Here is a 114,766-nt window from a genome sequence, read left to right as displayed (position 1 = left end):
ATGGGCGAGACTTGAAAGACTTTGCAGTTTGGCTCGACCATCGGAAAGTAGGGTTCGATCAAGCGGATCGTGATCAGATCGAAGCTTATCTGATCGATTGTGATGCGCAGGGTCTGTCGCGATCCACCCGCGCCCGGCGGCTGTCGGCAATCAAGCAGCTATTTCGCTTTGCGTTCGAGGAAGGCTGGCGCGACGCGAATCCCGCCATTCAGATCAAGGGTCCGGGTCGGCAGAAACGCCTGCCAAAAACACTGGATGTACCCGAGGTGGATCGCCTGCTTGAGGCCGCAAGAACGACCGGACGCAGCAAGGCAGACCGGGTGCGCAATACCTGTATGATGGAAGTACTCTATGCCACGGGCATGCGTGTGACCGAGCTCGTGTCGCTGACCGTCTCGTCGGCACGCGGTGATCCCCGGATGCTATTGGTTCTGGGCAAGGGGGGAAAAGAACGCATGGTGCCCCTGTCGCCACCTGCCCGCGATGCACTTGCGGCATGGTTGAGCGTGCGCGATCAAGCTGAAGATCAGACTGTAGCAGATGGTGGTCAACAGTCTCGTTTCCTGTTTCCGTCACGTGGCAAATCCGGGCACCTGACACGGCATCGGTTTTTTCTGCTGGTCAAAGAATTGGCGGTTCAAGGCGGCGTTTCGCCGGAAAAAGTCACCCCTCACACCCTGCGGCACGCCTTTGCGACACACCTGCTGGCCAACGGCGCGGATTTGCGTTCAATCCAAACGCTTCTTGGCCATGCTGACGTAGCCACGACCGAGATTTACACCCATGTTCTGGACGAACGTCTGGCTGAACTGGTGTTGCAGCATCACCCGCTGACGAAAGACCCCGACGCTGAAAAGGGCTAACCCCTTGATCGGACGGGGCAGCATCCCCATAACGAATGCAGGAACACGAACAAACAAGGACCGATGGAACCTGATTCTTCCCTGATCGACAGCGCCTTTTGGGTAACCTCAGGCGCTATTGTGCTTTTGCTTTTCCTGTCGGGCTTTTTCTCGGGATCTGAAACCGCATTGACCGCGTCTTCACGCGGGAAACTGCGTGCGCAGGCCGACAAAGGCTCGCGTGGCGCACAAAAGGCTCTGAAACTGACCGACGACAATGAACGCCTGATCGGGTCGGTTCTGCTGGGCAACAACCTTGTCAACATTCTGGCGGCATCACTGGCCACTGCCCTGTTCACGCGACTTTTCGGTGAAAGCGGCGTGGCGCTGGCGACACTGGTCATGACCCTATTGGTTCTGATCTTTGCCGAAGTTTTGCCGAAGACCTATGCCATCACGAACTCGGAAAAAGCGGCCTCCGCAGTCGCACCGATTATCAGTGTCGTTGTGACCGTCTTCTCACCCATTGTGGCGGCGGTGCGTCTTTTGGTACGCGGTGTATTGCGCCTGTTTGGTGTGCAGATCGATCCCGACAGCAACATTCTTGCTGTGCGCGAAGAAATCGCAGGCGCGTTGCAATTGGGCCATTCAGAAGGCGTCGTTGAAAAAGAAGATCGGGACCGCATTCTGGGTGCGCTAGATCTGGGTGAGAGAGCTGTTGAAGAGATCATGTTGCACCGCTCGAATATCGAAATGATCGATGCGGACGCGGCACCCGAGGCGATCCTGAGACAATGCCTGGAAAGCCCGCACACGCGTTTGCCTGTGTTTCGGGACGAACCTGAGAACATCGTGGGAGTCGTCCATGCAAAAGACCTGTTTCGTGCGATGTATGCGCAAGCCGGGGGCACAGATGGAGACCCTAGCCGACTTAAGTCGTTCGACATCTCCAGAGTGGCGAATGACCCGTACTTCGTCCCGGAAACAACAACGCTTGACGATCAGATGCGGGAATTCCTGCGCATGCACAGCCACTTTGCACTGGTCGTTGATGAGTATGGATCGCTTCGTGGCCTGATCACTTTGGAAGATATTCTTGAAGAGATCGTTGGTGAAATCGCTGATGAGTTTGACATCGATGAAGAAGTTCCTGTGACCCGCACAGATGACGGCCAATTCCTTGTCGAAGGCGCCATGACAATCCGCGATGTCAACCGCGCGCTGGATTGGTCTCTGCCCGATGAAGAGGCCAATACACTGGCCGGGCTAGTCATTCACGAGGCGCAGATGATTCCGGTTGTGGGTCAGGTCTTCTCATTCCACGGGTTTCGGTTCGAAGTGACCGCGCGCGAAGGAAATCGCGTAACCGGCCTCAAGATCCGCCCTTTGTGATACTTTTACAGACAATCAGGATCGGCAGGTAGTTTAGTGCCGGTTTTGGCTTTGGCGTAATCTCCCTAAGCGACAGGTTTTGTCGTATTTGATATTGCGTCCTCGCCCCCTCCGATCAGACTGACAAAAATAGTTCGGAGAATTCCATGAAACTCGAAACCCGTGTGGCAGTCATAGGCGGCGGTGTCGTCGGTTGTTCTGTTCTGTATCACCTGACCAAACTGGGGTGGTCCGACGTGATGCTGTTGGAACGGTCCGAGCTGACCTCAGGCTCGACCTGGCACGCGGCGGGTGGATTTCACACGCTGAACGGCGACACCAATATGGCGGCGCTGCAGGGCTACACAATCCGGCTGTATAAAGAGCTGGAGGAGATCACCGGCATGTCCTGCGGGCTACACCATGTCGGAGGTGTAACATTGGCCGACAACCAGGACCGGTTCGATATGCTTTTGGCGGAACGGGCCAAGCACCGGTTCATGGGGCTTGAGACGGAAATAGTCGGCCCCGATGAAATCAAGAAGATCGCCCCGATCACCAATACGGACGGCATCATCGGCGCGCTTTACGATCCGCTGGACGGCCATCTTGACCCGTCCGGCACAACCCACGCCTATGCCAAAGCCGCGCGTATGGGCGGAGCCACTATTGAAACCCACTGTATGGTGCAAGAAACCAACCAGCGTCCTGATGGGACGTGGGATGTGGTCACCGACAAGGGCACGATCCACGCGGAACACGTCGTCAATGCAGGCGGATTGTGGGCCCGCGAGGTCGGTGCAATGGCCGGAGTCTACTTCCCGCTGCACCCGATGGAGCATCAATATCTGGTCACTGATGCGATCCCACAAATCGAAACCATCATCGATGCCGGAGGTGAACACCCGCATGTGATGGATCCTGCTGGCGAGAGCTATTTGCGTCAGGAGGGCCGGGGCCTGTGTATCGGGTTCTACGAGCAACCCTGTAAACCGTGGGCGGTCGATGGCACACCGTGGGACTTCGGCCATGAGCTCCTGCCCGATAACTATGACAAGATCACCGACAGTATCGAATTTGCCTACAAGCGCTTTCCGGTGCTGGCCGAGGCGGGTGTCAAATCAGTGATCCACGGCCCGTTTACCTTTGCCCCTGACGGCAACCCTCTGGTCGGCCCGGTCCCCGGGACGCGAAACTATTGGTCGGCTTGTGGTGTGATGGCCGGATTCAGTCAGGGCGGTGGCGTTGGACTGACGTTGGCACAGTGGATGATCGATGGCGAACCAGAACGCGACGTCTTTGCCATGGATGTGGCCCGTTTTGGCGATTGGATCAGCCCGGGTTACACCCGCCCCAAGGTGATCGAAAACTATCAAAAACGTTTCAGCGTCGCCTACCCGAACGAGGAACTCCCAGCCGCACGCCCCAACCGCACCACGCCGATGTATGACATCTTCAGCGACATGGGTGCAGTTTGGGGCCAGCAATACGGGCTGGAGGTTCCAAACTACTTTGCCCAAGACGATGAGCCCGGGTACGAAACCCCATCCTTCCGCCGGTCAGACGCGTTCAAGGCAATAGGCCGCGAAGTGCTCGCGGTGCGTAAAGGCGTCGGGATCAACGAGGTCCACAATTTTGGCAAATACCGCATCACCGGACCCTCCGCGCGAGCCTGGCTCGATCGGGTCATGGCCGGGCGTATCCCCCAGCCAGGCCGCGTGTCCCTGACACCGATGCTGTCGCCCAAGGGCAAGTTGATTGGCGATTTTACGGTCTCTTGCCTGGATGAGGTCACGTTCCAATTGACCGCCTCTTATGGAAGTCAGGCTTTTCACATGCGCTGGCTCCAAGAGCATCAAGAGAACGGTGTCACAATTGAAAACATCAGCGATCGGTTGAACGGCTTTCAGATTGCCGGGCCAAAAGCCAATCGGGTTTTGGAAAGCTGTACGCGTGACGACGTGTCAGACCTCACATTTCTGGATGTGCGCCCGATGACCATCGGCATGACGGATTGCATCGTTCAAAGGGTCAGCTACACAGGTGATCTCGGTTATGAAATCTACTGTGACCCGATAGCTCAGCGGCAGCTGTGGTGGACGTTGTGGCAGGCGGGCGAACCGCATGGCATGGTGCCGTTTGGCATGCGTGCGATGATGTCCCTGCGTTTGGACAAGTTCTTTGGGTCATGGATGCGAGAGTTCTCACCCGACTACACAGCTGCGGAAACCGGTTTGGACCCGTTCATCTCGTTTTCCAAAAACACAGATTTCATTGGTCGCGCGGCGGCAGAAGCCGAAAAATCCACGGGTAGTGCACGCAAGTTGGTGGCATTTCAGGTTGATGCAGACGATGCCGACGTCAATGCGTATGAGCCGATTTGGCTGGATGGAACAGTTGTTGGGTTCTGCACATCGGGGGGATATTCCCATTTCGCGCAAACATCCGTCGCGCTGGGCTTTTTGCCAACAGAGCGCGCCACTGATGGGTTGGAAGTCGAAATTGAGATCCTGGGCAAGATGAGAAAAGCCCGTGTTATCTCAAGACCACTGTTTGATCCGGATGGTCGCCGCATGAGGGGATGACTTGTCGATCTGCCAAAGGCATGGTGACGGGATGAACGACATTCCCGTCATACTGCTGGCCGCAGGACAATCCCGTCGCATGGGCGGTGCCGACAAGCTGATGAAAGAGGTCGATGGTGTACCATTGGTGCGACGATCGACCGAGATCGCAATGACTGCTGGTCCTGTCATTGTCGCCCTGCCTCCGCGCCCTCATCCTCGGTTTGATATTTTGGCAGATCTTGAAATACTGCGCGTTCCCATCCCTGACGCGGCAGAGGGCATGAATGCCAGCCTGCGCGGGGCCTTGCGGCATGTAATCACTCAAGCCCCAGCCGTTTTGGTGATGTTGGCAGATCTACCTGAATTGACCGCTGTGGATTTGGCCACTGTGATTGGCGCGCGCAAAGCCCAGCCAGACTATCTGATCTGGCGCGGCGCGACTGACAAGGGCAAGCCCGGCCATCCCGTCCTGTTCGACCGCAGCCTGTTCACTCAACTCGGCAAACTGCAAGGAGACGAGGGAGCGCAATCAGTCGTGCAAGCACACAAAGACAAAGTACATCTGGTGAGCTTGCCCGGACAGCACGCATTGCGAGATTTGGATACCGAGGAAGACTGGGACGCCTGGCAGGCAAACCGGACCCTTTAAATGAGCGCGGCCCGGTCACTTAAGACCGGGCCGGCTACCCAAATTAGGACTACCACTTTTCACCAATCAAATAAGCGCGACCAACTTGCCTTTGAAGACACATTGGTATGGAGCCGCAAAACCTAAACAAGACCCCCTCGTTAACATGCTGCTAGCGCTCATAAATGATCGAGCTAGCCATCGGCACCCCCTAGCGCCTCAGGCCCTCCGTAATTGGGCAAGTTCATATTTGCCGATCCGATGCCTCGAAACAACGTAAAATTGGAAGAAACGGTTAATTTTGGCCAAACGCGGTTGGCTTTTGCGCAACATCTCGCCTGAGGCGATTCAGCTTTAAGTTGACGACATTTTCCGCCTCTGAGTGCAAACCCAATTAAGCATTAACGTATTGCTCATTATGCTAACTCTTCAGGTTATTTACTGGAAAAATTGACGGGTTTCGATCAACCCCTACAACCTTAAGTCGATGACCTATGATCACGCAAAAACGACGTTTCAACTGTAAGCGAAACATAACCAATTCAACTTGTTTGAAAGTTTGACAGCTGTTTCGGCAACAATCCTCTGATTCGCGCAGCCTAAAACAGACGGATTTTTCGAATCCTCTGCCATCTTCGCCGGAAGTAGACACCGGATTTATGGCAAAATTAAGTTTTCTTAATTGATCGGTCAGGAACGGCAAAGATTGGTCATCCATGTCTTGTTTCAACGCGCGGCCGACATCGTGCGCATCAAACAGGAGACCAAAATGAGCACCCGCAAATCCTCGCTTCTTTTACCGCGTGCATCCAACTGGATGGGCGTCAGCGCCCTGAGCGCCGCAATGCTTGCAACCACCGCCCTGCCCTCGTTGGCGGACGAAGCATTGGCCGATCTGGTCGAGGCTGTATCGCCATCGGTTGTGACAATCATTGCTGAACAAGACGCCACAACAACACCAACGCAGAGCCAGGACTTCGATTTAGAGGGCCACCCGTTCGGAGAGTTCTTCAAACGCTTCGGCGGACCCGAAGGGTTCAACACACCTGAACGCGGACCGTCACAGGGTTTGGGATCAGGTTTTGTCCTGGATGAGGAAGGTTACATTGTCACCAATCATCATGTCGTAGACAACGCGTCCACCGTCACCGTAAGGCTGAGCGACGATCGTGAATTTGAAGCCGAAGTGGTGGGAACAGACCCACTGACCGATCTTGCCGTACTTAAGATCGATGCGGGCGAAAGCCTTCAGGCCGTAGAACTGGGCGACAGCGATGTCATCCGCGTCGGTGAAGATGTCGTAGCGATTGGCAACCCCTTCGGGCTGAGCTCGACCGTCACTACAGGCATTGTTTCCGCAAAGGGTCGCAGCATCTCACAAGGACCTTATGCCGAGTTCATCCAAACGGACGCGGCCATCAACAAAGGCAACTCGGGTGGCCCCCTGTTCAACATGGAAGGCGAAGTGGTTGGCGTGAATTCGGCCATCTATTCGCCCAGCGGCGGCTCGGTCGGTCTTGGTTTTGCTGTCACGTCCAACATCGTCGACCATATCACAACCGATCTGCGTGACGATGGTGAGATCAGCCGCGGCTGGCTGGGCGTATCGATCCAGAATGTCAGCCCAGAGCTTGCGGCTGCCCTTGGTATTGAGGCGTCAAGCGGTGCGCTGGTTTCTGATGTTGTCTCTGGCAGCCCGGCGGATGGTGTATTGCTGCAAGGCGACGTGATTTTGTCGTTCAATGGCGACGCCGTTGATTCAAGCCGCGATCTGCCCATTCTGGTTGGAACCACCAAAGTCGGCACCAACAGTGTTCTGACCGTCCTGCGCGACGGCAAACAGGAACAGTTGGAACTGACAATCGGCCAATACCAGACTGCCGAGGCAGACGTGGACAGCACAGTTGACACCAATGTGTCAGGCACCGCGTTAGGCGTAACCGTTGCACCGTTGACGGAAGCAGCCCGGGCTGAAATGGGCGTTGGAGACACCGTGGATGGTGTGGTTGTCACCGACCTGAAGCCCGATAGCCCGGCGGCCAAAGCGGGTCTGCAACGTGGCGATGTGATCGTAAAACTCGGGTCTCAAGACACCGCGACACCGGACGCGTTGAAGGCTGCGTTAGACAGCGAAAAAACCGACCCGGCGTTGGTGCTGATCAATCGGGGCGGCAGCCAAATCTTTGTCGCCGTCGAGATCGCCTGACCCGAGAGCCGCGCGCGCCACATGATGGGGAAATCTGGCGCGCGCCTCACCCCGGCGGATTTGATTTGTCCGCGATCCGTCGGGCTTGCCGGATGTGCACAGGGCGCATCCGGCAAGACCAAACCATGTGCTTTGTTCAAAAATTGTGTTTAAATCCCGATAGAAAGGATCCCCGATCATGAGCCGTCGCCTGCTAATTGTCGAAGACGATGAAGATACCCGTGAGTTTATCGCCAAAGGGTTTGGCGAAGAAGGGTATGTGGTCGAAGCTGCCGCCGACGGCCGCGAAGGATTGTATCACGCCACAGATGGTGGCTTTGATGCGGTCGTTCTGGACCGGATGTTGCCCGGGTTGGATGGGCTGTCCCTGATCAAATCCATGCGTGCGGCCGGTCTTAAGACGCCGGTTCTGATGCTGACCGCCATGAGCGCGGTGGACGAACGCGTCAAAGGGTTACGGTCCGGCGCAGATGACTATCTTGTCAAACCCTTCTCCTTTCAGGAGTTGCACGCCCGAATCGAAGCATTGTTGCGCCGCCCGCAAGAGGCCGAGGAGACGCCTACCCTCACGTGCAAAGACCTTGAGATGGATCTGCTGACCCGTAAGGTTACCCGCAACGGATATGAAATCACTCTGACCCCGCGCGAGTTCCAGATTCTTGAGTTTTTCCTGCGCCGCAAAAACCGTGTGGTGTCACGCACCATGCTTCTGGAAGGGGTTTGGGATTATCATTTTGACCCCAACACCAATGTGGTCGACGTTCATATCTCTAAGCTTAGGCGTCAGCTTGACGAAGGCGGAGACATACCGTTGATTGAAACCGTCCGCGGAGCGGGTTACATGATGTCTGATGGATAACCTACGGCTTTCCCTAAATAATTCACGGACTCGTCTTGTTGCCGCCAGTATGGTTCTCAGCACCATTCTGACGGCAACAGTATTGGCGTTGGTCTATGTAACAGCCAATCGCAGCATTGAATCCGAAACACGATCAGTCGTGTCCGCAGAACTAACCGGGTTGGCAGATGAATACGAAAGGCGCGGGTTGATCGGCCTGATATCAGCCATCGAGCGGCGCTTGCCGAGTGCCTCGGAACGGGATGCATTGTATCTTTTGACGGACCGAAACGGCGTCAAACTTGTCGGAAACCTGAAATACTGGCCCGCGGACATCACAGCTGGCAGTGGCTGGGTTGATCTGGAACTGCGCCGCGCTGACAACGATCAACTGGTGCCTGTCTCTGCAGCCTCCATTCGGTTACCTGGTCGCGAGCGTTTACTTGTCGGGCGGGACGCCGTTGCGCGCCAGCAATTCGACCGGGTCTTGTTGCGCTCAGTTGTTTTGGCCCTGGGAATTGCGCTGGTTCTGAGTGTTTTGACAGGCTGGCTTTTTACCCGTCTGGTGTTTTCTCGGCTGTCCGACATCGCCAATACGGCGGACAATATCGTTTCGGGCGATCTATCCAGACGCATGCCCCTGCGCGGAACCGGAGATGAGTTCGATCAAGTCGCCGGGACACTGAACAACATGCTCGACCGGATCGAAGAGCTGGTCAGCAACCTGCGCACAACGTCCAACTCGATTGCCCATGATCTGCGGTCCCCGTTGTCCCGACTGCGGCAGAGGGTCGAGGCCTTGGCAGACCCCAGCAAAAGCGATCAGGAACGTGAGATCGATATCGCCCGTGCAACCGGCGAAATTGACCATGTTCTGAGGGTGTTGGGACAACTAACCGAAATATCGCGCGCCGAGGCTGGTCTGGGCCGAGAGCAGTTCGAAGAGGTGGATCTGCAACAGTTGGTCAGCGACGTGGTCGAACTTTATGAGCCCGTCGCGGCAGATCAGGGCATCCGGCTAGAAATCACCGGTCAGGCCGCCCCTATTCAGGGACATCGCCCACTGTTGTCACAGGCTTTGTCCAACCTGCTTGAAAACGCTATGCGTTATGCCCCGGAAGAAACAGTCGTCACGATCTCGATTGCAGAGGATGGTGGTTTCACACGTCTGAGTGTCCGCGACCGAGGACCCGGTGTTCCGGCGGAAGATCTATCCCGGCTACAATTGCCTTTTGTGACGCTTGATCCGGCACGCACCGAACGCAACGCAGGTTTGGGGCTGGCCCTGGTGGCGGCCATTTCTCACATGCATGGTGGTGGGTTCGTGGCGCGTAACAGTGAGCCCGGTCTTGAAACAACACTCAATCTGGCGCATCGACCCTAGGCCGGCGCGCCCTCGATTGCCATAGTCTTGTTTTTATAGCGTTTATCTTCGGTCACGTCCGCACCGAACCAGGTTGGCGGGATATATGACAGCGCCTCGGCTTCTGTGGCAAACTCAACTTCGACCAATCGCAAAGGTGCCAGATCGCCGGAAAACACGTCCAGTTCAAAAATGTGCCCGTCAGGCAAGTGTCCTGTATAGCGCTCTTTTTCGACCCGCCGCCCTTTGGTTTCAGGCCAGAATGTCTCGAATTGCTCGGCCGAGATTTCGGCTTCACGCTCAACTCGCGCCAGGTTACCTCCGCCTTTGAGCGTCAGGAAATAACTGTCACTTTTCTGGCGCAATCGCAGCTCGGTTGAATCATCTGGTGACGTCAAATACCCCTGACGCACCACTGCTTTTTGCGTCCCGCTCAGATCTGGCAGCTCTGCGACAAGAAACTTGCGTTCGATTTCCATACTCATTTGGATGACACCACTCCGTTTTCCAACTCGTCATACAACGCTTGATACGCAGCACTGGCCGGGCTGCGCCCGGCATAGGTACTGACCGGTGCGCGATGCTGCCCCATTTTTTCGATGTCTGCCGCGAAAGGTACAGAGGTCTGCAGGAACCGCTTACTATACGCCGTGCGCATATTCTCCATTGTCTCGTGGTGCAGAGTCTTGCGCAGTTGCACCATGGAAAAGAACGCTCGCAGCTTTTTCTTTCTCAGTTTGTTTTCGTCAAAAAAGTGTATCAGCTGATCGAATGTCCGCTCTGACAATGTCGTTGGGATAACGGGCACAATGATCTCATCTGCCGCCTTGAAGATGTTCTCGGACAGGGTCGAAAAATTCGGAGGGCAGTCCAACACAATCACGTCATAGTCGCTGCCAGCCGACGTCAGGGCCTTTTTCAGGCGCGAGCGTTTGTTCCGCATTCGAGACAAAAACACATCGAAGTCACGAAAGGTCAGGTTGGCGGGCAGCACGTCCAACCCTTCGAAGTCGCTGGCCCTAATGGCGTTCGTGAACCGTTTGACGTCTTCGAAAAAACGGGCTTCGGTCAGTTTTTTCGAGGGTTTGACCCGAAAATAGAAGCTTGAGGCACCTTGCGGATCAAGATCGCACAGCAAGACCTGTTTGCCTGCCTGCGCATAGGCATGGGCCAAATTCACCGACGTCGCGGTTTTGCCGACGCCCCCTTTGTTGCTGTAGCAGGCAATGATCTTCATTCCTCACTCCTCTGTCTGATGAAACAAGCTGCGAAACAGATGTCGAATGTCCGGCCCATCGAATTGCTGAAAGCTCGACATAACCCGATCCCGCTCGGCCCGTTGGCGTTGATTCATCATGGCGATAAGGCCACCCGCGGCCAGTCCGATCTGCGCATCAACGCGACCTTGTTTCGTGCTGTAACGGGAAACAAAACTCAGCAAAGCCGCTTGCTGTACTGAGAAGTCGTTAAACAGGCCAAGGTTATCCTGCAGCCTTTTCAATGGCTTGATGATGGTTTTGAAGTCTTTGGCGTCGAACAGTGGCGCAAAGAACTCCATCAGATATCGCAATTTCTTGCAGTCGATCCGAAGATCATGCACCAGATCATCCGGTGTGTTTTCGCTGATGCTGCGCGCCAATTTACAGACCTTACGATAGCGTTTCCAGATCAACGCGCAGGCGTAGTCATAAGCCCCGCGCTGTGCATTTTTGCCCGGTTCCAATTGACTGGGGCCGTCAAATACTGCGTTCAGATCCTTCATTGTCTTGTCGTATGCGGCGCTTCGCAACCGCCGCTTCAAGCGAGTAAATTCCTGCCCGCGCTCTTCCTGAAATTGTTCAAACATCGCCCGCAAACCTGCGTGAAGATTAGGCGGGATCAGTTTGAAATACATGTCTTTTTCTAAAAGATAGACATCGAGATCGCGCATACGTCCCGTCGATGCCATGAGCTCTGAAAAGAGCTGCTTTAGTTCAACGGTCTGACTTTCAGAAAATACCCCTTTGAACAGACTAATGACCGAGCGGATTTTCCGTAGCGAGACGCGGTAGTCATGCAGGAATTCGGTATCGGTGTCCGCGATCACGCCTTCTTCGTTTTGCCGTGCGACCGCCAAGTATGTACGGATGATATCGGCAGCGACCTCGATTGAGGGTTCGTTTTTGCCAAGATGAATATCGGGCTTGGCATGATAGGGGCGCATATCGGGAAAAAGCCCCTGATACACCGCCTCGAACCGTTCATCTTGTGCCGCTTTCTCGGCCAGAGCTGCACAGACCTTTGCAAACACCCGTTCGTATCCGCGCAACTTTTCGATCCCGACAACGGTCACTTGGCCAACATCCGTCGACATCGACCAAACAGAACCGCGTACTTGTGTCTTTTGCAGATCATCCAGAATGGCCAACGAGTTGGTTTGGATTTCGCCCTGCCCGACTGCGATCAACGCCCGCAGAACCGGGAATCCTTTCAATGCACTGCTTACAGGACCAGCTGGCAGATCCCGCGCAAACTGGTCTTTGCCGTCGCAATGTTGAATGAATGACTGCCCATCGCTTCGCAAAAGCTGCAACATCCCATCAGTCTGGATCAAAAGCCGACCCTTGGCCCTTTGCGATTGGTCATGACAGTCTAACAACGTGAAAGATCTTGGTGCGGAATTGGGTTCGATTTTGACCAAAAGATGTTCAGGCATCTGGTCAAATATTGTTTCATCAAACAGGAATGGCAGTACGAAAAACCCTGCATTTTTCATCTTCATGAATTGCCTCTCCGAGGTCTGCCATGATGCGTACTGACCTCAATGAAAGCATGAGAACGTAGTTCAATCTGCCTATCAACAATAATCTGGACTGAACTCATCAATACGCGGGTGACAGCTAAAGACTGCGAGGCTAAGACAAGGAAATGACTGATCCTGTCTCAACCATTCGAAATCTTGGTCCGGCTTTTGAACAGGCCTGCGCAGAAGCTGGAATTCATTCAGCAGATGAATTGCGAGAGCTGGGCGCGGATGAGGCCTATAGCCGATTGCTGCAGTCCGGTACCAAGGCCCATTTCATTGGGTACTATGTGCTGGTCATGGGGTTGCAGGGTCGCCCTTGGAACGATTGCAAAGGTGACGAGAAAAAAGCCCTGCGGCAGAGGTTCGACGCGATCAAGGCCAGTGCGCGTCCAGCACCAGAAAACCAGATGATCTCAGAACTGGATGCGATCGGCGTGCGTGTTGCGGCCAACGATCTCAAGCTGGATTGATTGGCCACAAAAAAGGCCGCACCCAACAACGGATACGGCCCTCAAATTCTTTTAGAATGGCGGATTAGCCAACCAGTTCGATGCCCGAAAAGAAGTAGGCGATCTCGACGGCCGCTGTTTCCGGTGCGTCCGACCCGTGAACCGAGTTTTCGCCAACAGATTCAGCGAATTCAGCGCGGATGGTGCCGGGCGCTGCGTCTGCGGGATTGGTTGCGCCCATGACTTCGCGGTTCTTTGCAATGGCGCCTTCGCCTTCCAGAACCTGAACAATGACCGGCTCGGACGACATGAATTCGCACAGTTCGTCGTAGAACGGACGCTCGGCATGCACGTCATAGAACTTGCCAGCCTGTGCCTTGGTCATGTGGATACGCTTTTGCGCGACGATGCGCAGACCTGCGTCTTCGAATTTGGCGTTGATCTTGCCTGTCAGGTTGCGGCGGGTTGCATCAGGTTTGATGATCGAAAATGTGCGTTCCAGTGCCATGTCGGCCTCTCCTTACGTGATGGCGCGGGGTTCGCGCCGAAATCCATCGCGCGCCGCGTAACATGGTATTGGCTTCGTGAAAAGTGGAATGATGGGCCGCCCAATTGATTGACCGTTAGATTGTATCCGGCAACGGGTCGCGAAGGTCGACCCAGCACACATAGAGCACCGCCAATAAACCAGCGAAGCTGCTGGCACACATCATTCCCAACACCAGAAACGGTCCATTTTCGGCGCTGACCAGCGCGCCGGTTAGGGTCGTCAGCACAGCCCCCAACGCCACGATCATTGCGCCAGACAGGCCTGCTGCACTGCCTGCAAGCTTGGGGCGGACAGACATCAACCCGGCCGAGGCGTTGGCGTTTGTCAGGCCATTGCCGAAGCCCACAAAGATGGCCGAGCCGAAGAAAACCCAGACCGAACCAAGACCCGACAGAAAAAGCAGCAATCCGCAGAACGGCCCAACAGACGCAATCACGCGTCCAATCAAGATCATTGTTGTCAGTCTCGTCCTCGCCGCAATACGCCCGGTGATGAAGTTACCGACCATGAAACCTCCGGTGATGATTCCGATCCCCAATCCTAGCATCGCAGGGCTAAGATCGAACCACGCCGCCGCCACCAATGGCGCACCGGTGATGAAACTGTAAAACCCACCGATCGAAAACGCTGCACACAAGGCGTAGCCCCAAAACCTGCGCGCCCGGAACAGGTGCGGGTATTCGCGAAGTTGCGCAGCAAAGGTTGATGATCGATCTGTATTGGTTTCACCCATATTCGCCCAAAGCAGCGCCAGCATCCCTGCCCCCAGTGTCGAATACAGAACAAACCCGGCGCGCCATCCAAAGAGCGAATCCAACGCGCCGCCGAGCATTGGTCCAAGCATGGGTGCCAGTGCCATAGCCATTGCCACATAGCCCAGCTTGCTGGCGGCCTCATTTGGGGGATACATGTCGCGGATGGAGGCGCTGGATAAGACAGGCCCAGCAACGACCGCAGCCTGCAGTAAACGAAACCCCAGGAATACCCAGATCGACTCGGCCATTACGCATCCGACGGACGCGCACGCAAAGATCGCCATGCAGATCAACAACACAGGCCGCCGCCCATATCGATCTGACAAAGGCCCCATGATCAGTTGCAGTACGGCGGATACTGCCAGATACCCTGCGATCGACAGATTCACCACGGCATAGTCGACCTGAAAATCCTCTCCCATCCGTGCGAGTGACGGCAGGAACATGTTCAGTGACAACACCGATAGGGCTGTTGCAAAAACCAGTGTGACCAGAGATGGGGGCGATTGAGCCGGGCGCATGACGAAAACCGTTGTAAAATGCCAACCGGAACAGCGCTAACACATCCCTTGCACCTTGAACATGGCAGGCTCTGGCGGCGCCATCAACGCTCTGTTAAGAGCGCCCTATGTTACGGATCGAAAATATCACTTATGCCGTCGAAGGCCGCCCCCTTATTGACGGGGCCAGTGCCACCATTCCTGATGGCCACAAGGTAGGTCTTGTGGGGCGTAACGGCACCGGGAAAACCACCTTGTTCCGGCTGATCCGGGGCGAATTAGCGCTGGAATCGGGCGATATCGCGCTTCCAAAACGGGCGCGGATTGGTGGAGTGGCGCAAGAGGTTCCCTCCTCCGATGTCTCGCTGATCAACACGGTCCTGGCCGCGGATACCGAGCGCAGCGTTTTGATGGTCGAAGCGGACAGCGCGACCGACCCTAATCGCATCGCCGAAATCCAGACCCGGCTGGTGGATATCGACGCCTGGTCCGCCGAGGCGCGCGCGGCGTCGATCCTCAAGGGCCTCGGTTTTGATGACGAGGATCAACTGAAACCCTGCTCGGACTTTTCGGGCGGCTGGCGGATGCGTGTTGCATTGGCGGCGGTGCTGTTTTCGCAGCCAGATCTGTTGCTGCTGGACGAGCCGACCAACTATCTGGATCTTGAAGGCGCACTGTGGCTGGAAAGCTATCTGGCCAAATATCCGCACACTGTCATCATCATCAGCCACGACCGCGGGTTGCTGAACCGCGCAGTTGGATCGATCCTGCATCTGGAAGACCGCAAGCTCACTTACTACGCGGTACCCTATGACAAGTTTGCGGAACGCCGTGCCGAACGGCTGGCGCAGGCGGAATCCGAGAATGCAAAGTCCAAGGCGCGTATCGCCCATTTGCAAAGCTTTGTGGATCGGTTTCGATATAAAGCCTCCAAAGCGGTACAGGCCCAATCGCGGCTGAAGATGATCGAACGCATTCAATTGGTCTCTACCCCGCAAGAAGCCGCGCTGCGCGCCTTTTCCTTCCCGGAGCCTGAGGAGCTTTCTCCGCCGATCATCCAATTGGAGAGCGGTGTAACCGGGTATGGCGACACCGAAGTGCTGCGCCATTTGAACCTGCGTATCGATCAAGATGACCGCATCGCATTGCTGGGCAAAAACGGACAAGGCAAATCGACCCTGTCAAAACTGCTATCGGATCGCCTGCCCCTGATGGCGGGCAAAATGACCCGCAGCAGTAAGCTGCGCATCGGCTATTTCGCGCAGCATCAGGTGGATGAGCTGCATGTGGACGAAACACCGCTGGACCACCTGCGCCGCCTGCGCCCAGACGAAGCCCCCGGTAAGTGGCGCTCACGCCTAGCCGGGTTCGGCCTGGGGGCCGATCAGGCGATAACCGAGGTCGGTCGCCTGTCAGGTGGTCAAAAGGCGCGCCTGTCACTGCTGATCGCCACTATCGACGCACCGCATATGCTGATCCTTGATGAGCCGACCAACCATCTGGACATCGAAAGCCGCGAAGCCTTGGTCGAGGCGCTGACGGCCTATTCCGGTGCGGTCATTCTGGTCAGCCACGACATGCACTTGCTTGGATTGGTCGCTGATCGCCTTTGGCTGGTGTCGGATGGAACGGTCAATCCGTTCGAAGGTGATCTCGAAGCCTATCGCTCGCTACTGCTGGGCCGTGACAAACCAGCAAAAACCAAGCAACCGACGGCAAAACCCAAACGTCAGTCCCGAGAAGCGGTTCTGGCCCTACGCGCCGATCTTCGCAAATGCGAGGAGAGGATTGCGAAACTAGCAGAGATGCAGGACAAACTCTCGGCTAAGCTGGCCGATCCAACGCTCTACGAAGACGATCGCGTCAGCGATCTAGAAGTATGGAACCGGAAGTTTGCCGAAGTCACAGATGCCATGGAAAAGGCCGAAACCCTTTGGGTCGCCGCCGCCGAGCGCTTGGAACGTGAAGAGATGACGAGATGAGCCCAATTCCGGTTAAAGAGACGCAGGCGATGATCGCTGGCATGGAGCCAAAACTGCAGCCCGGTTTGTATGCCTTTACTCTATGGCCAGAGGATAAAGAATGGCCAGTCGGAACTCGGGCCAGCTGTGTGGAAGATGAAGGTCTTTCCCTTATTGTACCGATCAATGCGGCGAACGGGGATGCAGTCGCAATGCGCTGCATCACTCTTCAGGTCCATTCTTCGCTTGAAGGCGTCGGATTGACGGCTGCAGTTTCCACTGCCCTGGCGCAGGCTGGCATTCCAGCCAATATGGTTGCAGGATTTCACCATGACCATGTCTACGTTCCGGGCGACTTGGCGACGAAAGCTGTTGATGTCTTGAAAAACCTTCAGAAAGCTGCCGATACATGATCGAAACAGCGTTCCTGATTACGTCATTCACCACATTGCTTGTGGTAATAGACCCTCCGGCTCAGACGCCGATCTTTGTGGCGTTGACGCAGGGCATGGATAAAAGCATGCGGCGAGCCATCGCTGTCCGGGCCTGCCTGACGGCGGCGGGTATTCTGGCCATGTTCGCAGCTTTCGGCGAGGCTGTGCTGGGCTTTGTCGGCATCTCGATGGAAGCGTTTCGCGTGGCGGGCGGCGTTCTACTGTTCCTGACCGCGCTGGACATGTTGTTTGAACGTCGCACCAAACGACGAGAAAACAGCGCCGAAGAAGAAGAACACCCCGACCCGTCGGTCTTTCCGTTGGGCATCCCCCTGATCGCCGGACCCGGAGCCATTGCCACCATGATCCTTCTGGCGGGTCAGCAACCAGGCATCGAGGGGCTTGCCGTGGTCATCGGCATGATGATCATTGTCGTTGCCATGGTGTTTGTGACCTATCTTACCTCGGGCGCCGTGGCGCGACTGTTGGGAAAAACCGGTCTAAATGTCCTGACTCGTCTGCTTGGAATGCTGTTGGCCGCCCTTTCGGTTCAGTTCATTCTGGATGGCCTCAAGGCCTTTGGCTTTGCGTCGTGAGACCCCATATTAATATGAAGATGACTTATTCCGGGTGACGGTATGGATGGTTATGAAATCGGGCATTTGACCTATTTGGTCTTGCTGGGCGCGGCCTTGCTGATGTGGTTCTTCACCCACAACCGACAGTCGCTGGGCAAGACCCTGCAGCAGGTTATGGCCTGGGTGTTTATTTTCATTGGCGTCGTCGCTTTGGTGGGGCTTTGGGACGATATCCGCTCGACCGTGGGCACCACGCCTCAGATGGCGGTGTCCGGCAACACCATCGAAGTTCCCCGTGCCTTTGACGGGCATTATTATCTGCCAATGCTGGTGAACGGAGAGCCCATCACCTTTCTGGTCGACACCGGCGCCAGTCAGATCGTCCTGAACGCGCAGGACGCCAAACGTGTGGGCATTGATCTGGACCAACTGAATTATCTGGGCCGCGCGTCGACCGCGAACGGAGTGGTGCGGACGGCCCCTGTGCAATTGGATAGTCTCGCGCTGGGACCGATCCTTGACAACGGCGTCTCAGCCTGGATCAACGAAGGCGACTTGGACAAGTCGTTGCTCGGCATGGATTACCTGCACCGTTTTTCCAACATTCAGTTTGCCGATGGTAAGTTAATCTTGTCGCGCTGAACGCTCGAATAGCTATGCCATGTGGCTGGCCGATCTGACGCAAATGCCGTGACGCGTGGCAGCTGACTGAGCCAGAAGAACCCTCGGGTGAAAGCACGAAGATCACGCAACTTGTGACTGGTCAAAACCTGGCCCGCACCCTAGCGTCGCGGCATGAGCCATCCAATCCATGACAGCCGCTATTCCTGGCTTCGCCTTCTGATCACGCTCGCCATCGCAGCCGTGGCGAATGTCGGGATGTGGGCGGTGATCGTGGTCATGCCCGCCGTCGAAACACAATTCGGTGCCGGACGGGCCGAGGCGTCGATGCCCTATACGCTCGCCATGATCGGCTTTGCCCTGGGTAACATGTGGCTGGGGCAGTTGGTGGACCGGTTGGGGGTGACCAAAGCATTGATAGGCGCATCGATCCTGAGCGCCATCAGCTACCTGCTGGCAACACTTGCACCTAACATAGCCCTGCTGTCCGTCGCGCATTTGCTGCTGGGATTGGGCACTTCGATCGGCTTTGGACCCCTGATCGCCGATATCTCACACTGGTTCATGCGCAGACGCGGGATCGCCGTGGCGCTGGTCGCCAGCGGAAACTATCTGTCCGGGGCGATCTGGCCCACTATGCTGTCAGGTATTCTGGCGCGGGATGGCTGGCAGCAAGTCTATCTGACACTGGCGGTACTGACACTGGTTGTTGTCATTCCCCTGTCCCTGCTGTTGCGCCGGCAGGTCCCAGTCGAGGCGCACACAACCGCCGCTGCCACTGCAAAGATCAATGCGCGCAGCGTCGGAATCCCACCAAGGGCGTTGCAATACATTCTTGGACTGGCAGGCATTGGATGCTGCGTGGCGATGTCGATGCCGCAGGTTCACATCGTGTCCTACTGCGTAGGTCTCGGCTATGGCCCCGCTGTCGGCGCAGAGATGCTGTCCCTGATGCTGCTGGGCGGCGTGGTGAGCCGCATCGTTTCCGGCCTGGTGGCTGACCGGCTGGGTGGCGTTCATACACTGCTCATCGGGTCGATCCTGCAATGCATCGCCCTGTTCCTGTTCTTACCTTATGACGGGATGGTCTCACTTTATGTCGTCAGCGTGCTGTTTGGGCTGGCGCAAGGTGGAATCGTACCCAGCTATGCGCTGGTGGTCCGCGAATACATGCCTCCGCAAGAGGCTGGTGCGCGCGTGGGTTTTGTCATGATGATGACCATTCTGGGCATGGCCTTGGGTGGGTGGATGTCGGGGTGGATCTATGACGTCACAGGCAACTACCAATTGGCATTCGTGAACGGGATTTTATGGAACGGTCTTAACATTGCCATCATCGTGATGCTTCTCAAAAGGTCTCGGCCCCGCAGACAAGAGGCACTCGTATGACAACCCTATCGCGTCGCGGCGTTCTCGCAGGGCTCGCTGCCCTGCCCTTCGGCAATCCCGCGCGCGCAGCGCGAAAGCCTTACGCCCTTTCGCCAGACGGCACCCATGTCAGCTTCATGTTTGACCTCTCGGGGATCGCGCAAACGGGGTCTATGCCGATCCGGTCTGCTGACGTTCAGATCGACACGCACAATTTGCAAAACAGCGAGGTGGACGTGGTCCTGGATGTTGCGAAGGCAAAAACCCGGCTGCCATTTGCCAGAACGCCCATGCTCAGCCCTGGTGTCCTGAATGCAGAGCAGCATCCAACTATCCGGTTCTCCTCGACAAGTGTGCAATTAGGGCCAACTGGGCGGATATCGGACGGCGCCCGCATCACAGGAAACCTGACCGTGCGAGGTGTAACTCGGCCTATCACATTGAACGCCAGTCTGTATCGACAGGCGGGTACGGACGAGGATGATCTTGATCGTTTGTCCATCCGGCTGACAGGTGGGTTGAATCGCCACGACTTTGGGGCGTCCGGATACCCTGACTTGGTTCAGGAGACCGTAGGTCTGGACATTCATGCTGAAATCATGCGTGTAACGTGATGCCAAATGGGTAAAAAACGACGCAATTGAGTCGAATAGATGCGCGCATCTTGTGATGGCGTCGCCAATCTGGGACCACTATGCGCACGATCATTTCTTTTGCCGCCCTTTTTCTTTCCGTCATTCTGCTGCAGCTTTCGACAGGCGGCGTCGGGCCGCTGGATGCAATCTCGGGCATAACACTGAACTTCACAACCGAGCAGATCGGTATTCTGGGTTCGGCACATTTCCTAGGGTTTTTCATTGGATGCTGGTGGGCGCCCCGCCTGATGGGCAGTGTTGGGCATTCGCGCGCCTTTGCGGTCTGTACCGCGCTGGGCGCAATGGGGTTATTGGGCCACACCTTGACCGACAACCCGTATATCTGGGCCGCGCTGAGAATTGCGTCAGGTACATGTGTGGCCGGGTGTTACACGGTCATCGAGGCCTGGCTGAATGCCAAAGTCACTAATGAGACGCGTGGGCGCGCCATGGGCACCTATCGTATCGCGGATATGGGCGCGTCTTTGTGCGCGCAATTGATAATCGCGGTTCTGCCACCGGCCTCTTACGTTTCATATAACCTTTTGGCGATCCTATGCTGCGCATCGCTTTTGCCGTTAACACTGACACGGGCCAGCCAACCGAAAACACCCGACGCGCCCCGTCTGCGTCCGAAACTGGCCTGGCAAAGCTCTCCGTTGGCGGTTGCAGGCGTGATCGTAGCGGCGCTTAGCTCAGCCTCTTTCCGAATGGTCGGGCCGGTCTACGGACAAGGGGTCGGCCTGGGCGTGGATCAGATCGCCTTTTTCCTGGCCTCTTTCGTACTGGGCGGTGCCTTGGCGCAATACCCGTTGGGGTGGCTCGCAGACAAATACGACCGTCGCTGGGTTCTGATCTGGCTCTCTGCCGCTGCGGTGCTCAGCTGTGGTGTCACGATGGCGGCTAGCGGTGCTGGCACAATCGGAGTGATGCTGGCTGCCGGATTCTTTGGCTTGACGACATTCCCGATCTTTTCTGTCTCATCTGCGCATGCCAACGACTTTGCGACCACCGAGCAAAGGGTCGAGTTGTCTGCTGCATTGATGTTCTGGTACGCGTTAGGGGCAATCGCGTCGCCCTATGTCTCATCAACGTTGATCCAGCAATTCGGACCAAGCGCATTGTTTGCCTTTGTCGCGGTGGGTCATTTCGCGCTGATCCTGTTCGGTCTGGCACGGATGCGATCACGCCCGACACCGGATGAACGCACAAATTATGTCTATGCCCCACGAACTTCGTTCACTATCGGGCGCCTGCTGAAACGGTCACGGGAACACGACGACTAGGCGCTTTGAAGCCCGTCCCTAAGCCGAAGCAGCAAGTCTTGTAATCTCAATAGCTCAGCCTGGTCCAGTCCGGTGTCTTCAATCATGCAGGCGGTGATTCCAGGTGCTTCATTCCCAAGCGACGCCCCCTGATCTGTCAATGTAACATCAATGGCGCGCCCATCCGATTGGCTCCGGGTTCTAGTGACGTACCCCATGGTTTCCAACCGTTTGATCAAAGGGGTCATGGTGCTGGTTTCCATACCTAACTGTTGCGCCAGCTCATTTATGTTTTGCCCGTCCCTCTCCCACAGAAGGGTGAGCGTAATGTACTGAGGATAGGTCACCCCCAGCCGTTTCAGGTGCGGCGAGTAAGCACGATTGATCGCGTGCGACGCGGTGTAAACTCCAAAACAGAATAGCTCGTTCGCTCGGGTCGGGATCTGGGTGATATCCAAATTCTTGGCTCCAAATATATCGTGCACGATATTATTCTTGACTTCCAATCTCGCCTCGTCAACTCTGCATTTAGGTCGCGCACGATATAATGGAGGGCAAGATGTCCTGGCTACCCACACTCAAAACCGAAACACCTGAAGAGGGGTACGAGCTTGCCATCAAGCTTTCACGCATGGCCGTTAAACTGACGCAACCCGATGATGAGGCCCGAAACCGGATGCGCCCCGACTATGCAAACAACGCCGACAGCCTGATTGGCGCATCCCAGGTCGTAGCGGTTAATTTTCAGACAGTTTCAAAGGCCAATAACTTCTGGATGTGAGTTCGGGCATCTTTAGCAAGCCGCTGAATTGAAAAGGGCCGGGAAAACCCGGCCCTGTCTTCGTCTTAGTGATCTGTCCGCGGTTCTTCTTCGATCGCGTCCACGTTTTCGGGCTGATCTACAGTCGGCTCTAGTGCGCCGTTCACAACACCGCTGACACCATGCTCCATCGACAGACCCAGCTCTTCACCGAGCTTCTTGAGCGCGGGCATCTGAACGGCCATCCCCATGATCGAGTCCAGCGCCTGATTGACCACTGGCTTGTCACCTGTTGACGCACTGCCCCCATTGGCGCCACCGATACCACCAACCTGATGGATCTTGATCGAGTCGATTTTCTCGGCAGGTTTGACCATCTCCGATATGATCGACGGCATGGCTTCAATCCGCGCCAGATCAACTTTCATGCGGATCTGATCCACTGACAGAGCATTTTCGGACTCGACAATCGCACGTTTACCTTCCGCTTCGGCTAACATGTCGTTCTTCTTGGCCTCAGCCCGAATGTTCAGCGCATCGGCTTCGGCCTGCGCCTCTTCGCGGCGGGCTTCGGCGCGGTCAACGGCGGCCTCTTTGTCGGCCTGCGCGGCCAGGCGGATTGCGGTCGCCTGACGTTCAGCTTCACGAGTTGCTTCAATCAGCACGATCTGCTTCTGACGCTCGGCTTCTGCCACCTGACGGGCGGTTGCCACTGCTTCGGTCGCTTTTGTCGCTTCGGCACGAGCCAGATCGGCAGATGCACGCGCGCGGCTTTCCTCTTCGGATTTCTGCGCGATGATGATCTGACGTTCCTGTTCGGCTACTTCGATCTCACGCTCTTTGGCGATCTCCGCATCGCGGATCTTGCGCTCGCGTTCGATCTCTGCCGAGCGGATGGCTTCTTCCCGCGCGATCCGGGCGCGTTCGGTCTCACGCACCGAATCTTCGGTCCGGGCCGCTATCTCGGCCTCCTGCGCCACGCGCAGAGTCTCAACCTGCTGCGTCTGCTCAATGCGCGCCTGTTCTTCATCCTTTTCGATCAACAGCTTCTGACGCTGTGCTTCCATCGAAGCGCGGCGCACTTCAACCTCGGCATCGGCGTCAATCTGGGCGCGCTCTTTCTTTGAGGTTGCAATCACCTCGGCCAGTTTGCGCATACCCACCGCGTTAAAGGCGTTGTTTTCGTCCAGCGCTTCAAACGGCGTCTGGTCCAGAGCGGTGAGCGAGACGGATTCCAGTGACAGACCGTTCTTCAGCAGGTCTTCGGACACTGCATTCTGCACCTCTTGCACAAAGTCAGCGCGGTTCTCGTGCAACCCGTCCATGGTCATCTGGGCAGCAACGGCACGCAGACCATCGATCAGCTTGCCTTCGATCATCTCGCGCAGTTGCTCGACATCAAATGTGCGATCACCCAACGTCTGGGCAGCGCGAGCGATACCCTCTTCGGTGGCCATCACGGAAACGTAGAACTCCACTCCTACATCGACACGCATCCGATCCTTGGTGATCAAGGCGGCCTCGTCACTGCGCTGCACTTCAAGGCGCAGGGTCTTCATGTTGACCGGGCTAACTTCATGCAGCAAAGGCACGATGATGACACCACCATCCATGATGACCTTCTTGCCGCCTGCGCCGGTTTTCACCAAGCTGACTTCGCGGGTGGCACGTCGATAGAGACGGCCAAGAACAAGGCCAATGAACAAGATTACCGCTAAAATAGTCACAACTGTGACGGCTAGGAATGTAAGTTCCATGCAAAATCCTCCAGGTTTGGGGTTTGAAATTTGGTTAGTCTGACAAGCCGACCAGAACGAACCGGTCGCGCCGTCGGTCGCGTAGAACCAGCACATCTGTGCCCTGATCCAGCGCATCCTTGTCCTGCAGCGGCTCGGCGCGCAGGTAGTGGGTATTGCCAAAGCGATCCATGACCCGAACCTCGGCCGGGCGGCCGCGTGACGCGGTGCCTTGGGTGATGACACCCCGGCGGCGGGCCAGCATCCGCTCAGACATCGCCTCGGTCTCGGTCTTGGGCAGCAGGCGGGCAAAGACACCGCCAAAGCCACGGGCAAACCACAGGCCAAAGGCACCGGCTGGGATCACAGCCACCCAAGGCGGCAGATCAAAGCCCAGCACATCGCGCAGCGCCAGTTGCAGGCCAATACCCGACAGGCCGAAGCCCGCCAGCACAACCACAAGCCAGATCATGATGGGTATCTTTCCAACACCCAACCACGCCATTGGACCCGCCGCAGAGGTATCGGGCACATCGCTTTCGACCTCTGCCAGTTCGAAATCGCCCAGATCGACATCCGGGTCGATATCCAGACCTAAATCACCAATGTCCAGATCGGGGGCATCCACCATATCCAGATCGATTTCCCCTTCGCCAGCTAGCAAGCTGCCACCCAAGACCAAAGCGATCAGTTCCACTGCCAAAAGGCCGAACAGAAGCGCAAGCGCCAGAGTAAAAGGCGCAAATGCACCCTCGAGTAGGAAGTCGAACATCAAGTATTAGCCCTCGCTTCTGTATACATCAGTATACATTCAATATGGGAAGCCATAACGAGAATTCAAGAGGTTGTGAGGCGGCGCTCAACCTGCGGTTATTGAGAAGATCATGTCAGATACAATGCGAATTCCCGATTTTCCGTCTTTTTTCTGCTCGTAAGGTGCGAAAGTGACATCCATGCGACGGGCGGGCTTTTGCTGGCCGATTACATAAGGTAGACGGGCGCGCAGACAGATACGTGGAAACGCAATATGGCTCGGATTCTCATCACCTCGGCGATCCCTTACATCAACGGGATCAAACACCTCGGCAACCTGATCGGCTCGCAATTGCCGGCGGATCTGTACGCACGCTATCAGCGTGGCCGGGGGAATGAGGTGATGTTCCTGTGTGCCACAGATGAACACGGCACCCCGGCTGAGCTGGCCGCGGCCAAAGCCGAAAAGCCGATTGCTGAATACTGTGCCGAAATGCACGGCGTACAGTTGGACATCGCCAACCGATTTGGGCTGAGCTTTGATCACTTTGGCCGCTCGTCCAGTGATCAGAACAAAAGGCTGACGCAACATTTCGCGGGAAAACTGGATGAAGCTGGTCTGATCCGCGAAGTAAGCGAAAAACAGGTCTACTCAAACACTGATGGGCGCTTTCTGCCCGACAGGTACATAGAAGGCACCTGCCCCAATTGCGGCTATGACCGCGCACGGGGCGATCAGTGCGAAAACTGCACCAAACAGTTGGACCCGACCGATTTGATCGATCCGCGTTCGGCCATTTCCGGCTCGACCGATCTTGAAGTGCGCGAGACCAAGCATCTGTACCTGCGCCAATCGGCGATGAAAGATCAGTTGGATGCTTGGATTGACAGCAAGGCCGATTGGCCGATCCTGACCACATCCATTGCCAAAAAGTGGCTGCATGACGGTGACGGGCTGCGGGACCGCGGCATCACCCGTGATCTGGACTGGGGTGTTCCGGTCAAAAAAGGAGATCAGGATTGGCCCGGGATGGAGGGCAAAGTCTTTTACGTCTGGTTCGATGCGCCTATCGAATACATCGCCTGCGCCAAGGAATGGGCTGATTCCACTGGGAAACCCGATGCCGAGTGGGAACGCTGGTGGCGCACGGACAAAGGTGCCGACGACGTTCGCTATGTCCAGTTCATGGGCAAGGACAACGTACCGTTCCACACGCTTAGCTTCCCAGCCACCATTCTGGGGTCAGGCGAGCCGTGGAAGATGGTCGACCATCTGAAATCGTTCAACTACCTGAACTATGACGGCGGCCAGTTCTCGACCTCTCAGGGGCGCGGCGTGTTCATGGATCAGGCGTTGGAACTCCTGCCGGCTGACTACTGGCGCTGGTGGTTGCTGAGCCATGCGCCCGAAAGCAGCGATAGTGAATTCACCTGGGAGAACTTCCAGCAATCGGTGAACAAGGATTTGGCGGATGTTTTGGGCAACTTTGTCAGCCGCATCACCAAGTTCTGCCGATCCAAGTTTGGCGAAGCCGTGCCCGAGGGTGGCGTATATGGCGAGCGGGAAAATGCGCTGATTTCGGAATTGACGCGCCGCATCCGCGCCTATGAAGGCTTTATGGAGGCAATGGAAGTTCGCAAGTCGGCGCAAGAGCTGCGCGCTATTTGGGTGGCCGGAAACGAATACCTACAAGCCGCAGCCCCCTGGTCGACGTTTAAGGAAAACCCGGAACAAGCGGCAGCGCAGGTGCGTCTGGGTCTAAACCTAATCCGGCTATACGCTGTCCTGAGCGCGCCGTTTATTCCAAACGCGTCTGCCAGGATGCTGAGTGCCATGAACACGCTCGCGACTGATTGGCCGGATGACGTTGAGGCTGCACTGAACGCGCTGCCTGCGGGTCACGCATTCACAGTGCCGGACGTACTGTTCGCCAAAATAACGGATGACCAACGCGAAGATTGGCAGACCCGATTTGCAGGCACGCGCGGTTAAAATCCGGCCAATTTGCGTCATGACAACGGAGGCCAAATCGGCCTCCGTTTTTTAGTTTGTTTTGCAGCATCGCCGCCCGTTGCTCAAAGCGCATCGACCTAAGTCAGCGAACTGACGAGATAATTTAGACTGCGCACCAGAAGCACTCGTACTCAAGAAGCTTGAGATATGGCAACAAAAGCGCCATCCTGAGTCTGAATTCTATCGACTCGCCGCGGTGTCAGGTGTGCCCGGTCACTTAATCCTTAGTTTGAACGAGGCATTTTCCATGGCCCTTCCACTTAAATCCGTTGACCCCAGCAATTGCGGACCCGCTTGGGCGATAGGAAAGCAGTTTGCTTTGGTTTTCTGTCTGGCCATAGCGCAACCGTCTCTGGCGCAAGAAGGGCAAGGCGATGCAACGCCCCCCAAAGTTTCAATCGCGGCGGCCTATACACAGGAAATCACGGATGAAGCGGTTTTCATTGGCCGTGCCGAAGCAATCGACAAGGTCGACATCGTCGCGCGGGTCAATGGGTTTCTGGATAGCCAGGATGTGGAAGACGGCGCTTTGGTCCAAAAAGACGACCTGTTGTTTACGATTGAGCCTGACCTCTACGAAGCCACGTTGGAGGCCCGCAAGGCTGATCTGGACCGCGCCGAAGCCAACCTTGAGCTGGCCAGGGTCGATTTGGCGCGAAAGGAAGAACTGTACAAACGCGATGCCACTCCAGAATCAGAACGTGACATCGCCCGTGCCAATGAGCTTGTCGCCGAGGCCGAAGTTAAAGCTGCCAAGGCTGCTATTCAACAGGCAGAGTTGGACCTGAGCTATACGCGAATTCAGGCACCATTCGCCGGGCGCATTGGTCGCGTGACCACGAGCGTTGGCGATGTTGTAGGGCCCAACAATCCCGCATTGGTCAATCTCGTCAGCGAAGCACCGATCTACGTCAACTTTTCGCTGAATGAAAAACAGTTCACATCGATCCTCGAAACTTTTAACGAGAATGCGGCGTCGCTGTCGGAAAGCGAACAAAGCCCCAACGTGCACGTAACACTGCCTAACGGAACCGATCTGGATGAAACCGGAAAAATAGTGTTTGTGGACAACCGCATCGATCCTTTAACCGGCGCGATAACCATGCGGGCCGAGTTCGACAATACCAAACGCCTGATCCTGGATGGTGCATTCCTGAGTGTTCACATCGAAGCGTTGGAGCCAACGCTACAGGTTCTCATCCCGCAGGCGGCTTTGCAGCGGGATCAACGGGGTGAATTCGTGCTGGTTGTCAATGACAAGCAGATGGTCGAACAGCGCTACATCACCACCGGCGACACAGTCGGCACGGCAATCATCGTTTTGGATGGGTTGCGCGAAGGTGAGAGTATCATTGTCGAGGGTCTGCAACGGGTACGCCCGGGCGTCGCCGTAGATGCGGTCGTCGCCTCTGAACAGCCGGGAGAATAACTGATGTTCTCAGCCCTGTTCATCAGCCGGCCCAAGCTGGCGCTTGTCATCTCGCTTGTCCTGACAATTTTGGGCGGTATCGGATATATGGTCCTTCCGGTGGCGCAGTTCCCGGACATTACCCCCCCGGTGGTCAGCGTAACGGCCACCTATACCGGCGCCAATGCCGAAACCGTTGAAAACACCGTTGCCGCCCCGATTGAGGCGCAGGTCAACGGTGTGGACGACATGATTTACATGACGTCCACCTCATCAGATAACGGGTCCTACTCGCTGAACGTCACCTTTGAGGTCGGCACAGATCCTGATATCGCGTCCGTAAACGTGCAAAACCGCGTCGCGCAAGCGACCTCCTCCCTGCCGACCGAAGTTACGTCCTCCGGTGTTGTCACGCAGAAATCTTCGACCAACATGCTGATGTTGGTCACACTGACCTCGCCCGAAGGCACCTATGACAGCGTTTTTCTATCGAACTACGCGTCGATCAATCTGCGCGATGCGCTGGCCCGTGTTCAGGGCGTTGGTAAGGCCGACGTTCTGACCAACTTGGAATACGCCATGCGGATCTGGATGGATCCCGATAAGATGGCGGCCCTCTCCATTACGCCCGGTGACGTAATCAACGCCATTCGCGAACAGAATATCGAGGTGTCCGCCGGCTCCATCGGGTCCCCCCCGGTGCCCGAGGGGCAGACATTTCAATACACGATCAAATCCAAGGGCCGCCTGACGTCGGCCGAAGAGTTTTCCAATATTGTGATCCGCACCGGCGAAGCTGGTGCAATCGTTCGCGTCAAGGACATCGCCAGAACCGAGTTGGGTGCCCAGTTCTATTCGGCGTCCGGATATTTTCAGGCCGTTCCGGCCACCGTGATCGGCATCTATCAGGCCCCTGGCGCCAATGCGCTGGCCGTTTCCGAGCGGGTTCAGACTGAGTTGGAGCGCCTGTCACGCTCTTTCCCTACTGATGTCGAATACGATGTGCCCTTCAACACCACGGACTTCGTCGAAGCCTCTTTGAACGATGTGGTGTCAACGCTGATCCTGACTTTCATTCTGGTGATCTCGGTCGTGTTTGTGTTCCTAGGCAGTTGGAGAGCGACAATCATTCCGGCAGTCGCAATCCCGGTCTCCCTGATCGGAACGTTCGCGTTCTTGCTGATGTTTGGCATGTCGTTGAACACGATTTCTCTGTTCGCGTTGGTGCTGGCTATCGGGATCGTGGTGGACGATGCCATCGTCGTTGTTGAAAACGTGGAACGCATCATCGCAGATGAAGGCCTTCCCCCGGCCGAGGCGACCCGAAAGGCAATGGGTCAGATCACAGGCCCCGTCATTGCAACCACCCTGGTTCTGCTGGCCGTGTTCGTTCCAGTGACCTTCATGCCCGGCATCACGGGGCGGCTTTATTCTCAGTTTGCCGTCACAATCTCGACCGCTGTCGTAATCTCGTCGATCAACGCGCTTACCCTTTCGCCTGCGCTCTGCGGCCTCGTGCTGCGCGCCCGGTCCGGCCCCCCCAAAGGAATACTGGCCCTGTTCGAAAGGCTGATCGGCACGGTGCGCAGCGGCTATGTCGCCATTGTGCGCAAGCTGCTGATCATGCCAGTGATCGCACTGGGACTGATTGTGGCGCTGGGTATGGGCACCGGGACGATCATGTCCAACACATCAGCGGGTTTCATTCCGCTTGAGGACAACGGCTATCTGTTCGTGGATGTGCAACTGCCTGACGCAGCGACCCTGGAACGCACGGAAACAGTTACCAAACGTGTGGACGAACAAATTCGCGAAATCCCCGGGGTCGCCAGCACCGTTCTGGTTAACGGCTTTTCGATGCTCAATGGCACCATCACCAACGGCGCAGCGATTTTCGTCAATCTCGACAATTGGAGCGAACGGCAAGAAGATGACCTGAGTGCCGACGCTATCCTTGCCAAGATCCTCGCCATCGCCAACGGCGAGTCAGCAGCGTCTATACTGGCCTTTAACCCGCCACCCATTCAGGGATTGGGCATGTCGGCTGGCGTTGAGATGGAGGTTCAGCAAACCGGTGGTGGAACGCCGCAAGATCTGGCCTCAGCGGTCGGGTCCTTTGTGTATGCGGCCAATCAACGACCTGAAATCGCACAGTCTTACACGACATTCCGCGCAAACGTTCCGCAGCTGTTCGTTGATCTGGACCGGGAGAAAGCCAAAACGCTGCAAGTGTCCGTCTCAGAGGTTTTCCAGACGATGCAGGCTCAGTTGGGATCGTATTATGTGAACGATTTCAACCTGTTTGGTCGGGTCTATCGCGTGATGATTCAGGCAGACGGGACATATCGCGACAATGTCGAAGATATCTCGAACCTCTATGTGCGATCCACCCAGGGCGACATGGTTCCGCTGGGCACGCTGATTGATGTCGAAAACGTATTAGGGCCGGTTCTGCTAAAACGCCACAACCTGTTCCGATCCGCCACGGTGACGGCGGTTCCGGCGCTAGGACTATCCAGCGGGGACGCGATCAATGTGATGACCGAGGAATCCGCGACCGCCCTGCCCCCGGGCTATGCGTTTGAGTGGACCGGAACGGCGCAGCAACAATTGGCATCGGGCAGCATTGTGATCGTGATTCTGGGGCTCGCCATTCTGTTCGGCTATTTGTTCCTGGTTGGCCAATATGAAAGCTGGTCGCTACCGGTGTCTATCCTGCTATCGGTCATCGTCGCCTTGTTCGGCGCGGTTGCTGCGGTGGCGATCGTGGGCAGCGATATCAACCTGTATACTCAGATCGGGATGATCATGCTTGTGGGCCTTGCGTCCAAGAACGGCATTTTGATTGTCGAATTTGCGATGGAACAACGCGCCAAAGGCCTTTCTATCAAAGAGGCAGCGGCAGAAGCTGCCCAACAACGGTTCCGGGCCGTGATGATGACAGCATTGTCCTTCCTGCTGGGCGTTGTCCCGCTGTTGGCGGCAAACGGTGCTGGCGCGGCCAGTCAAAAAGCCATCGGTGTCGCCGTGTTTGGTGGCATGCTCGCGGCAACTCTGGTTGGCGTTATCCTAGTGCCGGTCCTGTACGCCCTTATGCAGGGGCTCAGAGAATGGCTGAAGGGCAACAAAAACGACCCGGGCACGCCCGAAGAAGCAACCTGATCACTATAGTGATCGAACAAAAAAAGCCCCGCAGGTACTGCGGGGCTTTTGTACTTCTCTGAAACTGATTGGAAAGTTCTGGACCGCTAAGTGCGCGCCCTATGTAAGAACTGCGCCTTCAGTTCGGGCCCGTCGAAGGGACGTTACCGTGTGGATCAGCATTTCCGCTTCTGCGGGCGGGGCTTGCTCAACTCGTTTGTAGTCGGTTCCGTCGTTTTTCCGTGTCAGAAGGCCGCAAGAAATCATGCTCCGCCGCAAGATTGCCGGATCGCCGAACATGTGTTCACGGTTAAGATGCGCATTCACATCGCGCTCGCGAAGCGCCTCACCGGCGGGCAAAGCGGCCCACAGCGCCCAGAGCGCAAGCGTTTGCACGGACCGTTTCGATGGCCACTGGCGTAGACGCCCATGTTTGTCGAACTGCAACAGTGCACGTTCGACAGAACGCATGTCGACAGGGGGTTTGTGTCTTTGCACCTCCAACCGCCGTTGGGCTGCATTTGCAGATCGCATATGCTGAACATTTTGAAACCCGGCTGCCCGAGCGATCATATTCATCAGCGTCAGATGCGGCGGGCTCGCTTCGTCAAGTTGCCCGGATAAGGACTTGGTAAATACCGTCAGATCATCTGCGTGCAGGGGTAAAGGGGTTTTGGTCATCGTGCATCCATCGCGGGCGCTTTGCTCGATCGTCGGTCGCTGGCTTAACGAAACAACGCCCTGGTAATTGCGATGCCGTTTGAGAATGAAGAGCAGGTTTAGCACTCTGGTAAGAGCAGCGACGCCTCGGTGTCTGCCGACCGTGCCCGTTGGGTAGCACGACCGGAGACGAATTCAAAGCACCATTCAAACAGGACCTACAAAGCCAACGCTAAGCGGCGCTTTGGGTGTTTTGCCGTTCACCCATCCACTGGTCCAACCGTGCGATTTGATCCGCGGACAGGCGAAGCCCCAGCTTATTGCGACGCCAGACTACATCTTCCGCCTTGTGCGCATATTCCTTGTCCATCAGCCAGGTCACTTCGCGGGCACTCAGGGTCGCACCAAAATCCTCGCCCAGATCCGAAGCCCGATTGGCATTACCAAGCACCGCCGTGGCCTCGGTGCCATAGGCCCGGATCAGGCGTGCGGCCCAAGGTTGGCCGAGAAACGGGTAGTCAATCATCAGCCGAGCTATCTGATCCTGCACACCGGTCACCGGGAAATCACCGCCCGGCAGGGCAACGCCTGCCGTCCAGGGACCTGGCAAATTCGGGAAATGCTCGGCAACTTTCTCTAGCGCGCTTTCGGCCAAACGACGATAAGTTGTGATCTTGCCACCAAACACGTTCAGCACGGGCGCTCCGCCCTGCGCATCAACTTTCAAAGTATAGTCCCGCGTTGCCGCGGTGGCGCTGCTGGCCCCGTCATCATACAGTGGGCGCACACCGGAATAGGTCCATACGACATCGTCTCGGGTCACCGGCTTCTGGAAGTACTTTGAGGCAAAGGCACACAGATAGTCTTGCTCGGCTACTGTGCACACCGGAGGAACAGATGGGTCGGAATGATCCTGATCAGTCGTGCCAATCAGGGTAAAATCCTGCTCATACGGGATCGCGAAAATGATGCGGCCGTCTTCGCCCTGAAAGAAATAGCACTTGTCATGATCATAAAGCTTGGGCGTAACGATATGGCTGCCGCGCACCAAACGCACACCTTCACGAGAGTTCACGCGGATCTTGGTCTGAATGACGTCGCCCACCCATGGGCCACCCGCGTTGATCAACATCTTTGCCCGGATCAACCGGGTTTCGTCACTGTCTTTGTTCCGGATCGTGACATGCCACAGGTCGTCTACCCGCTCGGCCGAGGTGACCTCGGTCCGCACCATGATCTCTGCGCCCCGGGATTGTGCGTCCCGCGCGTTTAGAACAACCAGCCGTGAATCCTCTATCCAGCAATCGGAATACTCGTATGCTGTCTCAAACTTATCCTGAAGGGGTTCGCCCTCGGGCGCTGTATGCAAGCTCAGTGAAGTCGTGCCCGGCAGGATCTTACGACCACCCAGGTGGTCATATAGGAACAATCCCAACCGGATCAGCCAAGCCGGACGACGCCCGCGCATCCACGGCATAACCGTGCTTAGCAGTTTTGACGTCGGCGTTTCAGCATCAAACCGCATGTCTTCGTGATAGGGCAGCACAAAGCGCATCGGCCAACTTATGTGGGGCATCGCGCGCAGTAGGGTTTCACGCTCGATCAGCGCCTCGCGCACAAGGCGGATTTCGAAGTACTCAAGGTACCGCAATCCGCCGTGGAACAGTTTGGTCGACGCGGACGACGTAGCGGACGCCAGGTCGTTCATTTCGGCCAGCATGACCGATAATCCGCGACCGGCTGCGTCCCTTGCTATACCGCACCCGTTAATCCCACCGCCGATGATGAACAGGTCGGTGATCTGGCTGTCTCGCTTGTCCACGGCAGGATGATCCTTTGTGTTTAGACTCGAACGTGTTCGTTTAATAAACTTTTTCTTTCGTTTATATTCGTTCGCTAGCGAAGACAACACCAAAGCAGGGCATCCTTTGCAATATCAGATCAGGCAACGATTAAGTCATAGGTCGGGCCGACTAACGCGAGCATAGAAGACACTCACATAGAACAACGCGAGTCCTTGCAAATTTTCCGAAAAAGAACAAAAACGAACAAATCGAAGATTACTGGAGCCGCTTATGTCGCTTTCTTTTCGCCAGTCCGACATTCTGAATATGGCCAAACAAAACGGCCGCGTGGCGGTCGACGATTTGGCCGCGAAGTTCGGCGTAACGGTCCAGACCATCCGCAGGGATCTGTCCGAACTGTCCGATATGGGCGAACTGGATCGGGTGCATGGCGGCGCGGTTCTGCGGTCAGGCGTTTCGAACATCGGGTATGAAGACCGCCGCAGCCTAAACGAAGGCGCCAAAACCCAGATTGCACAAATCTGTGCCGCGGAGATTCCGGACGGTGCATCGGTGTTCATGAATATAGGAACGTCGACAGAGGCTGTTGCACGCAAGCTATTGACCCACAAGAACCTCATGGTGGTGACCAACAACATGAATGTCGCCAATATTCTGGTCGAAAACCCAGAATGTGAGATCGTTGTCGCAGGTGGAATTCTACGCCGTTCGGATGGTGGACTGATCGGCAACCTGACCGTTTCGACCATCAGGCAGTTCAAATTCGACTATGCAATTGTAGGATGTTCCGCTTTGGATACCGATGGCGATCTCTTAGATTTCGATTTCCAGGAGGTCCTTGTCAGCCAAACCATTATCGAACAGGCGCGACGAACTTTGTTGGTTGCGGATCACTCAAAGTTCCAGCGCTCTGCCCCGGCGCGCATCGCGTCACTGCGTGACATCGACTTCTTCTACACAGATTCTCCGCTGCCTGAGGATCTGGCCCGAAAGTTGGTGGAGTGGGATACAGCACTCCGCGTGTGTACATAAGCCTCATCACATTTCGCTAAAAACGCGAATTCCTCTCGGTATCCTTGCAAGACAAGGTCGAGCCTGACAGTATCCCTAAACATTGCGATCGTAGCACGGAATGGGAGAACCGGGCCATGATAGCGCTTTTATTTGCGTTACTTACAGCCACCATGGGGCTGAACTATTTCAAGATGACAACGGCTGCCAACACGCTGTTTTTCATCACGCTGGCGTTGAGTGTTTACTGGCTGAAGTTCCACGCGACCAGCCAACTGACCATACAGCTTTAGGGGGCCGTGATGACATCTGAATTGTCCAGAACACTGAATGCCTTTGGAATGCTGGCTGTCAGCTTAGTACTGGTATTGGCATTTTTCTATCAATTGAAACTCTATGAATTGCCCTGCCCGCTTTGCCTGTTGCAGCGTGTTGGCTTCGTTGCCGTCGGTGTTGGTCTGGGCCTCAACCTGTTATACGGGCCACGCCCTCAGCATTATGCGATCATGTTGATCGCGGCGCTATATGGGGGCAGCGTATCTGTGCGCCAGATTTTGCTGCATATCGTACCGGGTACAGGGCACTATGGCTCACCCGTATTGGGCCTGCACTACTATACCTGGGCCGCGATCTGCTTTTTCCTGATCCTTCTGGGCACGTCAATCATGTTGATGTTTGATCGCCAATACGCAGATCGCACAGACGCAACGGAAAGGTTTGGCGGCAGCTTACTTGCAAAGGTGGCTTTCATCATCATGCTGGGCCTGGCGGCACTGAACGCCGTCTCGACATTGATTGAATGCGGACCTGGCATCTGCGCCGATCCACCGACCAGCTACAAATTGATTGACGAATTGGGCACCAACAACTGAGGATGGGACAACCGTCCTGAAACGAGGAACGCGCATGGGACTTTTGGGCCAGCCGCTGGGCTACTACGACTATCTGACATTTGTCGCACTGATCCTGCTTTTGGCGGCCGTGATGGGGCTGTTTCTGTTCATCATGGGTCTGCCCGGACGGATCGCGATCAAGCGCAACCACCCGCATGCCGAGGCCGTAAAGATCATGGGTTGGATGGGCTTTTTGGCCGTCGTACCTTGGGTACATGCCTTTATGTGGGCGTTCCACGACGGCATGACCGTCGACATTCGCCGCCTGCCCGAGGATGAACGCGACGCCATCAGAAAAGAGATCGAACGGTTAGGCGGCACGGTCAAAGAAGAGTATCAGTCCCAGACCGACGAGACGCAGAAAAGCTAAGGCCGAAGGAAACAAAACACTATGTTCGTCGCACTTGGCATTACGCTTTTTTACATCATTTTCGTCTGGTTCATTTTCTTCAAGGCGCAATGGCTGAAATTCAACATCACCTGGGGGATTGTTTCGTTCTGGGTCGGCGCGCATTTGCTGCTGATCTTTCTGGTCGCGCTGCGGTTTTTCCAGCCCTTCTCCGTCGACAGTCATGTGGTGCGCTCAACAATCCAGATCGTGCCAAAATTGACCCAGCCGACAATTCTGACCGAAGTGCTGGTGGAACCAAACACACAAGTCACCAAGGGCGATCCACTGTATCGCTTTGACGACACGATCTTCTCGCTTGCGGTCGACAACGCCAATGCCCAGCTGGTTGCGGCGGAACAAAATGCCAAGATTCTTGAACAGGACGTGATTGCCTCGACAGAATCGGTCGAACGGGCAAATGCGCAGCTTGCTTACGCCCTGACGCAAAAAGCGCGTTACGAAAACCTGGTCCCTGCGGGCGGTGCGCGGCAGGACGAACTGGATCGCTGGAATGAGCAGGTCACCGAGGATCAGGCATCGGTCAAACAAGCCGAAGCAAATCTTCAGAAAGCACAGCTGGCTTTGGAATCGCAAATCGACGGAGTCAACACAGGTATCCTTCAGGCACAAGCCCAGTTGGCCGAGGCCGAGTACTTCCTGGAAAATACGACCATCTATGCCCCCGAGAACGGCATGATCGTTTCGCAACAGGCACGCCCCGGATTGGTTGTCGGAGACGTCCGGTTGGGTGCCATTGCCAGCTTTGTGACCGAGGACAGCCCCTATATTCTGGCGACGTTTCGACAGCAGAACCTAAAATTTGTTGAACCGGGGCAAGAGGTTGAGGTAGCTTTGGACCTATACCCGGGCGAAATTCTGCCCGGCAAGGTCGAAGCGATCTGGTGGGCCACCCGCCAGGGGCAGTATCTGCCATCAGGCCGCCTGCCCGGTTTTGAGCTGCCGAAGCTGCCTGGCCGGATCGCGGTACAGATCACCGTAGATGTCCCCGAAGAACGCACATTCCCTGCAGGCGGCCACGCGGCGGTCGCGATTTACACCGGCCAGGGTAAAACCTTTGAGTTTCTGCGACGCATCAACATCCGCCTCTACTCATTCGCCAACTTCATCCGACCGCTGGATATTTAAGGACACGCATCATGACACGGGCCAAATCCTTTCGCAGATTGATGGGGACTGCCCTTTGCGCCGCCGCGCTTGTTGCGTGCACCCCTGTCGGCCCCGATTTCGTCCAGCCGAATTCGCCCGTCGTCAAACAGTGGATCGAGGTGAACAGCCCCAGTGTCGGCCAAAGCGGGCTGACTTCGCGCAGTGCACCGGTGGTCAAATGGTGGGAGACGTTCAACGATCCGACCCTGAACAAGCTGATCGCCGAAGCTTATGCGCAAAACCTGACTTTGCAGATGGCTGGTGCCCGTGTGCTGCAGGCGCGCGCGCAACTGGGCATCGCATTCGGAGAGCTCTACCCTCAGTCACAAGCGATCGGCGGATCGCTGGAACGGCGACAGATCAGCGATAACCTTGCCCCTGTCGCAGACATCAACCGGATCATCCCATTGGATACCGAGTTTTCCACGTCGCAGGTTGGATTTGATGCGCAGTGGGAACTGGATGTCTGGGGCGCACAGCGGCGCGGTGTTCAAGCTGCCCGGTCGAACCTGGCCTTGCAGGTAGCCAATTATGACGACGCGCTGGTCACACTGACCGGCGATGTAGCAGCCCTGTACGTCAATATAAGGGCCTTGCAGGAGTCGCTGTTCGTTGCCCGCGACAACATCAAGCTGCAACAGGAATCCGCAGACCTGACCCAGCTTCGTTTTGACAATGGTGTCACGACCGAGCTGGACGTGCAGGAATCCAAGGCGCTGTTGAACAATACCAAAGCTCTGGTGCCCGAGTTGGAAAGCGATTTGCAGCAAACCAAGAACGCATTGGCAGTTCTGCTGGGTGCCACCCCATCACGTATGACCAGTTTGCTGGGCAACTCGGGACGGATTCCATCGGCCCGGTCCAATGTCTCGGTGGGTGTTCCAGCCGAGTTGCTGCGCCGGCGTCCAGATGTGCGCGCCGCCGAGTTGGCCGCTGCCACGCAATCGGCACAGGTCGGGATCGCCATGGCGGACCTGTATCCGCAGTTTGTGCTGTCTGGATCTATCGGCTTGCAGGCCTCGGGCGGACGCGACCTGTTCAGCTCAAACAGCACCACCGGGCTGGCAAGCGCGGGCGTTGTTTGGAACGTGTTGAACTACGGGCGGATCAAGAACAATGTGCGCGCGCAAGACGCCGCCTATCAAGCGCTGATCGCCAATTACCAGAACACCGTTCTAACAGCCTATTCCGAGGTTGAAAGCGCCATGGTTGCCTATGCCCAAGCGCTCAAACAGGTCGGATTCTATCAACAGAGCGTGGACGCGTCGCGTAAGGCCGCTGACATTGCCGTCAGTCAGTACAGGGATGGGATCGCCAGCTATTCGCGCATCCTGAACACACAAACTGCTCTTTTGCGGTCGCAGGCCAATCTGATCCAGGCGCGCCAACAGGTCTCGAGCAATCTGGTCGCAGTTTACAAAGGCTTGGGTGGCGGCTGGCAGATCCGTCAAAATCAGGAATTCCTGCCCGAGACGGTGTTGGCTGAAATGGCATATCGGACCGACTGGGGAGACCTGCTCGAACAGGCCCCAACACGCGCCAGCCTGAACTAACAGCTATTTCGTCAGTCCACGCAACCCACCCGAGATCAGAATGTTTACCTCATACAGAATCCGCGGTGCCGCAAGACCGCCGGGGCTGGCTAAGTAATTTGGGCTCCATTCCGGGTCGAATTTTTGCTTGAACGATCGCAGCCCTTCGAAGTGATAGAACTGCTCACCATGTTCATAGACGAACCCACCGATCTTGTTCCAAATCGACGCAAGCTGACGGTTTTCGATCCCCGAGAAAGGCGCCGCGCCCAATGAGAACCAGTGAAATCCCTGCTCGGCCCCCCATGCCATCATTTCTGCAAAAAGCGCATCCATGACAAAGCTGGGGCTGTCAGGCTCATACCGCATGAGATCCAGCGAAAGCTCGGATTTATTGCCGCCCTGAAACAGATTGGCAAAGGCCATGATCTTGCCTGTTTCGCCATCTCTCAGAACTGCATGGTCGAAGTAAGACAGGTAATCGTCGTCGAACCCGCCTAGGGCGAACCCCTTCTCGGCCCCGGCCTTCTTTTCCAACCAGAGATCTGAAATCTGACGCAGTTCCGGCAGCACAGGCGCAAGTTCTTCCTTGGGTATAATCTCGAACACATACCCTTCTCGCTCGGCCCGGTTCTTGGCTTGCCTAAACCGCTTGCGGGGCTTTCCATCCAACGAGAAATCTTCCAATGGCACGCGCGCGACCTCTCCGATTTTCAGGATCGAAAGGCCAAGATCCAAAAACGTGGGCAGGTACTTGGTCGAAACGCTGTAGAATGCACAGAGCTTCCCTTCACGGTCTGCCATCTCACGCAATTGCCAGATCAGTTGCTGTCCAGCCGTTTCATCTCCAACAGGTTCACCTTTTGAGATAATGGCGTTTCCAGTATCGGCATATGCGATAAAGGCAGACTCGTCCGGCGATATCAGAAACTGCTTGTCACCCGTCAGAGAAATTTGGGACTCGGTGTCCTCACTTTCCATAACAAGCTTTTCAACCGCCTCGGGGATGCCGACGCGCGCTGGCGCGGGGATTTCACGACCAAAGAGTGAGGTCACCGCGACGACGCCAAGGATGACAGCCACCACAAGGCTGGACCGTAGAAAGCGTGATGCATCGCCGTTCCACGCAAACTCCCACCACAAGGCGTTTTGATACTGAACATGAGAATAGGCAAACAGGCCGACCCAGAAGATGACCGCCAACAAGGCGATAACGCTGACCAGCCACGGGACGTTCAGCCTAAAGATCGACGCACCGCTGACGCGGTAAAATGCACCTCGGAACGTGGCAAGTAGCGCAATCGTACCCAACATGCTGATCGCTTCGTGAGTGTCCAAACCTTTGGCCAAGGAGGCCACGAAGCCCGCCACCATCAGCAGCATGGCGACAACCCATGCGCGATAGAGTTTGCGGAACAAGCCGCGCGACACCAGGATGAGCAAAACGCCCACGACGCTGCCGGCCAGATGCGACGCCTCGACAAAGGACAGGGGCAGAAACTCGCGCAAGACGCCCAGGTTCTGGCTATCGGATGGTAATGCACCCGAGACCAGCAGGATCACACCGGCGATAGCCGCCACGCCTGCTGCAACCATTGGCACGATCGGTCGGATGACGCGATAGACCCATGTCGCCGCCCCGCCGATCCGGCGGCGTTGAGTCAGGGCCGAAGCCACACCGATGGACACGCTGGCAATTCCAAAGGGTAGGAAGGTGTAAACTACGCGGTACAGCAGTAGCGCAGCGATCACGTCCGACCGGCCTGACGCACCGAGACCGGCAATCAGTGTCGCCTCGAATACACCTATACCGCCGGGTGCATGGCTTAGGATTCCGACAGCAATTGCCGCCACGTAGATTGTAAAGAAATACGGAAATCCGACGCCCAGATCATCTGGCATCAGAACGTACAGCGCCATGGATGCACCAAACAGGTCACCAAGCGCGGCCAGTGTCAGTAGGCTGGCTAGTTTGCCTCCGGGTAGATCAAACCCGACCCCGGCAAAAGCCAACCGGCGCCCACCGCTGGATAACCAGATGAACAAAACCACCAAGCCGGCCAGCATGGAAAGCCCGATGATAGTCTCGGTCGTTTCGCTGATTGGCATCACCTTGGAAATCCCGTCAGGGTGCAACGTCAGCAGGACACCCAAAATCAGAACCAATCCCATCCAGAAGGCGACCCAGGACGTGGCAATCACCCCGGCCACACGCCCCAGATCCAGCCCTAGCGACGCGTAGATCCGATACCGTATCGCAGTTCCAGTGATGTACGAAAACCCGAGGCAGTTGGAGACTGCGTACCCACTTGCACCCGCCATACCGGCCACAGGTAATGGCACCTTGCCACCTGCAACGCTTTGAACCGCAAAGACGTCATAAAAAGACAGAGAAACAAAGCTGAATGCGGTCCAGCAAAGGGCGAAGAACATCAACTTCCATGACGTTGCCGCAATGTCGGTTTGCACATCTGACCATTTCACGTGCGCAGACAGATCATGCAAAATCGTCAACGCCATGAATGTGACAAAAACCGGTATCGCGATCCGTACCCAAGGCTTTTCAATCAGCGCCGCGAGCTTTTCCGCCCAGTTCTTAGCGTTGGAGTCTGCGCCTTGATCTTGTGTCGTCATGCTTAAAACACCCGCCCGAACCTTTGTCGCCCGTAACACTCGCGCCTGCCGATCTGCAGACGAGGCTTACGTCGCCCTCATTGAAATTCTGTCACGATTTCCTTCAAACTCAAAGCACTACAAGAACCCTGAGCGACCAAGTTTAAAACCGGCCCTTGCGTGTTGAAAGCAACAGGTTCGTTTCGGATCGATTGATGCCTTCCATCCGTCGGATTTGAAATAGCACTTCGTCAAGCTCTGCCAGCGTTTCCGTGCCGATCTCGGCGATCAGATCCCAGCTTCCATTTGTCGAATGCACCGCACGGACCTGACGCATAGCTGCAATTCTGGCCATGGTTCTTTCCGTGCCTCGACCTTCGATTTCCAACATCATCAGACCACGCACCGGACTTTGCGCCACATCACGGCGGGTCAGAACGGTAAAGCCAACAATCTCACCCGATTGCTTCAATCGTTGCAGCCTGCTGCGCACCGTCGTCCGGGTCACACCAAGGATTTCAGCAAGCTCGGACAAAGATGCCCGGGCATCTCTGTGTAGGGCGCTCAGCAAGCGAGTGTCCAAATCGTCCATATTTCGTTCCCATTTCGGATTTCTTGTTCTCATTTTGAACAATTTGCTTTCTTCACGCAAGACGCATCGACAGGCTAAATGAGCACATGGATATGAAAGACATAATACTGATCGGCGCACCCATGGACGCCGGGAAACGCCGGCAAGGTTGCCGTATGGGCCCGGACGCTTACCGCGTCGCCGGTCTGCAAAACGCACTAACGGACCTTGGTCATACCGTAGCCGACCGAGGGAACGTTCACCCCGAAGACGTCGATGTGCCCGAACACTCACACTTGTACTCGCTACCCGAATGCATCGGCTGGACACGGGCCTTGAGCAAGGCGGCACAGGACGCAGCACCCAACGGCGTTCCGATTTTTATGGGCGGTGATCACGCCTTGTCGATGGGCACTGTTGCCGGGATGGCCGCCCACGCCAAGCAGATCAGACGCCCGTTATTCGTGCTCTGGCTTGATGCGCACAGCGATTTTCATACACCCAACAGCACAGGCAGTGGCAACCTGCACGGCACGCCTGTCGCCTATTTCACCGGCCAATCCGGTTTTGATGCTTTCCCGCCCCTGCCCGATGTCGTCCCGACAGACCGGGTTGGCATGATCGGGTTACGTTCGGTCGATCCGGCAGAACGCGCCGAGCTTGAGCAAGAGCGCGCCATGCTGGCCGACATGCGCAGCATCGACGAGAACGGCATCAAGGCCCCGCTCATGGCGTTTTTGGACCGTGTAAAGGCTGAGAATGGTATCCTGCATGTCTCACTGGACGTCGACTTTCTTGACCCTGCCGTCGCCCCTGCTGTCGGCACCACCGTTCCCGGCGGTGCAACCGAGCGTGAGGCGCATCTGGCCATGGAATTGCTACATGAAAGCGGATTGGTCTGCTCGTTGGATCTGGTCGAACTGAATCCGTTCCTGGATGAGCGTGGACGGACCGCCAAACTGATGGTCGACCTGGCCGCCTCGTTGATGGGCCGCCGTATCTTTGACCGCCCGACGCGGAGCTTTTAATGTTATCCCTGCAAGCCCCTTCTGCGGTCGTTATGATCCGCCCTCATGCCTTTGCCTCTAACCCAGAGACACGGGATGACAATGCCTTTCAAACTTTGGCCAACCGGTCAGCGGCGGCAACATCCGCCGCCGCGCGCAACGAGCATGACAAGGCTGTCGCGCAATTACAGACCGCCGGGGTCACTGTTCACGTCTTTGATGACCATGGCGATCTGGACACCCCAGACAGTGTTTTTCCGAACAATTGGTTTTCCACCCATCCGGGTGGTCACGTGGCGATCTATCCGATGTTTGTGCCGTCCCGTCGGCGCGAACGCCGCGCGGATGTGATCGAATTGCTGAAGCAGGAATACCGGGTTCAGGACGTTATCGACTACTCTGGTCTTGAACAGGACAACCTCGCGCTCGAGGGGACCGGAGCGATGGTTCTCGACCATGTCGGCCGCATTGCCTACACCGTCAAGTCCAACCGCGCCGATCCTGTTCTGTTGGAAAGGTTTTGCACCCACTTCAACTATGAACCGATTGCATTCGAAGCCCGCGACGCAGCCGGTCGGGACGTGTATCATACCAACGTATTGATGGGGATCGGCACGCATTACGCGTTGATCTGCTTGGACATGATCCCGGACGCCGAACGGCGCGCCACAGTCCGGGCACGACTGGAAGAATCCGGTCGGGCGGTCATTGATCTGTCTCATGGCCAGATTGCTGAATTCGCCGGCAACGCAATCGAACTCTTGGGAGACGACGGCCTGGTTCTGGCCTTATCCAGCAGGGCGCTCGCCTCTCTGACGCCCGACCAAATCGAGAAAATCGAGGCCAGCGCAAAGCCGCTGCCGCTGTCGGTTCCCACAATTGAAACAGCCGGTGGATCGGTGCGCTGCATGATTGCTGGCGTTCACCTGTCCCGCCGATAGGAGCGCGATATGAAACCTTCTGACAAGGCCCTTGTGCCCTTTGTTTCCGTCGACAACATGATGCGGCTTGTTCACCACATCGGTGTCGAACAGATGATCACGCAGATTGCTGCGCAGATCGAATCCGATTTCAAGCGATGGGAGAGTTTTGACAAAACCCCCCGCATTCCAGCACATTCCCCCCATGGCGTGATCGAATTGATGCCAACCTCGGATGGCGAGGCCTATGGTTTCAAATACGTCAACGGCCACCCCAAAAACACCTCCGAAGGGCTGCAAACCGTCACAGCGTTTGGGTTGTTGGCAGATGTTTACACGGGTTACCCCACCCTTTTGACCGAAATGACAATGCTGACGGCGCTTCGCACGGCCGCAACATCCGCTCTGGTTGGCAAATACCTGGCACCCAAGAATGCATCCACTATGGCAATGATCGGCAATGGCGCTCAGTCTGAGTTTCAATGCTTGGCCTTCAAGGCCATGTGCGGGATCGACACCGTTCGACTATATGACGTTGATCAGAAGGCCACAGCCAAATGTGCAGCGAACCTTCAGAACAAAGGTTTGACCGTGGTGGCGTGCAAAACGCCCGAGGACGCGATCGAAGGTGCACAGATCATAACCACCTGCACGGCAGACAAAAAATATGCAACGATCCTGACCGATAACATGGTTGGCCCCGGCGTTCACATCAACGCCATCGGCGGCGACTGCCCGGGCAAAACCGAATTGCATCGGGACATTCTTCTGCGGTCAGAGATTTTCGTCGAATACCCCGAACAAACCCGCATCGAGGGGGAAATTCAGGCGCTGGACGCAGATCATCCGGTAACCGAGATGTGGCAGGTGATGACCGGGCAAGCGAAGGGTCGCAACGATGACCGCCAGATCACGCTGTTCGATAGTGTCGGGTTCGCGATCGAGGACTTTTCGGCGCTTCGTTACATTAAGAATGCCATTGAGAGTACTGATTACTTTGAACCTTTGGACATGCTCGCAGATCCAGATGACCCTCGCGATCTGTTCGGAATGTTGATGCGGGCACAATAAAGAACCCGCAACATCACCCTACTCACCCCGGTTTTCGCCGGGGTGTTTTTTTATCCGGCCAATGATGGCAAGTAGAGCACGATGCCAGGAAACGCCACCAACAAGGCAATCGTCACTGCATCAGCGATGAAAAAGGGCGTCACGCCTTTAAATACATCCTGAACACTAAGATCCGGACGCACCCCAGCCACCACAAAACAGTTCAGACCAATGGGCGGCGTGATCAGACAGAACTCGGCCATCTTCACGACCAGAATGCCGAACCAGATGGCACACATGGGGCCAGACATGCCAAATGCGCTTTCGGCAGCGCTGACAGCCTCTCCTCCGTTCAAAGCCATTACGGCAGGATAAACCACCGGCAGTGTCAGAAGAAGCATACCGATCGCGTCCATAAACATGCCCAGAACGGCATAGGCCAACAGGATACAGATCAGGATCAGCATGGGCGACATTTCCAACGACGTGATCCAGTCTGAAAATGCACCAGGCAAGTCCGCAAACCCCAGGAAACGCACGTAAATCAGGACACCCCAGATGATCGAGAAGATCATGGCCGTCAGTTTAGCGGTTTCCAGCAGGGCTGATTTGAATTCGGGCCACCGCATCCCATGGAACAGGGCGAAACAGAACACAATGAAGGCGCCGATTGCACCGCCTTCTGTCGGAGTGCCCCAGGCTTTGTCTCCAAACGGGTTGTAGACAAAGCATATGATGATCAGGATGACCGCCACGATGGGCAGCGCACCAGGAAGCGCGGTGAAACGTTCCTTCCATGTAAATCCTGTCACAGGGGGGCCGACATTCTTGAAAACAACGGCGATGCCAACAATCAGCAATCCGTAAACAAGTGCGGAAAACGCGCCCGGTATGAACCCAGCCAGCAGTAGCTTGCCGACATCCTGTTCAACGATAATGGCGTAGATCACCAGAATCGCGGATGGCGGGATCAGCGACGCCAACGTGCCCCCTGCCGCCACAACCCCTGCAGCAAAACGTTTGTTATACCCGACGCTCAACATCTCGGGGATCGCGATGCGGGCGAAGACGGCTGATGTTGCTACTGACGCTCCGGACACAGCTGCAAACCCAGCCGTTGCGAAAATCGTGGAAACGGCCAACCCGCCAGGAACCCAGGCGATCCAACGTTTGGCTGCCTCAAACAACGCTCGGGTCAGACCGGCGTAGTAGGCAAGATACCCGATCAGGATAAACGTCGGGATCAGGCTGAGCGTATGTGAGGCAACCTTGGAGTGCGGCACCTGTCCGGCTGTTTTCACGGCAACGGTCAGAGCCTTGCCAAAACGATCAGGGTCATAGCCGAACTTTGCCCAGAAAATCCAGACGAGCCCGATCAGCCCGGTCAGAGCGGCTGCGAAGGCCACGCGCATGCCTGTAAGCACCAGAACAAGCAGCCCGCCTGTCACCCACAGGCCAATTTCAATCGTGTCCATGTCCTAGTCCTGCCCTTCGAACTGCTCGGCCTCGGCAGCCGCTAAGGCTGCGGCATCCTGAATCAAAGGGACGGCGACTGGTGTTTTCAGCCCAAGCACAAAAGCCCGCCCATAGCCCCAGACCTGCAGGGCCAGCCGTAGACACAAAACCGAGAAGGCAACCGGTGCCAACAATTTGGCAGGCCAAAGAGGGATACCGATGTCAATGGAGCTATCCCTGCTCCACAGCGGGGCACCAAAATCAAAGGACCGGTCGAAATGGGACCAACTGCCCCAGACCAGCGCAAGCATCAGGACAAGGATCAGGATCACCGAAATCAGCTCGAACAACCACAACGCCCTGCCACGCAGGCGCGAGATGACGATATCCATCCGAATATGCCCACCGTCGCGCTGAACGTATGAGATGCCCAGGAAAGCGATCAACGGCATGGCTTGTTCGATCCAGTCAACATAGCCGGGCAAAGGCGCGTTTAAGGCGTTGCGCCCACCGACGGACACAACGGCCAACACCATCAATCCAAAAACCGCCATCCCGCTGATCAGCGCCAGAAATTTTTCTGCGCGCAGCAAATGCTGATCCAACTGGCTGAGGCGACTGCCGTCTTCCAGCACCGTGGCTTGTCCTGCCATTCCGGTGATCCCCTATTCTTGAAAAATTCCGGGCGCCCTATAGAGACGCCCGGTTGCTGAGATCAGTTGCCGCCGCGCTGCTGCTTCAACGTCAACTGCACCAGATCGTATAGGTCCTGCCCAGGCAGACCTTGTGCAGTCATGTCTGCAATCCACTGTTCACGGATCGGATCAGCAGCTGTGGTGCGGAATTCATCGATCACGGCATCGTCGATCATGACCTTCTGAACACCCTTCTCTTCCAGAACACTGTCCCATTGTTCAAGCAGGCCGCCATAGTTCGCCAGATAGTGATCAATGGCCTCATCGATGGAGCTGTTCAGCGCTTCGCGATGTTCAGCAGGCAGCGCTTCGTAAGCGTCGATGTTCACCACAACCGGGCAATTGACCGTTCCGGGGTTCAGGTTGGCGGTCCACCAATCGGCTTCGTTGATTGTGCCAAAGGACAGATGCGCGTGTTGGGCAAAGGCCACAGTATCGACGACACCGGATTCCATTGCGTTATAGGCTTCGGTCGCCGGAACGGATGTCGGCACGCCACCAACGGCCTCGAAAGCCTTGCCAAGACCACCTGTGGCCCGGACGCGCATTCCGTCGAAATCAGCCAACTCATCACGTGGCTCGCCCGTTCCGACGATATTATACTGAGGCATGGGCGATGTCATGATGATGCGCGCATTCCATTGCGCCATCTCGTCCTTAACGGCAGGATGATCATAGACGGCGTGGCTAACTGCGACTTCTTCGTTCAGGTTGTTGACGCCAAGGAACGGCAATTCCAGAACAGTAATCGCACGGTTTTTGTCCCGGTGGTAACCCGCACAGAACTGAGCCATCTCGAAGGCACCGATTTCGATGCCATCCAAGTTTTCCTTGGGTTTGGACAATCCGCCGTAGCTGACGTTGATCGTAAAATCTCCGCCGGTTTTTTCGCTGACCAACTCGGCCAGTTTCTCGACATGTTCGGTAAAGGCGCGGCGTTTGCCCCAAACGGACGCGTTCCATTCGGTGGCTGCGGCTTCGGATACGAAGGCAACGCCAAGGGCGGCGACAGCTGCACCGCTCAACATCTTTTTCATCGTAAGTTCTCCCATTGGTGCGCCCCTTCCCGAGGCGCTTGCAAAAGAAGCTAGCGCCAACATTCGGATGTGCCAACCCTGGATAAAGGCGGGAAGATCAAGGACCGGTTCGGTCAGGTGTTCTTTTCCAGACTGGTCAGGTCTGACGAGAAACCGCTTCCAGGTGCTGCCTGCACATTGACACGCAAAGACTCGTTACATTCAAACATTTGTATTATTTGTGAATTTTCCACACCTGAAAAATTTATTAACAACGACTGTCAACGACTAGAAATTTATTTACAAACAAATCCAAGGATTCCTGCTATTTATTTATTTCTTTTCTGAACCCCGTATTATTCCGATCGGGGAGGAACGGGATCGACATTGCCCGATCGATTGGCAACAAAGATCCTAATTTAGTCCAGTCCAGAGGGAGGAGCCTCAAAAATGACAACCGCTGCCCAGGCAGATGCCAAGACATATCCGCCATCCGCAGAAACTGCTGCCCGCGCACATGTTGACGCTGACAAGTATGCCGACATGTATGCCGCTTCGATCAAAGATCCTGATGCTTTCTGGGGTGAGCAAGGCAAGCGCATTGACTGGATCAAACCGTTTTCCCAGGTCAAAGACGTCAGTTACGATTTTGGCGCAGTCAAAATCAACTGGTATGCAGATGGCACGTTGAACGTGTCGGCCAATTGTCTGGACCGCCACTTGAAAACGCGTGGCGACCAAACCGCCATTATTTGGGAACCGGACGATCCAAACGAGGCCGCACAGCATATCTCCTATGCCGAGCTGCATCGCCGTACCTGCCGGATGGCCAATATTCTGGAATCTCTGGGCGTACGTAAGGGCGATCGCGTTGTCATCTACATGCCGATGATTCCCGAAGCTGCCTATGCCATGCTGGCTTGCGCGCGGATTGGCGCAATTCATTCGATCGTGTTTGCTGGCTTCTCACCCGATGCTTTGTCGGCACGGATCAACGGCTGCGACGCAAAAGTCGTCATTACCGCTGACGAGGCCCCGCGCGGAGGTCGCAAGACTCCGCTGAAGTCCAACGCTGATGCAGCCCTGCTGCACTGTAAAGACACAGTGAAATGCCTGGTGGTCAAACGTACTGGCGGCCAGACCACTTGGATCGACGGTCGCGATTTCGACTATAACGAAATGGCGCTGGAGGCCGATGACTACTGCGCCCCTGCTGAAATGAGCGCCGAAGATCCGTTGTTCATTTTGTATACGTCCGGTTCAACCGGTCAGCCAAAAGGCGTCGTACACACAACTGGCGGCTATCTGGTCTACGCCGCGATGACCCATGAAATTACATTCGATTACCATGAAGGTGATGTGTATTGGTGTACCGCTGATGTAGGCTGGGTCACCGGGCACAGCTATATCGTATACGGTCCGCTGGCCAATGGGGCGACCACGCTGATGTTCGAGGGCGTTCCAACCTATCCGGATGCGTCCCGCTTTTGGCAGGTCTGCGAAAAGCACAAGGTCAATCAGTTCTACACCGCCCCCACCGCTCTGCGCGCCCTGATGGGGCAAGGCAACGAATGGGTCGAGAAATGCGACCTAAGCGATCTGCGGACCCTTGGCACCGTCGGCGAGCCGATCAACCCCGAGGCCTGGAACTGGTACAATGAGGTTGTCGGCGGTGGACGCTGCCCCATCGTAGATACTTGGTGGCAGACTGAGACCGGCGGTCACCTGATGACCCCTCTGCCAGGCGCACACGCGATGAAGCCTGGCTCGGCCATGAAGCCCTTCTTCGGCATTGAACCGGTAGTTCTGGATCCGCAATCGGGCGTCGAAATCAATGGCAATGGTGTCGAAGGCGTTTTGTGCATCAAGGACAGCTGGCCCGGTCAGATGCGGACCGTCTGGGGCGATCATGAGCGGTTCGAGAAGACCTATTTCTCGGATTACAAAGGTTACTACTTTACCGGTGACGGTTGTCGCCGCGACGAAGACGGCGACTATTGGATAACCGGCCGTGTCGACGACGTGATCAACGTCTCTGGTCACCGCATGGGCACCGCCGAGGTCGAAAGCGCGCTGGTAGCGCATGCCGCCGTGGCAGAGGCCGCAGTGGTTGGCTATCCCCACGACATCAAAGGGCAAGGCATATACTGCTACGTCACGCTGATGAACGATCGTGAACCCAGTGATGAGCTTATGAAAGAGCTGCGCACCTGGGTCCGGACCGAGATTGGCCCGATTGCATCCCCGGATGTGATTCAGTGGGCCCCCGGCCTGCCAAAGACACGGTCAGGCAAGATCATGCGCCGTATCCTTCGCAAAATTGCCGAGAACGACTTTGGATCACTAGGTGACACTTCGACCCTTGCGGATCCGTCGGTGGTTGAAGACTTGATCGAAAACCGGGCGAGCAAGTGAGGGTGTGATGGATACAGCCACGACCACCTCACCCGCCGTTCTTATCCTTCTCGGCCCTCCGGGCGCCGGGAAGGGAACGCAAGCCCGCATGCTGGAAGACAAATTCAGCCTGATTCAGCTGAGCACGGGCGACCTGTTGCGGGCGGCTGTTGCTGCCGGAACCGAAGCTGGCAAAGCTGCGAAGGCCGTGATGGAGGCTGGCGATCTGGTCAGCGACGAAATCGTCATCGCAATCCTGCGCGACCGTATGGCCGAGCCGGATTGTGCCAAGGGCGTTATTCTGGATGGCTTTCCGCGTACAACGGTTCAGGCCGAAGCGCTGGATGGGTTGCTGTCTGAAAACGATCAAAAGATCAGCGCGGCTATCAGTCTTGAAGTTGAAGACGCAGAAATGGTGATCCGCATTTCAGGCCGCTACACCTGCGCAGGTTGCGGCGAAGGATTCCATGATCAGTTCAAGCAGCCAGCTGTTAAAGGCAAATGTGACAAATGCGGTCACACCGAATTCAATCGACGTGCCGATGACAACGCCGAAACTGTGGCTTCGCGGCTTGAGGCATATCACGCCCAAACCGCACCGCTGATCAATTACTACGAAACACACGGCGTCCTGCAACGCACGGATGCCATGGGGAAAATCGATGATATCGCCAGTGATCTGGAAGGGATCGTCAGCGACGCAATGAGCTAAGGGGGAGGAGACAAGCCCAAGGGCTTTGATCCTGAAACAGAATACTTCGATGGACCCGCCTTGGCGGACCAGAGAGGTTTTGCCTGACACCAGCTGGTGCTTGGCACAATCGAGATGCGGCCCGCGGCGCTAGAGATGTTGGGCACGGGTCGCCCAACGAGGAAGCGAAGGAGGAACCGCAATGGCGGATCAATCATCTAACTCCGCGCAGACTGCCGAGTCCGATAAGGGCTATTGGCAGGCCAACCTGCGCCTCATCTACATCAGCCTCGCGATTTGGGCGCTGGTGTCGTTTGGATTCGGCATCCTGCTGCGTCCGATGCTGTCGGGGATCGCCGTTGGCGGTACCGATCTGGGCTTTTGGTTCGCGCAGCAGGGATCGATCCTGGTCTTTCTGGTGCTGATCTTCAACTACGCCTGGCGCATGAATAAGCTGGACGCCGAATACGGCGTTGAGGAGTAAACCCCATGGATCAGTTTACCATCAACCTGCTGTTTGTCGGCGCGTCCTTTGCGCTCTACATCGGCATCGCGATTTGGGCCCGTGCGGGTTCCACATCTGAATTCTACGCCGCGGGTCGCGGCATTCACCCAGTCACCAACGGTATGGCGACGGCGGCTGACTGGATGTCAGCGGCTTCGTTCATCTCGATGGCGGGCCTGATTGCCTTTACCGGCTATGACAACTCGACCTTCCTGATGGGGTGGACCGGTGGCTACGTGCTACTGGCACTGCTGCTGGCGCCGTACTTGCGCAAGTTCGGCAAATACACCGTGTCGGAGTTCATCGGCGACCGCTTCTACAGCCAGACAGCCCGTATCGTTGCGGTGATCTGTCTGATCGTTGCGTCGGTGACTTACGTGATCGGTCAGATGACCGGTGTGGGCGTGGCCTTTGGCCGCTTCCTTGAAGTGTCAAACACCACCGGTCTGCTGATCGGCGCGGGCGTTGTGTTTGCCTACGCGGTGTTTGGTGGGATGAAAGGCGTGACCTACACGCAGGTCGCTCAATACTGCGTGCTGATCACCGCCTACACCATCCCGGCGATCTTCATCTCGCTGCAGCTGACCGGCACACCTGTTCCGGCGCTGGGTCTGTTTGGCGACACTGCAAGTGGTGAGCCACTGTTGACCAAGTTGGATGCGATCGTGACCGAGCTGGGTTTTAACGAGTATACAGCCCACCACTCGAACACGTTGAACATGGTATTGTTCACGCTGTCGCTGATGATCGGTACGGCCGGCCTGCCGCACGTCATCATGCGCTTCTTCACAGTACCGAAAGTATCTGACGCGCGCTGGTCCGCCGGTTGGGCGCTGGTGTTCATCGCACTGCTGTACCTGACCGCCCCTGCGGTTGGCGCCATGGCACGCCTGAACATCAGTGACATGATGTGGCCCAATGGTGGCATCGAAGGTGGCGCAGTTTCGGTCGAAGAAATCGACAACGATCCACGCTATGATTGGATGGCAACTTGGCAGAAAACCGGTCTGCTGGACTGGGAAGACAAGAACGGCGACGGCAAGATCCAGTACTACAATGACAAGTCCGAAGCCATGACTGCCATCGCGGAAGAAAAGGGCTGGGTCGGCAACGAACTTACCAATTTCAACCGTGACATCCTGGTTCTGGCCAACCCAGAGATCGCCAACCTACCCGGTTGGGTGATCGGTCTGGTCGCTGCCGGTGGTCTTGCAGCTGCTCTGTCAACCGCTGCGGGCCTGCTCCTGGCGATCTCGTCAGCTGTGTCCCACGACCTTGTCAAAGGGGCCATCAACCCGCAAATCTCGGAAAAAGGAGAGCTGCTGGCGGCGCGGATCGCAATGGCCGTTGCCATCGTCGTGGCTACCTATCTTGGTCTGAATCCACCGGGCTTTGCGGCGCAAACCGTGGCCTTGGCGTTTGGTCTGGCAGCAGCCTCGATCTTCCCGGCGTTGATGATGGGGATCTTCTCGACCCGCATCAACAACACCGGCGCGGTTGCTGGCATGTTGGCAGGTCTGACCGTCACTCTGGTCTACATCTTCCTGCACAAAGGCTGGCTGTTCATTCCGGGCACCAACTCATTCACCGATGCTGATCCGCTGCTGGGTCCGATCAAGTCGACGTCGTTCGGAGCCATCGGTGCAATGATCAACTTTGGGACTGCCTACGTTGTGGCAGGCATGACCAAAGAGACCCCGCAGGAGATCAAAGATCTGGTCGAAAGCGTTCGCATTCCCCGTGGTGCGGGTGCAGCTCAGGATCATTGAGCCTGATGCGGTCGTTGGATAACCTCTAAAGGCCGCGTCTTTCGACTTACTGTTCCCGCCCGGCATACCACCGGGCGGGATTTTTCTAAAAGAAACCCGGAGGCAACTGATGACATCGTCGCAAAGTCGGATCATCCGGTTTCTGAAATCCGTTCACCCCTATGACGCCCTGCCCGACCCTGTGATGAACGATCTCGCACAAAAAATCCAAGTGCATGAGATCGAAGAGAACTCTGCGGTCTACGAACTGGGCCAGGAGTTGCCCGGGGTGTACATCATCTACGAAGGACAGGTCGAAATCACGGATGAGAACGGCGCCGTCGTATCTCATCTGGGATTGCGGAACTCCTTTGGCGAGCGTGGTCTTCTGAAAGACGGGATCGCCCTTACCAACGCCCACGCGCATATACCAACTGTGCTTTTCGTCGTGCCGACCGGGATGTTTCATTCTTTGATCAAAGAATATGACATTGTATCCCGGTTCTTTAACCGAAAACGGGCCAGCCGTACGGGCCCTCAAAGCCTTGCCACCACGGCAATCGACGTGCTGATGGCGCCTGCCCCAGAAACATGTGACGCATCCATCCCTGTGCAGAAGGCCGCGCAGATCATGCGGGACAAGCGTATATCTTCCCTTTGCGTGACAGAGGGCGACGGCCTGGTGGGCATTGCGACCCTGCGCGATATCTCAAGCAAGTTCGTGGCCAACGCCATGCCCGACACCACCACGATTTCCAAGATTATGACGCCCGATCCCATCACCTTGTCACCCAGCGACATCGGCTCGGATGTTCTCCACGTAATGATGGAACGCGGTATCGGCCATATCCCGATCTGCGAAGGTGGGCATCTGATTGGCATTGTGACGCAAACAGACCTAACCCACTATCAGGCCGTCAATTCCGCTGAGATGGTGCGCCGGATCGCTCGCGCAAAATCGGCCGAAGAGATGACCTTGGTCACCGCAGAGATCCCGCAGCTATTGGTACAGCTCGTGGCCGGCGGAAACCGGCATGAAATCGTAACGCGTCTGATCACTGACATCGCAGACACAGCCACCCGTCGCCTTTTGGCCCTGGCCGAACGGAAACTAGGGTCACCGCCCGCCCCTTATCTGTGGCTGGCCTGTGGCTCTCAAGGTCGGCAGGAACAGACCGGTGTGTCGGATCAAGATAACTGCCTGATGCTGGATAACAGTGTGACGGATGCCGACCTACCTTATTTTCAGGAACTGGCCAGGTTTGTCTCAGACGGGTTGGATACATGCGGATACTTCTATTGCCCCGGTGACATGATGGCGACCAATCCGCGCTGGTGTCAGCCCGTTCGGGTCTGGCGCGATTACTTCCGAGGGTGGATCGCAAAACCAAATCCCGAAGCACAAATGCTGGCCTCAGTCATGTTCGACCTGCGGCCCATCGGTGGCCAGTTCGAGCTCTTCGAGGACCTGCAGGCTGATACGCTGAGTGCCGCCAACGCGAACTCGATCTTTGTGGCCCATATGATTTCCAATTCTTTGAAACACACGCCGCCGCTGGGGCTGCTGAGAGGATTTGCGACGATCCGATCCGGTGAACATCGCAACACGTTGGATCTAAAGCACAATGGTGTTGTACCGGTCGTCGATCTGGCGCGGATCTACAGCCTTCAGGCACAATTGACCGAAACGAACACCCGCGCCCGTTTGAAAGCTGCAGAATCCACGGGCCTCCTCAGCCCATCTGGTGCCCGGGACTTGCTGGATGCCTATGATCTGATCGCAGAAACGCGGCTGGAACATCAGGTCAGGCTGGTCAAATCCGGCGAAAAGCCAAACAACTACCTACCGCCGTCGGATTTGTCCGACTTTGAGCGAAGTCATCTTCGGGATGCGTTTGTTGTCGTAAAAACGATGCAATCGGCGGTTGGTCATGGCAAGGGAATGCTGAGCTGATCGCAGTGTGATCGGCTGAGGTTCAGAACACTGCGGGCGGCATAGTCCGAAGAACGGAGAGACGAGATGTTTCTGGAATTGATCGGCACAGTCTTTGCAGGCATTGCGTTTGCGGGCGTTGTGATGGCGCTGAACAAACTCAGCGGCGGCCGTCTGCCCCGCTGGGCGGCACCGGTCGCTGCGGGTGTGGGCATGATCGGAGTAACCGTCGCCAGCGAGTACTCGTGGTACAACCGACAGCTCGAAAACCTGCCCGAGGAATTGGCGATCATTCAGGAAGTGGAAAGCCGCGCCTTCTATCGTCCGTGGACCTATGCGGTGCCCTTCGTAGATCGATTTGCCGCCATCGACACAGTGTCCGTGCGCACCAACGATCAAGTGCCGGACCAACGTCTGGTCGATCTGTATTTCTTTGGCCGCTGGGCTCCGGTCTCGAAAATGCCCGTGGCTGTAAACTGCGCCGAAAACCGCCGCGCCAATCTGGCGGATGGTGCCGAATTCGCCGATGATGGGCGCCTGTTGAACGCAGATTGGTTCACCGCCGGATCAAGCGACCCCATCATCGAGGCCACTTGCGGAGTGTAGTTATGCTGACCCGTCTGAGCCTACGGATCAGAATTTTCTTGTTCTTCTGCTTGCTTGCCTTGGGCGGGTTGGTTGTCAGTTCCGTCGCGCTTTGGGTCAGTTATGTCCGGTTGGACAATCCTGAACTGCTGACCGCCTTTGTGTTTGCTGAAATTCTGATCGGATTCGGAATGCTGGCAATGGTTGCCGGGGTTTGGCTTTTGTTTGACGACAACATAGCCAAGCCTATTGAACGGCTTTCCGCCGAACTGCGTGCCCGGGCGCATGCCGGGGTTAGTACAGATATGGACCTGCAAGCCGCCAGGTATCTGGGCGATCTGGCCCCCGCTGCGGCAGGTCTGGCCGATCAGCTTTCTGACAAGACCCTCAACATCGCCGAGGCGGTCGCCGTTGAAACCGCACATTTAGCAGCAGAAAAGCAGCGATTGACCGCCCTTTTGACCGAGATCCCGGTGGCCATGTTGCTGGCCAGCCCGACCCATAAGATCGTCCTGTATGATGCGCAGGCTGCCGAAGTCCTGGCTCAGATCTGCCACCCCCGCCTGAACGCTTCGCTGTTTGAGTACCTGAAACCGGGGCCGTTAGAGGACGCCTATTCCAAACTGGTGAAAACCGGGATGGACGTGGAATGCAAGCTTATCAGCATTGACGAAAACCAGAGCTATTCGGCACGCATGAAACCGCTGGGTGATGCTCCAGGATACATGTTGATTTTCGAAGACAGCACCGCGCGCATCTCGCCTGATGCCGCGCGCCCACTGGTTTATGATTTTGAGCTTCTGCACACTGCAGCAGAGGACGCGTTAGAAAACCGCGCCTTGCCCGATTTGTGTTTTGTTGTCTTCGACACCGAAACCACCGGCTTGCTACCGCATAAAGACGAAATTGTCCAAATCGGCGCGGTGCGGGTCATCAAGGGTCGGATCGTTGACTCGGAACAGCTGAATATGCTGGTGAACCCGGGCATTCCGATCCCGGCCGCCTCGACCAAAGTACATAAAATCAATGATCGGATGGTACAGGGCGCACCAGATATTGCCAAAGCCGGAAAGGTGTTTCATCAGTTTGCACGCGACGCGGTGATCGTCGCGCATAATGCACCTTTTGATATGGCTTTTCTGCGGCGGCACGCCGATGACATGGGCGTCGAATGGACCCATCCCATTCTGGATACGGTCTTGCTATCGGCGGTTTTGTTTGGCGCCAGCGACACGCATACGCTGGATGCGCTATGCGAACGGCTGGACATCACCATTCCTAACGCGTTGCGCCACACAGCGCTGGGGGATGCCCTTGCGACGGCCGAAGCTTTGGTCAAGATGCTGCCCATGCTGCAAGCCCGAGGCGTGACCACATTTGGCGCGGTCTTAGTTGAAACGCGCAAGCATGGACGGTTGCTGGAAGACCTGAACTGATCCAGACAACCTTGCGGGCGCTGTCAGCTTTCCATGGACAATCTCTTCGGGTCATGGCACCTGATGCGCGAGCACAGAACGAGCGCGTCATGACCGAAAGAACCTTCTCACCCGGCCCGGATCAAAGCGGCGCGTTCCGCGAGGCATTGGGATGTTTCGGCACCGGCGTAACCGTTATCACGACAGATACCGGAAACGGCCCGCGCGCGATTACCGCAAACTCGTTTTCGTCGGTGTCGCTTGATCCGCCTTTGGTCTTGTGGTGTCTCGCCAAAGACTCCAACCGCTTTAATGCGTTCAGTAAGTGCCAACACTATTCCATCCATGTCATGGCACAGGATCAACAGGATCGCGCCTTGAAATTCGCCCGCGACGGAACAGATTTCTCGCACGCTGAATGGCGAACGGATGACGCCGGACGTCCGCAATTGACCAATTGCCTGGCGCGGTTTGATTGCCACCTGCACGCCCGACACGAGGCAGGTGACCACCTGATTGTGGTCGGCCATGTGGACCAGGTGATGTATCGCACCGGCAAAGGTCTGATCTTCAAGCGCGGCCAGTTCGGTGGCTTTGTCGACTTGATCTAATCGTCCAGCGAGCCGTGAACGGCCAACGCCTCCAATTCGGCCTCTTGCGGGGTGATCACCCGAAACGCTTCGCGTACACCTGTGTCCGTCAACTCACGTGCAACTGTCAGCAATGTATTTGGATCGTGGTCATCGCAAAGCTCTGACATATGGTCAATTTCAGCTTGCGCGACGCCCATTGCGGCCTCGGCTGACGGTGCGCCATAGAATTGCACAAAATGCTCGGCCAGGTTCTGTTTTGCCCGTTCGATTTCCGCTGGTTCAATCTGTGTCACGGCCACGAAGGTGACGCGCCCGAAAGTGTCCAGACCCAGCCATCCGTTGGCGAAAGCCTGACGTGGCTTTCCTTCCAGATCCCCCGGGCCCCAGTTGGAAAACTCGAACCCGCCCGAGATGCACCATTCACCCGTGCGTGCAGGAGAGTGAAAGACGTTCATATCACTTTCATCAAAGTGAATAGCACGGGCCAATTTCATCGGTCAGTCTCCAGCAATTGTGTGAGAGGGCGCAGATGCGTGTCTGATCCATTCCGGATGAGCATTCCAAACCGCTCATCCGTTCCTAGAAAGACACCCTCTTCTCCCAGCGGTTCTCCGACGCCTTGCAGCAATCCCAGCCATTCGCTGTGCAAAGGTGCATTGCCATCCTGTTGCCAGCGGTTCAGCCAGGTCAGCATGTGGCGTGACCAGCTTTCGACCAGCTGTGAGGCCGACACATTGGCACAGCCCTCGTCATAAAGCGCCGTGACATCCGGTGTGTCTCCGGGGGCATCACTGGTCTGCAACAAAGACAGTTCCCACCCCACGACAAGCCAATCGGGAAAATCTGTCGGCTCAGTCGTGGACGCTGCAACATAGAACTGCCCACATTTGGCACCGTTCACGCAGATCAACCCGTCCCACCCAAGATGCACTGCAACTTCGGGTGGGGCCAAAGCGCCCAGCGCGTTCTGAAACCCTACTGCGCATAAGGGCAACATTGCCATCGCATCCTGCAAGGAAACCTCGGGGGCAAACACGATGGCTACACGCAGCCTGTCAGCCTGGATGTTATAAACAACGGCCCCTGCATCGCACCCGAGTGCGGCCATTGACTGCGCGCGCTCAAAGGGGTCTTCCCCTCCCTGCACAGGGTGGCCTGATAGCAGTGGTGGGAAGACGAGCTCGCTCATGCAACGCCTTTTGTGATCAGATCGCGCGCAATTTTTCGGAACGCTTCGGCCTGTTGGCTGTCAGGCTTGCTGACCACGATTGGTGCGCCACCGTCCGCGGCAACGCGGATATCCAGATGCAGTGGGATCTCTCCCAATAACGGAACGCCCAGCGTTTCGGCCTCTGATGCAACGCCGCCATGGCCGAACACATGCTCTTCGTGCCCACAGTTCGAGCATATGTGCGTGGACATGTTCTCGATCATTCCGACGATTGGTGTCTTGAGCTGGTTGAACATGTCGATCCCCTTACGAGCGTCGATCAACGCTACATCCTGCGGGGTTGAAACCACAATGGCACCATCCACTTTGAACTTTTGGCTCAGCGTCAGTTGCACGTCGCCGGTCCCGGGCGGCAGGTCCACGATCAGAACGTCCAACGCGCCCCACTGGACCTGGCTCATCATTTGTTGCAAAGCGCCCATCAACATAGGTCCCCGCCAGACAACGGCCTGCCCTTCGTTGGTCATCAGCCCCATCGACATCATTGTGACGCCATGATTGCGCAGCGGCAGGATAGTCTTGCCATCCGGGCTGGCCGGACGACCAGAAACCCCCAACATCCGGGGTTGCGACGGGCCATACACGTCAGCATCCAACAGACCGACACGACGTCCTTCTGCGGCCAGTGCACAGGCGAGGTTGGCTGAGACAGTAGACTTGCCCACACCACCCTTGCCAGAAGCTACGGCAATGATCCGATCTACGCCGGGCACGGCTTGCGGACCAGTTTCCGACGGCCGAGGCTTGGGCTTCAATTCAGGCGGCGCCTTGTCCGAATGCGCCGTCATCATCGCCGACACGTTACCAACACCCTCAACCATCTGTGCGGCCTGTTCGGCGGCAGCACGCACTGGCTCCATCCGTTCGGCCTGCTTGGGATCGACCTCAAGCACAAAGCGGACGGTATCGCCTTCAACATTCAGCGCGCGCACCACGCCAGCGCTGACAATATCCTGCCCTGATACGGGGTCGGTGATCTTTTTCAGGTTCGCAAGAACCGCATCGCGGACACTCATGCCTCAATCCCTTTGAACTGCGCCACCGTGTGGTTGCTTTTCATTGCATGTGTCTCCGTCTTTAACCGTTCATTTGACGCATTTGCCCCTTGCCCGTTAGGCTTGGTCATGCGCTTTGTCCTTTTGTGCCTGAGCCTGACGCTCACCGCCAGCCCCTCTTGGTCGCAAGAGGCAATTGGCCTCGCCGCCCCGGCCGAGGTTTCGAGCTCTGGCCTGTTGCAACATATTCTGCCCCGCTTCTCTCTCAAGACCGGCATACGCGTGATCGCAGATGAATCCGGTACAATGTCCATTACGGCTACCCCATCCGGGGACCCTGTCTTTGCCCGTGACGGGATCATCTATCACCTGAACATCGACGACGATCCCCGTCAGGATCGGTTTCGCGACTGGATGCTGTCCGATATCGGCAAGCGTACGATTGAAAGCTATGCGCCCCTTCAGGGCTCGGGGTTCAGCGCAAGTTTTGAAATCACTGCAACAGAAGAAACCACGACGTTGGATGGTGACGCTGTACTGGGCGAGAAGCTGTCGATGACCCATTGTGGGCGGTGCCATGTGATCGGACCCAAAAACCGAATGAACGGTTTGGGCTCGACCCCGTCTTTTGCCGTGTTGCGCGCCATGCCGGATTGGTCGGATCGATTTGAAGCGTTCTTTGCATTGAACCCCCACCCGGCGTTTACGCAAATCGACGGGATCACGCCTCCATTTGACCCGGAACGTCCCTCGCCCATTTATCCTGTTGAAATGTCGGTGGACGATCTTGAGGCGATCCTTGCCTTTGTCTCGGTCATCAGCGCAGCCGATCTGGGCGCGCCTCTGCAACATCAGTGATCTTTCCGTTTTGAAAGATAATCGTCTGTCGTAACGACACGTGGCTTTGGTTTGGATTGAAACGGATTATCCTTAAGCTGAAACTGCGCATTCACCCTGCAATCATCGCACATCTGGATCATGCGCGCCTGCTCGGACGTGGCAAACATCGGATGTGTTCCTGACAGCTTGTCCATAATGCGCTCGACCGTCGACTTGACCCCAAACAAAGCGCCGCATTCGACACAGGCAAATGGTTCCTCTTCATTCAGCACTTGCTGGGACAAGGCCGCATCACTCAGATCAAATTGGGGAACCAGGGTTATGGCAGTCTCGGGGCAAATCGTCCGGCACAGCCCACATTGCAGGCACGCGTCTTGCTGAAAGTTCAGCTGCGGCATGTCCGGGTTATCGATCAGCGCGCCCGAAGGGCACAGCGATACACAGCTGAGGCACAATGTGCAGGCGTCAGTATCTACCGCAATGGCCCCATAGGGCGCATCTTTCGGCAGTGGCAGCGGGGCCTCGGCCTGTGGGTTCAACGCTTGTGCAGCAAGCCGTGCGATCTGTCTGCGATTGCCCAGCGGTAACACCGGATCGGCCAACGGGGCCGGAACCGTTTCGTCATAAAGACGGTCAGACATTGCATCGGGATCGGCGTCATCAATCAGGCCCAATCCAGCGTCTCCGGCGATGGCCTGCGCCAGCTCAAGCTCACGATCCAACGCATCCCGTTCGCTTGTTGGCGACAACAGGACATCGACCCGCGCAAACCCATGCGCTAAAGCGGCGAGCATCTCGGCATGGCCAAATCCTGAAATCACGCCAAGCTCCAAGGGGATGACATCCGCTGGCAAGCCCCGTCCAAAGCGGGCGGCCAGGCGGATCTTCTCGGCCCCATGTGCATCATGCACCAACAAACGCGGTGCGACACCGCCCGCGCGGCGGTAACTGCGGGCCAGAATGTGCATCCGTGACAGCAGCGCCGATACCGGCGGATCTTCGTATGTGATTGCGGTTGAAGGGCAAACCGCAGCGCACGCTCCGCACCCGGCGCAAACCATTGGATCGATTGAGACATGTTCACCCGCGGGTGTGATCGCCCCAGTTGGACAGATATCCAGACAGTTCGTGCAAGCAACCTGTTCGGCCCGGGAATGAGCGCACAAGGTTTCTTCCATGCGGACGTATAAGGGTTTCTCAAAAGTTCCGACCAGTTGCGCCGCTTCAAACGCCAAACGTTCAACTGCAATTGTATCTCGGGGGTCGGCGCGCAAATAGCCTTCGCGTTTGGCCGGGGCCGACACAAAAGCCTTTCCCCCGGTCAGGTCTATCAGGATGTCACAAGACGACCGTGCACCGTCCCGAGGGTCGGTCCAGCCAAACGGGCCACGCCCACCAGGTTCTAGTTGTTGCAACGCATCCAGGTTGATCAAAAAACCACCCAATGCGCCTTGGACCGCCCGAACCTGGCCGCGGACCACGTCATAAGCGCGCGAAACAGGCTGAGAGTCATCTGAAACCACGACCGTGACAGCCAGCGTTGCAGACAGCCGCTCTGCAAGGTCAAACGCCACATCTCCAGGACCGATAATGCAACAAGTGCCTTCGCTCATCACATCTACGCTTTGTGTGACCGGCAGCGGTAAAAGGGCCTCGGCAGCCAGGGCGGCCATCTTCGCGGACGCATCCTGCCCTTGTTCCGACCATCCCGCGCGGTCGCGCAGATCGACGAAAGCTGGGGTTTCCATGTCCAGATCTGCAGCGAGATCGCGAAACACATCCTGTTCCTGCCCACAGGCGATCAGAACAGCTTCGCCATCTTTCATAAGCTCAGCAGCGGCGCTCATTTCGCGAGTACACAAAGCAGTATGGACCTTCGAGCAAGCGACATCACAGGCTAAAGCGATCTGGTCCGTATCCAGTGATTGCGTCCCCTCGCAATCACAGAGCAATAGTTTGGTCACCATATCCCTCCCCCGGACAGCTTCCATTCTAACAGGACACTAGGCTGTACCCCCCCAGACGCAATGTAAACCCTGCGGGCCACGTCGTTTTCAACAACCCGACACATCGCTAACACCTAAAAACAGGGGCGTCCGACAACAAGATCACGAATACGTAACCACTTCTAAGACTAAGGTCGTACACTGCGGGCTTGGCACGAGGCCATTTTGTGTACCATAGTGGACGCAGGGGAAGGCTGGGGAGAGCCTTCCGGGGAGGACGCGTGGCAAAAGCCGCAAGCCAAATCGAAATGCCTGTTGGCGTCATCGTGCGCAAGACACCTGGCGTGACTCGCTGGGCAAAATGGTGTTGGCGCGCGGTTGCCGCCTTGCCCGGTGCCGGACCTGCCGATTGGCAGGAGTTGCGGCGCGAAGGCGACGCCATCGAATACCATGCCGCCACACTGCCCCTGGTGCTTTGGGCTGACGAGGCTGAGGCCTATATGGTCAACCTTTCTGACGGGCAGCCTTCGATCTATCTGGTCCTGCGGGATGAGATAAATGGTGAGCGACCGATGGACACTGTTTTGATCACAGCCTCTCCGTTCGAAGGTCAGGATTATGCTGATACCGGCGAAGAGATTGTAGAGAAGATCCCGATGTCCGAAGGCCTGATCGCCTGGGTTCGGGATTTCGCCTTGGAACATCATCGTGATGAGGTTTTTGTTAAACGCCGTCGCGACAAGAAACGGACGGACCTTGTTGAAGACGGCAAAGGCGACGCACGCATCCGGCAAGACTCGGACGTGTACCGCGCCCCGCGGAGGGTCGTGCAATGAGCGAAGCCCGCGATTTCTGGTCCCGCCGCAAAGCCGCCGTTCAGGCCGAGGTTGACGCCGAGCACGCAGCTGTCGAGGCACAGGTTGTCGCCGCGCAGCAGGTTGAGCTTGAAGAAAAGACCGATGCCGAGATACTGGCAGAGCTCGACCTGCCGGATCCGGACGAGTTGCAAGCAGGTGACGATGTCTCAGGCTTTATGGCCAAAGCAGTGCCTGACCGCCTGCGTCGCCGCGCATTACGCCGGTTGTGGCGGCTAAACCCTGTTCTGGCCAATGTGGACGGGCTGGTGGATTACGGTGAAGATTACACTGACGCCGCCTGCGTAGTCGAAAACCTGCAGACCGCCTACCAGGTTGGCAAGGGAATGCTGGCTCATATCGAAGCTTTGGCTGCCGCCGAAGACAAAAGCGAACCCGAGGTGGAAGCTGAACCCGAGCCGCTGGAGCCAGAAGAAGAGACGGCCCCAGGCCCTGCGCCACCTGCGCAGACCGTCGAATTGGCGCACGCGGACGAGGTTGAAGAAGCCGAAGTTGCCCCTGCTCCGCGTCGTATGACATTTGAATTTGAAGGATAGCGAAATGGCCGCAAACAACGCACAAAATCTGGAGGTTTCGGCCGAGGATCGCCTGCGCGCGGATTTCTACAATTTTCTCGGATTGCTGCTCTCAGGTCCGCCCGATCAGATATTGCTAGATCAGATGCGTGGGCTGTCTGGGGATGAAACAGATTTGGGACAGGCCATCCAGGCGATGGCCCGTGTTGCCAAGGTGACCAAACCGCCCGCAGCTGAACGCGAGTTCAACGCCCTTTTCATCGGCCTTGGACGCGGAGAGCTTCTGCCTTACGCAAGCTTCTACCTGACAGGGTTCCTGAACGAAAAGCCATTGGCGCAGTTGCGCAACGATATGGCCGCGCGCGGTGTGACGCGCGCCCAGAATGTGTTCGAACCCGAGGATAACATCGCCTCGCTGATGGAGATGATGGCCGGAATGATCGTGGGCCGCTTTGGCGCTCCCGCTTCGCTGGATGAGCAAAAAGAGTTTTGGAACAAGCACATCGGCCCGTGGGCCGCGCATTTCTATTCGGATTTGGAAGCCGCTGAAAACTCGGTTCTCTATGCCTCGGTCGGTACGGCCGGTCGGGTCTTTATGGAGATCGAACGTGAAGCGTTTCGAATGACGGCGGCATAGCCCGCCATTCACCGGTACCCGACGGGTGCCACACCGCAAATGGGAAAGGAGACCCCCATGAGCAAGACCAAGGAAGAAGGTGCCACGCGCCGCGACTTCCTCAAACTGGCCGGAACCGCAGCGCCCGCTGCCGTTGCCGCAGTCAGCCTGAGCGGAGAGGCCGAAGCAGCCGAGCTGCCGACGGATGATACCCGCATGCAGGACACCGCGCACACGCGCGCATACCTGGACAGCGCCCGGTTCTAAACCGGACGGCGTCATACCCGACAGACGGTTGCGATTGGCCCTGACGTCGGTTTCGAGAAGTACCAAGCCAGCCATGGCTTACATGGCCAGCAAGGGAGGAAAGAAATGCTTAGGAAAAAGACCACCGGGGTTGCGAGACGCCCCCAGCGGACAAGTATCCTGTCCCAGGTCGGCGAGAAAACCGTCGATCGCCGCGCGTTCCTGCGTGGCTCGGGCCTGACGATCGGCGGCCTTGCCGCGATCAGCGCTACGGGTGGAACCGTGACGCCAGCCAGCGCCCAGACAGCGGCCAATCAGGCCGTCGAAAACATCAAATCAGTCTGCACCCACTGCTCAGTGGGCTGTACCGTCGTTGCCGAAGTGCAGAACGGCGTCTGGATCGGGCAGGAACCCGGCTGGGACAGCCCCTTCAACCTGGGTGCGCACTGCGCCAAGGGGGCCTCGGTCCGCGAGCACGCCCATGGCGAACGCCGTCTGAAGTATCCGATGAAAAAGGAAGGCGGCGAGTGGAAGCGCATCAGCTGGGAAGAGGCGATCAACGAGATCGGCGACGGCATGATGTCTATTCGTGAAGAATCCGGCCCTGACAGTGTCTATTGGCTAGGATCCGCGAAGCATAACAACGAACAGGCTTATCTGTTCCGCAAATTCGCCGCCTATTGGGGCACGAACAACGTGGATCATCAGGCCCGTATCTGCCACTCGACCACCGTTGCGGGTGTCGCGAACACATGGGGCTACGGCGCCATGACCAATTCGTACAACGATATCCATAACTCCAAGGCCATCTTCATCATCGGCGGCAACCCGGCCGAGGCGCATCCGGTCTCACTGCTGCACGTTCTGCGCGCGAAAGAGCAGAACAATGCACCGCTGATCGTCTGCGACCCGCGCTTTACCCGCACCGCAGCGCATGCCGATGAATATGTTCGCTTCCGCCCCGGCACCGATGTGGCGCTGATTTGGGGGATGCTGTGGCATATCTTCGACAACGGCTGGGAGGACAAAGAGTTCATCCGCACCCGTGTCTGGGGCATGGATCAGATCCGTGAAGAGGTCGCCAACTGGACGCCGGAAGAGACCGAGCGCGTCACCGGCGTACCGGGTTCACAGCTGAAACGCGTGGCGCGGACTATGGTCAACAACCGCCCCGGCACCGTGATCTGGTGTATGGGTGGCACCCAGCATACCAATGGCAATAACAACACCCGCGCCTATTGCGTGCTGCAGCTTGCGCTTGGCAACATGGGCACCTCGGGTGGTGGCACCAACATCTTCCGCGGCCATGACAACGTGCAGGGCGCGACAGATCTTGGTGTTCTGTCCCATACCCTGCCCGGCTATTACGGCCTGTCGAAAGGCGCATGGGGCCATTGGGCACGCGTTTGGGGCGAAGAACCCGAGTGGCTGGCTGGTCAGTTCGCCACGATCAAGGACAAGGAAGGCAAGGACAAACCGCTGCAGAACGAGCGCGGCATCCCAGTCTCTCGCTGGATCGATGGTGTTCTGGAAGACCCCGGAAATATGGATCAGGACAACAATGTCCGCGCCATGGTTCTTTGGGGCCACGCACCGAACTCGCAAACGCGCGGGACGGAAATGAAGACGGCGATGGAAAAGCTGGACATGCTGGTCGTCATCGACCCGTACCCAACTGTTTCCGCTGTTATGCATGACCGCACCGATGGCGTTTACCTGCTGCCGGCCTGTACGCAGTTCGAAACCCGTGGCTCGGTCACGGCCTCGAACCGCTCGCTGCAGTGGCGCGATAAGGTGGTCGATCCGCTGTTCGAAAGCCTGCCGGACGAGGTCATCATGGCCAAGTTCGCCAACAAGTTTGGCTGGGCTGACCGCTTCTTCCGCAATATCGAAATGGAAGACGCCGAGACCCCGAATGTCGAGAGCATCACGCGCGAGTTCAACTCGGGCCTCTGGACCATCGGTTATACAGGTCAGTCGCCGGAGCGTTTGAAAAGCCATATGGCCAATCAGCACACGTTCGACAGAACCACGCTGCAGGCGATTGGCGGCCCGAACGACGGCGAATACTACGGCCTCCCCTGGCCTTGCTGGGGTACGGCAGAGATGGGTCATACAGGGACACCAAACCTCTATGACATGTCGAAACCGGTGGCCGAAGGTGGTCTGACCTTCCGCGCCCGTTTTGGCGTGGAACGGGACGGTAACAACCTGCTGGCTGAAGGGGTCTATAGCGTCGGCTCGGAAATTCAGGATGGCTATCCCGAATTCACGATGCAGATGCTAATGGACCTTGGCTGGGACGGAGATCTAACGTCCGAGGAACGCGCGGCAATCGACGCCGTTGCGGGGCCGGAAACCAACTGGAAAACCGACCTGTCCGGCGGCATCCAGCGGGTTGCAATCGAGCATGGCTGTGCGCCCTTCGGGAACGCCAAGGCCCGCGCGGTTGTCTGGACCTTCCCGGATCCGATCCCACTGCATCGCGAACCGCTCTACACGAACCGGCGCGATCTGGTTGAGGACTATCCGACCTACGAGGACCGTCAGGCCTATCGCCTACCCACGCTTTACGCATCGATCCAAAAGAACGACTTTTCAAAGGATTATCCAATAATCCTCACGTCTGGTCGTCTGGTTGAGTATGAGGGCGGCGGTGATGAGACACGGTCAAATCCGTGGCTGGCCGAGCTTCAGCAGGACATGTTCGTCGAGATCAACCCCCGTGATGCCAACAACCTTGGTATTCGCGACGGGGCTCAGGTCTGGGTCGAAGGTCCCGAGGGTGGCAAGGTCAAGGTGATGGCAATGCTGACCAACAGGGTCGGTGCCGGTGTTGCCTTCATGCCGTTCCACTTTGGCGGCCATTTCCAGGGCGAAGACCTGCGGGACAAGTACCCCAAAGGCGCTGACCCCTATGTACTGGGTGAAGCTAGCAACACCGCCCAGACCTATGGCTATGATTCAGTGACCCAGATGCAGGAGACCAAAGCCACTCTCTGCAAGATCTGGTCAGCGTAAGGAGGAATAGAGAAAATGGCAGCAAGAGCAAAATTTCTCTGCGACGCCGAACGCTGCATCGAGTGCAATGCCTGCGTCACCGCGTGTAAGAACGAGCACGAGGTGCCGTGGGGCGTGAACCGCCGCAGGGTGGTGACGATCAATGACGGTGACCCGGGCGAACGCTCGATCTCGGTGGCCTGTATGCATTGCTCGGACGCGCCTTGCATGGCGGTGTGCCCGGTCGACTGCTTCTATCAGAACGAGGAAGGGGTCGTACTGCATTCCAAGGACCTGTGCATTGGCTGTGGTTATTGCTTCTATGCGTGCCCCTTCGGTGCGCCGCAATACCCACAGGCGGGCAACTTCGGATCACGTGGCAAGATGGACAAATGTACCTTCTGTGCCGGTGGTCCCGAGGAAACGCACTCGACTGCAGAGTTCGCCAAATATGGTCGCAATCGGATTGCCGAGGGCAAACTGCCCATCTGCGCCGAGATGTGTTCCACCAAGGCCCTGCTCGCCGGTGACGGCGATGTGGTGTCGGCCATCTACCGCGAGCGCGTCGTCGCGCGCGGGTTTGGTTCGGGCGCTTGGGGCTGGGGCACCGCCTACGATCAGAAAGACGGCTAAGACCGCTTTCATTGACCAAACAGGCGACCCGCAAACGTGGGTCGCCTGATCTGGAATTTTGACCGAGGTTCAGATGTTCCGCTTACTCATCGCATTTCTGTTCGCCGTTGGATTGACTCAGAGCGCTATTGCGCAATCGAGCGACAATGAAGTCGTCACTCAGACCGACGAACGCACCTCGACCGGTGGCGCTACGACGTTGGAAGACATTCTCGCACGTCAACGTGGCGAGAAGGTGGACGACAGTTATCGGTCCGAGAACACCGGACAAGGCAATGTCGAAGGCCTAATGGGTCAGTTTGGCGCCCGCGGCGTGGCGTCGGACAGCGATGTCTATCGGGCGCTTCGTTATGGATCGGCTGATGTGACCGTGTCATCCCGAGGGCCCGCCGATAGCGTTCTGATTCAGGATGGCGGTATGTGGTGGCTGAGCTTTCGCACTGGCCCCTTGCGTGACTACGGAACTTATATTCTCGGCGGTATGCTCGTTGTCTTGCTGCTGTTCTTCCTGATCCGTGGGAAAATCAGAATTGATGGCGAGAAAACGGGGCGGACCGTGACCCGCTTTAACGGCTTCGAACGGTTCGGCCACTGGCTGTTCGCCGGGTCGTTTCTTGTATTGGGCGTTACCGGCCTGCTGACGCTTTATGGCCGCGACTTCCTGATCCCTATCTTCGGAAAAGAAGGCTTTGCGATGGTGGCCCAAGGGTGCAAGTGGCTGCACAACAACCTTGCCTGGGCATTCATGCTGGGATTGGTGATCGTCACCGTGAACTGGATTGCGCATAACATACCCAACCGCACAGACCTGAAATGGCTGGCCGCCGGCGGCGGGTTGTTCACCAAGAACAGCCATCCCCCAGCCAAGAAATTCAATGCCGGGCAAAAGATCATTTTCTGGCTTTGCATTCTTCTGGGCGTATCGATCAGCCTGTCGGGCCTCTCGCTGCTGTTTCCGTTCGAGATGCCGCTGTTTGCTAAGACGTTCTCAATTGCCAACTCAACCGGCCTGCCCCAGATGCTGGGCCTGAGCCTTCCCGCGCAGATGTCACCTCAGGAAGAAATGCAGTATGCCCAGCTCTGGCACGTGATCGTGGCCTATGCGTTCATCGCGATCATCCTTGCACACATCTATCTTGGATCAGTGGGCATGGAAGGTGCGTTTGATGCCATGGGCACCGGCGAAGTCGAAGAACAATGGGCCCGCGAACATCATTCGCTATGGCTTGAAGAAGTTCAGGAAAAAGAGGCCAGCAAGGCATCGGCCTCACCCGCCGAATAGATGCGGGGATTGGTGCTGGTCCTGGCGCTGCTGCCCCTGCCCTCCTGGGCAGAGTTCTTTACTCTGAAAGGGCATGGCGGACCGATCATGGGGATCGCCACTGCATCTGATGGACGCATTGCAACAGCCAGTTTTGACAATTCCGTCGGACTGTGGACCGGGCAGACCCCGGAATGGCTGGAAGGGCATGAGGCCGCAGTGAACTCGGTCACCTTCAACGGCACAGCGATCTACTCTGCAGGGGACGATTTCACCCTGCGCCGTTGGCCCGGTGGTGGGATCGTCGGTCAACATAAGGGCAAGATTGTCGGTTTGGCCGCCTCGAAAACCCATGTCGCCACTGCAAGCTGGGATGGAACGATTGGTCTTTGGCCGGTGGATGGGTCCGATCCACAAACGCTTGGACCAACCGGCAGTGGCGTCAACGCTGTGGCGTTTTCACCCGATGGGTCGGAGCTCTATTCAGCGGGAATGGACGGAGCCTTGCGCATTTGGGATGTGTCCAACGGACAGGAAACAAACCGATTGGTGGAACATGGATTCGGCATCAATGAGCTTATTTTAAACGCGCAAGACAATTGGATCGCGTATGGCGCAGTCGATGGCGTGACCCGCATTCTAGACCTGGAAACCGGGGAAGAGCGCGATTTCACACTGGACCGACGCCCGATCCTGGCGCTTGCCCTCAGCCCTGACCGAAGTCTTTTGGCCGTTGGGGATGGCGAAGGTTACATCATGGTCATCGACACCGTCGAATGGCGCATCGCTCAGGATTTCCGGGCAACCTTGCGTGGACCGGTTTGGGCGCTGGCTTTTTCGGTCGATGGCGAGAATCTTCATGTAGGCGGCATTGATGAGGCTATGTACAGCTGGCCGGTTACCGCCTTATCGGATCAGAAACAAATGGCGACGGCGCAACCAAGCTTTTTGAAAAACCCTGAAAAAATGGGGAATGGGGAACGGCAGTTTTCCCGAAAATGCTCGATCTGTCATAGTCTAACGCCAGATAGTGCGCGACGCGCTGGCCCAACCCTTCATGGCATCTTTGGGCGATCTGCTGGAACGCTGCCGGGATATTTGTACTCGGATACGCTGCAAGACTCTGATATCATTTGGAATGACGAGACGATAAATGCCCTTTTCGACGAGGGCCCAGACCACTACATTCCGGGATCGAAAATGCCGATGCAAAGGATTGCCCAACTGCAGGACCGAGCCGATCTGATCGCCTTTCTGCGCCGTGCAACGGCAGACCAAAACTGAACCGGAGGAGATCATGAAAGCCTTTTTCACCGCAATCGCGGCGATGGTCGTCATCACAGTTGCAGCACCGTTTGTGCTGGATCAGATCGGGTTCAGTGCCGCAGATGCGGGCTCTGGCTCTGCCGTGCGTCTCGACTGAATGTCCGAATATCTGACCACCCGGGAACTGGCCGATCTGCTACGCATTGGCGAGCGGAAGGCCTATGACCTTGCTTCATCCGGTGAGGTCCCTTGTGTCCGCGCCATGGGAAAGCTGCTGTTTCCCAGGGTCGAAGTCATCGCCTGGCTCAATGCCTCACGCTCGGGTCCGCAGGTGGCGGAACCGCCTCTGCCCCCGATCGTTGCAGGCAGCCACGACCCTTTGCTGGACTGGGCGCTGCGAGAAAGCGGATCAGGTTTGGCCACCTATTATGACGGCTCATTCGACGGGTTAAGCCGCCTTGGCGCCCGCACGGCTCAGGCTGCCGCCCTGCATATCCACGAGGAACACGGCTTTAACACGCAATCCTTGCGCGATGCGCTCGGCGAAGCGCCGGTGGTTCTGTACGAAGTGTCCCGAAGAGAACGCGGATTGCTGCTGGCACCCGGTGTCTCGGATATTGCGGGGTTCGACGATCTCAAAGCCCGTCGGGTCGTCTTGCGCCAGAACAGCGCTGCCAGCCAGCGGCTGTTTGACGCGCAGCTTGAGGCGCACGGAATGACCAGAGACGATCTGGAGACCCTACCCGCCTGCGCCCGTACCGAAGAAGAACTTGCCGTCGCCCTTCACGACAGCAAAGCTGATGCTGGATTTGGCTTGGGTGCGTTAGCGGGGCTGTACGGGTTGGGCTTTGTGCCCACCCACACTGAACGGCTTGACCTGGCGATCTGGCGACGCGCCTATTTTGATCCGCCGATGCAGAAGCTGTTACGCTTCATGCAGTCTGATCGGTTTGCACAAAGATCCGCTGAATTTGGCGGCTATGATCTGGCGCAGATGGGAAGCGTTCACCACAACGGCGCCAGCGGATGAGCACAGCGCTGTTCACTCACCGGCGTTTGGGAAGAAAACCTGCTGCCCATCCAACATGTAGGACGCAATCGCCGCTTGCCCGTCCGGTCCGATCAGCCAATCAATAAACCGCTGCCCGGCATTTGCCCGCACGTGCGGGTGAGTTGTTGGGTTGACCAGGATGACGCCATATTGGTTGAACAGGCGCGTGTCTCCTTCGACGAGTACCTCAAGGCTGCCTTTGTTGCCGAAGGACAGCCATGTTGCCCTGTCGGTCAGGGCATACGCATCCATTCCGCTGGCAACATTCAACGTGGCACCCATGCCGGATCCGGTTTCCCGGTACCACGTGCCTGATGCGTCTGTTGGGTCAACACCAGCAGCGCTCCAATGGCCCATCTCGGCCTTGTGCGTTCCGCTGTCGTCCCCGCGCGAAACAAACGGCGCTTCGACTGCTTCGATGGCGGTCAATGCAGTCAATATGTCAGTTCCTCCCCCAACCGCAGCCGGATCGGACTTAGGTCCAACCAGAATGAAATCGTTGTACATGAGGTCAAACCGCTCGACCCCCCAGCCGTCGGCGACAAACTTTTCTTCATCAGGCTTGGAATGGACCATCAAGACATCACCGTCACCGTTGACGGCATTTCTGATGGCCTGACCCGTTCCCACTGCGACTACACGCACTTCGATCCCGGTTTCCGCCTCAAACCCTGGCAGAATGAAATCCAACAGGCCCGAGTTCTGGGTCGAGGTTGTGGATTGAACCACTATGAAAGGCTCCTCGGCCCAAGCGGGTCCAACCACCAGCCCAAGGGTCACCAATGCCGCCCGAATGCAATCCCGGAACATCAAATTCTCCGTCTCTTTGTTTTAAGTAATCAATCCGCCTGCCAAATAACGGCGCGATGCTTCGGTTTTTGGCGCAGTCAATACCTGTTTCGCTGGGCCATGTTCAACGACATTCCCGGCCTGCATCATCACCACATCCGACGCCAAACGGCGTGCCTGTCCGGTATCATGAGTCACCATCACGATCCGGACACCCTTTTTCGACGCGCGCAGCACCATCCGTTCGATGATTTGCGTGGCGCCTGGATCAAGCGCACTTGTGGGCTCGTCCAGCAGCAGAGTTTCCGGGTTCAGAGCCAGTGCGCGCAATATGGCAAGGCGCTGCGCCTCACCGCCAGAAAGAGATCGGGCAGACTGTCGCGATTTGCCTTCCAGGCCACCCTCGGCCAACAGCTCAACAATCCGTCGCTTGCGGTTCGTCCAACCAACCCCCTGCCGCCTGAGAACAAAGTCCAGATTGGCCGCCACCGACCGCCGCAATAACACCGGGTGTTGAAATACCATGGCCTGACGGGCCTTGTGATCCGAATTCAGTGAGGTGCCATCCTGCGTCACTTGCCCCCGGTTCGGAGTGATCAACCCATGCAGACAGCGCAACAAAAGGCTTTTTCCAGATCCGTTGGGACCCAAAATCAGAGTGGGGCCCGGACCGTCCAGTATCAGTTCGGGAACATCCAGCAGCGTTTTTCCGTTGCTCTGAACTTGTAACTCACGCGCTTTCAGACACGTTGTCATTTCCGACACCAGGTCACGCATGACGCAATCCTTCCTGCTCGGCCCGCAGGGTCAGCGTGCTGACCATGGCGTTCACGGCCACGGCAATGCCAATCAGGATCGCACCTAGGGCCAACGCGAGCGCCAGATTGCCCTTCGAGGTCTCCAACGCAATGGTCGTGGTCATGACACGCGTGACGTGGTTGATATTGCCGCCGACGATGATCACCGCTCCGACTTCGGCAATCGCGCGTCCGAAGCCAGCCAATAGAGCCGTGACAAGCGCAAGGCGTGCGTCCCATAACAACACAGGGACAGAGGACAACCGGGACACTCCCAGAGACCTGAGTTGCTCGGAATATTCCTCGGCCAACATCTCGGTCACTTGTCGCGTCAACGCGGCGATGATGGGCGTGACCAGAACCACTTGGGCGAGGATCATAGCGGTTGGTGTGTACAACAGTTCAAGCACACCCAACGGCCCAGAACGCGACAGCATAAGATATACCAGCAGGCCCACAACTACGGGCGGGAGCCCCATCAAAGCGTTCATCAACACAATCATCACCCGTCGGCCCGGAAACCGTGCAACAGCCAACGCCGCCCCAACAGGCATACCGATAATCGTAGCGATCAACACGGCAAACATAGAAACACGCAGAGACAAGAGCACGATTGCCCAAAGCTCTGAGTCTCCTTCGAAGATCAAAGAAAGGGCCTTGCTGAATTCTGACGCAAAATCCTGCATTTTCTACGCGCTGAACCTCATATCGTATGAAATGCTTGTAATTTCACTGAAATACTACCGCAATTCCCACTCAAGTACAGTTACGAATCCGACATCGTGAATGAAAAACGCGGCCCGTATTGGGCCGCGTTCAGCTACGTTGTTAAGGGGTGCTTTAGTTCAGGGCCGCATCCGTGATTTGATGGGTCCAGGCGCCGTCGGGCTGCTGGGTGATCACCGGATCCGAACCACCTGCAAGCAATGTACCTACTGTGCGCTCAAAATCTGCAGGATCCAATGCACCGTTTGAGCCTGCCGTCAGCTTGGCAATCTCGCCCATCATGCGTTTCTGATGCTCTTCGGTCTGCGCACCGGTTTCGTCATTCTCAAGCACAATATCAGCCGCTTCATCCGGGTTTTCTTCCGCGTATTTCCACCCCTTCATCGAGGCACGGACGAAGCGCTCCATCTTGTCGACAAAGGCAGCATCGCTCAGGTTTTCCTCAAGCACATACAAGCCATCTTCCAGTGTCGCCACGCCCTGGTCCTCGTATTTGAAAGTCACAAGTTCTTCCGGAGCAACACCCGCGTCGATGACCTGCCAGTATTCGTTATAGGTCATGGTACTAATGCAATCGGCCTGACGCTGTAGCAGTGGATCGACGTTAAAGCCCTGCTTCAGTACCTCGACACCGCTTTCACTCTTGCCGCCGGTGTCGATGCCCAACTGGCTCATCCAACTCATGAACGGGAATTCATTGCCGAAGAACCAAACGCCCAGCGTGCGGTTCTTGAGGTCCGCAGGTTCGGCAATGCCAGCATCTTTCCAGCAGGTCAGCATCATACCCGAGCTTTTGAACGGCTGCGCGATGTTAACCAAAGGCAGGCCTTTTTCCCGTGCGGCCAAGGCTGCTGGCATCCATTCGACAGTCACGTCGGCCCCGCCCCCCGCGATCACCTGTGTCGGTGCGATGTCGGGACCGCCGGGTAAAATGGTGACATCCAGACCCTCTTCTTCGTAAAAGCCTTTGTCCTTGGCCACGTAATAGCCTGCGAACTGCGCTTGTGTGACCCACTTGAGCTGTAACGTCACCTCATCCGCAGCAAGCGCTGCGCTGGCGGCCAGGCTAAAGGCGGCAACCGCCCCGCTGAGTAGCTTATTCATCTTCATTTCTCCTAGTTGCTAATTGCGCCCCGTTCACGGGGTCTGTTGAAGTATTTCCTTTGTTATCCGCGTTGCGATGGGTGCCAGAACGTCACCGCTTTTTCGATCATCGCGACCAATCCGTAAAACGCTGTACCAGCCAGCGCGGCCACAACGATCTCGGCCCAGACCATGTCGAGTGACAATTGCCCGACGCTGGTCGATATCCGAAACCCCATGCCCAAAGTGGGCGAGCCAAAGAACTCTGCCACGATAGCGCCGATCAACGCCAGAGTGGTGGAAATCTTCAACCCGTTGAAAATGAATGGCATCGCGGCAGGCAGACGTAGTTTCAGGAAGCTTTGCCAATAACTCGCCGCGTAAGTCTCCATAAGATCACGTTGCATGGCCGTGGCCTCGCGCAGCCCAGCGACAGTGTTCACCAACATGGGAAAAAAGACCATTACAACCACGACGGCCGCCTTGGAATGCCAGTCAAACCCGAACCACATCACCAGAATGGGCGCGGTCCCGACGATCGGCAAGGCCGCCACGAAATTGCCAACCGGCAACAGACCAAGGCGCAGAAAATCCCAGCGATCCACCGCAATCGCCATTAGGAACGCCGCGCCACACCCAAGGAGGTATCCGCTGAGTGCCCCCTTGATTATGGTCTGAACAAAATCTGCCCACAGGATGGGTAAGCTGTCGGCAAAACGCACGGCGATCAGGGATGGTGCGGGCAGAATGACCAAAGGTACTTCGAGCCCGCGCACCAACAACTCCCATATCCCAATGATTGTCAGACCAAAGATCAACGGAGCCAGAAACCGGACCATACGCGTGTCGGCTTGCGGTCCGCTGGCCAGACGACTGTTCAACCACCAGCCAAGCAGCCAAAGACCGAATGCAAGTAGCACCAACATCATTGCGCCATCCCCATCCTCTTAAGCACTGATCGCTCCATCAGGCCAAGTAGCCCGACCAGACACGCAGCCAGAATGGCAGCCGCAAACAGAGCTGACCAAATTTGGACCGTTTGACCGTAATAGCTGCCCGCCAAAAGTCGCGCACCCAATCCAGCGACCGCGCCAGTTGGCAACTCTCCGACAATTGCGCCGACCAGCGACGCGGCGATACCGATCTTGAGCGACGTGAACAGGTAAGGCATCGATGCAGGCAGACGCAGTTTCCAAAACCCCTGCCCCCTGGTTGCGTTGTAGGTCTGTAGAAGGTCAAGCTGCATCGCATCTGGGCTGCGCAGGCCTTTGACCATCCCAACGACGACAGGGAAAAAACTCAGATAGGCCGAGATCACTGCCTTGGGAATAATCCCCTGAATGCCCACCGAATACAGAACTACAATGATCATCGGTGCCAACGCGATGATCGGAATGGTCTGACTGACGATGGCCCAGGGCATGACCGACAGATCCATCACACGGCTATGCACAATCCCAACGGCCAACAGAATGCCCAGCCCTGTGCCAATCGCAAATCCCAGCATTGTTGCGCTGAGCGTGACCCAGGCGTGATAGATCAAGGACCGTTTTGAAGTGATCTTTTTGAGAACAGTCGTTTCCCACAGCTCTACCGCGACCTGATGTGGCGCGGGCAGACGCGGGCGGTCCTGTGCCCACGTGGCCGGAATGGCAAAGTTGTTGTCTAGTGTCAGGCCGATCTCGCTCATATCCCGACGGTCTTTGGCCGACGGGGGCTGTACTTCGGCCCCAGCGCGTTCCTGTTCGGTCAGAACGCCTTTGATGTTCATTGGAACACAGGCGGCGTACCAAAGCACGACAATCGCGGCGATCACGGTCAGGATTGCAAAAACCTGCTTCATGCCCGCCACTCCATCCGGATTACCGGCAAAGTCTCGGGCGGTGTCGGCGGTTCCATTCCCGTTGCCTCAAACCCTTCGCGCCGATAGAATCTTTGTGCGGATTTGTTTGGCTCATGGGTCGTCAGCCAAAGGTAGTCGCGACCTGTCTTGGCTTTGTCTAACAATTGCTTCCCGATCCCTTGTCCGGTTCGCAGACAGTACAAGGCACCGACTTTGTTTTCTTTGGGATCAACGGACATGTAACAATCCACCGGGTCGCCTGCGACCCAGATTTTCCGGCTTGGGAAAGCTTCGCGGATCAAGGCCGTCATCACTTCTTCCGGCAGCTCGTCCGGCATCCAATCAGTCTGCGCCGCCCATGTCGAAATGACATGCCCACAGGCCGAAATGTCATCCTGCGTTGCTCTTCTTATGTCGGCACCCGCCATCAGACGTCATCTCCGTGCCCGGCCCGCAAACCCTCGCGGACTCGGTGGGCGACTTCGATAAACTCTGGCGTATCACGGATGTCCAGCGGTCTTTCCTTGGGCAACGGGCTGTCAATCACATCGGTGATCCGCCCGGGCCTGGGGCTCATCACCACAATCTTGGTGCTCAGATAGACCGCCTCTGGGATCGAGTGCGTTACAAAGCCAATGGTCTTTTCCGTGCGCGCCCAAAGGGCCAGCAGCTGTTCATTCAGATGATCCCTTACGATCTCATCCAGCGCACCAAACGGTTCGTCCATGAGAAGAATGTCAGCATCAAATGCCAGTGCCCGCGCGATGCTTGCACGTTGCTGCATGCCCCCCGAAAGCTGCCAAGGGAATTTCCCACCGAACCCTTCGAGATCAACGAGTTCCAGGACGTTTCTGACCCGCTCCGCTTGCTCTGCAGCCGAGTAGCCCATGATCTCAAGCGGCAGTTTGACGTTCTTTGCAATGGTCCGCCACGGGTAGAGACCCGCAGCCTGAAACACATAGCCATAAGCGCGGTTCCGGCGCGCTTCATCAGGGGTCATACCATTTACGGTAAGTGTCCCCCCGGTCGGCGCCTCAAGCGCCGCGATACAGCGCAAAAAAGTGGTTTTGCCACAGCCCGAGGGCCCGATGAAACTAACGAACTCGCCCTTGTTGATCGTCAGGCCTACATCTTTGAGTGCATGAATAGGTCCGTCATTTGTCTGGAAAGTGAGGTCCAGCTGCCTTGCCTCGATAACGGGCTGGGTCGTGCTTTCAGTATTCATTCCATTGCCTTGAAAAGAGTTGGCATTGGGCCGCAAGATATGCGACCCGTGCACGTCATACGCCCGTCGCCGGTATACCCGACCGCTCAACCGGCCGCGGCGCCGTCAGCTCTTTCCACGTACTCAGCGCTTTGTTGACATGGCTGTTCGGTTCCCGCGCAACAAAGTCGCCATGACCTTCCTCCGTTCGGATTTCGCCGTCATGCACCGCTACCTGACCTCGTGTGAGTGTGAAGCGCGGCAGCCCTCTGACCTCTTTGCCCTCAAACACATTGTAGTCGATGGCAGATTGCTGGCTGTCAGAGCTGATCGTCTTGGATTTCTCCGGATCCCAGACGACGATGTCCGCATCCGCACCAACCAAAATTGCCCCCTTTTTAGGATAGCAATTCAATATCTTGGCAATGTTTGTTGAAGTGACCGCAACGAACTCGTTCGGAGTCAAACGTCCAGTCCCCACACCGTTGGTCCATAACATCGGCATCCGGTCCTCCAGCCCCCCTGTACCGTTGGGAATCTTGGTGAAATCCCCAACGCCATAGCGTTTTTGCTCGGTCGTAAAGGCACAGTGGTCAGTCGCCACAACGCTTAGTGAGCCTGATTGTAGACCAGCCCACAAGCTGTCTTGATGCTGCTTGTTACGGAAAGGCGGGCTCATGACACGACGCGCAGAATGGTCCCAGTCAGGGTTGAAATACTCGCTCTCATCCAGCGTCAGGTGCTGGATCAAAGGTTCGCCCCAAACCCGCTTGCCCTGCATCTTGGCGCGACGGATCGCTTCGTGCGCCTCTTCGCAGGACGTGTGGACGACGTAAAGCGGTACACCCGCCATATCGGCGATCATGATCGCGCGATTGGTGGCCTCTCCTTCAACTTGCGGTGGACGGGAATAGGCGTGTGCCTCCGGCCCGGTATTGCCCTCAGCCAGTAGCTTGGCGCTCAGTTCCGCGACCACATCACCATTCTCGGCATGCACCATTGCGATACCACCAAGTTCGGCCAACCGCTTGAACGAGGAAAACAATTCGTCATCATTCACCATCAGCGCGCCCTTGTAGGCCATGAAGTGCTTGAATGTGTTGATGCCGCGTGTTTCGATCACCGTCTTGATGTCGTCAAACACCTGTTCGCCCCACCATGTGACAGCCATGTGGAACGAATAATCGCAATTCGCACGCGTCGATTTGTTGTCCCAGCGCTTCAGCGCGTCCAGCAGGCTTTCACCCGGGTTCGGCAAAGCGAAATCGACCACCATCGTAGTCCCGCCCGCCAGCGCTGCACGCGTACCGCTTTCGAAATCATCACTGGAATAAGTGCCCATAAACGGCATTTCCAGATGCGTATGCGGGTCGATCCCGCCGGGCATCACGTAACAGCCGGTGGCATCCAGTTCCTTGTCGCCTTTAAGATCCAAACCGATCTCGGTGATGACACCGCCTTCGACCATAACATCCGCCTTGTATGTCAGATCAGCGGTAACGACTGTTCCGTTCTTGATGACAGTGCTCATTTTCAACTCCCTGATGCGGTCTTCGCCGCTTGCTTCATCTGGCCAGAAATATCCCGGGGGAGTCGCCCAACGGGCGACCGGGGGCAGAGCCCCCTATCCCACAATCTCTGCCGTTTCGACGACGGCATGCAACAGAACATCCGCCCCTGCTGTGGCCCAGTCTTTGCTGATCTCTTCAGCTTCGTTGTGACTGAGCCCATCAACACAGGGGCACATGACCATGGCCGTCGGCGCCACCCGGTTGATCCAGCAGGCATCATGCCCCGCGCCCGAGATGATATCGGTATGGGAATAGCCCAACCGCTCGGCAGCGCTGCGCACTGCAGCAACGCAGGCATCGTCGAATGTTACAGGATCAAACCCGCCAACTTTCTCGAACTCGATCTGCAGACCCATTTCTTCGACAATGTCTTCCGCTGCAACACGCAGGCGGTTTTCCATATCCGTGATCACGTCCAGATCAGGTGATCGCAGATCGACCGTGAACACCACCTTGCCGGGGATGACGTTGCGAGAGTTCGGATAGACGTCGATATGCCCCGCCGCGCCAACCGCATGTGGCGCGTGGGACCATGCGATTTCATCCACTTTTTCCAAGACCCGCGCCATCGCCAGCCCGGCGTTCTTGCGCATCGGCATCGGGGTTGACCCGGTATGCGCATCCTTGCCGGTTATGGTGATTTGCGTCCAGCTAAGGCCCTGCCCGTGCGTGACGACGCCGATATCCTTTTCTTCGGCTTCAAGGATTGGTCCCTGTTCAATGTGCAGCTCGAAAAAAGCGTGCATCTTGCGTGCGCCAACCTCTTCATCGCCGCGCCAGCCGATCCGGTTTAATTCATCGCCGAACTTTTTCCCCTCGGCATCCTCGCGGTCATAGGCCCAATCCTGCGTGTGCATGCCGGCAAAGACGCCCGAGGACAACATAGCCGGGGCATAGCGCGTGCCTTCTTCATTGGTCCAGTTGGTCGCTATTATCGGGTGTTTCGTTTTGATGCCCAAATCATTCAGGGTACGGATAATTTCCAAGCCGCCTAACACCCCCAGCACACCATCGTATTTGCCGCCAGTCGGCTGCGTATCCAGATGCGATCCGACATAGACCGGCAAGGCCTCAGGCTCGGTGCCCTCGCGCCGGGCAAACATGTTGCCCATCTGGTCCAGTCCCATTGTGCATCCAGCGTCCTCGCACCACGTTTGAAACAGGGCACGCCCCTCGGCGTCATCATCCGTCAAGGTCTGGCGATTGTTGCCGCCCGCAACACCGGGACCGATCTTGGCCATCTCCATCAGACTATCCCATAGCCTATCGCCATTAATCCTGAGATTTTGCGCCGGAGCTGCCATAGTCTTTCCCCTGTTGCTTGCGATTTGGCTCGCTTTTGGTGTCTTGATTTGACCATCTGGTCAAACTCACGCTATCACGGGTTCGACATCAGTCAAGAAATTGCGCGACACAGCCGAAATTTTCGGCGTATTTCGCATCTGCATGACGGAAAAAGAGACACGCTGGAAACATGCCCAAAGACCGCGCACCGACCCGAATACAGAAAAAGAATCGCGCTGCGATTATCGAGGCCGCCCTGAACGTGTTTTCAGCGCATGGATTTCTCGGTGCAACCGTGGATCAGATTGCGGCCGAGGCAGGCCTGAGCAAGCCAAACCTTTTGTATTACTTTCCGTCGAAAGAGGCGATCCACACGGCGTTGCTGTCCGGCTTGCTCGACGTCTGGCTTGCCCCGCTACATGATCTGGACGAAACCGGAGACCCGCTGCAGGAAATCCTGTCCTATGTTCATCGCAAGCTTCAGATGAGCCGCGAGTTACCAAGGGAAAGCCGCCTGTTCGCCAACGAGTTGGTGCAGGGCGCGCCGCGCATTCACCAGGCATTGTCGAATGACCTGAGGGTTTTGGTCGATGAGAAGTCCGAAATTCTGACACACTGGATGGACCAGGGAAAGATTGCGCGTCTTCATCCCCACCACCTGATCTTTTCGATCTGGGCGTTGACGCAGCATTACGCTGATTTTGATGTGCAAGTTCGGGCAATCCTAGGGGATGAAGATCCCTTTGAAGGTGCTGAACCGTTCATTGATACGCTATATCGGAAGCTTCTCGCCCCATGAAAAAGGGCCGTGAACCGGCCCCTTTTTTGCGAGTTATCTAACCTGCATTCCGCTATTCGGCCGCTTTGGCCATTGGGTTGTTGGGATGTGTTGTCCAGTTGGCATATTCTTTCTGCACAACGGTGCCCGTGCGCGGATCCACTTCACCGGCGTCCATCGGCACCATCGAGATGCACCCCTCAACCGGGCACACATCTACGCAGAGGTTACAGGCGACGCATTCTTCGTCGATCACTTCGAATACACGGTCAGGCGCTATTGAAATTGCCTGGTGGCTGGTGTCCTCGCAGGCGGCATAGCACCGGCCGCATTTGATGCACTGATCCTGATCAATCTTCGCCTTGGCGATGTAGTTGAGGTTCAGATACTGCCAGTCCGTCACATTCGGAACCGCGCGGCCAACAACTTCAGAGACGTTGGAATACCCTTTTTCATCCATCCATTCAGACAGCCCGGCAGTCAGTTCATCAATGATCTTAAAACCATATGTCATGGCCGCCGTGCAGACCTGAACATTGCCGCATCCCAAAGATATGAATTCCGCTGCGTCGCGCCAGGTGGTCACGCCTCCGATGCCCGAAATTGGTAGACCATGCGTATCAGGATCGCGGGCAATCTCAGACACCATCGACAAAGCAATCGGCTTGACCGCCGGCCCGCAATATCCGCCATGGCTGCCCTTACCATCGATCGAGGGTTCAGGGCTGAACGTGTCCAGATTGACGCTGGTGATCGAATTAATCGTGTTGATCAGCGACACCGCGTCTGCACCGCCATTTTTGGCTGCGGCAGCAGGCTTGCGAACATCAGTGATGTTTGGCGTCAGCTTCACGATGACCGGCCGATCATAGTATTTTTTGCACCACCGGGTGACCATCTCGATATATTCAGGTACTTGCCCAACGGCGGCGCCCATACCGCGTTCGCTCATCCCGTGGGGACAGCCAAAGTTCAGCTCAATTCCATCTGCTCCGGTTTCTTCGACGCGCGGCAGAATAGCTTTCCAGGCCTCTTCCTCGCACGGCACCATGATCGAGGCGATCAGGGCGCGGTCCGGGTAGTCGGCTTTCACGCGGGCCATTTCTTCAAGGTTCACTTCAAGTGGCCGATCGGTGATCAGTTCGATGTTGTTGAGACCCAACAACCGACGATCTGCGCCGTAAATGGCGCCATAACGCGGACCGTTCACGTTTACGACCGGCGGCCCTTCGGACCCCAGAGTTTTCCAAACGACACCACCCCATCCGGCCTCAAAGGCGCGGCGGACGTTGTATTCCTTGTCGGTTGGCGGTGCTGAGGCCAGCCAGTATGGGTTAGGGCTGGAAATTCCCAGAAAGTCAGTTGTCAGATTGGCCATGGGTACTCCTTCCCGGCTCCTCAGCCGGTTTTCTTGAAAATCATTTCCGTCGGGCGAATGCGCCCGGCTTCAAGGTTTGCGACATAGTTTTGGAATTTTTCAGGTGCCGTCTCGCCCATCATAAGGTGAATCCCCAGCGGCGCTGGTCCGCTTTCGGCAACACGTTCAAAGACCTCTTGGAAAAATGCGATCGCGAATTCCGTGCGATCGTTTTCCGCGACCAGTTCCATGCCCGCAGCCGCCGCCGCATTCTTGTAAACATCAGGCGAGTCGACAAACGATGTCTCGGGCAGCGTCGACCATGGCAGTGGGAACGCCAAAGGTTCGTCAATGGACCCACCCATAACATCGAACAACGCGAAGGTTCCGCCCGTGGCCAGAGCGCGCGCCACTTCAGAAAACAGCCCGGCCTTGTCATCGATATTCATGCCAACATGCAACATCACGGCCAGATCGAAACCAGCATCCGGTACCGGTAAATCCAACGCACTACCTACCTGAAAGCTCATCTTCTGCGACAGGCCGACAAGGTCGCTAAGCGCAATCGCCGTCTCGACAAACTCCGGCGTCAGATCAACTCCGGTGACCTTCGAGTCGTAATGATCCACGACGTACCGCGAAGTGCCACCAATGCCGCAGCCAATATCCAAGACGCGCGTGGCATGGGTTGGTGCAAGCTGGGCAAACAAATGATCTGTCGCCGCAACTCCGCCCGTGTGGAACTCATCACCAGCCTTCAGGTCCGCGACCGTCGCCGCATCAGGATCAACGCCACTGGCCTGCAAGGCGTCGCGCACCCGTTCTGTCAGGGCACCGGTTGTGTAGTGTTGAGCAACTGCATCTTCGATCTGGGACATGAGGATACCTCAGCGATATAGGAGAGTTGGATGTCTCACCCTATCACGAAACAAGCGTTGCGTGGATGTCCATCGCGGCATCCCGACCTTCGGCAACTGCTGTCACGGTCAGGTCTTCCCCGCCTGTGGCGCAGTCTCCGCCCGCCCAGACACCGGAAATCGACGTCCGCCCGGCACCGCTGACAGCGATCTTGTTTCCGTCCAAGGTCAACCCTTCCGGTGCACCTTCCAGGGTTTGGCCAATCGCCTTGAGGACCTGATCCGCCTGCACCCGGATAGTTTCTCCGGTCCCGGACAGTTTTCCGTCTTGGCTGGCGGTGTATTCCAACTCAATCTCTGCTGCCGCGCCATTTCCATGGATTGCAACCGGCTGGACATTGGTCATGATCCGCACCCCATGCGAGGCTGCAAGGTCCTGCTCGTACCGGCTGGCCCCCATTGCATCGCGACCGCGACGATATGCTATCGTCACATGTTCCGCGCCCAGCAGCTTGGATTTCACAGCCGCGTCTACAGCCGTCATTCCGCCGCCAATCACCACGACATTGCGCCCGACGGGCAGATGCGCCAGATCTGACGCCTGCCGTACGTCCGATATGAAATCGACCGCATGTCGCACGCCCTCTTTCTCGGCACCTTGCGACCGCAGAGCGTTTACCCCGGCAAGGCCAATGGACAAGAAGACGGCGTCATAGTTTTCCTGCAGCCCTTGCAATGAGATCGTCTCACCCAGGACCGAACCGGTTTCGATTGCTATGCCGCCAATCTTCAGCAGCCAATCAACCTCGGCCTGCGCAAAATCATTGGTCGATTTGTAGGCTGCGATTCCGTACTCGTTCAGGCCGCCCGGCTTGGGCTTGGTTTCGTGGATCACCACGTCATAGCCCAACATCGCCAAACGGTGCGCACAAGCCAGACCCGCAGGCCCTGCCCCGATCACCGCGACTGTCTTGTCGGTCACCGGCGCGCGTTCAAAAGGATGCTCGCCTGTGGCCATCAGGTCGTCGGTGGCAAAGCGTTGCAAGCGTCCGATCTCAACCGGTTTACCCTCGGCCGCTTCGCGCACGCAGGCTTCTTCACACAGTGTCTCGGTCGGGCACACGCGGGCGCACATGCCACCCAGAATGTTCTGTTCCAAGATCGTTCGCCCGGCCGCCTGCGGCTGACCTGCCTGAATCTGGCGAATAAAAAGCGGTATATCGATATCCGTCGGACAGGCCGTGATACATGGCGCGTCGTAGCAAAAATAACAACGATCAGCCGCAACCGCAGCTTCGTGCGGCGCCAATGGCGCATGCAGATCGCTGAAATTCGAGGTCAGCTCATCGCTGGAAAGCCGCCCGGAGACAATGCCGGGTGCCATCTGGCCCTGTGCCATCACTCTACTCCCTGTAGATATGTTCGTTATGGCACCAGCTTGCCATATTCTCATTTTTTATCAATTGGTAAAATTTGCCAAATGGTCAAAAAATGAAAAATCCGAGCCACAGACCCGGATTCCAGCGAAAATCGCCTCAATTTCGTGCAGCTTTTAACTCAAACCATGCTGCTCAGGTGACCGGATTTGGTCCAAACACGTGCTCCGCCCTCTCCTGCGATAGCCTGAGATTGCGTTCCCGGCGGCAGGCGCAGCCAATCCCAAACCGAGAATTCTTCGCCCCCTTCGGCAAAACTGCCGTCCACGACAAAGACCTCCAGCCCCTGATCAGCATCCAATTGGACGACCTCACCGGCGCGCCAAGTTTGAACCCGCACATCCTCATGCGCGTCCTGAAACAGCTGCAGGTCATCATCACCGCTGATCGAGCGATGAACTTCTGTTCGGTCTTGCGGATCAAACTGATGCAACTTGACCAGAATTGTCGCGCCTGCCATCGCTGATGGCGTATGCGACGTGGTCGGCGGGTTGCGCACATAACTACCCACGGGGAAATCTCCGCTTTCATCCTGAAACACGCCGTCCAGAACCAGATACTCCTCGCCACCATCATGCGTATGCGCGGCAAAGGCGCTGCCGGGGGCAAATCGTACGATCGTGGTCGCACGCGCAACTTCGTCTCCGATCCGGTCCAGCATCTTGCGGTCTACCCCGGTTGCTGGGGACGCCACCCAATCGGTCTCATCAAAATGGACCGCAACACGTTTGGTGAAGTCTGCATTGACCCGCATCATCTCTCTCCTGAACAGCCGTCATGTCCCAAAATGGATTGGTTTGATCGAAATTCAAACCAACATCTTTTGACGCCCCTTGTCGCTTACTGTAATTCCGATGAGAGGGGCCGGAAAACAGACCCCCAACAGGATCGGGCTGGAATGCAGGCACTTACGCAGAAATTCAACATCGTCGTCATTGGGCAAAACAATCGCCTTCAATACGAAGCTGTGTTGTTCGCCGCGTCCCTGCGGCATTCGTCGCCCGACTTCGAAGGGAAACTGTATGTCGCCACCCCCAAACCGGGGCCGCGTTGGAGCCAGAATCCAAGCCTTCAAAACGAAGACGTTCTAAAGGTGTTGGGTCAGTTGGATGCCGAGATACTGCCGTTTGACTCGCACGTTTTCGGTGAAAGCTACCCTTATGGCAACAAGATCGAAGCACTTCTTGCCATGCCCGAAGGAGAGCCGTTTGTGTTCTTTGATACCGACACTCTGATAACAGGTGATTTGAACGGCGTGCCGTTCGACTTTGACCGACCCGGCGCGTCGCTGAAGGTCGAAGGTACCTGGCCAAAGCCGACACTCTATGGACCCGGATTTGACGGGATTTGGCGCGCGCTCTACGACCGTTTTGGGCTGGATCTCAAAAGCTCGGTGGATGACAGCCAGCCACATGATCACTGGCGTCGTTACCTGTACTTCAATGCAGGGTTTTTCTTCTACAAATGCCCGCGTCAGTTCGGCGAACGGTTTCTTGAATACGCCCTGGCCATCCGCAATGAAGCCATACCCGAGTTAGTCGGACAAAACCTGGATCCATGGTTAGATCAGGCAGCTTTGCCCCTGGTGATCCATTCCTTTGGTGGCGGGCGGGATGCCTTGCCGGACGGTTTGCTGGATGGTTCGGTCAGCTGCCACTATCGCCTGTTCCCGCTGCTCTATGCCCGCGAAAGCGATCATGTGATCGAGGTTCTGGAAACGGTTGTGGCGCCGAATAGGGTGAAAAAAGTTCTGAAAAACTACGACCCATTGAAAAAACTGGTGGTTCAAGGCAAAGGCAAGAAAATTCGCGAGATGTTCGATCAGGACAACCTGCCGAAACGCGAGCAGGTGTATCGCAACCGGATCAAAAGCAAAGGCCTGTGGATGCGCTGACAGGATCGTTGTGCGCAGGCGGGCAATGCCCTACAGATTCGACCAAACGAATTCCAATAGGAGATGTTCAAGATGTCTGATGGCCCGACCTACGGTTTCGACACATTGCAAATTCACGCGGGCGCCCGCCCTGACCCGGCCACCGGAGCACGTCAGACACCGATCTATCAAACGACGGCTTACGTGTTCCGGGATGCGGACCATGCCGCAGCTTTGTTCAATCTTCAAGAAGTCGGGTACATCTATTCCCGCCTTACAAACCCAACCGTCGCCGTATTGCAGGAGCGTGTTGCAACGCTGGAAGGGGGCGTTGGCGCAGTTTGCTGTTCATCCGGCCACGCAGCCCAGATCATGGCGCTGTTTCCGCTGATGGGGCCAGGCTGCAACGTCGTCGCCTCAACCCGCTTGTATGGCGGCACGGTCACGCAGTTCAGCCAGACGATCAAACGCTTTGGATGGTCGGCGAAGTTCGTGGACACTGACGATCTGGACGCAGTCAAGGCTGCCATCGATGACAACACCCGCGCGGTGTTCTGCGAATCCATCGCCAACCCCGGCGGCTATGTCACAGACATCCGCGCTTTGGCAGATGTGGCCGATGGCGCTGGCATTCCGCTGATCGTCGACAACACGTCGGCCACGCCTTACCTCTGTCGTCCTATTGAACATGGCGCGACACTAGTGGTGCACTCGACCACGAAATACCTGACCGGCAATGGCACTGTAACGGGTGGTTGCATCGTGGATTCAGGCAAGTTCGACTGGTCGGCGAATGACAAGTTCCCTTCGCTCAGTCAACCGGAACAGGCCTATCACGGGTTGAAGTTCCACGAGACTTTCGGGCCGTTGGCCTTCACCTTCCATGGCATTGCCATCGGCTTGCGCGATCTGGGCATGACAATGAACCCGCAGGCGGCGCATTACACACTGATGGGGATCGAAACCTTGTCGCTACGGATGGAGCGTCACGTCGAGAACGCACTGAAGCTCGCCGCATGGCTGGAGGCGGATGACCGGGTGGAGTACGTGACCTACGCAGGTCTGCCGTCGTCACCTTATCAGGACAGGGTTAAAAAGCATTACCCACGGGGTGCAGGCGCGCTGTTCACATTCGCGGTCAAGGGTGGGTATGATGCCTGTATCAAGTTGGTCAACGCGCTGGAGATATTCAGTCACGTGGCCAACCTGGGCGATGCGCGGTCGCTGATCATCCACTCAGCCTCGACCACCCACCGTCAATTGACCCCAGAGCAGCAAGAGGCTGCAGGCGCAGGTCCAAATGTGGTCCGCGTGTCCATCGGGATTGAGGACGTAAACGACCTGATTGCCGATTTGGATCAAGCACTGTCCAAAGCCAGCGCCTGACCATGACAGGGCACGAAACGAACGACCTTGGACAACCCATCGGATGGCCGGTAGAGGGCGACTTTCCGCGCCCGACACCGCCTTACACACCGATGGAGGGCCTTTACTGTTCAGTCGTGCCACTGGATGTGAATCGGCATGCGCCCGGACTGTTTCGGGCGTTTGCCAACGATACGGATGGGCGTAACTGGACCTATCTGCCGTATGGCCCGTTTGAACGCGAAAACGACTTTTTTGAGTGGGCGCAGGCCAATTGCATGGACGCTGACCCGATGTTCCACACAATACTGGATCAGGACGATATCCCGGTCGGAATGGCATCTTTTCTAAGGATTGAACCCGCAGCCGGCGCTATCGAGGTCGGACACATCCATTTCTCGCCCCTTCTGCAGCGCAAACCACAATCAACCGAGACCATGTATCTGATGATGCGCCGCGTGTTCGACGAGTTGGGATATCGCCGCTACGAATGGAAATGCGATGCGCTAAACGCGCCATCCTGCCATGCGGCCAAACGGCTGGGCTTTACCTTTGAAGGTGTGTTTCGTCAGGCGACCCATTACAAAGGGCGCAACAGGGATACTGCCTGGTATTCAATTGTAGATAGTGAATGGCCACGTGTTCGCGCAGCTTTCGAGACCTGGCTATCCGCGGACAATTTTGACGACGCGGGCCAACAGCGCCAACCGCTGAAAGCCCGCGCAGATGCTTAGGTTTACTCGGAAATCCCGAATTCCATCGAGACAGTGACAGAGACCGAAATCTCGCCTCCTGCCACGGGCACACCGCCCGTATCTGCCATGGCCATCTCGCGCATTGCCATCATCGGGCGAACGCCACCGGATTGTTCCGAAATCGACTGAACAGCGCCCAGCGTTACACTGGCTGCTTGCGCCAGTTGTTCGGCCTTCGCCATTGCTTCACCGACGGCCTTTGCACGGGCCTGGGCCTCGACAGGCTTGGGATCCTGGACACCAAAACTCAGCCCTCCGAAATCATTAGCGCCGTCCTGAATGACCGCGTCCATGATTTGTCCGAGATTGTTCAGATCGCGCACACGCACAAAAACCCGGTTGGATGCCACAAACCCGGTGATCTCGGGCTTATCAGCGTTTTCGCCCAGACGGCCAGACCAAACCGGCGTCAGCGACAGGTCACGGGTCTGAACGTCCCGATCCTCAATTCCCATCTCGTCGAGGCGCGCCAATACCTGCGACACCGCGTCCGATGTGGCCTGCATTGCCGCCGACGCTTCGGCGTTTTCGTTCGTCACACCTAGCGTAATCGTTGCCATATCGGGTGCAACCTGCACGGTCCCAGTGGCATCAACGGTGATGCGACGTTCTTCCGCATGGGCGATTCCCGCAGCCGCGACAGCCAATAATGCGATCAGAAAAGCGAATGTCTTCAATGTCATCCCTCCAATTTTCTTTGTCCAAACATGGATCGGCAGGGCATTGCCATACAAGAGGTGAGTATGCCTTTTTCTTTCCCTCGGCGGGTTCCTGCTTTAATATCAGTCTGCAGACATAAAGTCGTTTGCATTGACGATGACAATTATGGTTCCTCCGGATTATGAAACCCGCCTTTGCGCTGTCTTTTTCGGCCACCGGAATTTCCCTTAAGCACCAATCGGATGACGATTGGTTCGATATTGGCGTTGTCCCGTTGGATGCGCCTGACCTGACCGAGCAGGTGCAGGCCTTGCGGGACAAAGGGTTTGCGCTGGAAAACGACCTGAGTTGCAAGGTGATCATTCCCGCCGATCAGGTTCGGTATCTGACGATCTCGACCGAGGGTATGACCGCGGAAGACATCGAGCAAAAAGTGCACGACGCGCTGACCGAGGCTACGCCCTACGAGATTTCTGAGCTGTCCTTTGATACAGAAACTCGGGGACCGACAACATATGTGGCGGCAGTTGCGCACCAGACTTTGGCAGAGGCACGGAGCTTTACTACCGATCATGGGTTTATCCCCGTTCGCTTTAGCGCGGAACCAGGTGAAGACGAGTTCCCTGAGGAGCCTTACTTCGACTTGGTCATGGATGCGGTCACGGAACCGACTGAAACAGCTGTTGTGTCCTTGCCGGAACTCGATGAACAGCCTTCAGCACCGGAACCAGTCCTTTCAGATGTTGCTGCGGAACAGGCCGAAACAACCGTTGTGCCCCCCCCGGAAACCGATGAAGAGCCGAAGACACTGGAACCGGCACTCTCTGGAAATGACGATGAGCCCGAACCAACTGTACATGCAATTGCACATGCAGCCGCGCCAGACATGTTTCGGTCTCCCGAACCTGCCAATACGCCCGCAGGGGATAGTCATTCGATGATACCGGCAGAGGCGAAGCGCTTTGTCCTGCCCACTATTGCTGCGTTGATCTTTATCGGCGTTGCTATCGGTGCATGGTCTTTGCTGGGGTCGCGCACTGACAGCGATCTGGCTGAAGCCGAAACAGCGGCACCAGATACAACGCCCCCGGAACCCGAAGTCACTGCAGGGGTGACGCCAGAAGAAGCCGAACCAAATACTAAGGTCGCCGTAGCTGCACAGCCCGAAGTCGCAGGTCCGGAACCTTCGACAGAACAGAGTGTTGCAACCCCTGAAGACAGCGAAACGGTGATGGGTGTTCCCACTGTTGAACAGCCGGAACTCACACCCACAGATGCAGCCATTCTGGAAGCCTTGAAGGTTCAGCCAACCCCCGTCGAGGAGATCGAGCGCGACCCGGAAGCGCAGGAAGACCTGGAAACACTCACAGGGTTGAACCTGTCACCACCGGCGCCGCTTATCGAGCCAACTCAGGTCGATCCTGACGATCTGTATCTGGCGTCCATCGACAAATCTGACCTGTCCAGCGATGCGATTGCCCTGCCCCCAGCTGAAAGCTTCGACACGGATCAGCCATTTGACCAAGCTGCGCTACCCAGCATCGCCGGTACACGTTTTGATCTGGACGAACGCGGCCTTGTCACGCCAACGCCGGACGGCACTCTCAACCCGGACGGAATCTTGGTTTATGAGGGCCGCCCATCGTTGGTCCCCCCCGAAATTCCGGTCCGGTTCGAAGAAGAACCGGTTGTTGAAGACACTGAATCGCGTCTGGCCCGGCTGCGCCCGCAGCCACGTCCCAATGATCTGGTTGAACAGTTTGAGCGGGAACAACTCGGTGGTCGATCCCTGGAGGAGCTTGCGGTTTTAAGGCCTAAACTCAGGCCTAAGTCTTTGCAGGATGAAATCCAGGTGGATCAGACACCCACCGCATTGGCCGTTGTTCGTGTGCCTAGGCCGAAAACACGTCCCGCTGGAATAGCGGCAATCGTTGCCAGCGCGACAAAGCCCAGCACGTCCAATCTTGGCTCAACAGCTGCGGTTGATCAAAGCAACGATACCACCGAAACGGTTCAGCCCAGAACTGTCTCACCCAAAATTCCAACCACCGCATCGGTTGCGCGACAGGCCACAATAGACCGAGCGATCAACCTGCGCAGGCTGAATCTGATTGGTGTCTACGGTACACCCGCAAACCGCCGCGCGTTGGTGCGTCTGCCAAGTGGTCGGTACAAAAAGCTGAAGGTCGGGGACAGGATCGATGGCGGTCGTGTGGTTGCGATTGGGGACAGTGAGTTGAGGTACCAGAAAAAGGGCCGCAACGTCACCATAACGATGCCGCGTGGCTGAGCCGAACCAGCGGAAGATTATCGAAGGTTATGAACAGGCCGCGGCTGAGCTTATACCAATCTACGAAAACCTCTCGCCGGAAATCGTGCTGGCACCCGTGCTCGACTATTTGCCCGAAACAGGGTCCGAGGTTTTGGATGTCGGTTCGGGTCCTGGGACAATAGCGGCGTGGCTCGCGTCACGTGGAAATCACGTGACAGCGGTCGAGCCGGTCTCGAAGTTTCGGATGTATGGTCAGGAGACGTACCAACATCTGAGTATTTCGTGGTGCAATTCACACCTGCCCGAGCTCACCCATTCTCGTCCATGGCGCTGTTGTTTCGACATTGCATTGGGCATCGGTGTTTTGCATCACCTAAACCCGCCAGACCAAGATCGCGCTATTCACATCCTTGCGTCCTGTCTCAAACCTTCCGGGCGAATGATTCTGTCGCTGCGCCATGGCCCATGCCCTGATGATCGGCCCGGTTTTGAGATATCCGTCGAAAAGGTCCTGCAAAGCGCTGAATCCGCAGGGATGCAAGTTCAGTACACTTCCCACCGAGCATCCATTCAAGATGGCAACCGGCGCGCCGGGGTCACTTGGACCTGGTTGGTTCTGGGCGCACCGGGAATAGCGTCTTAAGCCGCAGAAATCTCACCGCTTTCGATCTGTTCGCGTTCGATGGATTCAAACAACGCTTTGAAATTCCCTTCACCAAAACCGTCATCGCCCTTGCGCTGAATGAACTCGAAGAAAATCGGGCCGATGACTGTTTTTGAGAATATCTGCAACAGGATGCGTGTTTCACCACCATCCACGACACCCTCGCCATCAATCAGGATGCCGTGCTTCATCATACGGTCCAATGGTTCGGCATGGTCCGTCACACGTTCTGTGGACAGCTCATAATAGGCTTTGTTTGGCCCGGGCATGAATTTCAGCCCGTTTTCGGCAATCGCATCGGTGGATGCGTAGATATCCTCGCTGCCAACTGCGATATGCTGAATCCCTTCGCCTTTGTACTTCTTGAGGTAGGCCACGATCTGGCCTGTCTCGCCGCGATCCTCGTTGATCGGAATGCGGATACGACCACATGGTGACGTTAGAGCGCGGCTGAAAAGCCCGGTGAACTTGCCCTGAATGTCGAAGAAACGGATTTCACGAAAATTGAACAGGTCGCCGTAGAATTTGAACCATTTGTCCATGTTTCCCTTGAAAACGTTATGCGTCAGGTGATCGAGGTAGTAAAAACCCTCGCCGCGTGGTTTTGACTGCTGAATCCACTCGAACTCATGATTGTAAGGCGATGTGTCGTAATACTGATCAATGAAATAAAGCAGCGATCCGCCGATCCCTTTGATCGCTGGTACATCCATTGTCTTATCTGCCCCTTCATAAGGCTCTGCACCCTTGGAAACGGCGTGTTCAAATGCCTTTTGTGCGTCCACAACCCGCCAGCCCATCGACGGAGCGCAGGGCCCATGTTCTGCAACAAACTTGTCAGCAAAGCTGTCGGGGTCGGCATTCAGGATGTAGGTGATATCGCCTTGCTGCCAAAGCTCGACTGCAGGTTTGTCCTTGTGGCGGGCAACCAGTTCGAACCCCATTTTTGCAAACAGATCGCGCAACTCTTGCGGCTCGGGGTGGGCAAATTCGACGAATTCAAACCCGTCGGTTCCAGCCGGGTTTTCTTCGCTGATGACAGATTTCGGGGCATTGTGTGGGAAAGGACCCATGGTGTGTCTCCTCGGGAAACAGGAATTTCTTTGCTGATTCAAAAATACGACTTATCCAACGCTGTTTCTGCGCATAGTTTTCGTATAACCTATAGGTAAATGCGTGAATTACGCATAAAGTAAGAAAAATTTGGGATAATTCCGCATATGCTGGATGCCACAGATACGCACCTTCTGTCTGCCCTTCAAAAAGATGCTCATCTGACCGCCCATCAACTGGGCGAGATGTTGAACCTGTCACCCAGCCAGGCAGGCCGCCGCAGGCAACGGCTGGAAGCAGAAGGGTACATCACAGGCTATGCCGCCCGACTGGATCCGCTGAAACTGGGGTTACAGGTGCAAGGTTTCATTCAGGTCCACCTGGGTACCCATGGGCCGGAACAATCCGCAAGTTTCGCCCGTATGGTCGAAACCCGCCCAGAAATAACAAGCGCCTGGACGATGACGGGTGAGGCGGATTACCTGCTGCACGTCTATTGCGACGATCTATCCGGCCTGAACAGCTTGCTTCATCAGGTAATCCTGCCGCATCCTGCGGTTGCACGGGTTCAAAGCCAGATCGTAATGGACCAACTCAAACGCGACGCGCCCCTGCCGACCTGAGCGGGGCAAGAGGAAGAATATGGACGATTTCCTTTACCAGGCTTCAATCTATCTGGCTGCAGCAGTAATCGCTGTCCCCTTGTCTGCCCGTTTGGGTTTGGGGTCCGTTTTGGGTTACTTGGCTGCCGGTATCATCATTGGCCCTGTGTTCGGCCTGGTCGGCGCCGAAACCGAAAACCTGCAACATGTCGCAGAATTCGGCGTTGTGATGATGCTGTTCCTGATCGGATTGGAACTGGAACCACGCGCCCTTTGGGATATGCGCGACCGTTTGCTGGGCCTTGGCGGGTTACAAGTGTTGCTGTCCACCGCCGTTATTGCAGGGGTGGCAATCTATGCCAATCACCCCTGGTCCGTCGCGCTGGCGGTAGGCTTAACTCTTTCCCTATCGTCAACAGCCATCGTCCTCCAAACCTTGTCCGAAAAAGGCCTGATGCAAACCAATGGCGGCAGGGCCACATTTTCCGTTTTGCTAACACAGGACATCGCGGTCATTCCCATACTGGCCATGCTGCCATTGCTGGCCCTGCCCGCAATGCCGCATATCGAGGCCGATGGATCGATTGATCGTGGGGCGGACGATCTGCACGCCGCAGGCCACCACAGCCTGTCACTTGTCGAAGGCCTGCCGGGTTGGGCGGTAACTCTGGTAACGATCGGCGCCATTGCTTTCATCATACTGGCTGGCATCTACCTGACTCGGCCTTTGTTCCGCTTTATCCATGCAACGCGTCTGCGCGAGATGTACACAGCGCTGGCCCTTATGATCGTGGTCGGCATTTCGTTTCTGATGACGCTTGTCGGGCTGTCACCCGCTTTAGGGGCCTTCCTGGCTGGGGTCGTGCTGGCGAGTTCGGAATTCAGGCACGAGATGGAAAGCGACCTTGAGCCGTTCAAAGGCTTGTTCCTGGGTCTTTTCTTTATCACCGTGGGGGCCGGGATAGATGTGGCATACTTCTTTAACGATCCACTCGATTTGATTGGCCTGGCGCTGCTGGTCATTCTGGCCAAGGGGATCATCCTTTATGTCGTGGGCAAAGCCTTCAAGTTGAAAGGGCGGGATCACTGGCTGTTCACGTTGGGTCTGGCGCAGGCAGGCGAGTTCGGATTTGTGTTGCTGGCCTTTTCCTCCCAGCAGAACGTCATCCCACCTGATTTGTCACAAAAGCTGTTGATGATCATCGCCTTGACGATGCTGATCACGCCGCTTCTGTTCATTGTCTACGACCTTCTGTCCCGCAAAATCGGCGACACAAAAGCGGAGATGGAACCTGATGAGATTGATGAGAAGGGGCCCGTCATAATTGCCGGCATCGGACGGTTTGGGCAAATCGTCAACCGGTTGGTGCGCGCCAGTGGCTTCAAGACGGTTGTTCTGGATCACGACATCGAAACCATCCAGCTGATGCGCCGGTTCGGCGTCAAAGGCTTTCTGGGCGATCCAACGCGGCCCGAGCTGTTGCGTGCTGCAGGGCTGGAAAAGGCATCAGTTCTGGTTGCCGCGATGGATGATCGCAAAGAAACCACGCGGCTTGTCGCCTATGCAAGGCGCCAGCGTCCGGATCTGCACATCATTGCTCGGGCGCGCGATCGCACGCATGTATATGAGCTGTATCAGGCCGGAGCCAGCGACATCGTGCGCGAGATGTTCGATAGTTCCCTACGCGCGGGTCGCTATGTGCTCGAGAATATCGGCCTCAGCGAATACGAAGCGGCACAGGCCGAGCAGACGTTTTATCACCACGACCGGTTGTCCGTACGTGATCTGGCTGAACTCTGGATCCCCGGCAAACCTACGGCTGAGAACAAACCGTATATTGAGCGCGCGCAGCAGTTGGAGAAAGACCTTGAGACTGCGCTGCTTGAACTGGCCGAAGAACACGCCAAAAAATCTGCCTGACCCGGCGCCGGGCTGTAGTCAGGCACTTTCCTCACCCGTCAGAGACGCCTGCTTCGGCGAAGGTCGCCATACCAGAATGGCACGCCACGGCGCTTTTCAGGATGTTGATGGCCAAGGCAGCACCTGACCCCTCACCTAAACGCAGACCAAGGCTTAGCAAGGGGTCTTTGCCAATTTGCTCCAGAACTGCCCCATGCGCGCTTTCCGCACTCTGATGGCCTGCTACAGCATGATCCAGGGCGCTCGGAGACATCTGTGCCAGACACGCAGCTGCGGCCGAGCAGATAAACCCGTCCAGAATGACCGGAATGCGTATAACACGAGCGGCGGCGATGGCCCCGGCCATCGCTGCGATCTCACGCCCGCCCAGGCAACGCAGGACTTCCAGCCCGTCATCGGTTGCATGCAGGGCCACGCCTTCGGTGACGACACGCGTTTTGTTCGCGAGGCCCGCGTCATCGACACCGGTACCACGCCCGGTCCAATCCGCAGCGTCGCCACCAAACAAGGCGCAGGCAATCGCGGCGGCTGGTGTGGTGTTCCCGATGCCCATTTCGCCCACAACCAGCAAATCGGCCTTGGGGTCGACTGCCTGCCAGCCCGTTTGCAGGGCCCGCAAAACTTCTGCTTCGGTCATAGCTGGTGATTGGGTGAAATCCGCTGTCGGATGTTCCAGATCCAGCGCATGTACGTCCATTTTTGCGCCTGCTGACTTGGCCAGCTGATTGATCGCGGCACCGCCATGTTCAAAATTCATCACCATCTGCAAAGTGACTTCGGGCGGAAACGCCGAAACACCCTGTGCCGTGACGCCGTGGTTGCCCGCAAAAACGATGACTTGTGGTGCAGTGATTTGCGGTTGGGCATTCCCGCGCCAACCTGCATACCAGATCGCCAGATCTTCGAGCCGCCCCAACGCGCCCGGCGGTTTCGTCAATTGTCCATTACGCTCGGTTGCGCCCTGTACGGCAGCACTATCGGGAGCCGGCGCACTGGTCAGCGCATCGCGGAAAGTCTTCAAATCGTTAAGTTCGGGCAGCATCAAAGCCTCATTGCATCAGAGTGGTCCTGCGTGTTTAACCGAAGCATTCAATCCAACAAGACCCTGAAAGGCGCGGGAGTGCATAAAAACGACACCAAACCCTTCTTACTGTGGGATGTTCCGCTGGCGCTGGTGCTTTTGACACGCCTGCCCCTGCCCCGTTTGCCTGATGCCGTCTTTGCAAGGCAGGCACAAGCTGCATGGGCCTTCCCCTTGGTCGGGTTGGTGGTCGGTCTGCTGGCGTGTTGTGCTGGCTGGGTAGCACTGTCAGTAAGCCTGCCACCACTCGCCAGCGCCGGGTTTGTTGTCGCTGTTCTGATCTGCACCACCGGAGCAATGCACGAAGATGGGCTGGCAGACACGTTTGATGGGATCTGGGGCGGTTTCACGACTGAACGGCGACTAGAGATCATGAAAGACGGCCACATCGGAGCCTATGGCGTGCTGGCCTTGTTGATTTCCCAGCTTATTCGAGTCTCCGCGATTGCCGCATTGCTGACGTCTGGTGCCATTTGGACAATTCTCGCCGCATGTGCGTTTTCACGCGCCACCATGCCAGTATTGATGAAGATTCTACCAAGCGCGCGGCAATCAGGTTTGAGCCACTCAGTTGGCGTACCCGGCGTCTGGTCAGTTGTCGCTTCATTGGGTTTGGCGGCTTTGATTGCGCTTTTGTTGATCGGGGCGCAGGCGCTGGTTCCAGCCGTTTGCGCGGGACTAGTTGTCGGCGTTCTGGCCTTAGTAGCACAGGCAAAGATAGGCGGCCAAACCGGAGATATCCTGGGCGCCGCGCAGCAATTGGCCGAGATCGCGTTCTTGCTGGCACTGGCTGCGCAACTCTAACTCTGCCAAAGCCAGAGAAATCACACCGCCTTAAGGCACACCACGAAAAAGACCGCCCCAATCAGGAGCGGCCTTTTTTACCGTAATTGCCAAAAAGTCAGGCAGCGGCGGCACGTGATGTCAAAACTTCATCCACTTGTTTGGCAGCAGAAATCTCACCTGCGCCCGAAACGGCGGCCACTTCGCGGGTCAGACGCTCTAAGGCGGCTTCGTACAGCTGACGCTCGGAATAGCTTTGTTCGCGCTGATCGTCAGTGCGATGCAGATCGCGGACCACCTCGGCAATCGAGATCAGATCACCCGAGTTGATTTTCTGTTCGTATTCCTGGGCGCGGCGCGACCACATGGCACGTTTGACTTTGGCCTTGCCTTTCAGTGTCTTCATCGCCTGACTGATCACATCCGGCGAGCTGAGTGAACGCAGTCCGGATTCGGTGGCCTTGTTTGTAGGCACCCGCAGGGTCATTTTGTCTTTCTCAAATGAGATGACGAACAGCTCGAGCGAGAAACCCGCGACATCCTGTTCTTCGATCGAAATGATCTGGCCCACACCATGAGCGGGGTAGACAACATAGTCGTTCGGGCGGAACTCAAGCTTTTTCGACTTTGTCATTCAGTTTTTTTCCTTGGTTGCAGATCAGGACACAGGCGACAAAAAGACCACATGCGGGGACTGTTTCAGCCCCGACAGGCGGCAATAGTGTCATAAATTCAACACTCCAAAGCGAGCATACTTACGGAGTTCATCCCAATCTCAGTCATCATGTAAGGACAGAGTATATCACAGAATTGCGACACCCGAAAGTTGACCTAGGGACAATTGTCAGCATTTACCCTGTTTTCAACAGGATAGGTCGCATTTCAGTCGATTTCGGACCGCGCGGGTGCTGCGAATCGTTTATCCGCCCTCACCCGGCGCTTCAGAGAAATACTTCTCCATCTTACCTTCTTCGCCATCGCGTTCTTCAGCGTCTGGCAAAGGATCTTTCTTGGTCACGATCACCGGCCACTGTTCCGAGAATTTGCGGTTGAACTCGACCCATTGTTCCATACCAGGTTCGGTATCCGGGCGGATCGCATCCGCAGGGCATTCAGGTTCGCATACACCGCAGTCAATGCATTCGTCTGGGTGAATGACCAGTGCATTCTCGCCTTCATAGAAACAGTCCACCGGGCACACTTCAACACAGTCGGTGTATTTGCAGGCGATGCAATTCTCGGTGACAACATAAGTCATGGTCGGTTTCCTGTTAGCGGCTTGACGTGTAGCTAGTTCAGTCTGAGGCCGTCTTCAAGATCAGATCAGCTGTCAGGCATACGAGAAAGATCAATTGCCCGTCGATCTTTCTTGGTCGGGCGACCTTTTCCCTCAAAACCAGGGTTTTTGGGCTGCGCGTCCTGTTTTTTGGTTAGATCCGTATACAGCATTTGCGCCTCGGGCGCCGGACCACGCCGGGTGCCTAAGGCCTCGATATACACAACCCGAACAATGCGGCCCTGAGGAAATGTCAGAACGTCCCCGGGTGACACGGATTGCGCCGGTTTCAGCACCCGGTTTCCGTTCAGGCGCACGTGGCCGCCGCTGACCTGTTTGGCGGCCAGGCTACGGGTCTTGAAGAACCGTGCCTGCCAGAGCCATTTATCGATCCGCAGTTTGGCCTGAGCCTGGGACATTCCGATTAGTTGCCGTCCTTCAAACCCATCAACGCAGCCGCGAAGGGGTTGTCGGGATCAATGGCCTTCTCCTTTTTCGCAGGCCGCGAAGAGAAGGTTTTGGCACCTTGCGGTTTGCCACCCTTCTTGCCCTGCGGTTTACCACGGCCGTCCTGAGGTTTGCCGCGCGGCTTGCCTTTACCCTGCCCTTGCCGTTGATCACGACGCGGGGCCCGGTTGGCCGGACGCTGACGCCCCCAAGTGAAGGTGTAGAACACTTCGACCTCAGGTTCGCCCGCTGCAGGTGCCTCGGCTACCGCCTCGGTGCTTTCGGTGGCCTCAGCTGACGCTTCGGCGGGTTCAACAACCGGCTCCGGTTCGGCCGCAGATGACTTGATTTCTGCGACGGCGGGTTGCTCGGGCGTTTCAGCCGCAGGTTCGGCAGAGGTGGCCTCCGTCGCTTCTTGCGTAGTTTCGGCGGGCGCTGGCTTTACCTTTGCCCGTTCACCTTGTTCGGCCTTGTAGCCAAGGCCCTGCATAAGGTCGGCGAACTGCTCAAGCGTCATACCGGTGATCGACAACATGTCGGGTTTGGCTTCAAACCCGCCACGGCTGTCTTCGGCGCGTAGCATATCAGCCAGGCGTTCCAGCATGTCGATGCGGATCGAACGCTCGCCTGCATCGCGGTAGCCGCACATGGTATCGTAACCTTCGGGCGCACCCTTGGCGACGGGCACGGTGACCAGACCCGGAGGTGGCGCTTCCGGAAACTCCTGCAATCCCCCCGCCAAAGCCCAAAGAACCAGACGCAACCGCGTCGGTGCGGGCTTCAACAGCAATGGCATAAAGATGGTGAACTGACCAAAGCGTATACCGTGCTTGCGCAACGCACCACGGGCATCCTGATCCAGATCCTTGACCTCTTGCGCGACACCGGCCCGGGGCAGAACGCCCAGACCTTCGACCATGCGGAAGGCAAAACCCTTGGCAAGACCCGACAGTTCTTCATCCCGCGACAGGTTCAGCAACGGCTCGAACAGAGCTGCGACCTTGCGATCAATGAAATGCTGCAGGCGGCGCTGGACCTTTTGTTCGACATCCGGGCCTGCGGCCTCATCCACAAAGACCTCGACAACCGGCTTTAGAGGCTCGGCACCGGCGACCAGCTTGCCGACGGCGTATTCGCCCCACATCAGGCCACCCTGTTCGGTAAAATCAATTTCTGTATCGGGCGCATTGTAGAAGCGATCGGCACGCAGATGGAATTGCGGCGCGAGAGCTTGCAGAGAGGCTGACTTGAGGGCTTTCGCCTCAGCTCCCTGCGCGCTTTTGTCCGGGCTGAACCGGAACCCTTCCAGACGACCAACGAATTCGCCTTCGACGGTCACTTCACCCTTATCATTTACTTCGGCCAAAAGGGCCTCCTTCTGTTTGAGCCGGCGCAATAATATGGATGTGCGCCGATCCACAAATCTTTGAGTCAAACGTTCGTGAAGAGCGTCCGACACCCTGTCTTCTACAGCGCGTGTTTCGGCACGCCAATGGGATTCGTCACGCACCCAACTGTTTCGCTGCGCAACATAAGTCCAGGTGCGGATATACGCCAATCTTTTGGACAATGCATCGATATCACCGTCGGTCCGATCAATCCGGCGGATTTGCCGCGCCATGAAGTCATCAGGTATCGCGCCGCCTTCGTGCAGGTGGCCAAAAATCACCTCAAGCAAGCTGGCATGTTCGACATGACTGATCCCGCGAAAATCCGGGATTCGGCACACATCCCACAGAAGACGGACGGATGGACCGTCGCTGGCACGGGCCGCAACCTCGATCTCGGCCGACAAGGATTTCAGTACGTTCAGGTCATCGGCTGGGCGGGCTTTGATCAGGTGCTCGCTGTCAGGGGCGACCTCAAGCGAGTTAATCAAGGCGTCGACAGACCCGAACCGCAAAGCAGCATTTCGCCAGTTCAGCTTTTTGATCGGCGTGAATCGGCCGTCCGTGATGGACTGCGCCACGCCTTCATCCAAGGGCGGCGCCTCACCCGTGACCCCGAATGTGCCGTCTGACATGCCACGGCCTGCTCGCCCGGCGATCTGAGCCAACTCGTTTGGTGCCAGTGGCCGCATCCGTCGCCCGTCAAACTTCGACAAGGCTGAAAACGCAACATGGTTCACATCCAGATTCAGCCCCATCCCGATGGCATCGGTTGCCACCAGATAGTCGACCTCGCCGTTTTGATACAGGTCCACCTGCGCGTTCCGTGTACGCGGGCTGAGTGCGCCCATGACCACGGCCGCCCCGCCCTTTTGGCGCCGCAACAACTCGGCAATCGCGTACACATTCTCGACCGAGAATCCGACAATTGCGCTGCGTGATGGCATGCGGCTGATTTTCTTCGAGCCGGAGTAAACCAACTGGGACATCCGTTCACGGCGGTGGAACTGCGCCTCTGGCACAAGTGCCGCGATGGGGCCGCGCATGGAATCAGCGCCCAGAAAGAGCGTTTCGTTGGATCCGCGTGCGCGTAGAAGACGGTCGGTGAAAACATGCCCCCTCTCAGGGTCGGCGCATAGCTGAATTTCATCAATCGCTACGAAATCTGCACCCATGCCATCGGGCATCGCCTCGACGGTGCAAACCCAATATTGGGCGCGAGGAGGAACAATGCGCTCTTCCCCAGTGACCAATGCCACAACGGAGGGTCCGCGAATCGCTACGATCTTGTCATAGACCTCGCGCGCAAGCAGCCGCAGCGGCAGACCGATCACACCGGTACGGTAGCCGAGCATCCGCTCAATCGCATAGTGGGTTTTACCTGTGTTTGTCGGGCCGAGCACGGCCACGATTCGGGATGACCCGTTCACCTTTGCCCCCTGCCCTGGACTTTAAAGTGCCTTGCCTTCGATCTGAGGCTTTAGCCGATTCACGGCATTGGTTACTTTTTCATGATGGGGATGTATAGCCAAAGCACGCGAGTACGCCTCAAAGGCTTTTTCAGGTTGATCCAGAACCTCAAAAATAAGGCCAAGGCCATAGATAGCCTGGTAGTTGTTGGGGTTTAGTGTCAACGCATACTCCAGATCGGCAGCCGCCATTCCAAACCGTTCGATCCCAAAAAAGGCCGATGCACGCAGATGCCAGCCTTCGGCGAACTCGGGTGCATGATCAGTCAACGCCGTCAGATGTTCGATGGCAATGTCCACATCGCCGTTGTCTAGCGCTTCACGCCCACGCTCCAACAATAGATCGGCCGATGACGACCCCGATTGCGACCACAGCGCCTGTAACTGTCGATCGATTCCGTGGGCCTGTTCCGGCGTTGCCTCGATCAATTGCTGCAACAACGCGTCCTCGTCCCGCGAATCGGCTTGTTGCGCAATGCAACTGGTGGAAAACATGACTAGGACGCCAAGTGCCGCAACGGTACCTTTGAGATTGTTGATTGCAATGCCCATAACAATGTTCAGTGTAGCGTTGCGGCCGAAGATGTCCATTCACGGCGCATAAACAATATGAGGAAGATCATGAGCGACATTCTGGAAAAAGCCGCAGAGGTTCTGAACGAGAAACTCTCGGGTGGTGACTTTGATGCGTCCGCAAAATTTGCCATCGCCGATCAGGGCTCTATCGTTCTAGATGCAAGCGGTGCTCGGGTGAGCGATGATGACGCAGACGTAACCCTCAGCGCTGATGCTGATACGTTTGAACAAATCCTCAGCGGCGAACTGAACCCAACTGGTGCGTTCATGTCTGGAAAGCTGAGTGTCGACGGAGACATGGGGATTGCCATGAAACTTGCTTCGGTGCTGGCCTGATGGAATTTACGCCGGCCCCTTTATTTGAAGACGTGGCCGGCGGTCCAGCCGGTGGTGTTGCCCATTGGCTTAAAACTACGGATGGCAAGCGCATTCGCGTGGGCCACTGGTTACCCGATGGCGAAGCCACCGGAACCGTGATGATGTTTCCCGGTCGTACGGAATATGTCGAAAAATACGGCAGCACTGCCCGTGAGTTCGTCGAGCGTGGCTTTGCCATGCTTGCGGTAGACTGGCGTGGTCAGGGATTGGCTGATCGGCTTTTGGACGACCGGCGGGTGGGTCACATTGATCACTTCCCGGATTACCAACATGATGTGCAAGCGACACTTGATCTGGCCACCGAGCTCAATCTGCCGCAGCCATGGTACGTCATTGGCCATTCGATGGGCGGGGCTATCGGACTGCGGGCGGCAATCGAGCACAAGTGCTTTGCTGCTTGCGCCTTTACCGGGCCCATGTGGGGGATTTTCTTCACACCTATCATGAAACCACTCAGCCGGGTGACAGCCTATTGGGGAACGCGCCTGGGATTGGGGGAAAAGACACCTCCAACGACAACGCTCGAAAGCTATGTCCTGTCGCAACCTTTCGAGGGGAACGTTCTGACCCGCGACCCTGACACATTCAAGATGATGCAAGACCAGTTGAAAGCACATCCTGAACTGGCCCTGGGTGCGCCATCCAACCTTTGGCTGCGGGAAGCACTGACCGAATGCGAATGGCTTATGGAACAACCTGCTCCGGCGATACCCTGCCTGACATTCATGGGCGCACACGAGCAGATTGTTGACCGTAAAGCGATCCGCGCCCGCATCGCCAACTGGCCCGATGGCAAGTTGGTTGAAATTCCAGATGGAGAGCATGAGGTGCTCATGGAAGCGCCGGACGTCCGGGGGCCTGTCCTTGATCAGCTCGCCGCGCATTTTGTGGCAGCTCAATCAACACGCGCACCAGAAGCGGCATTGTCGCGCTGATCAACCACCCAAGAACTGCTTGCTTGTGATCCAGGCGCGCCATCCCTAGATGTTGCGCAAAGCAGTTTTCAATAGGTGATCCATGCGCGACCTTCCCTTTCCCGTCCGTGATGCAAACGCAGGTGGCGGCGCTGATAATCTGGGCAACCTTCCTGAATGGGATCTGAGTGATCTTTACACCTCGGAAGATGCGCCTGAACTGTCCCGCGATCTGGATTGGCTTGAAGGGGAATGCGCATCTTTTGCAGCGGATTATGAAGGCAAACTGGCCGATCTGGACGCCGGGGGTCTGCTGACTTGCGTGCTGCGCAACGAAAAGATCAACGCAATCGCAGGCCGGATCATGTCTTTTGCGGGCCTGCGGTATTATCAACTGACCACCGATGCCGAGCGCGCGAAATTCCTGTCAGACATGCAGGAGAAGGTTACGATCTTCACCACGCCGCTCGTGTTCTTCACGCTTGAGATCAATCGGATCGACGATGATGGGTTAAAGGCGCATTTCAGCGCCAACACGGATTTGGCCCGATATGAGCCGGTCTTTCGGCGTATCCGTGCCATGAAGCCATACCAACTGTCGGATGAGTTGGAAAAATTCCTCCACGATCTGGGTGTCGTTGGCGACGCGTGGGAGCGTTTGTTTGACGAAACCATTGCGGGTCTCACCTTCACGGTTGACGGCGATGATCTGAACATCGAGGGCACCCTGAACCTGCTGACCGAACAGGATCGCACCAAGCGCGAGGCCGCGTCGAGGGAACTGGCATCTGTGTTTCAGGACAACATCAAGACCTTTGCCCGCGTTCACAACACGCAGGCCAAGGAAAAGGAAATCCTTGATCGCTGGCGCAATATGCCGACCGCGCAAACAGGGCGCCACCTATCCAACGACGTTGAACCCGAAGTGGTCGAAGCGCTGCGCGAGGCGGTCGTTGCCGCGTACCCGAAGCTAAGCCATCGTTACTATGAGCTAAAGCGCAAATGGCTGGGTTTGGACGTCATGCAGGTCTGGGACCGCAACGCGCCCCTGCCGATGGAAGACACACGGATTGTCGACTGGGCCGAGGCCGAGACGATGGTGATGGACGCGTATAATGCCTTTGATCCACGGATGGGCGAAATTGCAGCGCCGTTCTTCTCAAAAGGCTGGATCGACGCCGCCGTAAAGCCCGGCAAAGCCCCGGGCGCTTTCGCACATCCCACGGTTACCGATGTGCACCCCTACGTGATGCTCAATTATCTTGGAAAACCGCGCGATGTGATGACCTTGGCGCATGAGCTTGGTCATGGCGTACATCAGGTTCTGGCCGCAGATCAGGGTGAGATGTTGTCATCCACCCCGCTGACGCTGGCCGAGACAGCGTCAGTGTTTGGTGAGATGCTGACCTTCCGCACAATGCTGGATCAGGCCGAAACACCCGAACAGCGCAAAATTCTGCTGGCCGGTAAGGTTGAGGACATGATCAACACCGTGGTCCGCCAGATCGCGTTTTACGACTTTGAATGCAAACTCCACGCCGCCCGCCGCGAAGGTGAACTAACCCCGGACGACATTAACGCCTTGTGGATGAGCGTTCAGGCAGAAAGCCTTGGACCGGCATTCGAATTCATGGACGGGTACGAAACCTTCTGGGCCTACATCCCGCATTTCGTCCACTCGCCCTTCTACGTCTACGCCTACGCGTTCGGGGATGGCTTGGTCAACGCGCTCTACTCGGTCTACGAGAGCGGCGCGGAAGGATTCGAGGACAAGTATTTCGAGATGCTGCGCGCCGGTGGATCAAAACACCATTCGGAGCTGCTGGCCCCATTCGGGCTGGACGCCAGCGACCCAAAGTTCTGGGACAAAGGCTTGTCGATGATTTCCGGTTTCATTGATGAACTGGAAGACATGGAGGGGTGAGGATTGCCCAAGTCTGTAACGGCCTTGAAGACTGTCCGCTTTGCGAAAATCTTTGCCCATTCGATTGAAAGGGTCTGATGACCTCTCTTGTCCTGGTGCGGCGCGCCTTGCCGGAATTCCGAGAATCGAAACCTTGGCCGGAGTTTGGTATCGGATGATTAAAGTACAAGGCTTTTGGGATATTGCTGGCGCCCCTTAAGACACCCAAAATGGCGCTTTAAGTCAGTACTGATACTAACATCAAAATCTCGAAATTTAGTATCCCAGCGCATTTTGCGCAGGCCTTTTAAACCCTGCGCACCAATTCAGAAATTGAGGCAGATATGAACAAATTCATTCTTACGTCACTACTGCTGCTTTGGGTTCCTACCATGCTTCGGGCACAGGTTATCAACGAGGACAAGTTTACAGCTTTGGTTGAACAGAGCTTCTCATCCACAATCGTTGACTACGAAATTCCCGGACTGGTCGTTGGCGTAACCATGAAGGGCCAACATTACTTTTTCGCCACCGGCCTTGCATCGCGTGAAGAAAACATAACGGCCTCGCCTGATACAATCTTCGAACTCGGCTCCATCAGCAAGGTCTTCAACGTCAGCCTCGCCGCATTAGCTGAGCAAAGGGGGCTTCTGGATCTCAATGCGCCGGTATCCGACAGGCTCGCTGAATTGCGTGGCACGGCCTTTGATGACATCAGTGTTATGGACTTGGCCACGCATACGACCGGAGGTCTACCTCTCCAGGTGCCAGGAGCCGTCCAGAGCGTTCCCCACCTGATCGACTGGCTGGCTGACTGGCAACCCAGGCAAGAGGGTACTCGCAGCTATTCAAATGTTGGTACCGGTCTTCTAGGTCATATCACGTCTGATGCCCTAGGCATGGGATATGCAGAGGCGATGGAGCAAATCCTGTTTCCTGCCATGGGTCTCGAAAGCACATGGATAGAAGTCCCGGCCCAGTCGATGAACCGCTACGCCTTCGGTTACGACAAAAGGACGAACACGCCGATCCGGGTCAACCCAGGCGTGTTCGATGCAGAATCTTACAGCGTGAAATCGACTGCACGAGATATGCTCCGTCTTCTGGATCTTGAGCTGGGTCTGGCAACGAGCACTCCAGAGCTTACCGCAGCGCTGGAGAGAACACGTCAAGGGCAGACGAAGACACCCTATTATGTGCAAGGAATGGTCTGGGAACAATACCCCTGGCCCGTTAATCTTGAAGTCATGGCCAAGGGTTCCGGATATAATTTCGACCTGAAATCAAAGCCTGTCGAGCGGATCGACCCACCTATGCGACCCCAACGCGACGTCATCCTGAACAAGACAGGATCGACCAATGGGTTTGGCGGGTATGTGGCAATCCTGCCAGGTGAAAGTCTTGGGATAGTGGTACTGGCTAATCGCAACTACCCAAACAAAGCCCGAGTGCGCGCTACTTATGATTTGATCGAAAGCCTGTTGTCTGCCGACGATTGACTAACGTAGCTCCCAGCCCCGCCACATAGAGTCGGCAGGGCCAGAATTCTTAAGCCAAAATCAATCAATAGAGAGCATTGGTTAGTCTGCCGATCTTGTAGATTGGCCTCTTTGGCTTTCAAAATCACCGCTAAAGCTATTTCTCACCGGTTAGGTCACTCGCCGAAGCGGACTTTGGCCACACTGCAGAAACTCGGGGATGGGACTCAAACCGGACACAAAAAAACATCACTTCAACTGACTGTCCTTTGAGCCCCGGCGGTTGATCCCGCCTCGGGACTGAAACGAACTGTCGCGCTCCTGTTGGCAATCCATGCACAATTTGACGCCGGGCAGTGCAAGACGTCGCTTTTCAGGGATCGGTTCTTCGCATTCTGCACAGTGGGTCAGGCTGTCACCGACGGGTCGCTTTTGCGACCGCATCCGCGCCAGTTCATCAGATATCGACGCCTCGATCTGCTCGCTTACCGCACCATCGCGTGCCCAGCCTCCGGCCATGGGTCCTCTCCTGAATGAGTGGATGGCAGAATAACCAAGCGACGGGTGGCATGGCAAGCTACAGTGATACTGCCCCGTCGAAGATCTGGTCGATCATGTCTTGTGTTCCGCGCGAAAACTCCAACGGGCATGGGTATTCAGAACCACCTCGCACCGACCGACAGAAGGCTTCAACCTGAAGTTTGTAGTGATCTTCCCCGGGAAAGCGTGTGACCTGCACCTCAAGCCCTGGCCGGTGTAGTTCAACCCGAGCTTCGCCGAACACCCGCGCATTGAAGGGGGCGGTCAGCCGGATTACGCCGCCCTCTCCGTGAAACACCATCTCTTGATGGGGGTGCATGCGGATTGAGACATAGCTTGAATAGGTAAAGTCAGGAAACTGAGCGCGAATTTCGGTGAAACTGTCGATACCGTTTTCCCACCGGATCGCCGACTGGACCGTCACCGGTTCTTGGCCGGTGGCGTATCGCGCGCTGCCAATCACATAGACGCCAATGTCCCGCAGACCTCCCCCACCGGTTTCTGCGCGATTGCGGATATTCGTGGTATCCGTGCGGTTGTCAAAACTGAACGCCCCCGTCACATGCGCAAGTTTGCCGATCGCCCCATCAGCGATGAGCTTCCGGACCATCTGCCATTGGGGATGATGCACGATCATATACGCCTCAGCCGCAAGCAGGCCGGTATCATCGCGTTTCTTGATCAACGCGTCAAATTCGTGGGCCCGCATCGTCATCGGCTTTTCACACAAAACTTGCTTACCCGCATCCAGCGCCTTCAAGCTCCATTCCACATGCAGGTGATTGGGCAGTGGGATATAGACGGCATCGATGTTTGGGTCGGCAAGCATGGCGTCGTAGTCATCATAGACGTTTAGATCAGGGCAAAACTCCAGGAACGGCGCGGCCTTTGCCGGATCGGACGTTGCCAGACCAGACAATCGTGCGCCGTTTGCGGCATGGATGGCGGGCGCCATGTATTGACGTGCAAATTTGGCCGCACCCAGTACACCCCACTGAACTGGTTTTTCCATCATACTCTCCATCAAATAGACGCCGAAGCCTTGGGACCCTCAGGAACTCTGCTGACCCAACATCTTTATCAAGCAACCGACGCCAAGTCAGGCTTTTCTCAGTCGCGTGGCATCGTAATCTGCTGATGCATGTTGGGAGAGAGCAAATGAGCAGATTTTTGAAATGGATCGGCGGCTTGATCATGTTGGCCCTGATCGCCGGAGCGTTGATTTTCTTCGTGTTCCTGCCACCATATGTCGAAAACGCGCGCAACAGCGTGATCGATCACGATCCTTACCCGGTTTCAGATGGCGCCGCCGAATTGCATGAAACACTGATCATTGGGGATCTGCATGCTGACCCTCTGCTTTGGAGCAGAGATCTGACGGAGCGTGGCACGCGTGGACAAGTTGACATCCCGCGCCTGCTTGAGGGCAACGTCGCGTTGCAAGTCTTTACCGCCGTGACCAAATCACCAGCCGGTCAAAATTATGAGGCGAACTCTGCCGAGGCATTCGACAACATCACCTTGCTGGCCGTCGGGCAATTGTGGCCGCTGCGCACGTGGGACAGCTTGAAAGAACGCGCGATCTATCAGGCCGAAAAGCTACACCGGTTCGAGACGGCATCGAACGGGCACCTTAAGGTAATCAAGACGCGCGCTGATCTGGACAGCGTCCTGAACGCCCGCTCCAACGGAGAACAGATTGTCGGCGGCATTCTCGGGATCGAAGGGTCCCATCCCCTGGAAGGCGATCTTGCCAATCTGGATGCGATCTTCGACGCGGGGCACCGGGTGTTTGGATTACACCACTTCTTCGACAATGAACTGGGCGGGTCCTTGCACGGGCAGGCAAATACCGGCTTGTCCGATTTTGGCCGTCAGGTTGTCCAAGAACTGGCGCAACGTCCTGTCGTCATTGATCTGGCCCATTCAAGCCCGCAGGTTGCACGTGACGTGATCGGGATGACAGATGTTCCGTTGATCGTCAGCCATGGCGGGCTGCACGGGTATTGTCCGGTAAAGCGCAACTATCCCGACGAACTGATGCAAGAGATTGCAGCGACCGGCGGCGTTATAGGTATGGGATACTGGGCTGATGTTACCTGTGGGGATACCGCGCCGTCAGGCATTGCCAAGATGATCAAGGCCGCGATCGAAACCATAGGGGAAGATCACGTCTCGCTCGGGTCGGATTACGATGGGTCGGTCGAAACGGCGTTCGATACATCCGAACTTGCGGCATTGACGTCTGCACTATTGGACGAAGGTGTGACTGAGGTTCAAATCCGCAAAGTCATGGGTGAAAACATGGTTCGTGTTTTCAGGGATCGCTTGAACTAGATTAAAAACGGCTACTATGATTTTGAATTCAATTTGAATTCCTGCACCAGCTCTGGGTCTGGCTGCGCATTTTTCTCAGAAAACGACCTTAGCCCGCATATCCTGCGGGCTAAGGTCACTAATGATCAGGCTGTCGCCAGCATTCCCTTTTCACGCGCCAATTCGCGCATTTTCTTTTGCAGTTTTTCAAAGGCGCGTACTTCGATCTGACGAATACGTTCGCGGCTGACATTGTATTGCGTGCTGAGTTCTTCCAGCGTCACCGCCTGGTCCATCAGACGGCGCTGCGTCAGAATATCCTTCTCGCGGTCATTCAGGACGTCCAACGCGGCAGCAAGGAGCTCACGACGTGCTTCCAACTCGTCCCGGGCTTCGTAGTCACCGGCCTGGTCGGCATCCTCATCCTCCAGCCAATCCTGCCACTGCATGGTTCCTTCGCCTTCGGAGCCGACCGTCGCATTCAGCGATGCATCGCCACCGGACATCCGGCGGTTCATGCTGATCACTTCCTCTTCGGTCACGCCCAGATCGGTCGCGATCCTTGCGACGTTCTCCGGACGCAGATCGCCCTCTTCCAAGGCGCCAATGCGGGCTTTGGCTTTGCGCAGGTTAAAGAACAGCTTTTTCTGAGCTGAGGTTGTTCCCAGTTTGACCATCGACCACGATCTCAGGACGTATTCCTGAATCGATGCGCGAATCCACCACATCGCATAGGTCGCAAGCCGGAAACCTTTCTCCGGGTCAAATTTCTTGACAGCCTGCATCAGACCCACATTCGCTTCGGAAATCACCTCGGCTTGCGGCAAACCATAGCCGCGATAGCCCATCGCGATCTTTGCTGCCAGACGAAGATGCGACGTGACCATTTTATGTGCGGCTTCAGTGTCTTGCTCTTCGACCCAGCGCTTGGCCAGCATATATTCTTCTTCCGGCTCCAGCAGGGGAAACTTACGAATTTCCTGCATATAGCGGTTCAGGCCGCCCTCAGGCGTCGGCGCGGGGAGATTTGCGTAGTTTGCCATTTTGATGTCCCTCCGACAAATGTTTACGTCTTTAACATAGGATATGGGTAAGGAACCCAGCCCTTTCAAGAGGTACCGTTAACAGTTTGGAATTAAGCTTCGGTAAAGGAAAGCTAAGAAAGTCTTACTCACAAGGGTTTGCTAATTATGTCAGCGGATCGTGCAGCCTTGCAATCAAGTTTTTCATGTCAGTCGGCAGTTCTGCCTCGAAGCGCAAGATTTCACCGCTGACAGGGTGCTCAAAGCCCAAAATAGCAGCATGAAGCGCTTGACGCGGAAAGGCCTTAACGGCATCGGCGGTCTTATCCCCAAAGGACCGCCCGGCCAACTTACGCCTGCCGCCATAAATCGGATCGCCAACCAAACCATGCCCTGCATGTGCCATATGGACCCGAATCTGATGCGTCCGCCCAGTCTCAAGCCAACATTCGACCAGTGCCAGCCCGGCGGGCTTTCCAAATGTCTCAACCACGCGTGCGCGCGTCACTGCGTGGCGACCGCCGTGAAACAGAACCGCCTGTTTCTGGCGATCTGCCTTGTGCCGTGCCAGTTGCGTGGTCAGACGCATGATGTTCCCTGGCTCGAAACTCACCCCTTTAACACCGCGCAAACGCGGGTCATTGGCATCCGGTACACCGTAACAAATGGCGCGGTAATAACGTTCGACGCTATGTGCCTCGAACTGTGCCGCCAAACCGTGATGGGCGGCATCCGATTTAGCGACCACCAGCAGACCGCTGGTTTCCTTGTCGATCCGATGCACGATACCGGGACGTTTGACGCCGCCCACGCCAGACAGATCGTCTCCGCAATGATGCAACAACGCATTCACCAACGTTCCGTTGGGTGAACCCGGCGCGGGATGGACCACCATACCTGCCGGTTTATTCACGACAATCAGGTCTGCGTCCTCGTAGACAACGTCGAGCGGGATATCTTCCGGGCCAATATGGCTGTCCTCGGCTTCGGCCACAACGATCTTCACCATCGCGCCCTCGGACACCTTGAACTTCGGATCATGCACGTCGACACCGTCGATTTGAACAGCGCCGCTTTCGATCAACCGGGTCAGGCGTGTACGCGACAGGTTCTCCTCGACTGGCACATCCCGCGAAAGCGCCTTATCAAGGCGAGGCGGCGGAGCGGCCGCAATCTGAAACTCTATCTGACGGGTGCCCATGACTGTCCCTTCCGAACCCCAAGAACCGCTGGAAACGCCGCAGCTGCGACTGTTACGGCGTATGGTCATGTTGCTGACCGCGGTGATGATTGGCGGGGTTCTAGTGACATTCGCGCTGATTGTCATCCGGCTATCGGACAGAACGCCTACCCTGCCCGATCAGATCGAGCTGCCTGACGGCGCGCAGGCGCAAGCGCTGACCATCGGCAACAACTGGTACGCTGTGGTAACTGATGACAATCGCATCCTGATCTTTGACAAAACGACCGGAAAACTGCGCCAGGACATCCCGGTCGAGTAACCTTGCCATGTCAGTTGATGCACCGGCGCTCTAGTTTGGAAACAACCGGGTCCCAGTCCATGCATCGCCCAATTGCTTATCCAATTCGGGCGTTCGCATTTTCCGCTTCCCACCAAATGGGCACAGTGTGATTTCACCAAGATAAATCTT

At 56.6% G+C, this 114,766-nt stretch carries 108 protein-coding genes (2 of these 108 only partly in view); 62 read left to right on the top strand and 46 right to left on the bottom strand.

Annotation, left to right across the window (positions count from 1 at the left end):
• From Q1B13_RS06595 to Q1B13_RS06565, 7 genes are all read left to right on the top strand, one after another.
• Positions 1-863: the 3' portion of a site-specific tyrosine recombinase XerD gene (locus Q1B13_RS06595; RefSeq protein ID WP_299078620.1), read on the top strand. Its footprint begins 94 nt before the window's first position; 863 of the gene's 957 nt are visible here — the last part of the coding sequence; its start codon lies off the left edge, out of view; the stop codon is at positions 861-863.
• Between the two features lie 63 nt (positions 864-926).
• Entirely contained in the window at positions 927-2,234 is a 1,308-nt protein-coding gene (locus tag Q1B13_RS06590; protein ID WP_299078617.1) for an HlyC/CorC family transporter, read from the top strand.
• A 146-nt stretch (positions 2,235-2,380) separates the two neighbouring features.
• Entirely contained in the window at positions 2,381-4,798 is a 2,418-nt protein-coding gene (locus Q1B13_RS06585) for an FAD-dependent oxidoreductase (protein WP_299078614.1), read from the top strand.
• 31 nt (positions 4,799-4,829) lie between these two features.
• Entirely contained in the window at positions 4,830-5,429 is a 600-nt protein-coding gene (locus tag Q1B13_RS06580) for a nucleotidyltransferase family protein (protein ID WP_299078611.1), read from the top strand.
• Positions 5,430-6,177: 748 nt separating this feature from the next.
• Positions 6,178-7,614, top strand: coding sequence for a Do family serine endopeptidase (locus tag Q1B13_RS06575; RefSeq protein ID WP_299078608.1), 1,437 nt, complete (start codon positions 6,178-6,180; stop codon positions 7,612-7,614).
• A gap of 178 nt (positions 7,615-7,792) precedes the next feature.
• Positions 7,793-8,473 carry a response regulator transcription factor gene (locus Q1B13_RS06570; protein ID WP_298932320.1) on the top strand — a complete coding sequence of 227 codons (681 nt, stop codon included), beginning with the start codon at positions 7,793-7,795 and terminating at the stop codon, positions 8,471-8,473.
• Complete coding sequence (locus tag Q1B13_RS06565; protein WP_299799738.1) at positions 8,466-9,836, top strand: ATP-binding protein; 1,371 nt, start codon at positions 8,466-8,468, stop codon at positions 9,834-9,836. Before Q1B13_RS06570 ends, Q1B13_RS06565 begins: the two co-directional genes overlap by 8 nt.
• Here the strand turns inward: Q1B13_RS06565 and Q1B13_RS06560 are convergent.
• From Q1B13_RS06560 to Q1B13_RS06550, 3 genes are read right to left on the bottom strand one after another with little or no spacing between them, the layout of a single operon-like run.
• Positions 9,833-10,300 (bottom strand): CYTH domain-containing protein, encoded by a 468-nt coding sequence (locus Q1B13_RS06560; RefSeq protein WP_299078603.1) that lies wholly within the window; start codon positions 10,298-10,300, stop codon positions 9,833-9,835. The genes Q1B13_RS06565 and Q1B13_RS06560 overlap by 4 nt on opposite strands.
• Positions 10,297-11,052 (bottom strand): AAA family ATPase, encoded by a 756-nt coding sequence (locus Q1B13_RS06555; protein WP_299078600.1) that lies wholly within the window; start codon positions 11,050-11,052, stop codon positions 10,297-10,299. Before Q1B13_RS06555 ends, Q1B13_RS06560 begins: the two co-directional genes overlap by 4 nt.
• A 3-nt stretch (positions 11,053-11,055) precedes the next feature.
• Entirely contained in the window at positions 11,056-12,576 is a 1,521-nt protein-coding gene (locus Q1B13_RS06550; RefSeq protein WP_299078597.1) for a CHAD domain-containing protein, read from the bottom strand.
• A gap of 146 nt (positions 12,577-12,722) precedes the next feature.
• Between Q1B13_RS06550 and Q1B13_RS06545 the strand changes: the two genes are divergently transcribed.
• Complete coding sequence (locus Q1B13_RS06545; RefSeq protein WP_299078594.1) at positions 12,723-13,070, top strand: TfoX/Sxy family protein; 348 nt, start codon at positions 12,723-12,725, stop codon at positions 13,068-13,070.
• A 64-nt stretch (positions 13,071-13,134) separates the two neighbouring features.
• Here Q1B13_RS06545 and ndk read toward each other — a convergent pair whose 3' ends face one another.
• Together ndk and Q1B13_RS06535 are read right to left on the bottom strand one after the other, a co-directional pair.
• Positions 13,135-13,557: a nucleoside-diphosphate kinase gene (gene ndk / locus Q1B13_RS06540; protein WP_058273797.1), complete on the bottom strand. Its 423-nt coding sequence runs from the start codon at positions 13,555-13,557 to the stop codon at positions 13,135-13,137.
• Between the two features lie 115 nt (positions 13,558-13,672).
• Positions 13,673-14,875, bottom strand: a complete 1,203-nt coding sequence (locus Q1B13_RS06535) for a multidrug effflux MFS transporter (RefSeq protein ID WP_299078591.1) — start codon at positions 14,873-14,875, stop codon at positions 13,673-13,675.
• Between the two features lie 107 nt (positions 14,876-14,982).
• Here Q1B13_RS06535 and Q1B13_RS06530 point away from each other — a divergent pair, with 107 nt between their 5' ends.
• From Q1B13_RS06530 to Q1B13_RS06500, 7 genes are all read left to right on the top strand, one after another.
• Positions 14,983-16,836, top strand: coding sequence for an ABC-F family ATP-binding cassette domain-containing protein (locus tag Q1B13_RS06530; protein ID WP_299078588.1), 1,854 nt, complete (start codon positions 14,983-14,985; stop codon positions 16,834-16,836).
• Entirely contained in the window at positions 16,833-17,228 is a 396-nt protein-coding gene (locus tag Q1B13_RS06525) for an ACT domain-containing protein (protein ID WP_299078585.1), read from the top strand. The genes Q1B13_RS06530 and Q1B13_RS06525 overlap by 4 nt, the downstream gene beginning before the upstream one ends.
• The gene (locus tag Q1B13_RS06520) at positions 17,225-17,845 is read left to right on the top strand and encodes a MarC family protein (protein ID WP_299078582.1); all 621 of its coding nucleotides are present in this window, start codon (positions 17,225-17,227) and stop codon (positions 17,843-17,845) included. The genes Q1B13_RS06525 and Q1B13_RS06520 overlap by 4 nt, the downstream gene beginning before the upstream one ends.
• A gap of 42 nt (positions 17,846-17,887) precedes the next feature.
• Entirely contained in the window at positions 17,888-18,469 is a 582-nt protein-coding gene (locus tag Q1B13_RS06515; RefSeq protein ID WP_299078579.1) for a TIGR02281 family clan AA aspartic protease, read from the top strand.
• 153 nt (positions 18,470-18,622) lie between these two features.
• Positions 18,623-19,837 carry a CynX/NimT family MFS transporter gene (locus Q1B13_RS06510; protein ID WP_299078576.1) on the top strand — a complete coding sequence of 405 codons (1,215 nt, stop codon included), beginning with the start codon at positions 18,623-18,625 and terminating at the stop codon, positions 19,835-19,837.
• The gene (locus Q1B13_RS06505; RefSeq protein WP_298932347.1) at positions 19,834-20,430 is read left to right on the top strand and encodes a YceI family protein; all 597 of its coding nucleotides are present in this window, start codon (positions 19,834-19,836) and stop codon (positions 20,428-20,430) included. The genes Q1B13_RS06510 and Q1B13_RS06505 overlap by 4 nt, the downstream gene beginning before the upstream one ends.
• Positions 20,431-20,510: 80 nt before the next feature.
• On the top strand, positions 20,511-21,737 hold the full coding sequence (locus Q1B13_RS06500; RefSeq protein WP_299078573.1) for an MFS transporter: 1,227 nt from the start codon (positions 20,511-20,513) through the stop codon (positions 21,735-21,737).
• On the opposite strand, the gene Q1B13_RS06495 is transcribed toward Q1B13_RS06500, so the two are convergent.
• A complete protein-coding gene (locus Q1B13_RS06495; protein ID WP_299078570.1) occupies positions 21,734-22,201 on the bottom strand; it encodes a MarR family winged helix-turn-helix transcriptional regulator in 468 nt (155 codons plus the stop codon). The two genes, Q1B13_RS06500 and Q1B13_RS06495, sit on opposite strands and share 4 nt — an antisense overlap.
• Positions 22,202-22,275: 74 nt before the next feature.
• On the opposite strand from Q1B13_RS06495, the gene Q1B13_RS06490 reads away from it, so the two are divergent.
• On the top strand, positions 22,276-22,497 hold the full coding sequence (locus Q1B13_RS06490; RefSeq protein WP_298932352.1) for a hexameric tyrosine-coordinated heme protein: 222 nt from the start codon (positions 22,276-22,278) through the stop codon (positions 22,495-22,497).
• Positions 22,498-22,562: 65 nt separating this feature from the next.
• Here the strand turns inward: Q1B13_RS06490 and Q1B13_RS06485 are convergent, their stop codons facing one another.
• Together Q1B13_RS06485 and Q1B13_RS06480 are read right to left on the bottom strand one after the other, a co-directional pair.
• The gene (locus Q1B13_RS06485; RefSeq protein ID WP_299078567.1) at positions 22,563-24,233 is read right to left on the bottom strand and encodes a flotillin domain-containing protein; all 1,671 of its coding nucleotides are present in this window, start codon (positions 24,231-24,233) and stop codon (positions 22,563-22,565) included.
• 34 nt (positions 24,234-24,267) lie between these two features.
• Positions 24,268-24,984, bottom strand: coding sequence for an OB-fold-containig protein (locus Q1B13_RS06480; RefSeq protein WP_299078564.1), 717 nt, complete (start codon positions 24,982-24,984; stop codon positions 24,268-24,270).
• 255 nt (positions 24,985-25,239) lie between these two features.
• Here Q1B13_RS06480 and metG point away from each other — a divergent pair, with 255 nt between their 5' ends.
• The 3 genes from metG (at position 25,240) to Q1B13_RS06465 (ending at position 31,549) form a co-directional block, all read left to right on the top strand.
• Entirely contained in the window at positions 25,240-26,958 is a 1,719-nt protein-coding gene (gene metG / locus Q1B13_RS06475) for a methionine--tRNA ligase (protein ID WP_299078561.1), read from the top strand.
• A 268-nt stretch (positions 26,959-27,226) separates the two neighbouring features.
• Positions 27,227-28,408: an efflux RND transporter periplasmic adaptor subunit gene (locus Q1B13_RS06470; protein WP_299078558.1), complete on the top strand. Its 1,182-nt coding sequence runs from the start codon at positions 27,227-27,229 to the stop codon at positions 28,406-28,408.
• A 3-nt stretch (positions 28,409-28,411) separates the two neighbouring features.
• On the top strand, positions 28,412-31,549 hold the full coding sequence (locus tag Q1B13_RS06465; RefSeq protein WP_299078555.1) for an efflux RND transporter permease subunit: 3,138 nt from the start codon (positions 28,412-28,414) through the stop codon (positions 31,547-31,549).
• A gap of 99 nt (positions 31,550-31,648) precedes the next feature.
• Here the strand turns inward: Q1B13_RS06465 and Q1B13_RS06460 are convergent, their stop codons facing one another.
• Both Q1B13_RS06460 and glpD read right to left on the bottom strand, forming a co-directional pair.
• The gene (locus tag Q1B13_RS06460; protein WP_299078553.1) at positions 31,649-32,209 is read right to left on the bottom strand and encodes a DUF2087 domain-containing protein; all 561 of its coding nucleotides are present in this window, start codon (positions 32,207-32,209) and stop codon (positions 31,649-31,651) included.
• 211 nt (positions 32,210-32,420) lie between these two features.
• Complete coding sequence (gene glpD, locus Q1B13_RS06455) at positions 32,421-34,010, bottom strand: glycerol-3-phosphate dehydrogenase (RefSeq protein WP_299078550.1); 1,590 nt, start codon at positions 34,008-34,010, stop codon at positions 32,421-32,423.
• A gap of 253 nt (positions 34,011-34,263) precedes the next feature.
• On the opposite strand from glpD, the gene Q1B13_RS06450 reads away from it, so the two are divergent.
• The 6 genes from Q1B13_RS06450 to Q1B13_RS06425 all read left to right on the top strand — a co-directional run bounded on the left by Q1B13_RS06450 (position 34,264) and on the right by Q1B13_RS06425 (position 39,008).
• Positions 34,264-35,025, top strand: coding sequence for a DeoR/GlpR family DNA-binding transcription regulator (locus Q1B13_RS06450; protein ID WP_299078547.1), 762 nt, complete (start codon positions 34,264-34,266; stop codon positions 35,023-35,025).
• Between the two features lie 116 nt (positions 35,026-35,141).
• Positions 35,142-35,297, top strand: a complete 156-nt coding sequence (locus Q1B13_RS06445; RefSeq protein ID WP_298932371.1) for a DUF5993 family protein — start codon at positions 35,142-35,144, stop codon at positions 35,295-35,297.
• Between the two features lie 9 nt (positions 35,298-35,306).
• Positions 35,307-35,876: a disulfide bond formation protein B gene (locus tag Q1B13_RS06440; RefSeq protein ID WP_299078544.1), complete on the top strand. Its 570-nt coding sequence runs from the start codon at positions 35,307-35,309 to the stop codon at positions 35,874-35,876.
• Between the two features lie 34 nt (positions 35,877-35,910).
• A complete protein-coding gene (locus Q1B13_RS06435; RefSeq protein WP_298932374.1) occupies positions 35,911-36,267 on the top strand; it encodes a DUF3302 domain-containing protein in 357 nt (118 codons plus the stop codon).
• Positions 36,268-36,288: 21 nt separating this feature from the next.
• Positions 36,289-37,434, top strand: a complete 1,146-nt coding sequence (locus Q1B13_RS06430) for an HlyD family secretion protein (protein WP_298932376.1) — start codon at positions 36,289-36,291, stop codon at positions 37,432-37,434.
• A gap of 11 nt (positions 37,435-37,445) precedes the next feature.
• Positions 37,446-39,008, top strand: a complete 1,563-nt coding sequence (locus tag Q1B13_RS06425; RefSeq protein ID WP_299078542.1) for an efflux transporter outer membrane subunit — start codon at positions 37,446-37,448, stop codon at positions 39,006-39,008.
• A gap of 3 nt (positions 39,009-39,011) precedes the next feature.
• Here the strand turns inward: Q1B13_RS06425 and mprF are convergent, their stop codons facing one another.
• Both mprF and Q1B13_RS06415 read right to left on the bottom strand, forming a co-directional pair.
• The gene (gene mprF, locus Q1B13_RS06420; protein ID WP_299078539.1) at positions 39,012-41,621 is read right to left on the bottom strand and encodes a bifunctional lysylphosphatidylglycerol flippase/synthetase MprF; all 2,610 of its coding nucleotides are present in this window, start codon (positions 41,619-41,621) and stop codon (positions 39,012-39,014) included.
• 142 nt (positions 41,622-41,763) lie between these two features.
• Positions 41,764-42,192, bottom strand: a complete 429-nt coding sequence (locus Q1B13_RS06415) for an Lrp/AsnC family transcriptional regulator (protein ID WP_298932381.1) — start codon at positions 42,190-42,192, stop codon at positions 41,764-41,766.
• 86 nt (positions 42,193-42,278) lie between these two features.
• On the opposite strand from Q1B13_RS06415, the gene rocF reads away from it, so the two are divergent.
• Genes rocF through Q1B13_RS06400 form a run of 3 tightly spaced genes read left to right on the top strand, consistent with a single transcriptional unit; the run spans position 42,279 to position 45,169 of the window.
• Positions 42,279-43,199, top strand: coding sequence for an arginase (gene rocF, locus Q1B13_RS06410; RefSeq protein ID WP_298932383.1), 921 nt, complete (start codon positions 42,279-42,281; stop codon positions 43,197-43,199).
• Positions 43,199-44,119, top strand: a complete 921-nt coding sequence (ctlX, locus tag Q1B13_RS06405) for a citrulline utilization hydrolase CtlX (RefSeq protein ID WP_299078535.1) — start codon at positions 43,199-43,201, stop codon at positions 44,117-44,119. The genes rocF and ctlX overlap by 1 nt, the downstream gene beginning before the upstream one ends.
• A gap of 9 nt (positions 44,120-44,128) precedes the next feature.
• On the top strand, positions 44,129-45,169 hold the full coding sequence (locus tag Q1B13_RS06400) for an ornithine cyclodeaminase (protein ID WP_299078532.1): 1,041 nt from the start codon (positions 44,129-44,131) through the stop codon (positions 45,167-45,169).
• Between the two features lie 50 nt (positions 45,170-45,219).
• On the opposite strand, the gene Q1B13_RS06395 is transcribed toward Q1B13_RS06400, so the two are convergent.
• The 3 genes from Q1B13_RS06395 to Q1B13_RS06385 form a co-directional block, all read right to left on the bottom strand.
• Positions 45,220-46,623, bottom strand: coding sequence for a TRAP transporter large permease (locus Q1B13_RS06395; RefSeq protein WP_299078529.1), 1,404 nt, complete (start codon positions 46,621-46,623; stop codon positions 45,220-45,222).
• A 3-nt stretch (positions 46,624-46,626) separates the two neighbouring features.
• Entirely contained in the window at positions 46,627-47,256 is a 630-nt protein-coding gene (locus Q1B13_RS06390) for a TRAP transporter small permease subunit (protein ID WP_299078526.1), read from the bottom strand.
• 62 nt (positions 47,257-47,318) lie between these two features.
• Positions 47,319-48,335, bottom strand: a complete 1,017-nt coding sequence (locus Q1B13_RS06385; protein ID WP_299078523.1) for a C4-dicarboxylate TRAP transporter substrate-binding protein — start codon at positions 48,333-48,335, stop codon at positions 47,319-47,321.
• A 429-nt stretch (positions 48,336-48,764) separates the two neighbouring features.
• On the opposite strand from Q1B13_RS06385, the gene acs reads away from it, so the two are divergent.
• The 8 genes from acs to Q1B13_RS06345 all read left to right on the top strand — a co-directional run bounded on the left by acs (position 48,765) and on the right by Q1B13_RS06345 (position 58,196).
• A complete protein-coding gene (acs, locus tag Q1B13_RS06380) occupies positions 48,765-50,729 on the top strand; it encodes an acetate--CoA ligase (RefSeq protein ID WP_299078520.1) in 1,965 nt (654 codons plus the stop codon).
• A 7-nt stretch (positions 50,730-50,736) separates the two neighbouring features.
• Positions 50,737-51,420 (top strand): adenylate kinase, encoded by a 684-nt coding sequence (locus tag Q1B13_RS06375; protein WP_298932397.1) that lies wholly within the window; start codon positions 50,737-50,739, stop codon positions 51,418-51,420.
• A gap of 181 nt (positions 51,421-51,601) precedes the next feature.
• Positions 51,602-51,883 (top strand): DUF4212 domain-containing protein, encoded by a 282-nt coding sequence (locus tag Q1B13_RS06370; protein ID WP_299078517.1) that lies wholly within the window; start codon positions 51,602-51,604, stop codon positions 51,881-51,883.
• Positions 51,884-51,888: 5 nt separating this feature from the next.
• On the top strand, positions 51,889-53,673 hold the full coding sequence (locus tag Q1B13_RS06365; RefSeq protein ID WP_298932401.1) for a sodium:solute symporter family protein: 1,785 nt from the start codon (positions 51,889-51,891) through the stop codon (positions 53,671-53,673).
• A gap of 109 nt (positions 53,674-53,782) precedes the next feature.
• The gene (locus Q1B13_RS06360) at positions 53,783-55,606 is read left to right on the top strand and encodes a putative nucleotidyltransferase substrate binding domain-containing protein (protein ID WP_299078514.1); all 1,824 of its coding nucleotides are present in this window, start codon (positions 53,783-53,785) and stop codon (positions 55,604-55,606) included.
• 66 nt (positions 55,607-55,672) lie between these two features.
• Complete coding sequence (locus tag Q1B13_RS06355) at positions 55,673-56,191, top strand: hypothetical protein (RefSeq protein ID WP_298932405.1); 519 nt, start codon at positions 55,673-55,675, stop codon at positions 56,189-56,191.
• Positions 56,192-56,193: 2 nt separating this feature from the next.
• Positions 56,194-57,606: a 3'-5' exonuclease gene (locus tag Q1B13_RS06350; RefSeq protein ID WP_299078512.1), complete on the top strand. Its 1,413-nt coding sequence runs from the start codon at positions 56,194-56,196 to the stop codon at positions 57,604-57,606.
• Positions 57,607-57,695: 89 nt separating this feature from the next.
• A complete protein-coding gene (locus Q1B13_RS06345; RefSeq protein WP_298932409.1) occupies positions 57,696-58,196 on the top strand; it encodes a flavin reductase family protein in 501 nt (166 codons plus the stop codon).
• On the opposite strand, the gene Q1B13_RS06340 is transcribed toward Q1B13_RS06345, so the two are convergent.
• The 3 genes from Q1B13_RS06340 to Q1B13_RS06330 are packed head-to-tail and all read right to left on the bottom strand — an operon-like array spanning position 58,193 to position 60,425.
• Positions 58,193-58,672 carry a DUF6505 family protein gene (locus tag Q1B13_RS06340; RefSeq protein WP_299078509.1) on the bottom strand — a complete coding sequence of 160 codons (480 nt, stop codon included), beginning with the start codon at positions 58,670-58,672 and terminating at the stop codon, positions 58,193-58,195. The genes Q1B13_RS06345 and Q1B13_RS06340 overlap by 4 nt on opposite strands.
• Positions 58,669-59,367, bottom strand: coding sequence for a biotin/lipoate--protein ligase family protein (locus Q1B13_RS06335; protein WP_299078506.1), 699 nt, complete (start codon positions 59,365-59,367; stop codon positions 58,669-58,671). Before Q1B13_RS06335 ends, Q1B13_RS06340 begins: the two co-directional genes overlap by 4 nt.
• The gene (locus Q1B13_RS06330) at positions 59,364-60,425 is read right to left on the bottom strand and encodes an Mrp/NBP35 family ATP-binding protein (protein ID WP_298932414.1); all 1,062 of its coding nucleotides are present in this window, start codon (positions 60,423-60,425) and stop codon (positions 59,364-59,366) included. The genes Q1B13_RS06335 and Q1B13_RS06330 overlap by 4 nt, the downstream gene beginning before the upstream one ends.
• Before the next feature lie 108 nt (positions 60,426-60,533).
• Here Q1B13_RS06330 and Q1B13_RS06325 point away from each other — a divergent pair, with 108 nt between their 5' ends.
• Entirely contained in the window at positions 60,534-61,262 is a 729-nt protein-coding gene (locus Q1B13_RS06325) for a cytochrome c (RefSeq protein WP_299078503.1), read from the top strand.
• Here Q1B13_RS06325 and Q1B13_RS06320 read toward each other — a convergent pair.
• A complete protein-coding gene (locus Q1B13_RS06320) occupies positions 61,256-63,211 on the bottom strand; it encodes a 4Fe-4S binding protein (RefSeq protein WP_299078500.1) in 1,956 nt (651 codons plus the stop codon). The genes Q1B13_RS06325 and Q1B13_RS06320 overlap by 7 nt on opposite strands.
• Positions 63,212-63,471: 260 nt before the next feature.
• Between Q1B13_RS06320 and Q1B13_RS06315 the strand changes: the two genes are divergently transcribed.
• From Q1B13_RS06315 to Q1B13_RS06270, 10 genes are all read left to right on the top strand, one after another.
• On the top strand, positions 63,472-64,026 hold the full coding sequence (locus tag Q1B13_RS06315; protein ID WP_299078497.1) for a DUF3305 domain-containing protein: 555 nt from the start codon (positions 63,472-63,474) through the stop codon (positions 64,024-64,026).
• Positions 64,023-64,601 carry a DUF3306 domain-containing protein gene (locus tag Q1B13_RS06310; RefSeq protein ID WP_299078493.1) on the top strand — a complete coding sequence of 193 codons (579 nt, stop codon included), beginning with the start codon at positions 64,023-64,025 and terminating at the stop codon, positions 64,599-64,601. Before Q1B13_RS06315 ends, Q1B13_RS06310 begins: the two co-directional genes overlap by 4 nt.
• A gap of 4 nt (positions 64,602-64,605) precedes the next feature.
• Positions 64,606-65,217, top strand: coding sequence for a molecular chaperone (locus Q1B13_RS06305; protein ID WP_299078490.1), 612 nt, complete (start codon positions 64,606-64,608; stop codon positions 65,215-65,217).
• A 57-nt stretch (positions 65,218-65,274) separates the two neighbouring features.
• Positions 65,275-65,463: a ubiquinol-cytochrome c reductase iron-sulfur subunit N-terminal domain-containing protein gene (locus tag Q1B13_RS06300; RefSeq protein WP_298932424.1), complete on the top strand. Its 189-nt coding sequence runs from the start codon at positions 65,275-65,277 to the stop codon at positions 65,461-65,463.
• Positions 65,464-65,568: 105 nt separating this feature from the next.
• Positions 65,569-68,463 carry a formate dehydrogenase subunit alpha gene (locus tag Q1B13_RS06295; protein ID WP_299078487.1) on the top strand — a complete coding sequence of 965 codons (2,895 nt, stop codon included), beginning with the start codon at positions 65,569-65,571 and terminating at the stop codon, positions 68,461-68,463.
• A gap of 15 nt (positions 68,464-68,478) precedes the next feature.
• On the top strand, positions 68,479-69,075 hold the full coding sequence (fdh3B, locus tag Q1B13_RS06290; protein WP_039530246.1) for a formate dehydrogenase FDH3 subunit beta: 597 nt from the start codon (positions 68,479-68,481) through the stop codon (positions 69,073-69,075).
• Positions 69,076-69,148: 73 nt separating this feature from the next.
• Entirely contained in the window at positions 69,149-70,357 is a 1,209-nt protein-coding gene (locus Q1B13_RS06285) for a formate dehydrogenase subunit gamma (protein WP_299078485.1), read from the top strand.
• Positions 70,358-71,620, top strand: a complete 1,263-nt coding sequence (locus Q1B13_RS06280; RefSeq protein WP_299078482.1) for a c-type cytochrome — start codon at positions 70,358-70,360, stop codon at positions 71,618-71,620. It begins immediately after the preceding gene.
• Positions 71,621-71,633: 13 nt separating this feature from the next.
• Positions 71,634-71,759, top strand: a complete 126-nt coding sequence (locus Q1B13_RS06275) for a hypothetical protein (RefSeq protein ID WP_299078479.1) — start codon at positions 71,634-71,636, stop codon at positions 71,757-71,759.
• Positions 71,760-72,632, top strand: coding sequence for a helix-turn-helix transcriptional regulator (locus tag Q1B13_RS06270; RefSeq protein ID WP_299078476.1), 873 nt, complete (start codon positions 71,760-71,762; stop codon positions 72,630-72,632).
• A 12-nt stretch (positions 72,633-72,644) separates the two neighbouring features.
• Here the strand turns inward: Q1B13_RS06270 and Q1B13_RS06265 are convergent, their stop codons facing one another.
• The 10 genes from Q1B13_RS06265 to Q1B13_RS06220 form a co-directional block, all read right to left on the bottom strand.
• Entirely contained in the window at positions 72,645-73,463 is an 819-nt protein-coding gene (locus Q1B13_RS06265; RefSeq protein ID WP_299078473.1) for a substrate-binding domain-containing protein, read from the bottom strand.
• A gap of 21 nt (positions 73,464-73,484) precedes the next feature.
• Positions 73,485-74,219, bottom strand: coding sequence for an ATP-binding cassette domain-containing protein (locus Q1B13_RS06260; protein ID WP_299078470.1), 735 nt, complete (start codon positions 74,217-74,219; stop codon positions 73,485-73,487).
• Positions 74,212-74,925, bottom strand: a complete 714-nt coding sequence (locus Q1B13_RS06255; protein WP_299078467.1) for an ABC transporter permease — start codon at positions 74,923-74,925, stop codon at positions 74,212-74,214. The genes Q1B13_RS06260 and Q1B13_RS06255 overlap by 8 nt, the downstream gene beginning before the upstream one ends.
• A 154-nt stretch (positions 74,926-75,079) precedes the next feature.
• Complete coding sequence (locus tag Q1B13_RS06250; RefSeq protein ID WP_298932442.1) at positions 75,080-76,069, bottom strand: ABC transporter substrate-binding protein; 990 nt, start codon at positions 76,067-76,069, stop codon at positions 75,080-75,082.
• A 62-nt stretch (positions 76,070-76,131) separates the two neighbouring features.
• Complete coding sequence (locus Q1B13_RS06245; RefSeq protein ID WP_299078464.1) at positions 76,132-76,977, bottom strand: ABC transporter permease; 846 nt, start codon at positions 76,975-76,977, stop codon at positions 76,132-76,134.
• Positions 76,974-77,891 carry an ABC transporter permease gene (locus Q1B13_RS06240; protein WP_298932446.1) on the bottom strand — a complete coding sequence of 306 codons (918 nt, stop codon included), beginning with the start codon at positions 77,889-77,891 and terminating at the stop codon, positions 76,974-76,976. Before Q1B13_RS06240 ends, Q1B13_RS06245 begins: the two co-directional genes overlap by 4 nt.
• Positions 77,888-78,319, bottom strand: a complete 432-nt coding sequence (locus Q1B13_RS06235; RefSeq protein ID WP_299078462.1) for a GNAT family N-acetyltransferase — start codon at positions 78,317-78,319, stop codon at positions 77,888-77,890. Before Q1B13_RS06235 ends, Q1B13_RS06240 begins: the two co-directional genes overlap by 4 nt.
• The gene (locus Q1B13_RS06230) at positions 78,319-79,116 is read right to left on the bottom strand and encodes an ABC transporter ATP-binding protein (RefSeq protein ID WP_298932450.1); all 798 of its coding nucleotides are present in this window, start codon (positions 79,114-79,116) and stop codon (positions 78,319-78,321) included. The genes Q1B13_RS06235 and Q1B13_RS06230 overlap by 1 nt, the downstream gene beginning before the upstream one ends.
• Positions 79,117-79,171: 55 nt before the next feature.
• Positions 79,172-80,626 carry a dihydropyrimidinase gene (hydA, locus tag Q1B13_RS06225; protein ID WP_299078459.1) on the bottom strand — a complete coding sequence of 485 codons (1,455 nt, stop codon included), beginning with the start codon at positions 80,624-80,626 and terminating at the stop codon, positions 79,172-79,174.
• Between the two features lie 93 nt (positions 80,627-80,719).
• On the bottom strand, positions 80,720-81,970 hold the full coding sequence (locus Q1B13_RS06220; RefSeq protein WP_299078456.1) for a Zn-dependent hydrolase: 1,251 nt from the start codon (positions 81,968-81,970) through the stop codon (positions 80,720-80,722).
• Between the two features lie 170 nt (positions 81,971-82,140).
• Here Q1B13_RS06220 and Q1B13_RS06215 point away from each other — a divergent pair, with 170 nt between their 5' ends.
• Complete coding sequence (locus tag Q1B13_RS06215) at positions 82,141-82,749, top strand: TetR family transcriptional regulator C-terminal domain-containing protein (protein ID WP_299078453.1); 609 nt, start codon at positions 82,141-82,143, stop codon at positions 82,747-82,749.
• Positions 82,750-82,801: 52 nt separating this feature from the next.
• Here the strand turns inward: Q1B13_RS06215 and preA are convergent, their stop codons facing one another.
• The 4 genes from preA to Q1B13_RS06195 all read right to left on the bottom strand — a co-directional run bounded on the left by preA (position 82,802) and on the right by Q1B13_RS06195 (position 87,132).
• Positions 82,802-84,106 carry an NAD-dependent dihydropyrimidine dehydrogenase subunit PreA gene (gene preA, locus Q1B13_RS06210; protein WP_299078450.1) on the bottom strand — a complete coding sequence of 435 codons (1,305 nt, stop codon included), beginning with the start codon at positions 84,104-84,106 and terminating at the stop codon, positions 82,802-82,804.
• A gap of 20 nt (positions 84,107-84,126) precedes the next feature.
• Positions 84,127-84,963, bottom strand: coding sequence for a methyltransferase domain-containing protein (locus Q1B13_RS06205; RefSeq protein ID WP_299078447.1), 837 nt, complete (start codon positions 84,961-84,963; stop codon positions 84,127-84,129).
• A 43-nt stretch (positions 84,964-85,006) separates the two neighbouring features.
• A complete protein-coding gene (locus Q1B13_RS06200) occupies positions 85,007-86,341 on the bottom strand; it encodes an NAD(P)-dependent oxidoreductase (RefSeq protein ID WP_299078442.1) in 1,335 nt (444 codons plus the stop codon).
• Between the two features lie 158 nt (positions 86,342-86,499).
• Positions 86,500-87,132, bottom strand: coding sequence for a cupin domain-containing protein (locus Q1B13_RS06195; protein ID WP_299078439.1), 633 nt, complete (start codon positions 87,130-87,132; stop codon positions 86,500-86,502).
• Positions 87,133-87,276: 144 nt separating this feature from the next.
• Between Q1B13_RS06195 and Q1B13_RS06190 the strand changes: the two genes are divergently transcribed.
• From Q1B13_RS06190 to Q1B13_RS06180, 3 genes are all read left to right on the top strand, one after another.
• Positions 87,277-88,272 carry a hypothetical protein gene (locus Q1B13_RS06190; protein WP_299078436.1) on the top strand — a complete coding sequence of 332 codons (996 nt, stop codon included), beginning with the start codon at positions 87,277-87,279 and terminating at the stop codon, positions 88,270-88,272.
• Positions 88,273-88,344: 72 nt separating this feature from the next.
• Positions 88,345-89,637: an O-acetylhomoserine aminocarboxypropyltransferase/cysteine synthase family protein gene (locus tag Q1B13_RS06185; protein WP_299078433.1), complete on the top strand. Its 1,293-nt coding sequence runs from the start codon at positions 88,345-88,347 to the stop codon at positions 89,635-89,637.
• Positions 89,638-89,639: 2 nt separating this feature from the next.
• The gene (locus Q1B13_RS06180) at positions 89,640-90,350 is read left to right on the top strand and encodes a GNAT family protein (RefSeq protein ID WP_299078429.1); all 711 of its coding nucleotides are present in this window, start codon (positions 89,640-89,642) and stop codon (positions 90,348-90,350) included.
• 2 nt (positions 90,351-90,352) lie between these two features.
• Here Q1B13_RS06180 and Q1B13_RS06175 read toward each other — a convergent pair whose 3' ends face one another.
• Positions 90,353-91,054 (bottom strand): SIMPL domain-containing protein, encoded by a 702-nt coding sequence (locus Q1B13_RS06175; RefSeq protein ID WP_298932471.1) that lies wholly within the window; start codon positions 91,052-91,054, stop codon positions 90,353-90,355.
• Between the two features lie 158 nt (positions 91,055-91,212).
• Between Q1B13_RS06175 and Q1B13_RS06170 the strand changes: the two genes are divergently transcribed.
• Positions 91,213-93,321: a hypothetical protein gene (locus Q1B13_RS06170; RefSeq protein WP_299078426.1), complete on the top strand. Its 2,109-nt coding sequence runs from the start codon at positions 91,213-91,215 to the stop codon at positions 93,319-93,321.
• Complete coding sequence (locus Q1B13_RS06165) at positions 93,314-93,946, top strand: bifunctional 2-polyprenyl-6-hydroxyphenol methylase/3-demethylubiquinol 3-O-methyltransferase UbiG (RefSeq protein ID WP_299078422.1); 633 nt, start codon at positions 93,314-93,316, stop codon at positions 93,944-93,946. Before Q1B13_RS06170 ends, Q1B13_RS06165 begins: the two co-directional genes overlap by 8 nt.
• Here the strand turns inward: Q1B13_RS06165 and hppD are convergent.
• Positions 93,943-95,040, bottom strand: a complete 1,098-nt coding sequence (gene hppD / locus Q1B13_RS06160; protein ID WP_299078419.1) for a 4-hydroxyphenylpyruvate dioxygenase — start codon at positions 95,038-95,040, stop codon at positions 93,943-93,945. The genes Q1B13_RS06165 and hppD overlap by 4 nt on opposite strands.
• Before the next feature lie 147 nt (positions 95,041-95,187).
• On the opposite strand from hppD, the gene Q1B13_RS06155 reads away from it, so the two are divergent.
• Positions 95,188-95,643 (top strand): Lrp/AsnC family transcriptional regulator, encoded by a 456-nt coding sequence (locus Q1B13_RS06155; RefSeq protein ID WP_298932478.1) that lies wholly within the window; start codon positions 95,188-95,190, stop codon positions 95,641-95,643.
• Positions 95,644-95,662: 19 nt separating this feature from the next.
• Positions 95,663-97,543, top strand: coding sequence for a monovalent cation:proton antiporter-2 (CPA2) family protein (locus tag Q1B13_RS06150; protein WP_299078416.1), 1,881 nt, complete (start codon positions 95,663-95,665; stop codon positions 97,541-97,543).
• 31 nt (positions 97,544-97,574) lie between these two features.
• Here the strand turns inward: Q1B13_RS06150 and cobT are convergent, their stop codons facing one another.
• Positions 97,575-98,585: a nicotinate-nucleotide--dimethylbenzimidazole phosphoribosyltransferase gene (gene cobT, locus Q1B13_RS06145; RefSeq protein WP_299078413.1), complete on the bottom strand. Its 1,011-nt coding sequence runs from the start codon at positions 98,583-98,585 to the stop codon at positions 97,575-97,577.
• Between the two features lie 30 nt (positions 98,586-98,615).
• Between cobT and cobS the strand changes: the two genes are divergently transcribed.
• Positions 98,616-99,428, top strand: a complete 813-nt coding sequence (gene cobS, locus Q1B13_RS06140) for an adenosylcobinamide-GDP ribazoletransferase (protein WP_367180697.1) — start codon at positions 98,616-98,618, stop codon at positions 99,426-99,428.
• Positions 99,429-99,525: 97 nt separating this feature from the next.
• On the opposite strand, the gene Q1B13_RS06135 is transcribed toward cobS, so the two are convergent.
• The 5 genes from Q1B13_RS06135 to Q1B13_RS06115 form a co-directional block, all read right to left on the bottom strand.
• Positions 99,526-100,041 carry a CarD family transcriptional regulator gene (locus Q1B13_RS06135; RefSeq protein WP_298932484.1) on the bottom strand — a complete coding sequence of 172 codons (516 nt, stop codon included), beginning with the start codon at positions 100,039-100,041 and terminating at the stop codon, positions 99,526-99,528.
• Positions 100,042-100,326: 285 nt separating this feature from the next.
• Positions 100,327-100,665, bottom strand: coding sequence for a ferredoxin FdxA (gene fdxA / locus Q1B13_RS06130; protein ID WP_170608293.1), 339 nt, complete (start codon positions 100,663-100,665; stop codon positions 100,327-100,329).
• Between the two features lie 65 nt (positions 100,666-100,730).
• Positions 100,731-101,102: an RNA-binding S4 domain-containing protein gene (locus Q1B13_RS06125; protein WP_299078407.1), complete on the bottom strand. Its 372-nt coding sequence runs from the start codon at positions 101,100-101,102 to the stop codon at positions 100,731-100,733.
• 5 nt (positions 101,103-101,107) lie between these two features.
• Entirely contained in the window at positions 101,108-103,948 is a 2,841-nt protein-coding gene (locus Q1B13_RS06120; RefSeq protein ID WP_299078404.1) for a helicase-related protein, read from the bottom strand.
• A 21-nt stretch (positions 103,949-103,969) separates the two neighbouring features.
• A complete protein-coding gene (locus tag Q1B13_RS06115; protein WP_298932494.1) occupies positions 103,970-104,578 on the bottom strand; it encodes a tetratricopeptide repeat protein in 609 nt (202 codons plus the stop codon).
• A gap of 30 nt (positions 104,579-104,608) precedes the next feature.
• Here Q1B13_RS06115 and Q1B13_RS06110 point away from each other — a divergent pair, with 30 nt between their 5' ends.
• The 4 genes from Q1B13_RS06110 (at position 104,609) to ampC (ending at position 109,257) form a co-directional block, all read left to right on the top strand.
• Positions 104,609-104,899, top strand: a complete 291-nt coding sequence (locus Q1B13_RS06110) for an SCP2 sterol-binding domain-containing protein (RefSeq protein ID WP_298932496.1) — start codon at positions 104,609-104,611, stop codon at positions 104,897-104,899.
• Complete coding sequence (locus tag Q1B13_RS06105) at positions 104,899-105,876, top strand: alpha/beta hydrolase (RefSeq protein ID WP_299078401.1); 978 nt, start codon at positions 104,899-104,901, stop codon at positions 105,874-105,876. Before Q1B13_RS06110 ends, Q1B13_RS06105 begins: the two co-directional genes overlap by 1 nt.
• An 82-nt stretch (positions 105,877-105,958) precedes the next feature.
• A complete protein-coding gene (locus tag Q1B13_RS06100; RefSeq protein WP_299078398.1) occupies positions 105,959-107,779 on the top strand; it encodes a M3 family oligoendopeptidase in 1,821 nt (606 codons plus the stop codon).
• Positions 107,780-108,102: 323 nt separating this feature from the next.
• Positions 108,103-109,257, top strand: coding sequence for a class C beta-lactamase (ampC, locus tag Q1B13_RS06095; protein ID WP_298932502.1), 1,155 nt, complete (start codon positions 108,103-108,105; stop codon positions 109,255-109,257).
• Between the two features lie 228 nt (positions 109,258-109,485).
• Here ampC and Q1B13_RS06090 read toward each other — a convergent pair whose 3' ends face one another.
• Both Q1B13_RS06090 and Q1B13_RS06085 read right to left on the bottom strand, forming a co-directional pair.
• Positions 109,486-109,755 carry a DksA/TraR family C4-type zinc finger protein gene (locus Q1B13_RS06090; protein ID WP_298932504.1) on the bottom strand — a complete coding sequence of 90 codons (270 nt, stop codon included), beginning with the start codon at positions 109,753-109,755 and terminating at the stop codon, positions 109,486-109,488.
• Positions 109,756-109,813: 58 nt separating this feature from the next.
• Positions 109,814-110,788, bottom strand: coding sequence for a Gfo/Idh/MocA family oxidoreductase (locus tag Q1B13_RS06085; RefSeq protein ID WP_299078395.1), 975 nt, complete (start codon positions 110,786-110,788; stop codon positions 109,814-109,816).
• A gap of 146 nt (positions 110,789-110,934) precedes the next feature.
• Between Q1B13_RS06085 and Q1B13_RS06080 the strand changes: the two genes are divergently transcribed.
• Positions 110,935-112,113 carry a membrane dipeptidase gene (locus Q1B13_RS06080; RefSeq protein WP_299078392.1) on the top strand — a complete coding sequence of 393 codons (1,179 nt, stop codon included), beginning with the start codon at positions 110,935-110,937 and terminating at the stop codon, positions 112,111-112,113.
• Between the two features lie 125 nt (positions 112,114-112,238).
• Here Q1B13_RS06080 and rpoH read toward each other — a convergent pair whose 3' ends face one another.
• Together rpoH and Q1B13_RS06070 are read right to left on the bottom strand one after the other, a co-directional pair.
• Positions 112,239-113,135, bottom strand: coding sequence for an RNA polymerase sigma factor RpoH (gene rpoH, locus Q1B13_RS06075; RefSeq protein WP_299078389.1), 897 nt, complete (start codon positions 113,133-113,135; stop codon positions 112,239-112,241).
• A gap of 145 nt (positions 113,136-113,280) precedes the next feature.
• Complete coding sequence (locus Q1B13_RS06070) at positions 113,281-114,315, bottom strand: RluA family pseudouridine synthase (RefSeq protein ID WP_299078385.1); 1,035 nt, start codon at positions 114,313-114,315, stop codon at positions 113,281-113,283.
• Between Q1B13_RS06070 and Q1B13_RS06065 the strand changes: the two genes are divergently transcribed.
• Positions 114,314-114,616 carry a DUF6476 family protein gene (locus Q1B13_RS06065; protein WP_298932513.1) on the top strand — a complete coding sequence of 101 codons (303 nt, stop codon included), beginning with the start codon at positions 114,314-114,316 and terminating at the stop codon, positions 114,614-114,616. The genes Q1B13_RS06070 and Q1B13_RS06065 overlap by 2 nt on opposite strands.
• 30 nt (positions 114,617-114,646) lie before the next feature.
• On the opposite strand, the gene Q1B13_RS06060 is transcribed toward Q1B13_RS06065, so the two are convergent.
• Positions 114,647-114,766 carry the end of an ATP-grasp fold amidoligase family protein gene (locus tag Q1B13_RS06060; RefSeq protein ID WP_299078382.1) on the bottom strand. Its footprint extends 1,788 nt past the window's final position, so the window shows 120 of its 1,908 coding nt (coding positions 1,789-1,908); the start codon falls outside the window, past its right edge; its stop codon occupies positions 114,647-114,649.

Origin of the sequence: uncultured Ruegeria sp., from assembly GCF_947489545.1 — a bacterium.
In the GTDB taxonomy this organism is placed as follows: domain Bacteria; phylum Pseudomonadota; class Alphaproteobacteria; order Rhodobacterales; family Rhodobacteraceae; genus Ruegeria.
The sequence above is the reverse complement of the archived record's forward strand: the minus strand, read 5'-3'. Positions and strand labels throughout refer to the sequence as shown.

Excerpts from the sequence above, each read along its gene's own strand:
- Q1B13_RS06070 (WP_299078385.1), bottom strand. The coding sequence starts at position 114,315 with ATGGGCACCCGTCAGATAGAGTTTCAGATTGCGGCCGCTCCGCCGCCT.
- metG (WP_299078561.1), top strand. The coding sequence starts at position 25,240 with ATGGCTCGGATTCTCATCACCTCGGCGATCCCTTACATCAACGGGATC.
- Q1B13_RS06110 (WP_298932496.1), top strand. The coding sequence starts at position 104,609 with ATGAGCGACATTCTGGAAAAAGCCGCAGAGGTTCTGAACGAGAAACTC.
- Q1B13_RS06485 (WP_299078567.1), bottom strand. The coding sequence starts at position 24,233 with ATGGAACTTACATTCCTAGCCGTCACAGTTGTGACTATTTTAGCGGTA.
- Q1B13_RS06465 (WP_299078555.1), top strand. The coding sequence starts at position 28,412 with ATGTTCTCAGCCCTGTTCATCAGCCGGCCCAAGCTGGCGCTTGTCATC.
- Q1B13_RS06100 (WP_299078398.1), top strand. The coding sequence starts at position 105,959 with ATGCGCGACCTTCCCTTTCCCGTCCGTGATGCAAACGCAGGTGGCGGC.
- Q1B13_RS06135 (WP_298932484.1), bottom strand. The coding sequence starts at position 100,041 with ATGACAAAGTCGAAAAAGCTTGAGTTCCGCCCGAACGACTATGTTGTC.
- Q1B13_RS06280 (WP_299078482.1), top strand. The coding sequence starts at position 70,358 with ATGCGGGGATTGGTGCTGGTCCTGGCGCTGCTGCCCCTGCCCTCCTGG.
- Q1B13_RS06415 (WP_298932381.1), bottom strand. The coding sequence starts at position 42,192 with ATGGACGATTTGGACACTCGCTTGCTGAGCGCCCTACACAGAGATGCC.
- Q1B13_RS06305 (WP_299078490.1), top strand. The coding sequence starts at position 64,606 with ATGGCCGCAAACAACGCACAAAATCTGGAGGTTTCGGCCGAGGATCGC.
- Q1B13_RS06535 (WP_299078591.1), bottom strand. The coding sequence starts at position 14,875 with ATGCGCCCGGCTCAATCGCCCCCATCTCTGGTCACACTGGTTTTTGCA.
- fdxA (WP_170608293.1), bottom strand. The coding sequence starts at position 100,665 with ATGACTTATGTTGTCACCGAGAATTGCATCGCCTGCAAATACACCGAC.
- hppD (WP_299078419.1), bottom strand. The coding sequence starts at position 95,040 with ATGGGTCCTTTCCCACACAATGCCCCGAAATCTGTCATCAGCGAAGAA.
- Q1B13_RS06350 (WP_299078512.1), top strand. The coding sequence starts at position 56,194 with ATGCTGACCCGTCTGAGCCTACGGATCAGAATTTTCTTGTTCTTCTGC.
- Q1B13_RS06555 (WP_299078600.1), bottom strand. The coding sequence starts at position 11,052 with ATGAAGATCATTGCCTGCTACAGCAACAAAGGGGGCGTCGGCAAAACC.
- Q1B13_RS06230 (WP_298932450.1), bottom strand. The coding sequence starts at position 79,116 with ATGAATACTGAAAGCACGACCCAGCCCGTTATCGAGGCAAGGCAGCTG.
- Q1B13_RS06310 (WP_299078493.1), top strand. The coding sequence starts at position 64,023 with ATGAGCGAAGCCCGCGATTTCTGGTCCCGCCGCAAAGCCGCCGTTCAG.
- Q1B13_RS06365 (WP_298932401.1), top strand. The coding sequence starts at position 51,889 with ATGGATCAGTTTACCATCAACCTGCTGTTTGTCGGCGCGTCCTTTGCG.
- Q1B13_RS06325 (WP_299078503.1), top strand. The coding sequence starts at position 60,534 with ATGCGCTTTGTCCTTTTGTGCCTGAGCCTGACGCTCACCGCCAGCCCC.
- Q1B13_RS06490 (WP_298932352.1), top strand. The coding sequence starts at position 22,276 with ATGTCCTGGCTACCCACACTCAAAACCGAAACACCTGAAGAGGGGTAC.
- Q1B13_RS06150 (WP_299078416.1), top strand. The coding sequence starts at position 95,663 with ATGGACGATTTCCTTTACCAGGCTTCAATCTATCTGGCTGCAGCAGTA.
- Q1B13_RS06200 (WP_299078442.1), bottom strand. The coding sequence starts at position 86,341 with ATGGCACAGGGCCAGATGGCACCCGGCATTGTCTCCGGGCGGCTTTCC.
- Q1B13_RS06335 (WP_299078506.1), bottom strand. The coding sequence starts at position 59,367 with ATGAGCGAGCTCGTCTTCCCACCACTGCTATCAGGCCACCCTGTGCAG.
- ampC (WP_298932502.1), top strand. The coding sequence starts at position 108,103 with ATGAACAAATTCATTCTTACGTCACTACTGCTGCTTTGGGTTCCTACC.
- Q1B13_RS06330 (WP_298932414.1), bottom strand. The coding sequence starts at position 60,425 with ATGAGTGTCCGCGATGCGGTTCTTGCGAACCTGAAAAAGATCACCGAC.
- Q1B13_RS06355 (WP_298932405.1), top strand. The coding sequence starts at position 55,673 with ATGTTTCTGGAATTGATCGGCACAGTCTTTGCAGGCATTGCGTTTGCG.
- Q1B13_RS06065 (WP_298932513.1), top strand. The coding sequence starts at position 114,314 with ATGACTGTCCCTTCCGAACCCCAAGAACCGCTGGAAACGCCGCAGCTG.
- Q1B13_RS06090 (WP_298932504.1), bottom strand. The coding sequence starts at position 109,755 with ATGGCCGGAGGCTGGGCACGCGATGGTGCGGTAAGCGAGCAGATCGAG.
- Q1B13_RS06240 (WP_298932446.1), bottom strand. The coding sequence starts at position 77,891 with ATGAAGCAGGTTTTTGCAATCCTGACCGTGATCGCCGCGATTGTCGTG.
- Q1B13_RS06430 (WP_298932376.1), top strand. The coding sequence starts at position 36,289 with ATGTTCGTCGCACTTGGCATTACGCTTTTTTACATCATTTTCGTCTGG.
- Q1B13_RS06115 (WP_298932494.1), bottom strand. The coding sequence starts at position 104,578 with ATGGACATCTTCGGCCGCAACGCTACACTGAACATTGTTATGGGCATT.
- Q1B13_RS06560 (WP_299078603.1), bottom strand. The coding sequence starts at position 10,300 with ATGAGTATGGAAATCGAACGCAAGTTTCTTGTCGCAGAGCTGCCAGAT.
- Q1B13_RS06575 (WP_299078608.1), top strand. The coding sequence starts at position 6,178 with ATGAGCACCCGCAAATCCTCGCTTCTTTTACCGCGTGCATCCAACTGG.
- Q1B13_RS06215 (WP_299078453.1), top strand. The coding sequence starts at position 82,141 with ATGCCCAAAGACCGCGCACCGACCCGAATACAGAAAAAGAATCGCGCT.
- Q1B13_RS06285 (WP_299078485.1), top strand. The coding sequence starts at position 69,149 with ATGTTCCGCTTACTCATCGCATTTCTGTTCGCCGTTGGATTGACTCAG.
- rpoH (WP_299078389.1), bottom strand. The coding sequence starts at position 113,135 with ATGGCAAACTACGCAAATCTCCCCGCGCCGACGCCTGAGGGCGGCCTG.
- Q1B13_RS06360 (WP_299078514.1), top strand. The coding sequence starts at position 53,783 with ATGACATCGTCGCAAAGTCGGATCATCCGGTTTCTGAAATCCGTTCAC.
- hydA (WP_299078459.1), bottom strand. The coding sequence starts at position 80,626 with ATGAGCACTGTCATCAAGAACGGAACAGTCGTTACCGCTGATCTGACA.
- Q1B13_RS06390 (WP_299078526.1), bottom strand. The coding sequence starts at position 47,256 with ATGGCAGGACAAGCCACGGTGCTGGAAGACGGCAGTCGCCTCAGCCAG.
- Q1B13_RS06345 (WP_298932409.1), top strand. The coding sequence starts at position 57,696 with ATGACCGAAAGAACCTTCTCACCCGGCCCGGATCAAAGCGGCGCGTTC.
- Q1B13_RS06580 (WP_299078611.1), top strand. The coding sequence starts at position 4,830 with ATGAACGACATTCCCGTCATACTGCTGGCCGCAGGACAATCCCGTCGC.
- Q1B13_RS06185 (WP_299078433.1), top strand. The coding sequence starts at position 88,345 with ATGTCTGATGGCCCGACCTACGGTTTCGACACATTGCAAATTCACGCG.
- Q1B13_RS06585 (WP_299078614.1), top strand. The coding sequence starts at position 2,381 with ATGAAACTCGAAACCCGTGTGGCAGTCATAGGCGGCGGTGTCGTCGGT.
- Q1B13_RS06080 (WP_299078392.1), top strand. The coding sequence starts at position 110,935 with ATGAGCAGATTTTTGAAATGGATCGGCGGCTTGATCATGTTGGCCCTG.
- Q1B13_RS06435 (WP_298932374.1), top strand. The coding sequence starts at position 35,911 with ATGGGACTTTTGGGCCAGCCGCTGGGCTACTACGACTATCTGACATTT.
- fdh3B (WP_039530246.1), top strand. The coding sequence starts at position 68,479 with ATGGCAGCAAGAGCAAAATTTCTCTGCGACGCCGAACGCTGCATCGAG.
- Q1B13_RS06180 (WP_299078429.1), top strand. The coding sequence starts at position 89,640 with ATGACAGGGCACGAAACGAACGACCTTGGACAACCCATCGGATGGCCG.
- Q1B13_RS06450 (WP_299078547.1), top strand. The coding sequence starts at position 34,264 with ATGTCGCTTTCTTTTCGCCAGTCCGACATTCTGAATATGGCCAAACAA.
- Q1B13_RS06320 (WP_299078500.1), bottom strand. The coding sequence starts at position 63,211 with ATGGTGACCAAACTATTGCTCTGTGATTGCGAGGGGACGCAATCACTG.
- Q1B13_RS06480 (WP_299078564.1), bottom strand. The coding sequence starts at position 24,984 with ATGTTCGACTTCCTACTCGAGGGTGCATTTGCGCCTTTTACTCTGGCG.
- Q1B13_RS06245 (WP_299078464.1), bottom strand. The coding sequence starts at position 76,977 with ATGATGTTGGTGCTACTTGCATTCGGTCTTTGGCTGCTTGGCTGGTGG.
- ndk (WP_058273797.1), bottom strand. The coding sequence starts at position 13,557 with ATGGCACTGGAACGCACATTTTCGATCATCAAACCTGATGCAACCCGC.
- Q1B13_RS06530 (WP_299078588.1), top strand. The coding sequence starts at position 14,983 with ATGTTACGGATCGAAAATATCACTTATGCCGTCGAAGGCCGCCCCCTT.
- Q1B13_RS06550 (WP_299078597.1), bottom strand. The coding sequence starts at position 12,576 with ATGAAGATGAAAAATGCAGGGTTTTTCGTACTGCCATTCCTGTTTGAT.
- rocF (WP_298932383.1), top strand. The coding sequence starts at position 42,279 with ATGGATATGAAAGACATAATACTGATCGGCGCACCCATGGACGCCGGG.
- Q1B13_RS06125 (WP_299078407.1), bottom strand. The coding sequence starts at position 101,102 with ATGTCCCAGGCTCAGGCCAAACTGCGGATCGATAAATGGCTCTGGCAG.
- Q1B13_RS06505 (WP_298932347.1), top strand. The coding sequence starts at position 19,834 with ATGACAACCCTATCGCGTCGCGGCGTTCTCGCAGGGCTCGCTGCCCTG.
- Q1B13_RS06300 (WP_298932424.1), top strand. The coding sequence starts at position 65,275 with ATGAGCAAGACCAAGGAAGAAGGTGCCACGCGCCGCGACTTCCTCAAA.
- Q1B13_RS06250 (WP_298932442.1), bottom strand. The coding sequence starts at position 76,069 with ATGAATAAGCTACTCAGCGGGGCGGTTGCCGCCTTTAGCCTGGCCGCC.
- Q1B13_RS06500 (WP_299078573.1), top strand. The coding sequence starts at position 20,511 with ATGCGCACGATCATTTCTTTTGCCGCCCTTTTTCTTTCCGTCATTCTG.
- Q1B13_RS06270 (WP_299078476.1), top strand. The coding sequence starts at position 71,760 with ATGTCCGAATATCTGACCACCCGGGAACTGGCCGATCTGCTACGCATT.
- Q1B13_RS06445 (WP_298932371.1), top strand. The coding sequence starts at position 35,142 with ATGATAGCGCTTTTATTTGCGTTACTTACAGCCACCATGGGGCTGAAC.
- preA (WP_299078450.1), bottom strand. The coding sequence starts at position 84,106 with ATGGCCAATCTGACAACTGACTTTCTGGGAATTTCCAGCCCTAACCCA.
- Q1B13_RS06190 (WP_299078436.1), top strand. The coding sequence starts at position 87,277 with ATGCAGGCACTTACGCAGAAATTCAACATCGTCGTCATTGGGCAAAAC.
- Q1B13_RS06265 (WP_299078473.1), bottom strand. The coding sequence starts at position 73,463 with ATGTTCCGGGATTGCATTCGGGCGGCATTGGTGACCCTTGGGCTGGTG.
- cobT (WP_299078413.1), bottom strand. The coding sequence starts at position 98,585 with ATGCTGCCCGAACTTAACGATTTGAAGACTTTCCGCGATGCGCTGACC.
- acs (WP_299078520.1), top strand. The coding sequence starts at position 48,765 with ATGACAACCGCTGCCCAGGCAGATGCCAAGACATATCCGCCATCCGCA.
- Q1B13_RS06205 (WP_299078447.1), bottom strand. The coding sequence starts at position 84,963 with ATGTCCCAGATCGAAGATGCAGTTGCTCAACACTACACAACCGGTGCC.
- Q1B13_RS06155 (WP_298932478.1), top strand. The coding sequence starts at position 95,188 with ATGCTGGATGCCACAGATACGCACCTTCTGTCTGCCCTTCAAAAAGAT.
- Q1B13_RS06460 (WP_299078553.1), bottom strand. The coding sequence starts at position 32,209 with ATGACCAAAACCCCTTTACCCCTGCACGCAGATGATCTGACGGTATTT.
- mprF (WP_299078539.1), bottom strand. The coding sequence starts at position 41,621 with ATGACGACACAAGATCAAGGCGCAGACTCCAACGCTAAGAACTGGGCG.
- Q1B13_RS06295 (WP_299078487.1), top strand. The coding sequence starts at position 65,569 with ATGCTTAGGAAAAAGACCACCGGGGTTGCGAGACGCCCCCAGCGGACA.
- Q1B13_RS06520 (WP_299078582.1), top strand. The coding sequence starts at position 17,225 with ATGATCGAAACAGCGTTCCTGATTACGTCATTCACCACATTGCTTGTG.
- Q1B13_RS06275 (WP_299078479.1), top strand. The coding sequence starts at position 71,634 with ATGAAAGCCTTTTTCACCGCAATCGCGGCGATGGTCGTCATCACAGTT.
- Q1B13_RS06510 (WP_299078576.1), top strand. The coding sequence starts at position 18,623 with ATGAGCCATCCAATCCATGACAGCCGCTATTCCTGGCTTCGCCTTCTG.
- Q1B13_RS06175 (WP_298932471.1), bottom strand. The coding sequence starts at position 91,054 with ATGACATTGAAGACATTCGCTTTTCTGATCGCATTATTGGCTGTCGCG.
- Q1B13_RS06255 (WP_299078467.1), bottom strand. The coding sequence starts at position 74,925 with ATGCAGGATTTTGCGTCAGAATTCAGCAAGGCCCTTTCTTTGATCTTC.
- Q1B13_RS06170 (WP_299078426.1), top strand. The coding sequence starts at position 91,213 with ATGAAACCCGCCTTTGCGCTGTCTTTTTCGGCCACCGGAATTTCCCTT.
- Q1B13_RS06590 (WP_299078617.1), top strand. The coding sequence starts at position 927 with ATGGAACCTGATTCTTCCCTGATCGACAGCGCCTTTTGGGTAACCTCA.
- Q1B13_RS06425 (WP_299078542.1), top strand. The coding sequence starts at position 37,446 with ATGACACGGGCCAAATCCTTTCGCAGATTGATGGGGACTGCCCTTTGC.
- Q1B13_RS06440 (WP_299078544.1), top strand. The coding sequence starts at position 35,307 with ATGACATCTGAATTGTCCAGAACACTGAATGCCTTTGGAATGCTGGCT.
- Q1B13_RS06340 (WP_299078509.1), bottom strand. The coding sequence starts at position 58,672 with ATGAAATTGGCCCGTGCTATTCACTTTGATGAAAGTGATATGAACGTC.
- Q1B13_RS06545 (WP_299078594.1), top strand. The coding sequence starts at position 12,723 with ATGACTGATCCTGTCTCAACCATTCGAAATCTTGGTCCGGCTTTTGAA.
- Q1B13_RS06395 (WP_299078529.1), bottom strand. The coding sequence starts at position 46,623 with ATGGACACGATTGAAATTGGCCTGTGGGTGACAGGCGGGCTGCTTGTT.
- Q1B13_RS06525 (WP_299078585.1), top strand. The coding sequence starts at position 16,833 with ATGAGCCCAATTCCGGTTAAAGAGACGCAGGCGATGATCGCTGGCATG.
- Q1B13_RS06235 (WP_299078462.1), bottom strand. The coding sequence starts at position 78,319 with ATGGCGGGTGCCGACATAAGAAGAGCAACGCAGGATGACATTTCGGCC.
- Q1B13_RS06370 (WP_299078517.1), top strand. The coding sequence starts at position 51,602 with ATGGCGGATCAATCATCTAACTCCGCGCAGACTGCCGAGTCCGATAAG.
- Q1B13_RS06400 (WP_299078532.1), top strand. The coding sequence starts at position 44,129 with ATGAAACCTTCTGACAAGGCCCTTGTGCCCTTTGTTTCCGTCGACAAC.
- Q1B13_RS06085 (WP_299078395.1), bottom strand. The coding sequence starts at position 110,788 with ATGGAAAAACCAGTTCAGTGGGGTGTACTGGGTGCGGCCAAATTTGCA.
- Q1B13_RS06220 (WP_299078456.1), bottom strand. The coding sequence starts at position 81,970 with ATGGCAGCTCCGGCGCAAAATCTCAGGATTAATGGCGATAGGCTATGG.
- Q1B13_RS06385 (WP_299078523.1), bottom strand. The coding sequence starts at position 48,335 with ATGAAAAAGATGTTGAGCGGTGCAGCTGTCGCCGCCCTTGGCGTTGCC.
- Q1B13_RS06105 (WP_299078401.1), top strand. The coding sequence starts at position 104,899 with ATGGAATTTACGCCGGCCCCTTTATTTGAAGACGTGGCCGGCGGTCCA.
- Q1B13_RS06195 (WP_299078439.1), bottom strand. The coding sequence starts at position 87,132 with ATGCGGGTCAATGCAGACTTCACCAAACGTGTTGCGGTCCATTTTGAT.
- Q1B13_RS06565 (WP_299799738.1), top strand. The coding sequence starts at position 8,466 with ATGGATAACCTACGGCTTTCCCTAAATAATTCACGGACTCGTCTTGTT.
- Q1B13_RS06470 (WP_299078558.1), top strand. The coding sequence starts at position 27,227 with ATGGCCCTTCCACTTAAATCCGTTGACCCCAGCAATTGCGGACCCGCT.
- Q1B13_RS06375 (WP_298932397.1), top strand. The coding sequence starts at position 50,737 with ATGGATACAGCCACGACCACCTCACCCGCCGTTCTTATCCTTCTCGGC.
- Q1B13_RS06260 (WP_299078470.1), bottom strand. The coding sequence starts at position 74,219 with ATGCGTGACCTGGTGTCGGAAATGACAACGTGTCTGAAAGCGCGTGAG.
- Q1B13_RS06570 (WP_298932320.1), top strand. The coding sequence starts at position 7,793 with ATGAGCCGTCGCCTGCTAATTGTCGAAGACGATGAAGATACCCGTGAG.
- ctlX (WP_299078535.1), top strand. The coding sequence starts at position 43,199 with ATGTTATCCCTGCAAGCCCCTTCTGCGGTCGTTATGATCCGCCCTCAT.
- Q1B13_RS06515 (WP_299078579.1), top strand. The coding sequence starts at position 17,888 with ATGGATGGTTATGAAATCGGGCATTTGACCTATTTGGTCTTGCTGGGC.